Source organism: Methylorubrum thiocyanatum, from assembly GCA_014138645.1.
GTDB classification, from domain to species: domain Bacteria; phylum Pseudomonadota; class Alphaproteobacteria; order Rhizobiales; family Beijerinckiaceae; genus Methylobacterium; species Methylobacterium thiocyanatum.
The window spans coordinates 283,963-395,893 of the sequence record JACJIB010000005.1 but is presented as its reverse complement, the minus strand read 5'-3'; the positions used below and the strand labels follow the sequence as shown (position 1 = coordinate 395,893).

At 66.2% G+C, this 111,931-nt stretch carries 110 protein-coding genes, 12 pseudogenes and 1 riboswitch (2 of these 123 running past the window's edge); of the genes and pseudogenes, 73 read left to right on the top strand and 49 right to left on the bottom strand.

Going from position 1 to position 111,931, the window contains the following annotated elements; translation table 11 throughout:
* The 4 genes from HNR51_RS16300 to HNR51_RS26755 form a co-directional block, all read left to right on the top strand.
* Positions 1-955: the final stretch of a vitamin B12-dependent ribonucleotide reductase gene (locus HNR51_RS16300; protein WP_182555623.1), read on the top strand. 2,777 nt of this gene lie to the left of the window's left edge; the window shows 955 of its 3,732 coding nt (coding positions 2,778-3,732); the start codon falls outside the window, past its left edge; it ends in the stop codon at positions 953-955.
* 523 nt (positions 956-1,478) lie between these two features.
* Entirely contained in the window at positions 1,479-2,564 is a 1,086-nt protein-coding gene (locus HNR51_RS16295; protein ID WP_239681614.1) for an adenylate/guanylate cyclase domain-containing protein, read from the top strand.
* 218 nt (positions 2,565-2,782) lie between these two features.
* Positions 2,783-4,204 carry an adenylate/guanylate cyclase domain-containing protein gene (locus HNR51_RS16290; RefSeq protein WP_239681613.1) on the top strand — a complete coding sequence of 474 codons (1,422 nt, stop codon included), beginning with the start codon at positions 2,783-2,785 and terminating at the stop codon, positions 4,202-4,204.
* Entirely contained in the window at positions 4,197-6,020 is a 1,824-nt protein-coding gene (locus HNR51_RS26755) for a ThiF family adenylyltransferase (RefSeq protein WP_182555621.1), read from the top strand. Before HNR51_RS16290 ends, HNR51_RS26755 begins: the two co-directional genes overlap by 8 nt.
* 183 nt (positions 6,021-6,203) lie before the next feature.
* Here the strand turns inward: HNR51_RS26755 and HNR51_RS16280 are convergent, their stop codons facing one another.
* The 3 genes from HNR51_RS16280 to HNR51_RS16270 form a co-directional block, all read right to left on the bottom strand.
* Positions 6,204-8,234 carry a sensor histidine kinase gene (locus HNR51_RS16280; protein WP_012455554.1) on the bottom strand — a complete coding sequence of 677 codons (2,031 nt, stop codon included), beginning with the start codon at positions 8,232-8,234 and terminating at the stop codon, positions 6,204-6,206.
* Positions 8,222-9,592: a sigma-54-dependent transcriptional regulator gene (locus HNR51_RS16275; protein ID WP_182555620.1), complete on the bottom strand. Its 1,371-nt coding sequence runs from the start codon at positions 9,590-9,592 to the stop codon at positions 8,222-8,224. Before HNR51_RS16275 ends, HNR51_RS16280 begins: the two co-directional genes overlap by 13 nt.
* Before the next feature lie 129 nt (positions 9,593-9,721).
* The gene (locus tag HNR51_RS16270; protein WP_012455556.1) at positions 9,722-11,359 is read right to left on the bottom strand and encodes an OFA family MFS transporter; all 1,638 of its coding nucleotides are present in this window, start codon (positions 11,357-11,359) and stop codon (positions 9,722-9,724) included.
* 485 nt (positions 11,360-11,844) lie between these two features.
* On the opposite strand from HNR51_RS16270, the gene HNR51_RS16265 reads away from it, so the two are divergent.
* From HNR51_RS16265 to HNR51_RS16235, 7 genes are all read left to right on the top strand, one after another.
* Positions 11,845-14,040 (top strand): TonB-dependent receptor plug domain-containing protein, encoded by a 2,196-nt coding sequence (locus HNR51_RS16265; RefSeq protein ID WP_012455557.1) that lies wholly within the window; start codon positions 11,845-11,847, stop codon positions 14,038-14,040.
* A 206-nt stretch (positions 14,041-14,246) separates the two neighbouring features.
* Complete coding sequence (locus tag HNR51_RS16260) at positions 14,247-14,633, top strand: hypothetical protein (RefSeq protein WP_012606145.1); 387 nt, start codon at positions 14,247-14,249, stop codon at positions 14,631-14,633.
* Positions 14,630-15,616, top strand: coding sequence for a cytochrome c peroxidase (locus HNR51_RS16255; RefSeq protein ID WP_012455559.1), 987 nt, complete (start codon positions 14,630-14,632; stop codon positions 15,614-15,616). The genes HNR51_RS16260 and HNR51_RS16255 overlap by 4 nt, the downstream gene beginning before the upstream one ends.
* 84 nt (positions 15,617-15,700) lie before the next feature.
* On the top strand, positions 15,701-16,624 hold the full coding sequence (locus HNR51_RS16250; protein WP_012455560.1) for a LysR family transcriptional regulator: 924 nt from the start codon (positions 15,701-15,703) through the stop codon (positions 16,622-16,624).
* 213 nt (positions 16,625-16,837) lie between these two features.
* Positions 16,838-18,004: an NAD-dependent formate dehydrogenase gene (locus HNR51_RS16245; RefSeq protein WP_182555619.1), complete on the top strand. Its 1,167-nt coding sequence runs from the start codon at positions 16,838-16,840 to the stop codon at positions 18,002-18,004.
* Between the two features lie 87 nt (positions 18,005-18,091).
* Positions 18,092-18,595 (top strand): HPP family protein, encoded by a 504-nt coding sequence (locus HNR51_RS16240; protein WP_182555618.1) that lies wholly within the window; start codon positions 18,092-18,094, stop codon positions 18,593-18,595.
* 453 nt (positions 18,596-19,048) lie between these two features.
* Positions 19,049-19,390 (top strand): avidin/streptavidin family protein, encoded by a 342-nt coding sequence (locus HNR51_RS16235; protein WP_210280075.1) that lies wholly within the window; start codon positions 19,049-19,051, stop codon positions 19,388-19,390.
* 52 nt (positions 19,391-19,442) lie between these two features.
* On the opposite strand, the gene HNR51_RS16230 is transcribed toward HNR51_RS16235, so the two are convergent.
* The 5 genes from HNR51_RS16230 to HNR51_RS16210 all read right to left on the bottom strand — a co-directional run bounded on the left by HNR51_RS16230 (position 19,443) and on the right by HNR51_RS16210 (position 24,487).
* Positions 19,443-19,955, bottom strand: coding sequence for a DUF2478 domain-containing protein (locus HNR51_RS16230; RefSeq protein WP_182555616.1), 513 nt, complete (start codon positions 19,953-19,955; stop codon positions 19,443-19,445).
* 404 nt (positions 19,956-20,359) lie between these two features.
* The gene (locus HNR51_RS16225; RefSeq protein WP_182555615.1) at positions 20,360-21,349 is read right to left on the bottom strand and encodes an SMP-30/gluconolactonase/LRE family protein; all 990 of its coding nucleotides are present in this window, start codon (positions 21,347-21,349) and stop codon (positions 20,360-20,362) included.
* 101 nt (positions 21,350-21,450) lie between these two features.
* A complete protein-coding gene (locus HNR51_RS16220; RefSeq protein WP_012455564.1) occupies positions 21,451-22,704 on the bottom strand; it encodes a DUF2325 domain-containing protein in 1,254 nt (417 codons plus the stop codon).
* Between the two features lie 92 nt (positions 22,705-22,796).
* Complete coding sequence (locus HNR51_RS16215; protein WP_012455565.1) at positions 22,797-23,141, bottom strand: winged helix-turn-helix domain-containing protein; 345 nt, start codon at positions 23,139-23,141, stop codon at positions 22,797-22,799.
* A 95-nt stretch (positions 23,142-23,236) separates the two neighbouring features.
* Positions 23,237-24,487: a molybdopterin molybdotransferase MoeA gene (locus HNR51_RS16210; protein ID WP_012455566.1), complete on the bottom strand. Its 1,251-nt coding sequence runs from the start codon at positions 24,485-24,487 to the stop codon at positions 23,237-23,239.
* A gap of 139 nt (positions 24,488-24,626) precedes the next feature.
* Here HNR51_RS16210 and HNR51_RS16205 point away from each other — a divergent pair, with 139 nt between their 5' ends.
* From HNR51_RS16205 to HNR51_RS16185, 5 genes are all read left to right on the top strand, one after another.
* Positions 24,627-25,682, top strand: coding sequence for an NAD(P)-dependent alcohol dehydrogenase (locus HNR51_RS16205; RefSeq protein ID WP_182555614.1), 1,056 nt, complete (start codon positions 24,627-24,629; stop codon positions 25,680-25,682).
* Positions 25,683-25,718: 36 nt separating this feature from the next.
* Positions 25,719-26,516 (top strand): molybdate ABC transporter substrate-binding protein, encoded by a 798-nt coding sequence (gene modA, locus HNR51_RS16200; RefSeq protein WP_012455567.1) that lies wholly within the window; start codon positions 25,719-25,721, stop codon positions 26,514-26,516.
* Positions 26,513-27,205, top strand: coding sequence for a molybdate ABC transporter permease subunit (gene modB / locus HNR51_RS16195; protein WP_012455568.1), 693 nt, complete (start codon positions 26,513-26,515; stop codon positions 27,203-27,205). Before modA ends, modB begins: the two co-directional genes overlap by 4 nt.
* 27 nt (positions 27,206-27,232) lie before the next feature.
* Complete coding sequence (modC, locus tag HNR51_RS16190; protein WP_012455569.1) at positions 27,233-28,309, top strand: molybdenum ABC transporter ATP-binding protein; 1,077 nt, start codon at positions 27,233-27,235, stop codon at positions 28,307-28,309.
* 159 nt (positions 28,310-28,468) lie between these two features.
* Positions 28,469-28,678, top strand: a complete 210-nt coding sequence (locus HNR51_RS16185) for a TOBE domain-containing protein (RefSeq protein ID WP_012455570.1) — start codon at positions 28,469-28,471, stop codon at positions 28,676-28,678.
* Between the two features lie 313 nt (positions 28,679-28,991).
* Here the strand turns inward: HNR51_RS16185 and HNR51_RS16180 are convergent, their stop codons facing one another.
* From HNR51_RS16180 to HNR51_RS16165, 4 genes are all read right to left on the bottom strand, one after another.
* The gene (locus HNR51_RS16180; RefSeq protein WP_182555613.1) at positions 28,992-30,464 is read right to left on the bottom strand and encodes a hypothetical protein; all 1,473 of its coding nucleotides are present in this window, start codon (positions 30,462-30,464) and stop codon (positions 28,992-28,994) included.
* On the bottom strand, positions 30,461-31,411 hold the full coding sequence (locus HNR51_RS16175; protein ID WP_012455573.1) for a hypothetical protein: 951 nt from the start codon (positions 31,409-31,411) through the stop codon (positions 30,461-30,463). The genes HNR51_RS16180 and HNR51_RS16175 overlap by 4 nt, the downstream gene beginning before the upstream one ends.
* Positions 31,412-31,919: 508 nt before the next feature.
* Positions 31,920-33,227: a type II toxin-antitoxin system HipA family toxin gene (locus HNR51_RS16170; protein WP_012455574.1), complete on the bottom strand. Its 1,308-nt coding sequence runs from the start codon at positions 33,225-33,227 to the stop codon at positions 31,920-31,922.
* Positions 33,217-33,561, bottom strand: coding sequence for a helix-turn-helix domain-containing protein (locus HNR51_RS16165; protein ID WP_012455575.1), 345 nt, complete (start codon positions 33,559-33,561; stop codon positions 33,217-33,219). The genes HNR51_RS16170 and HNR51_RS16165 overlap by 11 nt, the downstream gene beginning before the upstream one ends.
* Positions 33,562-34,378: 817 nt before the next feature.
* Between HNR51_RS16165 and HNR51_RS16160 the strand changes: the two genes are divergently transcribed.
* The gene (locus HNR51_RS16160) at positions 34,379-36,538 is read left to right on the top strand and encodes an AAA family ATPase (protein ID WP_182555612.1); all 2,160 of its coding nucleotides are present in this window, start codon (positions 34,379-34,381) and stop codon (positions 36,536-36,538) included.
* Entirely contained in the window at positions 36,538-36,732 is a 195-nt protein-coding gene (locus tag HNR51_RS16155; protein ID WP_182555611.1) for a hypothetical protein, read from the top strand. Before HNR51_RS16160 ends, HNR51_RS16155 begins: the two co-directional genes overlap by 1 nt.
* Positions 36,733-36,913: 181 nt before the next feature.
* On the opposite strand, the gene HNR51_RS16150 is transcribed toward HNR51_RS16155, so the two are convergent.
* The gene (locus HNR51_RS16150; RefSeq protein ID WP_129545740.1) at positions 36,914-37,186 is read right to left on the bottom strand and encodes a hypothetical protein; all 273 of its coding nucleotides are present in this window, start codon (positions 37,184-37,186) and stop codon (positions 36,914-36,916) included.
* A 196-nt stretch (positions 37,187-37,382) separates the two neighbouring features.
* On the opposite strand from HNR51_RS16150, the gene HNR51_RS16145 reads away from it, so the two are divergent.
* The 8 genes from HNR51_RS16145 (at position 37,383) to HNR51_RS16110 (ending at position 47,623) form a co-directional block, all read left to right on the top strand.
* Positions 37,383-37,703, top strand: coding sequence for a helix-turn-helix domain-containing protein (locus HNR51_RS16145; RefSeq protein ID WP_129545741.1), 321 nt, complete (start codon positions 37,383-37,385; stop codon positions 37,701-37,703).
* 502 nt (positions 37,704-38,205) lie between these two features.
* On the top strand, positions 38,206-38,673 hold the full coding sequence (locus HNR51_RS16140; protein ID WP_182555610.1) for a hypothetical protein: 468 nt from the start codon (positions 38,206-38,208) through the stop codon (positions 38,671-38,673).
* Between the two features lie 748 nt (positions 38,674-39,421).
* On the top strand, positions 39,422-40,168 hold the full coding sequence (locus HNR51_RS16135) for a hypothetical protein (RefSeq protein WP_182555609.1): 747 nt from the start codon (positions 39,422-39,424) through the stop codon (positions 40,166-40,168).
* On the top strand, positions 40,168-42,537 hold the full coding sequence (locus HNR51_RS16130; protein ID WP_182555608.1) for a TnsB C-terminal domain-containing protein: 2,370 nt from the start codon (positions 40,168-40,170) through the stop codon (positions 42,535-42,537). Before HNR51_RS16135 ends, HNR51_RS16130 begins: the two co-directional genes overlap by 1 nt.
* Position 42,538: 1 nt before the next feature.
* Positions 42,539-43,762 carry an ATP-binding protein gene (locus tag HNR51_RS16125; RefSeq protein WP_182555607.1) on the top strand — a complete coding sequence of 408 codons (1,224 nt, stop codon included), beginning with the start codon at positions 42,539-42,541 and terminating at the stop codon, positions 43,760-43,762.
* An 8-nt stretch (positions 43,763-43,770) separates the two neighbouring features.
* A complete protein-coding gene (locus HNR51_RS16120) occupies positions 43,771-45,603 on the top strand; it encodes a TniQ family protein (RefSeq protein WP_182555606.1) in 1,833 nt (610 codons plus the stop codon).
* Between the two features lie 426 nt (positions 45,604-46,029).
* Positions 46,030-46,782 carry a ThiF family adenylyltransferase gene (locus tag HNR51_RS16115; protein ID WP_182555679.1) on the top strand — a complete coding sequence of 251 codons (753 nt, stop codon included), beginning with the start codon at positions 46,030-46,032 and terminating at the stop codon, positions 46,780-46,782.
* A 667-nt stretch (positions 46,783-47,449) separates the two neighbouring features.
* A complete protein-coding gene (locus HNR51_RS16110; protein WP_239681611.1) occupies positions 47,450-47,623 on the top strand; it encodes a hypothetical protein in 174 nt (57 codons plus the stop codon).
* Between the two features lie 8 nt (positions 47,624-47,631).
* On the opposite strand, the gene HNR51_RS16105 is transcribed toward HNR51_RS16110, so the two are convergent.
* Together HNR51_RS16105 and HNR51_RS26750 are read right to left on the bottom strand one after the other, a co-directional pair.
* Positions 47,632-49,794 (bottom strand): AAA family ATPase, encoded by a 2,163-nt coding sequence (locus HNR51_RS16105; RefSeq protein WP_182555604.1) that lies wholly within the window; start codon positions 49,792-49,794, stop codon positions 47,632-47,634.
* Between the two features lie 358 nt (positions 49,795-50,152).
* Positions 50,153-50,296, bottom strand: a pseudogene (locus HNR51_RS26750) (arsenical resistance protein ArsH); the annotation flags it as partial.
* A 5-nt stretch (positions 50,297-50,301) separates the two neighbouring features.
* Between HNR51_RS26750 and HNR51_RS16100 the strand changes: the two are divergent.
* Positions 50,302-50,679, top strand: a complete 378-nt coding sequence (locus tag HNR51_RS16100) for a DUF190 domain-containing protein (RefSeq protein ID WP_239681610.1) — start codon at positions 50,302-50,304, stop codon at positions 50,677-50,679.
* 35 nt (positions 50,680-50,714) lie between these two features.
* Positions 50,715-51,152 (top strand): EamA family transporter, encoded by a 438-nt coding sequence (locus HNR51_RS16095; protein WP_091945186.1) that lies wholly within the window; start codon positions 50,715-50,717, stop codon positions 51,150-51,152.
* A 58-nt stretch (positions 51,153-51,210) separates the two neighbouring features.
* Here the strand turns inward: HNR51_RS16095 and HNR51_RS16090 are convergent.
* Positions 51,211-51,681: pseudogene (locus tag HNR51_RS16090) on the bottom strand (hypothetical protein); the annotation flags it as partial.
* A gap of 429 nt (positions 51,682-52,110) precedes the next feature.
* On the opposite strand from HNR51_RS16090, the gene HNR51_RS16085 reads away from it, so the two are divergent.
* From HNR51_RS16085 to HNR51_RS16060, 6 genes are all read left to right on the top strand, one after another.
* Positions 52,111-52,494, top strand: a complete 384-nt coding sequence (locus HNR51_RS16085) for a COG4315 family predicted lipoprotein (protein WP_091945191.1) — start codon at positions 52,111-52,113, stop codon at positions 52,492-52,494.
* A gap of 43 nt (positions 52,495-52,537) precedes the next feature.
* Positions 52,538-53,047 carry an RNA polymerase sigma factor gene (locus HNR51_RS16080; RefSeq protein WP_091945195.1) on the top strand — a complete coding sequence of 170 codons (510 nt, stop codon included), beginning with the start codon at positions 52,538-52,540 and terminating at the stop codon, positions 53,045-53,047.
* On the top strand, positions 53,044-53,847 hold the full coding sequence (locus HNR51_RS16075) for an anti-sigma factor family protein (RefSeq protein WP_091945198.1): 804 nt from the start codon (positions 53,044-53,046) through the stop codon (positions 53,845-53,847). Before HNR51_RS16080 ends, HNR51_RS16075 begins: the two co-directional genes overlap by 4 nt.
* 70 nt (positions 53,848-53,917) lie before the next feature.
* Positions 53,918-54,754 carry an SGNH/GDSL hydrolase family protein gene (locus HNR51_RS16070; protein WP_182555603.1) on the top strand — a complete coding sequence of 279 codons (837 nt, stop codon included), beginning with the start codon at positions 53,918-53,920 and terminating at the stop codon, positions 54,752-54,754.
* Entirely contained in the window at positions 54,751-55,641 is an 891-nt protein-coding gene (locus tag HNR51_RS16065) for a LysR family transcriptional regulator (protein WP_182555602.1), read from the top strand. The genes HNR51_RS16070 and HNR51_RS16065 overlap by 4 nt, the downstream gene beginning before the upstream one ends.
* Positions 55,638-56,009, top strand: a complete 372-nt coding sequence (locus tag HNR51_RS16060; protein ID WP_091945209.1) for a YidH family protein — start codon at positions 55,638-55,640, stop codon at positions 56,007-56,009. Before HNR51_RS16065 ends, HNR51_RS16060 begins: the two co-directional genes overlap by 4 nt.
* A 3-nt stretch (positions 56,010-56,012) precedes the next feature.
* Here HNR51_RS16060 and HNR51_RS16055 read toward each other — a convergent pair whose 3' ends face one another.
* From HNR51_RS16055 to HNR51_RS16035, 6 genes are all read right to left on the bottom strand, one after another.
* Entirely contained in the window at positions 56,013-57,098 is a 1,086-nt protein-coding gene (locus tag HNR51_RS16055; protein WP_182555601.1) for a molybdopterin-dependent oxidoreductase, read from the bottom strand.
* 79 nt (positions 57,099-57,177) lie between these two features.
* Complete coding sequence (locus tag HNR51_RS16050; RefSeq protein WP_091945216.1) at positions 57,178-58,161, bottom strand: beta-propeller fold lactonase family protein; 984 nt, start codon at positions 58,159-58,161, stop codon at positions 57,178-57,180.
* 186 nt (positions 58,162-58,347) lie between these two features.
* The gene (locus HNR51_RS16045) at positions 58,348-58,686 is read right to left on the bottom strand and encodes a c-type cytochrome (protein WP_091945219.1); all 339 of its coding nucleotides are present in this window, start codon (positions 58,684-58,686) and stop codon (positions 58,348-58,350) included.
* Positions 58,687-58,697: 11 nt separating this feature from the next.
* Positions 58,698-59,915 carry a molybdopterin-dependent oxidoreductase gene (locus tag HNR51_RS16040; RefSeq protein ID WP_182555600.1) on the bottom strand — a complete coding sequence of 406 codons (1,218 nt, stop codon included), beginning with the start codon at positions 59,913-59,915 and terminating at the stop codon, positions 58,698-58,700.
* 277 nt (positions 59,916-60,192) lie between these two features.
* Entirely contained in the window at positions 60,193-60,327 is a 135-nt protein-coding gene (locus tag HNR51_RS26745; protein WP_283215074.1) for a hypothetical protein, read from the bottom strand.
* Positions 60,328-60,415: 88 nt separating this feature from the next.
* On the bottom strand, positions 60,416-60,649 hold the full coding sequence (locus tag HNR51_RS16035) for a hypothetical protein (RefSeq protein WP_182555599.1): 234 nt from the start codon (positions 60,647-60,649) through the stop codon (positions 60,416-60,418).
* A 214-nt stretch (positions 60,650-60,863) separates the two neighbouring features.
* On the opposite strand from HNR51_RS16035, the gene HNR51_RS16030 reads away from it, so the two are divergent.
* Positions 60,864-62,015, top strand: coding sequence for a TDT family transporter (locus HNR51_RS16030; RefSeq protein ID WP_182555598.1), 1,152 nt, complete (start codon positions 60,864-60,866; stop codon positions 62,013-62,015).
* A 25-nt stretch (positions 62,016-62,040) separates the two neighbouring features.
* Here the strand turns inward: HNR51_RS16030 and HNR51_RS16025 are convergent, their stop codons facing one another.
* Positions 62,041-63,138: a YeiH family protein gene (locus HNR51_RS16025; protein ID WP_373325224.1), complete on the bottom strand. Its 1,098-nt coding sequence runs from the start codon at positions 63,136-63,138 to the stop codon at positions 62,041-62,043.
* Between the two features lie 569 nt (positions 63,139-63,707).
* Between HNR51_RS16025 and HNR51_RS16020 the strand changes: the two are divergent.
* A pseudogene (locus HNR51_RS16020) lies at positions 63,708-63,872 on the top strand (transposase); the annotation flags it as partial.
* Positions 63,873-63,884: 12 nt separating this feature from the next.
* Here HNR51_RS16020 and HNR51_RS16015 read toward each other — a convergent pair.
* Positions 63,885-64,151 (bottom strand): annotated as a pseudogene (locus HNR51_RS16015) (integrase core domain-containing protein); the annotation flags it as partial.
* 115 nt (positions 64,152-64,266) lie between these two features.
* On the opposite strand from HNR51_RS16015, the pseudogene HNR51_RS16010 reads away from it, so the two are divergent.
* Positions 64,267-64,881, top strand: a pseudogene (locus HNR51_RS16010) (ISL3 family transposase); the annotation flags it as partial.
* Positions 64,882-64,890: 9 nt separating this feature from the next.
* Here the strand turns inward: HNR51_RS16010 and HNR51_RS16005 are convergent.
* Entirely contained in the window at positions 64,891-65,700 is an 810-nt protein-coding gene (locus HNR51_RS16005) for an IS5 family transposase (protein ID WP_141951469.1), read from the bottom strand.
* Positions 65,701-65,748: 48 nt separating this feature from the next.
* Between HNR51_RS16005 and HNR51_RS16000 the strand changes: the two are divergent.
* Positions 65,749-66,512, top strand: a pseudogene (locus HNR51_RS16000) (transposase); the annotation flags it as partial.
* Between the two features lie 339 nt (positions 66,513-66,851).
* Here HNR51_RS16000 and HNR51_RS15995 read toward each other — a convergent pair.
* Positions 66,852-66,935: pseudogene (locus tag HNR51_RS15995) on the bottom strand (IS5/IS1182 family transposase); the annotation flags it as partial.
* Positions 66,936-67,034: 99 nt separating this feature from the next.
* Between HNR51_RS15995 and HNR51_RS15990 the strand changes: the two are divergent.
* Together HNR51_RS15990 and HNR51_RS15985 are read left to right on the top strand one after the other, a co-directional pair.
* Complete coding sequence (locus HNR51_RS15990) at positions 67,035-67,259, top strand: SH3 domain-containing protein (RefSeq protein ID WP_182555596.1); 225 nt, start codon at positions 67,035-67,037, stop codon at positions 67,257-67,259.
* A gap of 153 nt (positions 67,260-67,412) precedes the next feature.
* Positions 67,413-67,898: a DUF421 domain-containing protein gene (locus HNR51_RS15985; protein WP_182555595.1), complete on the top strand. Its 486-nt coding sequence runs from the start codon at positions 67,413-67,415 to the stop codon at positions 67,896-67,898.
* A 259-nt stretch (positions 67,899-68,157) separates the two neighbouring features.
* Here the strand turns inward: HNR51_RS15985 and HNR51_RS15980 are convergent.
* The 11 genes and pseudogenes from HNR51_RS15980 to HNR51_RS15935 form a co-directional block, all read right to left on the bottom strand.
* Positions 68,158-68,928: pseudogene (locus tag HNR51_RS15980) on the bottom strand (SMP-30/gluconolactonase/LRE family protein); the annotation flags it as partial.
* A gap of 21 nt (positions 68,929-68,949) precedes the next feature.
* Complete coding sequence (locus HNR51_RS26550) at positions 68,950-69,129, bottom strand: hypothetical protein (RefSeq protein WP_210280072.1); 180 nt, start codon at positions 69,127-69,129, stop codon at positions 68,950-68,952.
* A 17-nt stretch (positions 69,130-69,146) separates the two neighbouring features.
* Entirely contained in the window at positions 69,147-69,596 is a 450-nt protein-coding gene (locus tag HNR51_RS15975; protein WP_182555594.1) for a cupin domain-containing protein, read from the bottom strand.
* A gap of 61 nt (positions 69,597-69,657) precedes the next feature.
* The gene (locus HNR51_RS15970; protein ID WP_210280071.1) at positions 69,658-70,113 is read right to left on the bottom strand and encodes a cytochrome o ubiquinol oxidase subunit IV; all 456 of its coding nucleotides are present in this window, start codon (positions 70,111-70,113) and stop codon (positions 69,658-69,660) included.
* Positions 70,110-70,736: a cytochrome c oxidase subunit 3 gene (locus HNR51_RS15965; RefSeq protein ID WP_182555593.1), complete on the bottom strand. Its 627-nt coding sequence runs from the start codon at positions 70,734-70,736 to the stop codon at positions 70,110-70,112. Before HNR51_RS15965 ends, HNR51_RS15970 begins: the two co-directional genes overlap by 4 nt.
* Entirely contained in the window at positions 70,733-72,835 is a 2,103-nt protein-coding gene (locus HNR51_RS15960; protein ID WP_182555592.1) for a cbb3-type cytochrome c oxidase subunit I, read from the bottom strand. The genes HNR51_RS15965 and HNR51_RS15960 overlap by 4 nt, the downstream gene beginning before the upstream one ends.
* Complete coding sequence (locus HNR51_RS15955) at positions 72,832-73,755, bottom strand: COX aromatic rich motif-containing protein (RefSeq protein WP_182555591.1); 924 nt, start codon at positions 73,753-73,755, stop codon at positions 72,832-72,834. The genes HNR51_RS15960 and HNR51_RS15955 overlap by 4 nt, the downstream gene beginning before the upstream one ends.
* A 14-nt stretch (positions 73,756-73,769) precedes the next feature.
* Positions 73,770-74,438 (bottom strand): DUF6629 family protein, encoded by a 669-nt coding sequence (locus tag HNR51_RS15950; RefSeq protein WP_182555590.1) that lies wholly within the window; start codon positions 74,436-74,438, stop codon positions 73,770-73,772.
* A gap of 50 nt (positions 74,439-74,488) precedes the next feature.
* Positions 74,489-76,252 (bottom strand): glycoside hydrolase family 15 protein, encoded by a 1,764-nt coding sequence (locus HNR51_RS15945; RefSeq protein ID WP_182555589.1) that lies wholly within the window; start codon positions 76,250-76,252, stop codon positions 74,489-74,491.
* Positions 76,253-76,282: 30 nt separating this feature from the next.
* On the bottom strand, positions 76,283-77,275 hold the full coding sequence (locus HNR51_RS15940) for an SDR family oxidoreductase (protein WP_182555588.1): 993 nt from the start codon (positions 77,273-77,275) through the stop codon (positions 76,283-76,285).
* Positions 77,276-77,406: 131 nt separating this feature from the next.
* Positions 77,407-78,918, bottom strand: a complete 1,512-nt coding sequence (locus HNR51_RS15935; protein WP_239681417.1) for a GMC oxidoreductase — start codon at positions 78,916-78,918, stop codon at positions 77,407-77,409.
* Between the two features lie 278 nt (positions 78,919-79,196).
* Between HNR51_RS15935 and HNR51_RS15930 the strand changes: the two genes are divergently transcribed.
* From HNR51_RS15930 to HNR51_RS15890, 10 genes are all read left to right on the top strand, one after another.
* Positions 79,197-79,664, top strand: a complete 468-nt coding sequence (locus HNR51_RS15930; RefSeq protein WP_182555586.1) for a DoxX family protein — start codon at positions 79,197-79,199, stop codon at positions 79,662-79,664.
* A 108-nt stretch (positions 79,665-79,772) separates the two neighbouring features.
* Positions 79,773-79,838, top strand: a riboswitch (Fluoride riboswitch).
* A gap of 83 nt (positions 79,839-79,921) precedes the next feature.
* On the top strand, positions 79,922-80,314 hold the full coding sequence (gene crcB, locus HNR51_RS15925) for a fluoride efflux transporter CrcB (protein ID WP_239681416.1): 393 nt from the start codon (positions 79,922-79,924) through the stop codon (positions 80,312-80,314).
* Positions 80,311-80,931: a 2,3-bisphosphoglycerate-dependent phosphoglycerate mutase gene (locus HNR51_RS15920; protein ID WP_182555585.1), complete on the top strand. Its 621-nt coding sequence runs from the start codon at positions 80,311-80,313 to the stop codon at positions 80,929-80,931. The genes crcB and HNR51_RS15920 overlap by 4 nt, the downstream gene beginning before the upstream one ends.
* Positions 80,932-80,954: 23 nt before the next feature.
* Entirely contained in the window at positions 80,955-81,146 is a 192-nt protein-coding gene (locus HNR51_RS15915; RefSeq protein ID WP_182555584.1) for a hypothetical protein, read from the top strand.
* A gap of 521 nt (positions 81,147-81,667) precedes the next feature.
* A complete protein-coding gene (locus tag HNR51_RS15910) occupies positions 81,668-82,762 on the top strand; it encodes a YeiH family protein (protein WP_182555583.1) in 1,095 nt (364 codons plus the stop codon).
* A gap of 67 nt (positions 82,763-82,829) precedes the next feature.
* Positions 82,830-84,248: a cytochrome ubiquinol oxidase subunit I gene (locus tag HNR51_RS15905; protein ID WP_182555582.1), complete on the top strand. Its 1,419-nt coding sequence runs from the start codon at positions 82,830-82,832 to the stop codon at positions 84,246-84,248.
* Between the two features lie 9 nt (positions 84,249-84,257).
* Positions 84,258-85,271: a cytochrome d ubiquinol oxidase subunit II gene (gene cydB, locus HNR51_RS15900; RefSeq protein ID WP_182555581.1), complete on the top strand. Its 1,014-nt coding sequence runs from the start codon at positions 84,258-84,260 to the stop codon at positions 85,269-85,271.
* Between the two features lie 37 nt (positions 85,272-85,308).
* The gene (locus HNR51_RS26545) at positions 85,309-85,443 is read left to right on the top strand and encodes a DUF2474 domain-containing protein (protein WP_210280070.1); all 135 of its coding nucleotides are present in this window, start codon (positions 85,309-85,311) and stop codon (positions 85,441-85,443) included.
* A 45-nt stretch (positions 85,444-85,488) separates the two neighbouring features.
* Positions 85,489-86,145 carry a uracil-DNA glycosylase family protein gene (locus HNR51_RS15895; protein ID WP_182555580.1) on the top strand — a complete coding sequence of 219 codons (657 nt, stop codon included), beginning with the start codon at positions 85,489-85,491 and terminating at the stop codon, positions 86,143-86,145.
* Entirely contained in the window at positions 86,146-86,289 is a 144-nt protein-coding gene (locus tag HNR51_RS15890) for a hypothetical protein (RefSeq protein WP_182555579.1), read from the top strand.
* Between the two features lie 18 nt (positions 86,290-86,307).
* Here HNR51_RS15890 and HNR51_RS15885 read toward each other — a convergent pair whose 3' ends face one another.
* Positions 86,308-87,468, bottom strand: a complete 1,161-nt coding sequence (locus tag HNR51_RS15885) for a TDT family transporter (protein WP_182555578.1) — start codon at positions 87,466-87,468, stop codon at positions 86,308-86,310.
* 203 nt (positions 87,469-87,671) lie between these two features.
* Between HNR51_RS15885 and HNR51_RS15880 the strand changes: the two genes are divergently transcribed.
* The 18 genes from HNR51_RS15880 (at position 87,672) to HNR51_RS15795 (ending at position 99,531) form a co-directional block, all read left to right on the top strand.
* Entirely contained in the window at positions 87,672-87,929 is a 258-nt protein-coding gene (locus HNR51_RS15880; RefSeq protein ID WP_182555577.1) for a hypothetical protein, read from the top strand.
* Positions 87,930-88,008: 79 nt separating this feature from the next.
* Positions 88,009-88,149 carry a hypothetical protein gene (locus tag HNR51_RS15875; RefSeq protein ID WP_182555576.1) on the top strand — a complete coding sequence of 47 codons (141 nt, stop codon included), beginning with the start codon at positions 88,009-88,011 and terminating at the stop codon, positions 88,147-88,149.
* A gap of 35 nt (positions 88,150-88,184) precedes the next feature.
* A complete protein-coding gene (gene tetH, locus HNR51_RS15870; RefSeq protein WP_210280069.1) occupies positions 88,185-88,997 on the top strand; it encodes a thiosulfate dehydrogenase in 813 nt (270 codons plus the stop codon).
* Between the two features lie 10 nt (positions 88,998-89,007).
* A complete protein-coding gene (locus HNR51_RS15865) occupies positions 89,008-89,982 on the top strand; it encodes a substrate-binding domain-containing protein (RefSeq protein ID WP_182555575.1) in 975 nt (324 codons plus the stop codon).
* 26 nt (positions 89,983-90,008) lie between these two features.
* A complete protein-coding gene (locus tag HNR51_RS15860; RefSeq protein WP_182555574.1) occupies positions 90,009-90,299 on the top strand; it encodes a LysR family transcriptional regulator in 291 nt (96 codons plus the stop codon).
* Between the two features lie 20 nt (positions 90,300-90,319).
* A complete protein-coding gene (locus HNR51_RS15855; protein ID WP_182555573.1) occupies positions 90,320-91,105 on the top strand; it encodes a c-type cytochrome in 786 nt (261 codons plus the stop codon).
* Positions 91,102-92,061, top strand: coding sequence for a c-type cytochrome (locus HNR51_RS15850; protein ID WP_182555572.1), 960 nt, complete (start codon positions 91,102-91,104; stop codon positions 92,059-92,061). Before HNR51_RS15855 ends, HNR51_RS15850 begins: the two co-directional genes overlap by 4 nt.
* Positions 92,058-92,219 (top strand): hypothetical protein, encoded by a 162-nt coding sequence (locus HNR51_RS15845; RefSeq protein ID WP_182555571.1) that lies wholly within the window; start codon positions 92,058-92,060, stop codon positions 92,217-92,219. Before HNR51_RS15850 ends, HNR51_RS15845 begins: the two co-directional genes overlap by 4 nt.
* A gap of 9 nt (positions 92,220-92,228) precedes the next feature.
* Positions 92,229-92,744: a cytochrome c oxidase subunit II gene (locus tag HNR51_RS15840; RefSeq protein ID WP_182555570.1), complete on the top strand. Its 516-nt coding sequence runs from the start codon at positions 92,229-92,231 to the stop codon at positions 92,742-92,744.
* Positions 92,741-94,492 (top strand): cbb3-type cytochrome c oxidase subunit I, encoded by a 1,752-nt coding sequence (locus HNR51_RS15835; protein WP_182555569.1) that lies wholly within the window; start codon positions 92,741-92,743, stop codon positions 94,490-94,492. Before HNR51_RS15840 ends, HNR51_RS15835 begins: the two co-directional genes overlap by 4 nt.
* Complete coding sequence (locus HNR51_RS15830) at positions 94,489-95,112, top strand: SCO family protein (RefSeq protein ID WP_182555568.1); 624 nt, start codon at positions 94,489-94,491, stop codon at positions 95,110-95,112. The genes HNR51_RS15835 and HNR51_RS15830 overlap by 4 nt, the downstream gene beginning before the upstream one ends.
* Positions 95,105-95,743, top strand: a complete 639-nt coding sequence (locus HNR51_RS15825; protein ID WP_182555567.1) for a cytochrome c oxidase assembly protein — start codon at positions 95,105-95,107, stop codon at positions 95,741-95,743. The genes HNR51_RS15830 and HNR51_RS15825 overlap by 8 nt, the downstream gene beginning before the upstream one ends.
* Positions 95,733-96,254, top strand: a complete 522-nt coding sequence (locus HNR51_RS15820; protein ID WP_182555566.1) for a YoaK family protein — start codon at positions 95,733-95,735, stop codon at positions 96,252-96,254. The genes HNR51_RS15825 and HNR51_RS15820 overlap by 11 nt, the downstream gene beginning before the upstream one ends.
* 23 nt (positions 96,255-96,277) lie before the next feature.
* Positions 96,278-97,032 (top strand): IS5 family transposase gene (locus HNR51_RS15815; protein WP_373325199.1). Its coding sequence is split into 2 segments (ribosomal slippage): positions 96,278-96,616 and positions 96,619-97,032, totalling 753 coding nucleotides; the frame shifts between segments, so codons are not numbered across the junction.
* Positions 97,033-97,108: 76 nt separating this feature from the next.
* On the top strand, positions 97,109-98,341 hold the full coding sequence (locus HNR51_RS15810; protein WP_182555565.1) for a molybdopterin-dependent oxidoreductase: 1,233 nt from the start codon (positions 97,109-97,111) through the stop codon (positions 98,339-98,341).
* Between the two features lie 12 nt (positions 98,342-98,353).
* A complete protein-coding gene (locus HNR51_RS15805; RefSeq protein WP_182555564.1) occupies positions 98,354-98,692 on the top strand; it encodes a c-type cytochrome in 339 nt (112 codons plus the stop codon).
* Positions 98,693-98,749: 57 nt separating this feature from the next.
* A complete protein-coding gene (locus tag HNR51_RS15800; protein ID WP_182555563.1) occupies positions 98,750-99,088 on the top strand; it encodes a hypothetical protein in 339 nt (112 codons plus the stop codon).
* A 158-nt stretch (positions 99,089-99,246) separates the two neighbouring features.
* Positions 99,247-99,531: a molybdopterin-dependent oxidoreductase gene (locus HNR51_RS15795; RefSeq protein WP_182555562.1), complete on the top strand. Its 285-nt coding sequence runs from the start codon at positions 99,247-99,249 to the stop codon at positions 99,529-99,531.
* A 67-nt stretch (positions 99,532-99,598) separates the two neighbouring features.
* Here the strand turns inward: HNR51_RS15795 and HNR51_RS15790 are convergent.
* The 3 genes and pseudogenes from HNR51_RS15790 to HNR51_RS15780 form a co-directional block, all read right to left on the bottom strand.
* Positions 99,599-99,898 (bottom strand): annotated as a pseudogene (locus HNR51_RS15790) (integrase core domain-containing protein); the annotation flags it as partial.
* 75 nt (positions 99,899-99,973) lie between these two features.
* Complete coding sequence (locus tag HNR51_RS15785) at positions 99,974-101,422, bottom strand: IS1182 family transposase (RefSeq protein ID WP_182555561.1); 1,449 nt, start codon at positions 101,420-101,422, stop codon at positions 99,974-99,976.
* 58 nt (positions 101,423-101,480) lie between these two features.
* Positions 101,481-102,286: pseudogene (locus HNR51_RS15780) on the bottom strand (IS3-like element ISMex11 family transposase); the annotation flags it as partial.
* 334 nt (positions 102,287-102,620) lie between these two features.
* On the opposite strand from HNR51_RS15780, the pseudogene istA reads away from it, so the two are divergent.
* A pseudogene (istA, locus tag HNR51_RS15770) lies at positions 102,621-103,268 on the top strand (IS21 family transposase); the annotation flags it as partial.
* Between the two features lie 111 nt (positions 103,269-103,379).
* On the opposite strand, the gene HNR51_RS15765 reads toward istA, so the two are convergent.
* A complete protein-coding gene (locus HNR51_RS15765; protein ID WP_182555560.1) occupies positions 103,380-105,053 on the bottom strand; it encodes a bifunctional protein tyrosine phosphatase family protein/NAD(P)/FAD-dependent oxidoreductase in 1,674 nt (557 codons plus the stop codon).
* A 127-nt stretch (positions 105,054-105,180) separates the two neighbouring features.
* Here HNR51_RS15765 and HNR51_RS15760 point away from each other — a divergent pair, with 127 nt between their 5' ends.
* Genes HNR51_RS15760 through HNR51_RS15745 form a run of 4 tightly spaced genes read left to right on the top strand, consistent with a single transcriptional unit; the run spans position 105,181 to position 107,952 of the window.
* Entirely contained in the window at positions 105,181-105,846 is a 666-nt protein-coding gene (locus HNR51_RS15760; protein WP_182555559.1) for a peroxiredoxin, read from the top strand.
* A gap of 2 nt (positions 105,847-105,848) precedes the next feature.
* Positions 105,849-106,742: an MBL fold metallo-hydrolase gene (locus tag HNR51_RS15755; protein WP_182555558.1), complete on the top strand. Its 894-nt coding sequence runs from the start codon at positions 105,849-105,851 to the stop codon at positions 106,740-106,742.
* Complete coding sequence (locus tag HNR51_RS15750) at positions 106,739-107,170, top strand: ArsR/SmtB family transcription factor (RefSeq protein ID WP_182555557.1); 432 nt, start codon at positions 106,739-106,741, stop codon at positions 107,168-107,170. Before HNR51_RS15755 ends, HNR51_RS15750 begins: the two co-directional genes overlap by 4 nt.
* Positions 107,167-107,952, top strand: a complete 786-nt coding sequence (locus HNR51_RS15745; RefSeq protein WP_182555556.1) for a sulfite exporter TauE/SafE family protein — start codon at positions 107,167-107,169, stop codon at positions 107,950-107,952. The genes HNR51_RS15750 and HNR51_RS15745 overlap by 4 nt, the downstream gene beginning before the upstream one ends.
* Positions 107,953-107,986: 34 nt before the next feature.
* On the opposite strand, the pseudogene HNR51_RS15740 reads toward HNR51_RS15745, so the two are convergent.
* The 7 genes and pseudogenes from HNR51_RS15740 to HNR51_RS15710 form a co-directional block, all read right to left on the bottom strand.
* Positions 107,987-108,361, bottom strand: a pseudogene (locus tag HNR51_RS15740) (MBL fold metallo-hydrolase); the annotation flags it as partial.
* Between the two features lie 21 nt (positions 108,362-108,382).
* Positions 108,383-109,192 carry a sulfite exporter TauE/SafE family protein gene (locus tag HNR51_RS15735; protein WP_182555555.1) on the bottom strand — a complete coding sequence of 270 codons (810 nt, stop codon included), beginning with the start codon at positions 109,190-109,192 and terminating at the stop codon, positions 108,383-108,385.
* Complete coding sequence (locus tag HNR51_RS15730) at positions 109,189-109,635, bottom strand: YeeE/YedE family protein (protein WP_182555554.1); 447 nt, start codon at positions 109,633-109,635, stop codon at positions 109,189-109,191. Before HNR51_RS15730 ends, HNR51_RS15735 begins: the two co-directional genes overlap by 4 nt.
* 3 nt (positions 109,636-109,638) lie before the next feature.
* Entirely contained in the window at positions 109,639-110,064 is a 426-nt protein-coding gene (locus HNR51_RS15725) for a YeeE/YedE family protein (RefSeq protein ID WP_182555553.1), read from the bottom strand.
* Between the two features lie 253 nt (positions 110,065-110,317).
* Positions 110,318-110,779 (bottom strand): DsrE family protein, encoded by a 462-nt coding sequence (locus tag HNR51_RS15720; RefSeq protein ID WP_182555552.1) that lies wholly within the window; start codon positions 110,777-110,779, stop codon positions 110,318-110,320.
* Positions 110,766-111,614, bottom strand: a complete 849-nt coding sequence (locus HNR51_RS15715) for a L,D-transpeptidase (RefSeq protein WP_182555551.1) — start codon at positions 111,612-111,614, stop codon at positions 110,766-110,768. The genes HNR51_RS15720 and HNR51_RS15715 overlap by 14 nt, the downstream gene beginning before the upstream one ends.
* A protein-coding gene (locus tag HNR51_RS15710; RefSeq protein WP_182555550.1) for a DsbA family protein crosses the window boundary here: on the bottom strand, positions 111,614-111,931 show its 3' end. Its footprint extends 318 nt past the window's final position; 318 of the gene's 636 nt are visible here — the last part of the coding sequence; its start codon lies beyond the right edge, outside the window — the gene reads right to left on this strand; the stop codon is at positions 111,614-111,616. Before HNR51_RS15710 ends, HNR51_RS15715 begins: the two co-directional genes overlap by 1 nt.

The following is a 111,931-nucleotide window of genomic DNA, read 5'->3' as shown; positions in this document are numbered from 1 at the left end:
CCTGATCGCGGACGACGAGGACGAGGCCGAGGACGCGCTCGAGGCGATCATCCAGGCCCCGGCCGCAGCCAAGGCAGCGGCCGCCGCCGAGAAGATCGTCGAGCGGGTGATCGAGCGGGTCGAGCGCATCCGCTCGCGCGAAAAGATGCCGGACCGCCGCAAGGGCTACACCCAGAAGGCAGTGGTCGGCGGACACAAGGTCTATCTGCGTACCGGCGAGTACGATGACGGGCGCCTCGGCGAGATCTTCATCGACATGCACAAGGAAGGCGCGACCTTCCGGAGCCTGATGAACAACTTCGCCATCGCGATCTCGCTCGGCCTGCAATACGGCGTGCCGCTGGAGGAATACGTCGAGGCCTTCACCTTCACCCGCTTCGAGCCCGCGGGCTTCGTGCAGGGCAACGACGCGATCAAGAACGCGACCTCGCTGCTCGACTACGTTTTCCGCGAACTGGCCGTATCCTATCTCGGACGGACCGACCTCGCCCACGTCAACCCGGCCGAGATCGGCGGCACGGTGCTCGGCGGCGGCGAGGGCGACACCACCCGCGAGTCGGCCAAGCCGGCCCCGGCGGCCTCGGCCATCGTCTCCCGCGGCCTGCTGCGCGGCTCGGCCGACCGGCTCACCCTGATCCAGGGCGGTCCGGGCAACGCGACGACGGGGGTCGCCGCGGCGGCTACCGGCCAGTCGGCCCCGGCCGGCGGCACGGTCCACGCCGTCCACGGCGCCACCGCCCTGAAAGCGGAGCCGCAGAGCGTCGGCAGCGTCGAGACGCTGCCCTTCGCCAAGCCGGAAGCCAAGGCCGAGCGCAGCGTCGCGGATCGGCGGGCGGAGGCGAAGATGAAGGGCTATGTCGGCGAGGCCTGCCCCGAATGCGCGAACTTCACGCTCGTCCGCAACGGCACCTGCCTGAAGTGCGACACCTGCGGAAGCACGACCGGGTGCTCATAATCACACCGTGTTGGTGTAGCCTGAGGCAAAAGATGAGCACTGTGGGAGAATAGATGGTTTTCAAGCGCCCCTCCTGCGGCGCGAGGCATAAGATGTTTGGAATTGCTTCTTGGGAGGCCCTGCTTGAGAGGCAAAATTTTCCGAGCCTGCCCTTAGGTTTATTCTCACAGCATGTGCCGATAGAGGAAGTTTGTCGGTCGAAATACATTCACCTCGACCGACAGGCCTTCCGTAGAGCGAGGCGTGTGATGAAAGTTTAAGTTCACCTTCATCCAGTCTCCTCTTGAGCAGAGGTGAATAGCTTCGACTGAATAGCTTCCAGGCTGCCATTGGGATGGCAGCCTGGAACGGCGCGGGGAACAAAACGTGAAAGCTTAGCTGTTGCGCCCGGTCGAAGCTGGACGAGCGTCATCGTCGCTCGCGCAGCCTGGGTTTCCAGTGTCGGGCTCAGCCAATCATTGTGGCATCGCAGCCATTACGATTTCTAGGAATAATCATGCAAAACCGTAGCCCTGGAATAAGTATGTTCCTTGAGAAATATTGTCCCGACCCGACTGTGTTGACAGCCGCCCTCCACGACGAGCTTCGGGTTCAGACGCTCCACGAGGGCCAAGCCCTCTGTTCAGGCAGTGAAGAGGCGGACTGCCTCTGGATCGTCGAGGAGGGACTGCTTCAGGTCATGGCCGGCGGCCCCATCGCCCGCCGCGAACGAGGCGAGATAATCGGCGAGATGGCATTCCTACGGGGCGCGCCCGGTTCCTTACCCGTACGCGGCAACGACGTTGTGGCAGCCTACCGATCCAAGGTGTGGAGGATCGACCGATCGACAATCGACGCCCTCGCCGGGGAAACCAGGGCCCTTTGGTACGAGACCGTCGCGCGGGCCCTGGTCGCGAAACTCGACGAGGCGAGCCTGCAGAGGGCGAGCCAGGCGCGGGATCTCAACAGGGGTGACCGGGCTATCGCGCGCTTGGTCTGCCCGGAGGGCGTGCAGGCGACCAGCGCCATCCTACTCAATGGCGCGGAGGCCATCCCGCCGGTCAAGAGGATGGCCGTGATCTGGTTCAGCGACCTCTCGGGCTTCTCCGCCCACTCCGAGGGGCGGGACGCCGTCGAGGTGGGAGCCACCCTCCGTCGGCTTACGGACCCGCAGGTGGAGGAGATTCAGCGGTCGAACGGGCAGGTCGATAAGCATATGGGCGATGCGGTGATGGCTTTCTGGCTATGCCCGGACGCCCCTCGCCTCAGTAAGGGCGTTGCCGGAGCCACAAGGGCGGCACTCGAGGCCGCCCGCCGCGTCCAGGCGGCAGCAGCGGAAGCCTCGGCGCCAGTAGGCATCCGGATCGGCCTGCACCTGGGGGAGGTATCCGTCGGCGACTTCGGTGGCGGCGACCGCATCGCCTTCACCATCGTCGGCCAACCCGTCAACGAGGCGGCGCGATACGAGCAGTTCAAGCCCGACACCCAACAGTCGGGCGGGCGCGTCCGCGTCAGCGACGCGGTCTTCGAGCTACTCCCCAATGACGTTCGCGCCTCCTTTCTGCCGAGCCCGGTCGAATTCTTCGACAAGCACCGCAAGCGCTTCGTCGCCTTCCTGTCCTCGAATTAGCCTTGGGTGCCGACATGGCCTGGGATCCGATCCGAAGCCGAAACCGCATCGCGCGGTTCATGACGACCGTACCGCAGTCGGCCATCGACGTGCGAACCTTTGACCAAACGTACCTCTTGCAGCGTGTTCGGGACGCGCAGGCCCGCGGCAAGAGGCTCGGCTTCGATGAGTCGCCTATCTTTGCCGTCCCCCGGAACCGCGCGGTTCTGGTCGATGGTGTGCACGTCTACGTCCAGCTGCTCGACTACCACGATCGGCTTCAGGATCAGGGCCGCGAGACCGAAGCCAGCCATAAGCGCGTCCTACAGTTCCTGCACCTCCACTACTCGGCAACTGATAGGGTCGTGGAGGAGTTCGAGGCGCAGCGCGTCGACTACCACGGCCCCCGGCTGCACGCCGTCCTGGTGACGCCCGTCGGGGACGAGCGCCAACGCGTCCTCCGGGCCGTCGCATTCGCAGTGACCTTGAAGGAGACGATTGAGGCCGCCGGCCAGAACATCGGCGGCGCCCGCCTCCAGACCCGGGTCAGGATTGGTATCGACACGGGGCGTGCGGTCGCCGTGAGCAGCGGTCGGGGCGCGGATATGGAGCCGCTCTTCCTCGGCAGCCCGGCCAACCACGCAGCCAAGCTGGCAGAGGGTGACCATCCCGGCATCTATCTCAGCGACCGCGCCCGCGAGGTTCTGGGCGAACCAAGCGTCGGCTGGGCCTCGGAGCGCTCCACCTCGCTCGCGGAGGACCGTCAATACGGGCTTGCCAACGCGGGCTACGGCCAAGCGTGGTCCGGCCTCGATCCGGCGCCGATCCGGGCACGGGTGCTCGCCGCGGTCCGCGCTCTGCAAACGGACATGGATCTGACCGCGCTCACCTCCCCCGAGGCGACGTTCCGCTTCCACCGCCACGAGCCGCCGCTCAAGACCATCGACTTCGCCGAGTTGATGCCGAGCCGTTCGATCAGGATGGGGCTCGCCTCGGTCTTCGCCGATCTATCCGGCTTCACCGCCTACGTGGACGCGTGCATCAGGGGTCGACGCATCGCCGAGATGACGGCGAACCTGCACGTCATCCGGGGCGAGCTGGCGGCCTGCGCCCGGGACGACTTCGGCGCCAGGAAGGTACGCTTCATCGGCGATTGCCTCCACGGGCTTGTGGCTGTGGGCACGCGGCTGGCGACCGAGCCGGCGAGTACGGTGGACGCCGCCGTCATGCTCTCCGGGGGCCTTCGCTCCTCGTTCAACCTCTGCAAGGCGACGCTGCCCGGCATCCGCGAGATGGGCATCGCAATAGGCTCGGAGTTCGGGGAGACCCCGGTCAGCAGGGTGGGCATCCGGGGCGACAGGAGCGTCCGTTGCGCCACCAGCAAGGCAGTCTCGACCTCCGAGGCCATCCAGTCCGACCTGAACGGACGGCAGACTGCCCTCGGGCCGAACGCACTCGCCAACGCCTCCCCGGCGGTCAGGCGGGCATTCGAGGCCGGACCGGTCTATGACATGGACCACGACCGGGCCGGTCACGTCGTCACGCCGGCCCCTGCCCCGTCGGTGGCGAGGCCGGCGGCGCTCTCGTCCGGCCTGCTGATCTCCCAGGGCGCGACCGCTGCCGGATCTGTGCGGGAGCGAGGCAGCGGACGCCATGCATGAGGCGTCGATCCGGCGGCATGCGGCTGTCGAGAGGGTTCGCGAGTGCCTCCGGGACCTGCACGGTGTCGACCCGACACCGTTGGGACGAAGGGCCCTCGCCGCATACCACCACCGTTTCCGGATAAAGTCGGGTTGGCGACTGCCCGTCGACTTCGGCGAACCGCATCCACGGCACATCGACGTGCTGATACCCGAGGGTTTCCCGCTCGTACGACCGCAGTTCGGCCTGCTGGAACGGCCGCCGTTCCTCACGTGGCCCCACGTCGAGCGCGATGGCAGTCTGTGCCTACTCGCCAACATGAGCGAATTCGATCCCGACGATCCGGCCGGAGTGGTGGTCCGGCTGCTCGGAAAGAGCTGCACCCTCGTTCGGGACCTCTTAGAAGGGGGCATGGCGGAGAGGGACTTCCTCGATGAGTTCCTCACCTACTGGCGCTACGATCGGAACGCCTCGGACGGACGCCTGACGAGCATCCTGCGGATAGAGCGGCCGTCACGCGAGATCGCCGTCTGGCAGACCACGGGCATCCGCCTGCTCGGAGACACCGAGGAGCAGGTCACGGGTTGGCTGCGGAACCGTTATGGAGACAAGGTCCTCCGCCCGTCGCGACTGCAAAAGGGCCTGCTCGTGTGGCTCGACCGGCCGATGCTGCCGTCCGAGTACCCGAGGACGGCGCGGGACGTGCAGGTCTTGGTGGAGAGGTGTGGCGGCGAGGCACCGCGTCTCCTATCGGACCTCGTCTCCGCGCGGCAGGACAGCATCGTCACGGTCATCGCCGCGGAGGGACGGTTCGGCCCTGGGATCGTGACGGCCGCTATCGCATCCCCGCGGGGCGCACGCAGCTGCGGCGGCTCGACAGCGCCACTTTACGACGGCTTCCGGCCCTCACGCCTGCCGAGCAGACTGCTGGCACGGCGATACCTTGGTAGCGATCCCGTCGTGCGCGACGAGCCGGCGCGAGCGGATGCCCCTTGGATCCACGGTCGAGGGCATGATCTGCGGACGGAACGGCTGACAGGCGCGACGGTCACGGTCATGGGCTGTGGATCGGTTGGCGCGCCGGTGGCGGTCGCGCTCGCGCAGGCGGGCGTCGGGCACCTGAATCTTGTCGACCATGATGCACTTGATTGGGCCAACGTCGGACGCCATCCGCTCGGCGCCGCCTGCGTGCGCGCGAACAAAGCGGAAGGGCTGGCCTCGAAGCTGCGGATCGACTACCCGCACGGGAGGTTCGATGCCTTCCCGGTCATGGCGCAGGCGATGTTGGCCGTCGATGAAGGAACGCTCCGGGGAAGTCACCTCGTCGTGTCGGCGATGGGGGATTGGCGCACGGAAAGCCAACTCAATGACTGGCAGTGCCGGCTGGGCAGGCCGATGCCCGTCATCTACGGCTGGACCGAGGCGCACGCTGTCGCGGGGCATGCGGTGGCCATCACGCCTGGGGGTGGCTGCCTCAGGTGCGGGCTCGACCGGACGGGGGCACCCCATTTCCGGGTGGCAGCTTGGCCCGACGAGCGGGCAGTCGCTTTTGAAGAGCCCGCTTGCGGCGCCCACTATCAGCCGTACGGGCCTGTCGAGCTCGGGTTCGTCACGTCGCTGGTCGCCCAGTTGGCCCTGGACTGCCTCCTGGGGAAGGTAACGCGTCCGTGCCATAGGATTCATGCCGCGCGGCGTGCTTCGCTCACCGAGGCGGGCGGCCGTTGGTCCGACCGGTGGATCGACCAGTACCCCACCATGACCGAGGGTGGAGTGCAGGTCGAGCGGGAATGGCTATCCGGAACCTGCGCGGCGTGCTCGGCATCCAAGGTCGCGTGACGGGTATCGAGTAGCTGGCAAAGTAGGTCGGGCGGCTGTACTGCCGCATGTATTTTGCTCGTCGAACGATGTCGATCGCGACCCTGCTCAGAGCAATCTAGACATAGATTACAGCCTTTTTGCCGAAGTGTATGATGAGCCGCCTCAACGTCGATCTACACTCATGAAGACAGATGGCGGACATCAATGCGGACGACGAACCGCCGGAAGCCAGATCACGAAGATCGATCCTCGCTCAAGCTCGCTGTGGACCGTGATTGTACCGCCGTAGCGGGCGATCAGCGTGTAGCTGATGGAAAGGCCTAGTCCTGTACCCCCGTGCGTACGGGTGGTGAAGAAGGGGTCAAAAATTTTGCGCAGCCGGTCGGCAGGGATGCCGACGCCGGTATCCGAAACCTCAATCGCGACACCTTCGCGCCCGGAGTAGTCGTTGTCCTGCGTCTTCAGACGGAGCAGGCCGCCCTCGGGCATGGCGTGAATGGCGTTGACCATGAGGTTGATTACGACCTGCTGCAACTCGGTCCGGCTGATCTCCACCGTGCGGGTCGCGGTATCCTCTCTCTCGATCGCGACGTCGGCGCGTTCGAGGAGATGGCGAACGAGCACCAGGCAATCTGTGACGACCTCGGCCGGCACGACCGTCTCGACATAGCCCGCATACTCGTCCGGGCGGGCGAACTGCAGCAGGCGCGTGACGATCATGTTCACCCGGTGGACCTGCTGATCGATCAGGTCGAACTCGGTCCGGACTTCGTCCGCCGCGGGTCCGAGAGCCTCACGTGCAACCTCAAGGTTGCCCTGAATCACAGCGATCGGATTGTTGATCTCATGAGCGACGCCGGCCGTAATCTCGCCGATCGAGGCGAGCTTCTCAGACATCACGAGTTGGCGACGGGTCTCCTCGAGCTGGCGCGTGCGCTCCTCAACGCGGGCATCGAGTTCGCGCGCGAACGCACGCAATTCAGCGTCGCGCGTCTGAAGTCGCTCCAGCAACTCGTCGAAGCGGCGCGCCACGAGCCCAATCTCGTCTCCGCTTGGGACGGTCCCGATCCGTGCGCCGAGATCGCCGGCATCGACGGCTGCGATCGTTCGGTTCATTTGTTCCAGTGGCTTGAAGATCGCTCGAGCGAGGCGGAGCAGGAACGGTATCGTCACGAGGGCGGCAAGCGCGAATGCCGCTACCACCGCCGCCACCATCGCCCAGCGCGCCAGACGGAACGGCTGTTCGAGGAAACCGACATAGAGCATGCCGACCCGGTGGCCGGTGCTGTCTGTCACTGGCTCGTAGGCTGAGATGTAGCGGTCGTTCACCACGAAGGCGCTGTCGAGCCAAACGCGGCCCCGGCCGAGCACGGCGTCGCGCACCTCTTTCGAGACACGGGTGCCGAGAGCGCGGCGGTTGCCGAACAGCCGCACGTTGGTCGCGACGCGTACGTCGTCGAGAAACAGCGTCGCCGTGCCCTGGCCGCCGCCGGGGAGATCAGCATGGGCGTAGATCAGGTCGTTGAGAGTGTCGACGAAGCCGAGATTGCCGTTCAGGAGCGAGCCGCCGACGAGGGCGCCCGTACGCGCCCCGCCTCTGCTGTCGGGCAGCGGCGCGGGACTGGCTGAATGAATCACGAGGCCCCGTGTCTCGACGGCGCGGTCGGTCTCAGCCGCGGCCGGCGTCGGCACGAGATCGAGGCGAGCGCGCACCGCCAGACCGGGTGAGACCGCGTCCATTGCATTAGCGTCGAACACGTCGATCGCAGTCTCCCGCTTACCTTCGAGCGCGGCGCGGACGACCCGCCATCCTGCACTGCCCGCAGGTCTGGCTCCGGCCGGCGAGGCGGCTAGGACCGTGCCGTCGGCGGCCGTGAGATAGAGGAAATCGAGCCCGAGTGCCTTCCGCCTCTCTTCGAGGAGGGTGTCGAGCCCGTCCGCGCGGGCGGCTTCCGCGAAGGCTGCCGACTGCCCGAGGGCTGCAATCTGCTCATCGCCGCGCTCCATGATGCGGCGCAGATACTGGCGGGCGATGATTAGGTCGTCGTGTGCCTTGGAGACGAGCAGCGCGTCGAATTGCCCGAGCCACCAAAATAGGGCGAAGCCGAGGACGACGGGAAGTACCGCCCCCATCGGCAGCAGGGCGATGGCGAGCAGACGGGTCCGGACGGAGCGCAGACGCCAGCGGTTCGTGGATGGCTCACGCGGACCCGGATCGCTCACACATTCCATTCCGCGCATTTGCGGTCGAGGGTTTTGCGCGAGACACCGAGCCGGCGCGCAGCCTCGGCGCGATTTCCCTCGGAGGCGGCGAGCACTCGCAGGATATGGCGCTTCTCCACCTCGGCAAGATCGTCGGTCCGGGGCTCGGCCGTCGGTCCGGAGTCGGGCTCGCCGAATGTCCCGAGGATCAGGGCACGCTCGATCCGGTTGCGAAGCTCGCGGGCGTTGCCAGGCCACGGATAGGCCTCGAAGCGCTGCAGCACGCTCAGCGGAATCGGCAGCGGTGGCATGCCGAGTTGAGCCGAGAGTTGGTCCATGAACATCCGCGCGAGCGGTTCGATGTCCTCTACGCGCTCGCGCAGCGGCGGCAGGTGGATACGGACGACGTCCAGCCGGTAGTAGAGGTCGGCCCGGAACTGTCCGCCGGCGACTCGCTCGGCGAGGTCGGCATTGGTCGCCGCGATCAGGCGAACGTCGATCGGGATTTCGCGGTCGGAGCCGACGGGCCGGACTTTGCGGTCCTCGATCACCCGCAGGAGCTTCGCCTGCAGCGCGAGAGGCAATTCGGCGATCTCGTCGAGGAAGAGCGTGCCGCCCTGGGCGTAAAAGAAGAGACCTTCCCGCGAGGAAGCGGCGCTGGTGAAGGCGCCCTTCACATGGCCGAACAGCTCGCTCTCGATGATGTCGGCGGCGATGGCTCCGCAATTCACCGGTACGAACGGCCGGTCGGCGAAGGCGGACAACTCGTGCAGGGCACGCGCCGTGACCTCCTTGGCCGTCCCCGACTCGCCGGTGACGAGCACGGTGCTGCGGGTCGCCGCGGCGCGGGCGACGAGATCGCGGGTGCGCACCATCTGCGCTGAGGTGCCGACGATACGCTCGGCGGCCTGGGACCGGTCCGGCGGAGCCAGTTGACGGCGTAGAACGAAGTTCTCCCGTCGCAGGGCCGAGCGGTCGAGGCAGCGCACGACGGCGTTGAGGATCTGCTTGGTGCGGAACGGCTTGAGCACGAAATCGGCTGCGCCCGCCCGTACAGCCTCGATCGCGGTTTCGAGATCGGCAAAGGCAGTGATCAGGATCACCTCCGTGAACAGGCCGTCGCGTCGCAGATCCGCGAGCCAGGACAGGCCCGTGCGTCCACCCAGGATGTTGTCGAGGATGATGAGGTCGAAGCTGCTCGCCTCGATCAGCCGGCCCGCGGCGCTCGTATCGCCGACCGCCTCGACCCGGGCGCAGCGCGGCGCCAGCGTCCGGACGAGGAAGTTGCGCATGCCGGGCTCGTCGTCGACGACAAGGATCTGCGCCTTGGCGAGCCACGGGTCGCTGGTCGCAACGGAAGCGTCTGTCGCGCTTGGGCCGTCTGTCATGGAACTGCGATTGGGCCAGCGGGAGGGTCTGCCGCAAGCAGTCCCGGAGCAATGCCTGCTTAGAGGAATTCCCTCCCGATGGCGATGCGCTGACCCGCCGGCGAAGGGCCGGCGGGTTGCAGGGGCGCGTCAATGCAATAGGATTGCCGTCTTCTGTAGCGTGATCAGCACGCCGACCGCCAGCGGCACGCCCACTGCCGCCCAGGCCAGCCCAACGAGCACGGGCGACGCCGTGCGCTCGGCTGTCGGCGTGGCGGCGAGCGAGGCTTGGGTCGCCGGGCGCAGAGCGGCAGGCGTCCCCTTCTCATCCGCCATGTAATGGCGCGCCGCGACCGGCCGGACCAAGAGGTTGCAGATCAGGCCGAGGACCAGGAGCCCGGCCAGGATGTACATGGTCTGATTATAGGCCTGCGCATTGGGCAGGCCCGCGGCGATCTGGTACTCGCGCAGGTAGTTCACGAGCACCGGGCCGAGGATGCCCGCCGTCGCCCAGGCGGTGAGGAGCCGTCCGTGGATCGCGCCGACCATCTTGGTCCCGAACATATCGGCGAGATAAGCCGGCACCGTGGCGAAGCCGCCGCCATACATCGAGATGATGATGCCGACCGCAAGCACGAAGAACAGCGTCGTGCCCAGACCCGCGAGTGTCGGCACCGCGGCGTAGAGCACCATGCCGAGGAGGAAGAAGATCGCGAAGGTGAGCTTGCGTCCGAGTTTGTCCGAGGAGGTCGCCCACAGGAAGCGTCCGCCGATGTTGCACAAGCTGAGCAGCCCGGTGAAGCCCGCCGCGATGGCGGCGATCTGCGCCTTCTGCGCGGCGTCGAGCTGGCCGAAGGGGATGTCGAGCCCGATCAGACGGCCGCCGAACATCTCTTGCAGCATCGGCGAGGCCATGCCGATGACGCCGATGCCGGCCGAGACGTTGAGGCACAGCGCCGCCCAGATCAGCCAGAATTGCGGGGTGCGGGTCGCGACACCGAGATCGACGTTGCGGGACGAGACCATCGCGCTCTTGGTGGTCGCGGGCGGTGTCCACCCGGCCGGCTTCCAGTCCTCGCGCGGCACCCGGTAGCCGAGTGCGCCCGCCGTCATGAACACGGCGTAGATGAGAGCCATCGCCACGAAGGTCTGCCAGACGCCGACGGAGGTCGGGCTCGCGAACTGGCGCATCAGCCAGTCGGCCAGGGGCGCGCCAATCATCGCGCCGCCGCCGAAGCCCATGATCGCCATGCCGGTGGCCATGCCGCGCCGGTCCGGGAACCACTTGATCAGCGTCGAGACCGGCGAGATGTAGCCGAGGCCGAGCCCGATGCCGCCGATGACGCCGGAGCCGAGCCAGAGCATCCAAAGTTGGTGCAGGTAGACGCCGAGCGCGGAGATCAGCAGGCCGCCACACCAGCACAGAGCTGAGACGAGGCCCGCCTTACGCGGCCCGGCGCGCTCCAGCCAGCCACCCCAGATCGCCGCGGAACAGCCGAGCAGCACGAAGAACAGCGTGTACATCCATCCGAGCTGGCTGATCTTCCAATCGCACCCCGTCGCGACCAAGGACCCGAAGAAGCCCATCTCGGCCGGGCAAGCGACCGGCTGAGTGATGCCGACGGCGCGCGAGAGCGGCAGCCAGAACACGCTGAAGCCGTAGGCCATGCCGATGCAGAGATGGATCGCGAGGGCGGCCGGCGGCACCAGCCAACGGTTAAAACTGGGCGCGGCGACCGTGCGCTCACGACTGAAAAAGCCGGGCTCGGCGGCGATGCTGACAGACATGGATCCTCCTGGGGCGATTCCTCGAGGTGCGGTCTTCGCCGCACTTCGGGAACCCCGACAGCAATGTCCGAGCCACTCACTACATTGATTGATTTATCAATTCTCCACAGAGACTTAAGCAAAACTGCCGCCATGGAATAGCTGGACAATTTGTCCACTTCGCCCATTCGGAAAGGCTTCATGGGTGGACAAAATGACCGTGCCGCCAGTCGTCCAGGGTGAGCATTTGCTCGTTGTGCGATGGCGATGAAGCGCGGGGGAGGCCTCTGAACCCCGCCATGTGTTTCGAAGGAGCCCATGGCGATCAGTCCCGACCTGTTTCGAAGTGCTCCTCGCCACGTCGAGATCGCCTTTAGGGCGACCCTGTTGCAAGGCTGCAACGTCCGAATCGCTATATTTATTCGTATATAGCCAAGCCTGCTGGAACGTCCAAGAACGGCCGGCGGCGATAGATCCTTGCCATCGACGCCCCCAGAGAAGGGTAGATGTCCATCGTGCGCTCTATTCCAGCCGTTGTGTCCGCGTTCGTAGCTGTCAGCGTCGCGCCCATCAGCACCGATGCGATTGCTCAAGACATTGCATTGGAGGAAGGCCGGCGGCCGAAAGCCTTGCGCGTCGTACCAACGGACAGGGCACCCATCGGCACCTTCGAGCTCGGAGAACTCTCGACCGTACTCTCCGAAATTTCCGTCAGCGGGAGCGGACGCGAAAGTGGCGGACTACCGACGCCGTCTCAGAGCGTCGTCACAGCGCGTGACGTCTACACCTTCAACAAGAACACACTGGATGATGCGCTGACCGTGGTTCCGGGCGTGAGCGCGGCCAATTCCGGCGGCAGCCGCAACGAGCGGCTGATCTTCGTGCGCGGCTTCGACCGCTTTCAGGTGCCTCTCTCGATCGACGGCATCCGCGTCTACCTGCCGGCGGACAACCGGCTTGATTTCGGGCGCTTCCTCACGCCGGACCTCGCCGAGATCCAGGTGCAAAAGGGCTACGTCACCGTGCTGAACGGCCCCGGCGGCATGGGAGGCGCGATCAACCTCGTCACCCGCAAGCCGGTGCGGGCGGCGGAAGCCGAGTTCCGCACCGGCGTCGAGGTTGGCAATCGCGGCATCCCGACGGCCTTCACCGGCTTCGGACTGATCGGCACGCGCCAGGAAAACTATTACCTTCAGGCCAGCGGCACGATCCGCGACAGCAACGGCTGGTTCCTGTCGCAGGGTTTTCGCCCCGTACCGATCGGCAACGGCCCGCCGATCGAGGATGGAGGTCGGCGCGACTTCTCGGCGGTCGACGATTACCGCGTCAACCTGAAGGCCGCACTCACACCGAACGCCACGGACGAGTACTCCCTAAGCTACACAAAGCAATCGGGCGCCAAGGGGGCTCCATACTCGGTGTTCGAGCCCGTCAGCGGCATCACGCCGATGCCGCTCCCCCGGGGGACCGCCTTCCAGCGCGATTGGCGATGGCCCTACTGGGACATCGACAGCCTGTACTTCCTGTCACGCACGGCGATCGGCGATAAGTCCTACCTGTTGGGTCGGGCCTACCACAACAGCTTCAACAATCTACTCTCGGCCTTCGACAATGCGAGCTTATCTAGTCAGCGCCTGCCACGCTCCTTCGACAGCTTCTACGACGACACTGCCTATGGCGGCAGCATCGAGTTCGGCACCGAGCTGATCCCGCTCAACACCCTCAAGTTTGCCGCGCATTACCGCCGCGATACCCATACCGAGCGCCAGTTCCCGGCCCCAGGTCTGCCGAGTTCGGTGATCGAGCCGCGCCAGACGAGCCAGGAAGATACCTACTCCGTCGCCGTCGAGAACACCTTCCACGCGACGGACCAACTCGATCTCGTGGCCGGCCTCAGCTACGATCGCAACGCGCTACGCAGGGCGCAGGACTACAACGCGAGCACGCGCGCGCTGTTCTCCTATCCGCTGGGCAGCACCGACGCGGTCAACTGGCAGACGGCCGCAATTTACCGAACCAGCGAGACAGGTCGGGTTCATGCCAGCGTCTCCTCACGGACTCGCTTTCCGAACCTGTTCGAGCGCTTCAGCACCCGATTCGGTGACGCTGTCCCCAATCCTGATCTCCGGCCGGAGCGAGCCACGAACTACGAGGTCGGCTGGTCCGAGCTGTTCTTGGGATCCCTACGGCTCTCGCCGGCAGTGTTTTACAGCGACATCGAGGACGCGATCCAATCCGTCAGCATTGGCAATAACCAGATTCAGAACCAGAACGTCGGCACTGGGCGCACCTACGGCTATGAAGTCGCCTCGGAGCTGACGCTCTCGCCAGAGCTGTTCGTGGGCGCGAACTACACCTTCTTGATTCGCGAGCTGAACGATCCTCTGCGGCCTGCCCTGAAACCGACCGGCACACCGCGCCATCAGGCCTTCGTCTGGGCCACGTGGCAAGCGACGCCCGCTTTGAGCTTCACGCCGAGCGTGGAAGCGGCGAGTGGTCGCTTCTCGACTGACCGACTGGAGAACAACTTCTTCAAAACCGGCGGCTACGTGCTGGTGAACCTTCAGGCGCAGTATGCCCTGGATGCGCACGCGACTGCCGCCATCGGTGTGCGCAATCTATTCGATCATAATTACTCTCTGGCCTACGGTTTTCCTGAAGCAGGGCGCACCGTCTTTGCAAACGTACGGATGACGTTCTGAAGGTGGAAAGGCAATCCGTCCGGTCAATCGCTACTACTTTTTCAGGGAATGAGATGTGTGATATTAAGGCGCAACTGTCGAAAGGCTCTCTGGTCCTAGTGCTCATAGCGCTTGCCGCGATGCAGACGATGGCCACGACGCAGGCGGCGGAGACTTGCCCTGTGGCGCCATTGGCGCCGCCGGCCGAGTTGGTAGGATGGAGCCAGATGGCTCCCATCACCGCGGGTTCGGATGCCGAAGCGGCGATCGCCCTGCCCATAGGGCTTGGGGCTGTCGCGACCCTGCTGCCGACGCCCGCGATCCGCTATGCGTTTCGACCCGAGAAGCCGGGAGGCTCTGTAAGCCATGGGGGGATCTTCGCCTTCTCCGTGGAAGCCGCCGGACGGTACCGTGTGGCGATCGGATCGGCGGCGTGGGTCGACGTCGTGCTGGGAACGGACGCTTTGACATCCGTGGCACACGGGGCTGGCCCGGTCTGTACAGGCATCCGTAAGATGGTCGATTTCGATCTTCAGCCGGGTCGTTACCTGCTCCAGATCGCCGGGAATGGCACCGTTCAATTGCCGCTGATGGTGACGAAGCTACCGAAGTGAGAAGGCCCGTCGCTGCAGCGGCCGCTCTGATCCTGGCCGCCGCGCCGTTCGGCCTGCCATCGGCGTCGCCCTCGGCTTGGCGCTGGTCGCTGCCGGACCGTTTGGCCGTTCCGGTTGTTCCAGCCGACAACCCGATGAGCGCCGTTAAGGTCGCACTCGGCCGGCGCCTGTTCTACGACGCCGACCTATCGATCGACGGCACGATGGCCTGTGCTACCTGCCACGAGCAGAAGCGCGGCTTCGCCGATGGAACCCGCACACGCCCGGGAGTGCATGGCGACCAAGGGCTCCGCAACGTACCAGGCTTGGCCAACGTCGCATGGCTGCCGAGTCTGACCTGGGGCGATCCGCGGATCACCAGCCTGGAGGCTCAGGCTTACGTTCCGCTCTTCGGCACGCAGCCAGTCGAAATGGGAATGGCGGGACAGGAGCCCGAGCTCGTACGCCGCCTCCACGGCGACGCATGCTATCGGCAGCTGTTTCGCGCCGCATTTCCCGAACGGGGTGGGGCAATCGACATCGGCACTGTCACCAAGGCGCTGGCCAGTTTCCAGCGCAGTTTGGTTTCCTACGATGCCCCTGTCGATCGTGGCGAGACTTCGCCGGCCGGTGCCGCCCTCTTCAGGAACGATTGCGCCGGCTGCCATTCCGGCAGCAATTTCACCGACGGACGCTTCCACCGCATCACCAGCCGGCTCCGCATGGATCGCGGCCTTGCCGATATCACCGGGCGCACGGAAGATGCTGGCCTGTTCCGTACGCCGAGCCTTCGGAACGTAGCGGTAACCGCTCCCTACCTCCATGATGGCAGGGCCGCCACGTTGAGGGAAGCCATCGCAGCTCATGGATACGTCTACGAACCGGCGCAGAGCGATGCGCTTCTTGCTTACTTGCATGCCCTCACGGATCTCGGCTTCCTGAGCCGGAGCGAGCTTTCTTATCCCGACAGCCCCTGCGCGTTCCTTGATGGCGATGATCGTTGATTACGACGATCTGAGGCGCAATCCGTCGACTGGCTGGCTATATTCGATTGGACATATCGTGTCCCTCAGGCATCGTGCGTTGCCATGTTGGTCCGCCACCTCTCCTACTTTGTGACCCTTGCGCGCGAGCGACATTTCGCTCGGGCCGCTCAACTCTGTAACGTCACGCAATCGACCCTCTCAGCAGCTCTGCGCAAGCTGGAGGAGGACCTTCAGGTCGCCCTCGTCGTGCGCAATCAGCGCTTCGTCGGCCTTACCGTCGAGGGCGAACATCTCCTCGCATGGGCGCGCCAGATCCTCATCGATTACGACAGCCTGCGAGAGGATCTGTCCGGGCTTCGCACTGGCCTCAAGGGCACGCTGCGGTTGGGCGTCGTCCCGGCGGCGATGGGCGCGGTCGGCTTCCTCTCGACCCGGTTCAGGGAGGCGCATCCCGACGCCTCGATCGAGATTCGCTCGCTCTCGTCCCGCGAGATCCAGAAGGGCCTCGACGGCTTCGAGATCGAGGCCGGCCTGACCTATCTCGAGAACGAGCCGCTCGAACGGGTGCGGCGCGTGCCGCTCTATCATGAGCGCTACATCCTCGCGATGAGGGCCGACCATCCGCTGGCGGCCGAGGCGCGGGTGAGTTGGGTGCAGGCGAGCTGCCAACGCCTCTGCCTGCTGAGCGAGGAGATGCAGAACCGCCGGATCCTCGACGGCTTGGCGGATGCGTTCGGTGTGGTCCTGCGCCCGACCGTCGTCAGCAACTCGTTCCTAGGCGTTTGCGCGCACCTGCGCGAGGGCGGATTCGTCAGCATCGTGCCGCATACATTCCGGCACCTGTTCGGCGGCACCGATGCCCTGGCCATGCGCGACTTCGCCGAAGCGACACCGCGGCAGACTATTGGGTTGGTCTTCACCGACCGCGATCCGCTGCCGCCGATGGCCTCCGCACTTCTGCGTGCCACGCTGAACTTCCGACTTGAAGACACTCCTGCCTGGATGGCAGCGCTGCCCTCGCCCTGATCGACCGCGTCGATCAGGCCATCAAGGACTTTCGTTTGATACCGAAGCGATAAGAACGGAAGTTCATCTCGCTCGAGCCGACCTGCAGTAAATGACAGGTCTGGCCCATTCTCGAGCGGGGAAACGCCAGTCGACGCGATGCAAGCCTTGCGTCGTGGTCAGTCTTGATCGACTGAGGCGATCCCCTTTGCAAGCCGACAAAGGGAGTCAGCGATGGCCAAGATCGTTCTCGTTCTCTACGACGATCCCGTCGACGGGTATCCGACCTCATACGCCCGCGACGATCTACCGAAGATCGAGCGCTATTCCGACGGCCAGACTCTGCCGACGCCGAAGGCGATCGACTTCCAGCCCGGTACCCTGCTCGGGAGTGTTTCGGGCGAATTGGGCCTGCGCCCATATCTCGAAGGCCTCGGTCACGAGTTGATCGTCACCTCCTCGAAGGAGGGCTCCGATTCCATTCTCGACCAGCATCTTCACGACGCCGAAATCGTGATCTCCCAGCCGTTCTGGCCGGCCTACATGACCGCCGAGCGGATCGAGAGAGCCAAGAACCTCAAGATCATCGTCACCGCTGGCATCGGCTCCGACCACACCGACCTCGACGCGGCGATCAAGCACAACATCACCGTCGCCGAGGTGACCTTTTGCAACTCGATCAGCGTCGCCGAGCACGTGGTGATGATGATCCTTGGCCTCGTGCGCAACTACATCCCGTCCTACCAGTGGGTGATGAAGGGCGGCTGGAACATCGCTGACTGCGTCGCACGCTCCTACGATGTCGAGGGCATGCATGTCGGCACGGTCGCCGCCGGCCGCATCGGCCTCGCGGTGCTGAAGCGGCTGAAGCCGTTCGACATGCATCTGCACTATACCGACCGCCACCGGTTGCCCGAGTCGGTCGAGCGGGAGTTCGGTCTGACGTGGCACGCCAGCCGTGAAGAGATGTACGGCGTCTGCGACGTCGTCACGCTCAACTGCCCCCTCCACCCGGAGACCGAGGGCATGATCAACGACGAGACGCTCAAGCTGTTCAAGCGCGGCGCCTATCTCGTTAACACGGCCCGCGGCAAGCTCGCCGATCGCGATGCCATCGTCCGCGCCCTCGAAAGCGGACAACTCGCGGGTTATGCCGGCGATGTCTGGTATCCGCAGCCGGCGCCCGAGGACCATCCGTGGCGCTCGATGCCGCATCACGGCATGACTCCGCACATCTCCGGTACCTCGCTCTCCGCCCAGACCCGCTACGCGGCCGGCACGCGCGAGATCCTCGAATGCTACTTCGAGAAGCGGCCGATCCGGAACGAGTACCTGATCGTCGAAGGCGGCAAGCTCGCCGGTGTCGGCGCGCATTCCTACAGCGCCGGCAAGAAGGCCTGAGGCTCTTCCCGGCCGGGCGTCCAATCGACGCCCGGTCGCACCATTCGATCCCTTCGGACGTTTCGCACCGGCAAGGCTTGAAGATCCATGGCTTCGCATCAGAGCCTGAGGCAGCGCTTCGCGCGGGCCGTGCCTCTCACCGCAACGCGCTCGATCCTCATGGCTGGCCTCGGCGGCTTCGGCGTCATCTTTCTGCTGGCGGAGGTGACGGCCCGTTTCGAAGCGGGTCTGCTCATCGCACCGTTCGGGGCCAGCTGCGTGCTGGTGTTCGGCTTACCGCAAAGCCCCCTCGCGCAGCCGCGCAGCGTGATCGGCGGCCACGTCGTCTCGACGGTGATGGGCTTGCTGGTCTTCTCCTTCCTCGGCTCGACGGCCCTGGCCTTCGGTCTCGGCGTCGGCCTCGCCATCGTCACCATGCTTCTTACGAAGACAGTCCATCCCCCGGCCGGTGCCGATCCGATCGTCGTGATCCTGGCGGGGGCGAGTTGGAGCTTTCTCGTCGTCCCAGTCCTCACCGGTGCCCTGACGATCGTCGCCGCCGGAATGCTGTTCAGGCGGTACGTCCTCAGGCATCCAGCGCCGGCGCACTGAAGCACGGGGGTGCCGGGGACGGTGGGGCTTTTCTCTGCGCTCAAAGCTTGCGTCCGTCAGCGGGGCGATGAGGTGATCATGCTGATTGCGATCTTCGTTGTAATAGCAGTCCCCATGCTGTTCCTATATTCTGCCGGGGTATATGAGAAATCGAAAGGCAGAAATATTTTTTGAAACGAACTGATGCGAATATATCTAATAAAAACAAGCCTGCTTTAATCCGGCTTCATCAGGAGTATGGGGTTGGGCTGACTTGAGACGACATGGCAGCATCCAGCTCCCGCGAGTATGTGCCTCATCGGACATCCTGCATCTGCAGCCCACCCGTGCACAGGGCGCAGCGGGGAAAGGGCGACAGGAAGAATCATCCGCTATATATCGATACGTATAACGATATTCGATCGCAGCCGCCAGGCGTGACGGACAGGCGTACAGACAGAGGTGAGGAAGCCGATGTTCGAGGGCCGCTGGCGCAATGAATGTGGTGCCGAGATCCACTTGTTACAGTATGGCGAAGCAATATCGGGAACTTACACGCCAAGCCGAGCTGAGCTTGTAGCACCATGCCGGGGTCGCATTCTTGTTGGCTCTGCTGAAGGCGAGTTGATTGGCTTCGTGACGAGTTCATCCGCGCCCGGCACGGTTACCAGTTGGACCGGGCGACTTCTGCAGACGCCTGATCTAACAAAACCTGAAATACACCTCGTCTACCATGTCGTTGAACGCGTCACGAATGATCTGGATATTTCGCGATCGAAAGAGGTCAGATCCGCTGTTTTTTGTAAATACGAATGATGACTCTTTGCGGCTTGACGAGTAAACGAAGGCAAGAAGTCACAAATTTTTCCTAGATCTTGTAATCTTTGGCCTCACGCATTGACTGCCACGCTTCGATTGCGGCCTCTTCCGGAGCAGAGAAGCTGGAAAGCGGACCGGCAAAACACTGCCATGCTTCCACGAAACTCGGCGCAACCGCTGTCACGATAGGTTTCTCCGCCACGATCGCCGCTGAAAAGGCTGCGATCAGGCCGCTGCGGGCCGCTTCGAGCTTGCCGAACTTGCTGATCACCACGAGATCGCAACCAGCGGCGATTTGGCGGCATAAACTCTCGCAAGCCTCGATAATCCCCGAACCGCAAAGCCGGCAGGCTCCGGAGCCGGATCCCAATTCCTGGTAGATCGCGTACTGCGCACCGGTCGCGAGATCCTCAAGCCGATGTCCGATTCCGTCAGACGAAGGAACTTCGACAACACCGACGATCCGTCGCCCGGCATGATTCCAACGCCGGGCGCTGGTCAGTAGGAGCGACTGGATCGTAGGATTCGACGCCCCCGTCAGGGCCAGGATCGGCGTTGCCATGCCGTTCGCTCTCCGCGTCGAGCCTGTTATCCGCTGTCGGGCGCTCGCGTCCCTATCCTCACCTACGCCAGTCGATCACGGCATGAAAGCGGCGCACCCTATGGGAAGGGTGCGCCGGAGGATCACTCGCTTGTCTCAGGAACGAGCTGGAGATCAGGCAATCTCGGACCGGCCGGCATCGCTATAGTATTTTGGATACAGCGGTTGCTCTCCGGCGTGGCCGTGCCGCCGGATCGGCGGACGCCGAGAGGGCCCGACCGCCGAGACAGAGGCTGACGCCGCCGTCAGCACCGGCTTATCGACATCTCCGCGGGAGGGAAGCGCATCGGTCCGGTCCCGCTCGCTGACGGATGTCCCGCCGGAAGCCGCCGGAGCATTCAGCCTCTTCCTTGGACGAACGAAGGTCAGGGAGATTTCAAGGGGATCGCGTGGAGGCGGAAGGGGAGATCGGGCCCCGCCCCCTTCTTCGCCGGATCCGTCAGGGCGGCGAGTTGACCGACCGTGATCCAGGCCGTGTTCCCGACCTTCGTCACACCGGTGACGCCGCCGGCGATGTTGTCCTTCAACGGCTCGATCCGAGCGGCATCCCCCTCCACCGTGATGCGGTCGAGCCGGCCACCGCCTTCCGCCATGAGGAAGCTGCCATCCTCCAGAGGCCGGAGCCCATCGGCGAGGACGACCACGCGCGATGGCGTCAGCGGTGTCACCGCGCCGGCCACGCCGTCCGTGACAGCAATCCGGAATAGCTCGGCCTTTGTGTAGGTGTTGACGTAGAGGTGCCCGTCCTTGCCGAAAGCAATGCCGTCGAGCCCGGCCTCTTTGCCCTCCGGCGCGAAGAGCGGATCGCTCTTCCAGACCTCCAGTGTTCCGCTGCCCGGCTTGAGCCGCAGGATCTGCGGACCCAGCGTATTGGTGACGTAGGCTGCCCCGTCCGGTCCGATCGTGATGTCGTTGCAGATCGCCGGGCTGACCGGAAACGGGGCGCTGATCCTGCCCTCGCCGGTCGTCAGGTCGAAACCCTTGAGAGCTGCGCCCTTCACCTCGCTCGGTCCCTTGACGCCGAGGGCTGAGAGATCGTTCGAGCAGACCCAGAGGATGCCGCTCTTTTCGTCGGCGAGGACGCCGAAGGTCGAGCGGGTCTCGAAAGCGCCCGGCTTGATCCAGATTTCGGCCTCGGCACCGGGCCGCACGCGTAGCACACCGCCGCTGGCGAAGCTGCTGACATAGAGCGTGCCGTCCGCCGTCGAGGTGATGCTCTCGGGATAGGCGGCATCGCCAGGGAGGGGGATACTCTCCGGCGCCGCGGAGAGAGTGTTGGCGGCACCGCCGATGCTGCCGGCCAGAACGGGAATGAGGAGCGGGATCAGCCGCTTCCATGCCGGAGAACGTGTCATGCGATCTCTTGCTACCATGCGGAGCGGGGTTCCTGTTCGGTCTGCGGAGGGACGAGCGCGAAAGCCGTCCTCCTCGCGCCGGCTCGAACGGCATGCCGATGTCAGGCGAGGGTCGGCCGCGCGTCAGGAGCCGTCACGGCGTTGACGAAGCTCGCCAGACTGGCGCTGCGGACAGGCTTGAAGGCCTTGCTCCCCGCCTCGCAGTAGCGCTTGACCAAGCCGGTCGCCTCGTGGCTGACGCACTCGACCGGGAAGAGGACGAGGTCGCTCCGGCTTACGAGGCCCGGCAGCAGCGCGATGTTGTCGTCGATGCCGCCGTCGTGGCTGAGCAGGTGGCCGTCCCGCTGCTCGACGAACCGGCGCAGGCGGGCGACCTGGCGGGGGCGCCCGCCGACATAGAGCAGCGTGCGCCCCGTGAACTGCCCGTCGTCGCGCCGCGAATCCGGACGTTCCGTCTCTCGATCGTCGCAGAGCAGGCGCTCGACGGCGGCCAGTTCCGCCTCGGCGGCTTGCCGCTGCGCCGTCTCGGCTTCCAGATCGAGGCTGAGCTTGGTCGAGGCGCGCATCAGCACGGCGACCTTCTCCTCCAACGCCTCGGCATGGGCGCTTTCGCGAGCGAGCCTGATCTCCAGACCCTGCATGGTCTCGCGTACCGCTTCGTCAGGCTTCGTCACCGTGACGCGCGTGGCGAACTGCAGCGCCTCCGACTCGCGCTGGCGGGCGCTGAGCGTATCCCGCTGCTCGGCGAGTTCGTGGATCCGGGCCTCCTGCGCCGCGATCCGCTCCTCCCGCTCCGCGAGATCGACCTCAAGCTGGCGCAGTCGCCGGATGTCGGCGCGGTTCGACTGGCCAACGAGGTGCGAGAGCATGTGCACCTCGCCGAAGATATCCTGCACCAGGGTCCAGTCGGTGGCGGGATGGGTCATCGCAGCCCAGTAGGCACCGGGGATTTCACCGCGCTCCAGCGACTCGCGCCAGAGGGCGCGCACGTCATCGACGGTGCGGGCCCTGTCGAAGCGGCGGATCTCCCGCTCATGCCGGCGGTCGAGCATCTTCTGCAGCAGCTTCCCGCCCCCGTCCTTGCGCCGGGCGAGATGGACGACCTCACCGTGCAGCCGGTGTTCGCTCATCGTACGCGCCGCGGCGATGCCGAGCTTGGCGAGCAGCGAGCGGCCGTCGGCCGTGCTCAGGCAGGTGCCGACGATGGAGCAGTGGAGCGTCTCGGCCAGTTCCCAGATCCGGTCCCTCGGCCTCTCCGCCGCCACGACGGCCTCGGGTGACAGGGGCGCGGGGCGTCCGATGCTCGATTTCAGGGCGAGCAAGGCGGGTCCATCCGGGTGAGAGCCGTGCGCCACGGGCGACTCCGTGCGAGTGCTATATCCAATCAGATATAGCGATAGTGGCGCAGAATGGGCGCGATGGCCAGAGCCATTCCGAGCTGATGATCCTACGGGGCCGGATCGGCCGGTTGGGTCAGGCGGGCGAGGAACGGAGCGGCCGCCTTCTCCGCGGCGCGCTCGATCGCCCGGTAATGCGCGACGACATCGGTGCCGAAGGCCGAGAGCCGGGCGCCGCCGCCCGCCTTGCCGCCGATCTGCGCCTCGATCACCGGGCGTCCGAAGCCCTTGTTCATGTCCTCGACGAGGAGCCAGGCGCGGCGGTAGGACATGCCCAGCGCCCGGCCCGCTGCGGAGATCGAGCCATGCTCGGCGATCGCTTCGAGGAGCTGGACCTTGCCCGGCCCGATCCGCCAATCCGGTCCGAGATCGATACGGATGCTCAAGCGGGCCATCATTCTCCTCGCGCGGTTCGAACCGTTCTAAGCGTCTGCGCGGACGAAGACGAGGCCGGCTCATGGGAGCCGAGCCCGGCGGATGCCTCTCCCCTTTAGAAGCCGGGGCTGAGATCGAAGCGGAGGATCGCGACCGGATCGCCCGGCGCGGCTGGAGGCGCATCCGCCGGGCGCACGGCGAGGGCGTCGGCGAGGGCCAACTCAGACAGCATCGCGTTGTCCTGCTCCGCCATAACGGAAAACGTCGGCGCCCCCTGCTCATCACGGCCGAGTTGCCCCCGCAGGAAGGTCGTGCGCGGCCCCGTTGCCGGCAACGCCGTCGCCAGGACGGCGCGCTCGGGTGACGGCGCCGCCCATTCCGTCCCTGACAGCCGCGCCATCGCCGGCTTGAGGAAGAGGAGCGCACTGACGAGAGCCGCCACGGCATTTCCGGGCAGCCCCAGGACCGGGAGCGGCCCGAGATGCCCGAACAAGGTCGCCTTCCCCGGCCGCATGCGGACCTTTCGGAAGGCCGGCTCGAAGCCCAGGCCGGCCATGGCCGGGCTCAGCAGGTCGAAGTCTCCGACCGATGCCCCGCCCGAGGTGACGAGGAGATCGATTCCCTCCGTTGCGAGCACCCGTGACAGGGTGACGGAAAGGGTAGCGCTGTCGTCCGGCGCGATGCCGAGATCGAGCGGCACCCCGCCCCAGGCCCGGACCAGCGCCTTCAGGGCCGGACGGTTGGCGTCGAGGATCTGATTCCCCGGCCCTTCCGCGAAGGCGCGCGACAGTTCGTTCCCGGTCGAGAGGACGGCGACGCGCGGCCAACGATGAACGCGGATCTCCGCATGGCCCGCGGCGGCGGCAAGGCCAATATCGCGGGCGCTCAGGCGCTTCCCGAGACGGGTGACGGGCGCGCCCAGGCAAAAGTTGCTGCCGGCAGCGCGGATGTGCCGGTTGGGCGCGGCGCCCGGCAGGATGCGCACGCGCTCACCAACGGCCTCGGTCAACTCCTGGACGACGACCGTATCGGCCTGGGGCGGGATCGGCGCGCCGGTGAAGATCCGCCGGCAGGTCCCCGGTGCGAGCGGCGGACCGATCGGATCACCAGCCCTCACCACGCCCGCGCAATCCATGAGGGCGCCGGCCTCGGCCCAGCGCAAGGCGTAGCCGTCCATCGCTGCGACCGCGAAGGGAGGAGCGTCGAGGCGCGCCGTCAACGCCTCGGCGCAGATGCGGCCGACAGCGTCATCGAGCGGAATGCGCTCGCTGCCGACCGCGTTCAGGCCCTGCCCCATCCGCACGAGAGCCTCGGCGATCTCCGGCATGTCGATGGTCGCGTTCGCGGCGGTGGTCGGTGTCTGCACGTGGGCTCCTCGGCGCATCCGGTCTGCCGGGAATAGCCGATCGGCCCTGGTCGAAGCTATGCCTCGCTGTATATAGCGCACCCGGGGGTTGGACGCCGGCCCGGCTCGCCCGGGCGCCGTCATCGCGAAAGACACGCGCATGTTCACCTGCACGGGCTATGCGGCCACCAGCGCCGATACGAGGCTGGAACCCTTTGCCTTCGAGCGTCGCGATCCGCGCGCCGACGACGTCGAGATCGAGATCGTCTATTGCGGCGTCTGCCACTCCGATCTGCATCAGGCCCGCAACGAATGGCGTAACACGCTCTACCCGTGCGTGCCGGGCCACGAGATCGTCGGCCGCGTCACACGCGTCGGTGCGGAGGTCAGGGACTTCAAGCCCGGCGACCTCGCCGCGGTGGGCTGCATGGTCGATTCCTGCCGCACCTGCACCGCCTGCCGCGAAGGTCTTGAGCAGTATTGCGAGCCGGGCTTCACCGGGACCTATAACGGTCCGGAGCAAGGCACCGGCGCCAACACATTCGGCGGCTATTCAAGCCACATCGTCGTTGACCGGCACTTCGTGCTGCACGTGCCGGAAGGGCTCGATCTGGCGGGCGTCGCACCACTCCTGTGTGCGGGCGTCACCACGTGGTCGCCCCTACGCCGCTGGGGTGCGGGCCCCGGCAAGAAGGTCGGCATCGTCGGGCTGGGCGGCCTCGGCCATATGGGCGTGAAGCTCGCCCACGCCCTAGGCGCGCATGTGGTGCTGTTCACGACCTCCCCCGGCAAGGAGGCGGATGCGCGCCGGCTCGGGGCCGACGAAGTGGTGATCTCGAAGGACGCCGAGCAGATGGGCCGGCACGCCGAGAGCTTCGACCTGATCGTCGATACGGTCGCGGCCCAGCACGACATCAACGCCTATCTCGGCCTGCTCAAGCGTGACTGCACGCTGGTGCAGGTCGGCGCGCCGGAAAAGCCTCTCGACGTGAACGTCTTCAGCGTGATCTGGCGCCGTCGCAACTTCGCCGGCTCGCTCATCGGCGGCATCGCCGAGACGCAGGAGATGCTCGATTTCTGCGGCAAGCACGGCATCACCGCCGACATCGAGATGATCCCGATCGATCAGATCGAGACCGCCTACAGCCGCATGCTGAAGAGCGACGTGAAGTACCGCTTCGTCATCGACATGGCGAGCCTGCCCAAGGCCGCCTGATCCCTTCCCCCGCGTTCGACACAGGATCTCTCCCGTATGGCCCTACTCACCCGCACGCGTTTCCTGGCCGGCCTCGTCGCCGTCACCCTTGCGGGAGCGTTCCCCGCGACGGCCGCGGAGGCGCCGACCGTCTTCGCCGCCGCGAGCCTGAAGAACGCCCTCGACGACATCGCCGGAAGCTACGCCAAGGAAGGCAAGCCGGCCCCGAAGGTTTCGTATGCGGCCTCGAACACGCTGGCCAAGCAGATCGAACAGGGCGCCCCCGCCGACCTGTTCTTCTCGGCCGATCTCGACTGGATGGACTATCTCGCCAAGAAGGATCTCATCCAGCCCGACACGCGGGTGAGCCTTCTGGCCAACAGCATCGTGCTGATCGCTCCAAAGGACTCCAAGGCGGAAGTGAAAATGGGGCCGGGCCTCGATCTCACGGCGGCGCTGGGCACCGGCAAGCTTGCCATGGGCAATGTCGAGGCGGTGCCCGCCGGCAAATACGGCAAGTCGGCGCTGGAGAAGCTCGGTGGCTGGGCGGGTGTGAAGGACCGGATCGCGCAGGCCGAGAGCGTGCGCGCCGCCCTGCTTCTCGTCTCGCGCGGCGAGGCGCCGCTCGGCATCGTCTACGCCACCGACGCGGCAGCCGATGCGAATGTGAAGATCGTCGCTACCTTCCCCGCCGAAAGCCACCCGGCGATCGTCTACCCGGTCGCGATCACCAAGGATTCGCGCAACCCGGACGCGTCCGCCCTCCTGGCCTATCTGCGCGGCCCCACCGCCAAGGCTGCCTTCGAGAAGCAGGGCTTCACCGTGCTGAACCGCTCGGCCACAGCCGCGCAGTGACGGACTGGCTCACGCCTGACGAGTGGGCTGCGCTGCGTCTCAGCCTGCTCGTCGCGGCCACCGGCACGCTGGCGAGCCTGCCGCCGGGTATCGGGATCGCCTACCTGCTCGCCAGGAGGAGGTTCTGGGGCAAGTCCATGCTCGACATGGTCGTGCACCTGCCGCTCGTCCTGCCCCCCGTTGTGACAGGCTATTTACTGCTGCTCGGTTTCGGCCGACGTGGCCTGTTTGGCGCATGGCTCGCTGAAATCGGCATCGTGTTCTCGTTTCGCTGGACGGGGGCGGCGCTCGCTTGCGCCGTGATGGGCTTTCCGCTGTTGGTGCGGGCGCTCCGCCTCTCCATCGAGGCGGTCGACCGGCGACTGGAACAAGCAGCGGCGACGCTCGGCGCCAATCCGCTTCAGGTCTTCGTGCGCGTCACGCTGCCGCTGATTCTCCCTGGGGTCATCGCTGGCATGGTGCTCGCCTTCGCCAAGGCGATGGGCGAGTTCGGCGCGACCATCACCTTCGTCTCCAACATCCCCGGCGAAACCCAAACCTTGCCGTCGGCGATCTACACCCTGACCCAGATCCCCGGTGGTGAAGCTGGAGCGATGCGGTTGACCTTGATCTCGATCATCGTCTCCATGGCAGCTCTGCTGATGTCCGAGTTGCTCGCCCGCGGCGTCGCCCGACGGCTCGCGGCATGACGGCCCGACCATGAGCGCAATTCACCCATGAGGGGCCTTTCGGTCGCGGTTGAGCATCGGCAGGGGGCGTTTCGGTTGGAGGCTGCCTTCGAGGCTGAGGGGGGCGTCACGGCCCTGTTCGGGCGCTCGGGCTCGGGCAAGACCACGCTCATCAACGTCGTCGGCGGCCTGCTGCGGCCGGAGCGCGGGCGGGTCGTCCTCGACGGCGAGATGCTGGTAGACACCGAGGCGCGCCGCTTCGTGCCGCCGCATCGCCGCCGCATCGGCTACGTCTTCCAGGAGAGCCGGCTGTTCCCGCATCTCGACGTGCGTGCGAACCTCCTGTTCGGGCGCCGCCTGGCGCGTGGGACCGATGGGATCAGCTTCGACGATGTAGTCGACCTGCTTGGCATTGTGCCCTTGCTCGCCCGGCACGCGGCCGGCCTTTCCGGTGGCGAGCGCCAGCGGGTGGCGATTGGTCGTGCACTGCTGGCGCGGCCCCGACTGCTTCTGATGGATGAGCCGCTTGCCGCCCTCGACGTGGCACGCAAGGCGGAGATCCTCCCGTTCCTGGAGCGGCTGCGGGATCTCGGGATACCGATTCTCTACGTGTCACACGCGTTGTCCGAGGTTGGTCGGCTCGCCGATCGCATCGTGGTGATGGAGGACGGCCACGTCGCCGCCGCGGGACCGGTCGACGAGGTGAGCGCGCGCCTCGACGTTGCGGCGCTGCGCAGCGCCCGCGAGGCCGGTGCCATACTCACGGCAAGAGTCGAGGCGCACGATCCCGGCTTCGCGCTGACACAGGTCGTGACGGAGGCCGGGCCGCTGTACGTGCCTTTGCTCGAGCGCCCGGTGGGTGCATCCCTGCGTATCCTGGTCTCGGCCCGCGACGTGACGCTCAGCCTGTATCCGCCCAAAGGGACGAGTGCGCTCAATGTGCTGGCAGGCCACGTGGCCGAAATGGGCGCAGAGGTAGCCGGCGATCCGACAATGGAGGTGCGCCTTGTATGCGGCGGTGCGAGCCTCGTCGTTCGGCTGACCCGTCGATCACTCGCCGAGATGGACTTGCATCCGGGCACATCCGTTTACGCTGCCGTAAAAAGCGTCGCCTTGCTTGACTGACCCTCCTGGTTTGGAGACTAGCGGTCAGCGGTTCGTCCGCGGCCTACCCGGCTCGACCGCTTCGCATTTTGCAGACAGAAAAGGCGCACTCGTGTAGGTCTGCTCCGTCCAGAACTCCCGGCTGTAAAGCCAGGACGCAACGCTTATAAAGGAATGTCCATGCAGATCAGTGCGCGCAACGCCTTCAAGGGCAAGATCGTTCACGTTGAGAAAGGCGCGACCACTGCTGTTGTGAAGATTGAGGTCTCCCCCGGACAGGTCGTTACGGCGTCGATCACCAATGAAGCGGTCGACACCCTCAAGCTCGCGGTCGGGGGCGAGGCCTACGCCGTGATCAAGGCGTCTGACGTGATGGTGGCAGTCGACTGAAACGTGGACGAGCGCCGTGTCACAGCGGCGCTCTCAGTTCTTTTAATTCACTTGGGACCAGGTACACTCGGGGGTGAGCGTGTCCCGAGTCCAATGTCGTTATCACCAGCCTGGGGCAGTGCTATCGGCATGAAGAGGGCAAGATCCAACTTCAGCTAAGGCGCCTTAGTTGCCCGGCTAAATCCACTTGATGGCGCTAGACCACGAGGATCAGAAACGGCTGTCAGAGTGAGGATCGCCACGCTGACCGGGAAGGAGGTCGGTGAGGATACTGCGACCCGCTACCTGCAGGACTGATCGGTGGCGACCAGCGCTACCGGCGCGAACCCTCCACGCGCTTGGACACCGTGTTGACAGCGCTTCCGACGCGGTCAAAGGGCTCGTCGGCCATCGGCTGTAGTTCCGGGGGGTACACGAGGGATCGGCGCTGCCCCCCCTCGATCAGCTCGGCATCCACGCGGCCCGCGTTGGCCACATAGTGTAGTCCGTCGATACGCAGCGCATCGGCCCATCGGGCGACGCGCTCTAGGTTATCCCGGTCGAAGAACTCAACCGCATCGAGCAAGGAATCTCGCACCCGTAGAACGCGCGTCACGAGTTCCCGTGCGTTGCGCGTCACCCCGAGCAGGTCTCGTCGCGTCGTCGGCGTCCGCGGCATGGCCAGGAACGCGTCCACGAGCGGAAGCACTTCCCTCATGGCTTGGCCGAGCGCCGGGGAATTCGAGAAAAGCACGCTGCCCCTAAGAGTGCCGAGCGCGCGGGCCTCGCGCTTCCTCAGCGGGCTTTTGTCGACCGTCGGGGCGCGGCCGCCTTTCGCATGGAACTGAGCACGCTCACGCTCGCCGAGGCCGGTGTACCATGCGCGCGCTTCCTGCTCGCGCTCCCGGCGCCTTTCCTCGGCAGCGTAATCGCGTGCCTCGACAGTCACGGTCAGGACGCCGTCGTGGCGGGAGATGACTGACTTAATCGCCGAAACGAGCCCAGGGAAAAGCGTCCGCAAGTCGACCCTCAACGCGTCGAACGCCCGGACCGCCGGGTTCTTCGGCAGCCCCGCGATCCAATCGCGATGGGCGCGCAACGTGTCTGCGAGATCGCGGATCACCCGAAGATAGGATCCGCGCTCCTCAAGCCGCTCCCGGCCGGCGGTGAAGGACTGCCAGTTCCCCAGGCCGAAATGCTTGGCGCCGCACTCGTGGCCGATCAGGTAGCGTCGGTCCGCCTCGTCCCGGAAAATGTAGCCGCGCTTATGCCGATGCGCGAAGGCACACGCGACCATTGCTCCTACCTCGTACCGGCCCTCGTAGGTCAGCCACTGGTCTGCCGGTGGTGCCCCCTGCGTAAGGTTCTCCAACGCGAGCGGATCTGCGATGACGAACGTCCGGTCGACCAATTCTGCGTCGGAAAGGTCCGGGACGCGAACCTTTGTGTAGCCGCCCTCGGGCGGGACCGCCCGGGGCGCGCGGCCCCGCGCCGCGGGAGCAGGCGCAGCCCGCGCGGGCTTACGGCCAACCGCTGGGTCGAGCGTCGCACCATCCAGGATGGTCGTCGCATCGACCACCGCGGCCTCGAAACCTGTCGACCTGAGATCCGACCCGGTGAAATCGAACCCGCGGACATCCTCGCCCCCCAGGGGCCAACCCCGCAGGTCGCGGTGCCGGAAATCCGATGCAGGATCGAGCCCTCCGGCCGCCACCAGCGCCCAAAGCGTCACCTCGGTGGCGTCCCACACCGCGGCGACGCGGTCGAACGCTCCGGATGGGATGCCTACGGTGTCGAGCGTCGTCATGTGTCGTCCCCTTCGGGGCGCACCCGCTCAGGCGGGACGGCGAGGGACTGGACGGCGATCAGAAATTCGCCATCGGCGACTGGAAAGCCAGCGTCGCGTTGCGCCTCGCCGAGCGCCTTCGCCATGACGAGGCCTGCCACCCGCGCCCTGAGGTCCGCCTTCGCCGACACATGCTCCCTGGCCGCTTTCGACGACCGCTGGCGCAATGTGGCCTCTGCGCTCGTGCGGTCCGCCTCCGCGACGGGTCCGTCTGGACCGCGCACGAGGACGTGACCGAACGATGCCGAGACAGTGGCGGTGAGCACGACCGGCTGCGACGCATCCACCCTTCCGACAACACAAAGCTCGCGCACCTCACCGTCCTTGCCGCGCTCCTCCCCGAAATATGTGCCCTGGAGCCGGCCGTCATCCCTGCGGGCGTCGCCACGGGCCGGATCCCCGACCTGCCAGCGGTCTTGGCCGGACGTGACGATCAGGTCGACGACGGGCTCGCGCCTGACGACATCCTTCTTTTCTTCGTTCCTTTTGTCGGAGCGCTTGTAGCGACCCGCAATCAGTCCGATCAATGACGGCTTGACCGGATTCGCGTCGACCGAAGCCTCAATGCCGATGCCCGCGTCCCGCTCCCTTCCGCTGCTGAGCGTCTCCGTCCCGCTGATCTCGAAGCTTCCCTTACCGAGCCGGTGCTCGTAGCGGGAATGGGTCGCCACCTCGCAGTTCTCGCGCTCCAGGGCCACGTGGCAGGCGCGCATGGAGATGGCGTAATCCCGTCCCGCGATGCGCAGGGCGGCCGTGCCGCAACTGAGTTCGAAGTCGACCCTCATCGCGTTGCAGGGCTCGCCCTGGCGGATGTTCACGCCAACGCCCGCGAGATGGTGCAAACCTCTGGCATGGGTCGGCCCGACCTTCTCGACGCGCGAAACGGCCCCCTGCGCCTCCAGGTCCATTGCGGCTCGTTTACGGATGCGTAACGTCATGGGCACGGCAAGGACGGGTCGGGACGCAGCATCTTCAGCATATTACAGGAACGTTCCACGAACGAGAGCCCGGCATCGCTGTCGACAGGAATTTGGCAGGTGTCTCGCCCGGGAAGCGCGGCCGTATCCTCCTGTCAGCGAGACGCCCGACCCTGAGCGGCGCCACGACGGGCTTGGGACCCTAAGCCCAAGCGCGGTCCGCCTACGCCGTCCCGCCATCCCCCGACATCCCAGTCGGACGGGCAAATAACCGGCCGCCGATGCTCGCGAAACCAGGTGTAGGTTGCCAAAGCCAGCAGAGGCAGCCGTGCCCGACCCGTTCGCGCCACGCGACGGGCTTGCCGTTGAGGCCTTCGCGGATGGCGATGCAGGTCATGCCGTTCGTCCAGGTCCGCTGCCGCGCTCGACCGAGTCCGCACCGCCCCCCCGCATCCGCGGGGGCGCTCGGCGAGGCTCATCCCGCGATGCCCCGTCCCGCTCAGGGGCTCGGGAGGCTCGCTCCCGACGACGCGTCGTACTCGTCGTCGGGCCCATCGACCCACTGGAAGCCGGGATAGACAAACGCGCTCCTGATGCGCTCGCAATCGTCGGGCGACACGCCCGTCCCGCGACAGGCCGCGTACCATCGGTTCGAGACGGCCGTCCGCATGTCGTCGACGACGCGCGAAGCCTCCTCGCGATCGAGTCCGAAGCGCGCGCACTCCGTCAGAAGGTTGTCGCGGGTGCCCACGCGGCCGTGGCTGCCCACCTGCATGGCCAGCGTTCGCCCGTCCTGGGCCACCATCGGCGTCGGCACGAGATCGTAGGCCGGCGCGAGGCGCCAACCGCGTGCGTCCGCGATTAGCGCATGATTTCGAGGATGGTCGTCGACGTTCGAGATGAGGGCGTTGAAGGTCATCCGCCGGAACACCTCCCGGCGCGACGCGAGTTGGTCGATATCGGTGCGACGAAGTTCGTCGGCGAGGAGTGGGTAGGACCAGCGCGACCGGTCCGACGAGGTCTCGCTCGCATCCAGAAAGGTCACCGCACTGATCATCCGATGGCGGAGATAGCCGCCCTCGACACGTTCGCGGTCGAAGCGCTTGACGAACAGCACCGGCCGGCCGCCGACCTGGACCACCTTGGATCGCGCCGGCGACAGGCCGACCTCCGCCGCCAATTCGAGCATGGCATGTTCGACGCGCGGGTTGTCCCAGGCGTCGTCCGGTCGGCTGAACTTCGCCAGCCAAAGGCCCTCGTCATCCTCGACGACCGTCTTCGGCCGCGCCCCGCCCATCGACGTCCCCAAGAGTTGCAGCTTCTCGACCTGGCGGGTGACGGCTCGGTCGTCGCCCGCGCCCCCAGCCAACAGGACGTCGGCGGCGTCGAGCAGCTCGGGTAGCTGCAGCGTCCTGTTGAACTTCCGGAGCGGTGCGGGCGGCTCGGGGCTCAGGCCGAAGCCGAGCGCGCCGGCCCGATCGTCCGGGGAGTTCAAGAGATACCCCAACTCGTCGAGTTCGCCCCCGTACTCCCGTTCGATCACCAGCCGGCCCCAACGGTCGGGTGCCGCGTCGCGCAGAGACGGAAAGATGGGGCTCGCGCCGGCGTTTTGTCTGACGCTCCCGTCCAAGACTGCAAGTCGGGTCGGGTCGATGGCCACCCTTTCGGGTCGGGCGAGATAGGATTTGCCGTAGACGAAGCGCCCGACCTGGCCGCCGTCCCGCGTCGGCGCGACATCCAGTCGGCCGGCGACGACGGGATTCGTCCGGCCGGGCAGGGTGACGTAGACGTAGCAGCTAGAAGTCATTGCTCATGCCACCGAGGGACGAACGTGCACGGTGTCGGGACGAGGCGGATTCGAGCGCCTGCCCCTCCGCGTCGCGCTCCGGCGCCGCGAGGTCGGCCAGCTCCTTCGTCAACCCGTAGACCCAGAGAGCTGCCACGTAGGTGCCGGCCATGACGGCCGGGTCGCCGCGCTCGGCCTGCGCCAAGGTCGTGCGGTGGACGCCGATCCGACCTGCTACCTCTTCGAGGGTCATGTTTCTCCGGAGCCTAGCCGTCTTGAGGTTGGAGCCGAGTTCCTGGAGCGCCTTACCAGCCTCGTAGGGGATCGGGCTGCGCCGCCTGTCCATCACGCCCATGATAAATCCGTCGGTTCCGACTAACGCAAAACGACTTAACGTCAGCTATAACCGACACAGTCAGTTCTGACAAGGTGGACACGCTTTTTGGCGGCCACGAGCAACACAAAACGGGTTTATGTCGAGTGTGACCGACAAACGAGCTGCCTAATTGCCCTACGTGGTGGCCGGCCGCCCGGTGACCCGGGGAGTGCTGCCTCCCAGCTTTGGCGAGGCGACCCCGTGTCCCGGGAGTGGATACCGGAGCCGGGATCCGGGAGCGGCGGCCCACCGAAGGCGCGACCTGGCGGATGAGGGGGGCCGTCGCGTCTCATGTGGCACGACGTCAGCAGCGTCGGCCGACCAGCCTTGGGCGCGGCCATCACGACGACCTGATAGCCCAGAACATCCCTCACACAGCCCAAGAAGGGTACATAACCTTCAGGAGATACTCTCGGAGGTCAGGATGATCGCCGTAAGCGCCCCAACCGCTGACAGGCACTTCCGAACGCCCGCAAGCATCGCATCACCCAGACAAACGGCGTTTTGACACGACCAAGGTCGGAAGCGGCGTTTCGGGCCGCGCTCGCTAGCTGTCCGCAGATGGCGCAACACGGCCAAAGCACAAACACACCACCGCTGTGCAAAAGTCACTCCGCCTACTAGCAAACACGTTCTTGTTATGTTCGAATCCTGTCGTCGCCTATGAAGCAGGCGATCTCCAGATGCCGACGCCCGCAATGCGCTCAAACATCGAGCCAGCCGCGCCGCCTCCGCCCAATCCAGCACTGACGCTGACGGCTAAGCCCTCGCGTGGCTTGGCCGTGGGAGATCTCGCATGCTCGCTCCATCCTCTTTGCTTTCATCCACGGATCCGCGTCCCCATGACGGCGCATCCTCCGACCAACTCGCACGCGCCTTCCTGCAACAACTCGCCCAGGACGAACGCAAACGCCTCAAGGCCGACCAACGCTCCAACCCGTTCGGCTTCGAGGATGACGCTGTTCTCGACGAGAACGACGCCATCGAGCAGATCGTCATTCGCGATGAAGAGAACCGACCGGAGGCCACGCATGTGCCGGTTCCAGCAGATCTCGCGGCCGTGGCCGTGATACTCGCCCGCGCTATCGAGGCAGAGCCCGGTCTTGTTCGCCGGCTGCGCCGCGAGGCGCCCGTCGTCACGCTCGCCACGCACGTGATCGATCTTGTCGAACCTGTCCGCATCGTCGCGGAGAAGTGCCTGTTCCGGCCGGACACGAAGGTCGTAGAACTCTCGAGCGGGAGAGCCCGTGACCTGACCCGCAGAAATGCCGCCCTGTTCGTGTGCGATGGCGTCGGTCGCGATGCTCGGCCCGAGAAGGGCAACGATGTGATCGGCACCGCACTGCATGTGCGGGTGCCGATCGTCGGCATCGCACCCGATCCGAAGCGTCAGTTGCCGCGCGACCTGATGCGGTCGTCCGAACACAGGATCGCGTTGCCGTGCCTGGATCAGGCCGGCCTCGCCCTCGTGGTCGAAGCCGTTGTCGGCAGCCGGCCTTCGAAGAATATCGATCCCAATCTCCTCCGCATGATCGACATCGCCGATCTACCCGTCGCCTTCCGCCGAACGGCCACGCCCGATGGCTGCATCGCTGCGCTGGAACGGATCGTCGCTGCCAAGGCCGACTATCTGGTCGAGGGGCCTGCCCTGGAGGAGCTCGACGGTTATGGCGAGGCCAAGGAATGGGGCTTGGCAGCTGCAGCCGATCTGCAGGCCTATCGCGTCGGGCGGCTGCGCTGGGCGGAGTTCGACCATCGCGGTCTGCTGCTGTCGGGGCCTCCAGGTGTCGGCAAGACGAGCTTCGCCCGCGCGCTTGCCAAGTCCGCACGTGTGCCGCTGGTGGCGACTTCGGTCGCCGAATGGAACGCCGCCGACTACCTCTCCGGCACGCTCCAGGCGATCCGCAAGGTCTTCGCGCAGGCCAGGGCGCAGGCGCCGTGCATCCTGTTCATCGACGAGCTCGACGGCATCTCCGACCGCGGGCAGATCCGGGGCGAGTACGTGCAGTACTGGACCCAGATCGTGAACTTATTCTTGGAACTCCTGGCCGGGGTCGAGGAGCGGCCCGGTGTCGTGGTGGTGGCCGCCACGAACCATCCGGAGAAGATCGATCCCGCCGTGAAGCGGGCTGGGCGTCTCGATCGGGAGATCGCGGTCGGGAAGCCGGATACGTCCGCGCTCGTGCAGATTTTCCGACACCACCTCGGGAGGGAAGTCCTGCCGGACGCGCCGATGCTGCCGCTGGCGCTGGCCGCGCGCGGCATGACCGGCGCGGACGTGGAGGCCTTCGTCCGCCGCGCCAAGGGAACGGCGCGCCGCCACGGCCGGGCGGTGACCTCGGATGACGTGCTGGCCGAGATTCGGCAGGGACGCCGTCCGCTCCCGCCCACAGTCAGGCGCCGCGTCGCCGTCCATGAGGCAGGGCACGCGGTCGTTAGTCACGCCCTTGGCTTCGGTATGCTCATGGACGTCTCCCTGCACGACAATGGCGGGCAGGCCTGCCTGCAACTGGCTATGGAGGGAGCTGCGACCCTGCACGAGCTGGAGACGGCCATGGCGTCGCTCCTAGCCGGCCGGATCGCGGAGGAGATCGAACTCGGTGCAGGGTCGATCGGCGCAGGCTTCGGCGCGAACTCCGACCTCGCGATGGCGACGGCTATCGCACGCGACATCGAGTTGACATTCGGCCTCGGGCAACTCGGGAACGTGCATCTGGAGGCTGCGGCTGACACAGTCCTGATCGCGGGCGTTCTCCCGGCTGTCGTCGAGCGCCTACGGCACGCGAGCGAGCGAGCGCGAAGAATCCTAACTGAGCGCAGACCGGCACTACAGGCGCTCACAGGAATGCTCGAGGAAAGCGGCTACCTTTCTCGGGACGAGATCGACCTCGCGCTAAAGCCGGAGACAGACTGCGAATCCGATGTGTGTTCCACGACTGCCGCAGGGGTGTTGTGATGTTCGCGCTGATGACTGATGCCCCGGACTTGGGCGATCTGCAGCCGCTTTCCGACGCGATCGACTCGCTCTGCAAGATTCTCAAAAGCGATCGCGAGACCGTCATCGCTGGCTTAGCCGAGATCGTGCGGAAACGCGCGGAGTTCGAGGACCTCAGGATGATGTCGGTGGATCGTCGACGCACTCGACGATAGGCCTGTCATCCGAGCAACTGGACGACCAAGCAAATCTTCGCTGCGAAGCTAAACTGTCACCTTGGCGAAAGGAATGGCTAGAAAAGCTGGTTCGGTTCCGCCCTTATCCAGGGGCGGAGCCTCACCGGGAGGACATCCAGCCGGCACCATCTCCCGGCAAAGGGAGGACAAGTCAGGCGCGCTACTTCTTGCCGCGAGGAATGACGACGGGAGAGACCTTCACCTTGGGCGGAGTCTTCTTTTCAATCGCCTCCGTCGAGAGCTTCCGTCTTCTGATTTTTTGAACAACATCAATGGTATCGGCCGAGGAGGCGCGCGGTGACACGCCTGTGGCGGTCCTGCCTGGACGCTTCCCCTTGATTTCAACAGTGACCGTCCGCTGCCTCACGCTACGTGGGACTTCAGGAGGCTCTTCCTGCAATGGCTCGTCATCGGGCCTGTTCTTAAATCCCATGTGCGCGGATCCATCCGACCGTGCTCGCCGACACTCGCTTCGCTCCTATCGGACGGCGCTGTACAAGGCGTTACCGTTCCTTCGAGTGGCGACGTTCCAGCCGGATCTGAAGGTACGACTTTGAAGTGGGCTCCGACGACAGGAACACCGATTGGAGCCGACATAGGAGCGCAATCCCTGATGACGGGCCGCCAGCATGACGCCTGACGAATTCAAAACGGCGCTACGCAGACTTGGCCGGACACAGATCGGCTTCGCGCTGGAGATCGGCGTCTCTCGTCGCACCGTCCATCTCTGGGCCGAGCGAGGTCCCCCAGCCTATGCGGTCTATCTGCTGACACTGATCGAACGGTATGGTGTGAAAGCAGCGCAGAACGATCAGGCAACACCGATCCCGACAGACCCTGCTCACGTCCTGAGTGGTATGTATACGCAAGCTATCTCGACCAGTGACGGGCCTAGCTTCGTTGGCGCAGTCGAGCATTGGGTACAAAGGCACAAGAAGGGCAAAATTTAGCCCATCGAACATTTCGCCACGACAGCAAAAAATCTCCAATCCTGCATAATGACTTACATATATTTTCATTCATGAACCAAGCCATTGATTACGCGCGCTAATTATTCAGATCACTATCAGAATTGAGTTGCGCGATGCCCGTTATCCACCGTATCTAGCCGGCGAAGACATGCGAGAGCGCTTGCAAAAGGGGCATTTATAGCCCCTTTATGGCCGCAAGCCGGCAAGCAGGAGCTCGGCCATTCCCCTTGGTCCGCGAACGGGATCTAGCAGGAAACAATAAATGACACGGCTGATATCTGCATAGATGGGCAGTTACGCTGCGCTTCCCGTCCATGCGAAACCGCTCTAGGACGGTCAGGCAATGCTACAATTATCATCGCGACATCTATTATCAAATATCGGTCGCGAACCAGAAGCACGATATCCAGGATTTCGAGGCGGCGTGTGCCGCTCCCCGATTCGCTATCGGCATCGATGGCATCGCGATCTCCTCATTCAGGTGGCCCTCGATCCCGAAATCGATGCGATGGAGCCCGCCAAGTTGGACGTTCCCGGCTCGCTCGCGTTCGTCGTTCGACGGGCGTCCAGCCGGATGCTCGTCGTCGGCGTCCACGACGGCTCGCCCCGACCGGAGATCGTCGCCCGGGAGCCGGCCGTTCTCGTCTGCAGGGCGACTGTCTTGATGGAGCCCTTCCTGAGCGACGCCCGCGCGGTCTGGGCGACGCGACATTGTCCAATCGCCGCCAGCGACCGCGTCAGGATTCTGGCCCGCCTCGACCGAGTCTCGGAGGCGGAGTTGCGCGATCTGGCAGCCCTCGTCAGGGAACCCGCCGACGGTGTCGAAACCGTCCTCGGCATGGCCTGCGCCGGCGAGCTCTCAGTCTCGCTTTCGGACGGCATCTGCCCGCAGACAAAGGTGCGGAGACGGCGTGCGCGACCCGTAGTTGACGTGGACGCCCATCCTTGAACGGCTGATCCCGCCCGGCAGTTGTCCACAGAAACCAAGCGGACAACCTACTGCCGCGCCGATTTCCTCTTGTCTTAGGAAATCGAGCCTGGCTGTCTGATCAACGCGGTCGCCCGTCATCACTCCTTGGTAGGGAGTGCGTCCTTTGGGACTCGGGCGATAGATGGGGATTGCCACTCCCCAGCGATACGCAGTCGCATCCGCCCCGGCGGCCTGCGGCCAGAGACCGACTACCTGCGTCGCCAAACAGCCACGCTTCGGTCCGGACTAGGGCTCTTAAATTTCAATCTGCATTATTAGCCTCGCAGCACAGTGCATCTGCATGGATACACTGTGCGCGAACTATGAAAACTCGTCCGATACGGAGAACGAGATGAAAATTTAGAAATGAAAGGGGCGCGATGTCACCACCGCACCCCGTTTGAATTGGAACTGTCGCCGACCGGCCTACGAAACCCTGGCTACTGTTCCATCCACCAGCAGGATCCTCACGGATCTGATGCCCCACCGAACCTCAACCATTACGGGGAAGAGGAAGGCCGAGTCGTGCCGTCAAGCACGCTTCACGGTGCCATCAGCCGAGGGCTCCTGCAAGAGCCGCCGCCGTGACGGTCGAGCGCTATCCACAGCCGCATTCAAGCGGCAGCCTCCGCGCCGACAATCGCCGCATCGATGAACAGCCCGATCCGGACCAGAGGACCTCTCAGTCCCGGTCGATGGGATGGCTTTGCCATAGTTGACCCGATCCATGGATCTCGAAACCTCGATTTCGACCCTACCGGCGTACCTGCCGGCTTTCGCGCCGGCCTTCTGGAACGATCCCGACGCGAGCGACGGATACCGCCGCCCCTCCACCCGCTCGCGTGGCTCGGCCCGTGCTTCTCTGGCCGTCGGCTCTGGAGACGTCCTCCGCATCCTGCATGTCGAAAGTGGCCTCGAATACAATTGGGCCGTCGTGATCGACGGCCTGATGAATCCGCAGTACTTGGTCGAGCAACCGGACACGGTACATTTCTACGACTTCGATGGAACGCTGCGCCAGCACACCTTCGACTTTTTCCTGCTGACGAGTACTGGACGGCGGATCTACATACAGGTCAAGCCGATGGAGATTGTCGAACGGCATCTCTGGGAACCGACCATCGAGCTGATCGCGTCGCAGATGTCGGTGGACGACGTCGACGAGGTTCTGCTGCTGACGGACGCGGAACTGCACCCCGACACTATCGCGAATGCGAAGCTACTACGCCATGTGCGCCGTTGCTTCCCCCTCGAAGCGGAGAACGTTGTCCTCGACCTCGCAGAAAACTCTTCCGGCTTCGCGACGATCGGCGACCTGGTCGCATCGAGCGGTCTCGATGGGATCGCCTTCGTCGCCGCCCTGCGCTTGGTCGACTGTGGCCGTCTCATCGTCCTGGACGAAGGCCGCATCGGATACGGAAGCCGTGTCCGCGTCGCGGAACCCGCTCCCGGCGAGACGGAGGCCGACGTCTAATGGCCGCCCGCAATCCGCTCGCGAAGATCACCCGGCTCGATCTCGATGCCAGGATCCACGGCTTCGGAGACGTATGGCGCCTGAGTAGGTCGACGCCGAAAGGTCATTGGCTCTCGCAGGTATATGATCCCGCGTCGAAGATGTTCGTCTCCCATCTTGACTACAACACGGAGTCGCAGCGGACGGACTTCCATTACGAGCCCAACTTCTTCCGCATCGACTGCGTCCTTGAGCGCAGCAAGAAGCATCATCTCTCGATCGCCCATCTGCCCAAGAAGGATCAGGCCGACGTAATATTCAAGATATACTGCATCCAAAAGTTCTATGAGTTGCATAGAAATGGTCAGGTCGATCGGAGCACAAAGGGCTTCGACTTAGCCGTCAAACTCATCACCGACGAATTAGGGCTCGTCAAACCACGCGTCAACTGGAACGTTAACGATCCTCGTCCAGCACCAAAAAAACGTGGATGCCGAAACAACGTCAAAGCCATCCCTAGTGGATCGTCGCTGCGGCGCTGGATCGAGCGGCTCGAGGCGTGCGACTGGGACCTGACGGCGCTCCGGGACGGCAGGCACAACTCCGGCAACGCCAGGGGCTGGTTCTCGGTTGAGACCTACGATCTGCTGGACAAGTTCGCCCATAAGTTCGCCAGCGCGAAACGCCCCACCCGGATCGAGATCTACGAACGCTTCGAAATCGCGTTCAGATGGCAGAACAGACGGTTCAAGCGCGGGGGGCGCGAGCCCGACCACAAGCCGAGCTTTTCCCGCTTCTGCCTGGAGGTCGCGAAACTCGATCGTTTCGAGATCGATCTTGCGCGTCTGGGGCGCGACAAGGCCCACCGCAGGTGGAAAGAACTCGGCATCGGACAGGACGTCACGCACGCGCTCGAGCGCGTCGAGATGGACTTCTACAAGGTCGATTTGCATGTCGTCTTCGCCGACACGAAGATCTGGCAAAGCCTGTCGCCGCGGCTGCGCGCGCAGATCGAGCGCGGCTCTTGGTACCTCTGCGTCGCACTCGACGTAGCGACGCGATGCGTTCTCGCGATGAGGCTGGCGAAGCAGGAGGACGCGAGGGTCGCGCTCGAAACGCTGCGCATGATCTACCAAGACAAGAGCAGCATCGGCCATGCCGCCGGTGCTCTCACGCCCTGGGATCAGCACGGGCCGCCCTGGCAGTTGGCGACGGATCAAGGTTCGGCATTCGTCAGTACCTTCTTCCAGAGTCGCGCCCTGTCGCTGCTCATGGACGTTTTCAATCCACCGGCGGCGCAGCCGCAACTCCGCGCCTTCGTCGAACGGTTCTTCAGGACGGTGAAGGAGGGTCTCCTAAGCCGCTTCGAGGGCAATACCGGCGGAAGCGTCGCGGAACTTGGAGACTACCCAGCTCAGATGCGGGCTGTGCTGACGGTCGACCAGTTCGCCGATCTACTCGTGCGCTGGTGCGTCGATGTCTATCACAACAAGCGGCATGCAGGCCTGGGCGGCGAAACGCCTCGCGACGCATGGATTCGGCTCACGAAGCTTATGCCGCCGGGACCGGCACCGGATCGCGACCGGGTGCGGATCAGCTTCGGGATCGATCTCACCAGAACGACGCGGAGGACAGGCCTCCGCATTCTGGGCTTGGATTACAGCTCGGAGAAGCTCCAGGCCCGGTGCCGCAAGCAGGGCGATGCTGAGGTCGAAATCAAGCTCGATCCCTACAACCTCGGCGCGATCTCCGTCCGCTTCGATCCGAGAAGCACGGACTGGATGACCGTACCGTGCCGGACCAGGTTCATGGAGGGGCGCCGTCTCCGCGACTGGCTTTCGGCTTCCGAGGAACTCGCGCGCCGGTTCGATGATGTCGCGCAGATGAGATGGCCGATCGTCCTCGCGGCGATCGAAGCAATCGAACGTACACACAAGCATGCCGTTGGGATCGCGCAGATCGGCGACGAGCAGTACGACGCCGATGAGATTGCACTCCACGAGCGCAAGCTTAGGCTCGGCTTCGCGGTTCCGCCGACCGACGATGGCATCGACGCGTCATCGGCGACTTCGGGCGGATTAGCGGCACCTGCGGCTCGGACGGGCACGCTGCCCACGAGCTTCGCGCTGCCGGGCAGCCGCAGCTTCGCCGCCGGCGCTCCGCGCGCAACCAGCCCCGTGCAGCGGCCTGAACCCAGTTCCCCAATCCGGGCAACGCCCGCAGCTGAAGCTCCGGTGTCCGACCGGCCGGCTGCTCCGCCCGTTCAGCCCTGCGGTCCGAACGACCCGACGCCCGGCGAGGACGCCACACCTCAGCCCGCGCGCCGTTCGGATGCAACCGAGCCCGCCCGGCCGCACCGGAGGCAGTCCACCTGGAAACTGGAGAAGTAGCATGTCCACCGAAATCGATATCCTGGCCGACAACCCTAGTCCCCCGATGTCCCCTGCTCTGCGCCGCGACCTGATGTCCGGCGTGCGACGTCAATTCCTGACGACCAGCTCCTTCGAGCATCTATCGATGCAATTCGACAGGATGCTCGAGCTCCTCGACCCGGCGATTGACGGACTCGACGGACTGTTGTCCGACGCGACGGACGGCGGCGGCGCGACCGAGTGCACGGGTCGGCTCGCCGCGGACCTCGACGAGCAGCCTGTCGACGAGGTCGACGACCTCGGCGGACAGCTCATCGACGATGTCGACGACATGGACGACGACGCTCTCATGCCGGAGGGCCGGATCCTGGTGCTGACTGGTGAGAGCGGCGCAGGTAAGACGCGTGCCCTCAAGCGTCTATTCCGTAAACGCCACGACAAACTCGGGGGTCGGCTCCTTTCGATTACCGCACCGTCGCCCTGCACCCTTATGCAGCTCGGGCGTACGCTTCTTCCGCAGCTGGGGTATCCGATCCAGCGCGACAGGAAGGAGCACCTGATCTGGGAGGAAGTCAGGCGCCGGCTCGAGACGGAGGACAAGCGGGTGCTGCACATCGACGAGATGCAGCACGTTACGCAGACCGCGAACATCGACCAGCAGAAGCGCATCCTCAACACAATCAAGAGCTTGGTGCAACGTCGCCGCGATCCGATGATTCTCGTTCTCTCCGGCACCTGCGACCTCGCGGACTTCCTACGTACCGACAGGCAGGTGATGAGGAGATGCAGGTTCGTGGAGTTCGGGCGCCTGACGCTTCCCGAGTCGACGGATCCCATCGCGGAGACGATCGAGAATCTTGTGGCCTTCACGCCTCTGACGATCAAACCCGAGGTTGCCGACGAACTGGCTGGCCGGCTCGTGCACGCGGCGAACTACGCGCTGGGCATCGCGATCGAGCTGACCTGCGAGGCCATCGAGGAGGCGCTGCGCTTCGGAGATACGCACCTCCTCCCCGACCACTTCGCGACCGCGTTCTGGTTGCGCACTGGTTGCCAGAACACCACGAACCCGTTCCGGGTCCAGCACTGGACCGATACGGATCCCACGCAGATCTTGGATCGCCCGCGCACCGACGTCGATCCGCAGAAGCCAGCGCCGAAGCTTCACACAGCGCCGAAACCACGCAAGGCGGCGAAGCCGAAGCGGGGACGGGGTGGCAGGACCGCTGAAGGCTCGAAATGAGACCTCCTATGGCACGGCTTCGCCCGTCGCTGCCGCATCTGGCGGGGGAGGCTCCGGCCTCCTTTGTCTCGCGGCTGGCACAGCTCCATCTCGGCCGGGACGCGAGCGCCCCGTTCTTCTGTGCGGACATGGGGCTTGATTTCCGGGGCATCGTCGACGGCAACCAGGGTGCCTTAGATGCCCTCGCGGGCCTCGCTGGCGCCGATCCAGATCGTCTCGCTGCGGATGCCTTCCGGCGCGTGTCCGACGGCCAGACGTTCAGAACCGAGCTCTTCCCCGGCAGACACTTGGTCAGGACGGTTCTGCGCGTGTGCCCGGCCTGCCTTCTCGAGGATTGCGCACAGGCATCGAGGCCCGAAACCGCCGCTTATGGGCGGGCCATCTGGTCAATCGCAGCGATTAGGATTTGCCGGAAGCACGGCATGGCACTGGTCGAGCTCGATCATCAGGAGACCTCGCGAAACCATGACTTCGCGAGGCTTCTGAAGCCACACCTGCCGGATCTCGGAGCGCATTCCGAGAGGGCCAGCCGCCGTACCGCCTCGGGCCTGGAAACCTACGTGCTCGACCGCCTCGACAACGGACGCGGAAACATCCGCTGGTTGGACATGCTGCCTCTGCATGTCGGCATCGGGGTGTGCGAGACCATCGGCGCCGTGGCACGCTTCGGCCGCGACGTCCGTTTCAACGCTCTCTCGGACGACGACTGGTGCGCAGCCGGAACGACGGGTGTCGCGATCGCGGAACAGGGCGAGGTCGGCATCCGCGAGTTCATGGACGGGCTCGTGCGCTCCTATTCCTACACCCGCAGCGCGACCGAGGGACCGCAGGCTGTTCTAGGGCGGTGGTTCAAGGTTTTGTCGTTCGAGAAGCTGCACCCCGACTTCGACGTGGTCCGGGATCTCGTCGCGGATTTCATCGTCGAGAGGATGCCGTTCGGTCCGGGAGACACGATCTTCGGGAAGCCGGTCGGGCGCCGCGTCCTGCACTCCGTGCACACGGCGTCTCAGGAGTTGCGGATTCATCCCAAACGTCTGCGCAAGATCCTCCAGGCGACCGACATCCTGTCGGAAGAGCAGGCTGAGCTCCCGAACGGTAGCGCATTGTTCGACGCCGTCGCCGCATCTGCGACCCTCGCGGACGCCGCCGACGGCTTGTTCATGACGGAGGTCGAGGAGTATCTCGGCGCCGGCCGCGTCCAGACGAAGCTGCTTGTCGACGGCGGTTTCATCAAGCCCATGTTCCCGAAGCGGCCGGAACTCGATCACCTGTTCAGGCGCCGTGACCTCGACACGTTCCTGACCAGCCTGTTCGCCGATGCCGTGCCCGTCGCGGAGCCCGACGAGGACATGGTCGACATTCAGAGAGCGGTGAAAAAAGTCTGCTGCAGCACCGTCGAGATCCTCGATCTCGTCCTCGGGCGCAAGCTCGCCTGGGTCGGTCGACGGAGAGACGCTCACGGCTTCTCGGCTCTGCTCGTCCGGGTGTCCGAGGTTCGTGATCGGACGCGGGGATCCATGGACGGCTTTACGACAGCTCGAGCGGTCGAGAAGTCGATGCGCACGAGTTCCGCCGTCGTCCGCAAGCTGATCGATCTGGGCATTCTTCAGACGACGACGATCATTAGTCCTTTGAACCGATGCCCCGTGAACGTGATCAGGGAATCCGACTTCGAAGCATTCCGGGCGGAGCACGTCACCCTGTTCGAAGCGATGGCAACGACAGGGACTCACTTCCAGCAGCTCCAGAAGCGACTGACCGCACTCGGCATCGAACCACGGATCCGGCGCGAGGAAGTAGGTGCTGCGTTCTATCGAAGATCGGACTTGGCGCGCATCTGAAAAGATCGCGTGACCGATCTTGCCAGCCCCCGCGGAGAAATCCGCGGGGGCTTTTTCGTCGTGTCGATTGTAATTCATGTGGGCCTTCGGCGATCCAATGGCCGGCCTGCCGAGCATCTTATTGTGCTGGAATGAGCATCTTTCGTTATTTCCCCAGATCGATCGCAGAAATAATTCTGAAAGATCAATGACTTGGAGGCTACGCAGATTCCATGTTTTGCCTCAAGCCACAGTGGCGTGAGGCAAAAGATGGTGAAATTGCTTCTTGGGAGGCCCTTCTTGAAAGGCATAATTTGCTGAACCTGCCCTCAGATTTATTCTGACGGCGTGTGCCGATGCAGGAAGTTTGTCGCTCGGAGTACATTCACCTCGACCGACAGGCCTTCCGTAGAGCGGGGCGTGTAATGGAGGGTTCAGTTCACCTCCATCCAGCCTCGTCCTCCGCAGGCGGGCGTCGGGCACCTGAATCTTGTCGACCATGATGCACTTGATTGGGCCAACGTCGGGCGCCATCCGCTCGGCGCCGCCTGCGTGCGCGCGAACAAAGCGGAAGGGCTGGCCTCGAAGCTGCGGATCGACTACCCGCATGGGAGATTCGATGCCTTCCCGGTCGTGGCGCAGGCGATGTTGGCCGTCGATGAAGGAACGCTCCGGAGAAGTCACCTCGTCGTGTCGGCGATGGGGGATTGGCGCGCGGAAAGCCAACTCAATGACTGGCAGTGCCGGCTGGGCAGGTCGATGCCCGTCGTCTACGGCTGGACCGAGGCGCACGCTGTCGCGGGGCATGCGGTGGCCATCACGTCTGGGGGTGGCTGCCTCAGGTGCGGGCTCGACCGGACGGGGGTACCCCATTTCCGGGTGGCGGCTTGGCCCGACGAGCGGGCAGTCGCTTTTGAAGAGCCCGCCTGCGGCGCCCACTATCAGCCGTACGGGCCTGTCGAGCTCGGGTTCGTCACGTCGCTGGTCGCCCAGTTGGCCCTGGACTGCCTCCTGGGGAAGGTAACGCGTCCGTGCCATAGGATTCATGCCGCGCGGCGTGCTTCGCTCACCGAGGCGGGCGCCCGTTGGTCCGACCGGTGGATCGACCAGTACCCCACCATGACCGAAGGTGGAGTGCAGGTCGAACGGGAATGGCTATCCGGAACCTGCGCGGCGTGCTCGGCATCCAAGGTCGCGTGACGGGCATCGGGTAGCGGGCAAAGTCGGTCGGGCGGCTGTACTGCCGCATGTAGTTTGCTTGTCGAACGATGCCGATCGCGACCCTGCTCAGAGCAATCTAGACATAGATTACAGCCTTTTAGCAGAAGCGTATGATGAGACACCTCAACGTCGATCCACAGTCTGAGCCATCTGCGCAGACTCGCACATCACCCCCTGACCGTGAATCCTCCGTCGGCGTCAGTTCACTAGGGGCAGTACCGTATGACACATTCCGCACTATTCGGCAGATCCGACGAACTGTTTCCGGCTTTCACTCAGCCATTTCTCGATAGTTGACATAACCTCCTCACGGCGACTGTCTCCAGCCGCAGTGAGGAGTCGGTTTAATTCGGCTTCAAGAGGCCGTTCAATCGAAGCCCTATCACTATCAGACAAAAATCCAAATGGCAGCTCATGAGTAGCCATCAGATCGAGAAGATAGGCCACCTCCGATGGAGGGCCTTTGCTTGCCCAATAGTGGACAGTGCGTAGGGCCACGCCAATTTCGCTGGCAAACTCCACCTGGGTTTTGCCTAGAGCACGAAGGACTGCTTTGAACCCGGCTCCGTCCATCGACCTTCTCGATCAGGGACAACGAAGGAATGGATGGCTGTATGTCGACAGTGTACCGACTCTCTTACACGAAGTGATCGCGATCTTCGAATGCCTGCTTGTGCCGTTCGAACGCGGTACGCTGTCGGACGATTTCGGCCAATCCTTCGATGAGCGCCTCACGTTCTCCGTCAAGGACGTCGCACAGTGCATCAATTGCGTCGGAGAGCGGCTGGAGGTCACCCACATCTGGGGCGACTGGATGTAGCGCAAACATCATCGTACCTCCTCGACGCCCGCGACAGCCTTGGCGCTCACCTGCGTTACAGTTGAAGACAGCATGCGGTCGATGTCCTCATGGGAGAGATAGCCGGTTTCCTCGAGCGCGCGAGCGATTGCCTGTAATGAGGCCCTCTGCTCCGTCAGGATATTCCGCGCCCGATCGCTCGCGCGCCGAAGGCGTTCGGCTATGGCTGGCAGCAGCCCCCCGATCAGGACCATGTCGGTGGAGGCTGCCTCCACGACGACATTGCCCAGGTGTCCGAGGCCGTAGGTTAGCTCGATGTCGCGCGCGATCGCAGTCGCCAAAGCAAGATCGGAACCGGCACCGAAGCCCGCACCGATTGATCCGGCACCAAGTTCCACCTCCTCGGCGATCCGGCCCGCCAGAAGAGACGCGATTGCCGCCTCCAGTTCGTAGAGAGTCGCAGCTCCGTCGGCAGCGAAATCCAAACAGGCCTGCCCGCCATTATCGTGCAGGGAGAGGTCCACGAGCGTGCCAAAGCCGAGAGCATGACTCACGACTGCATGCCCAGCTTCATGAATGGCGACACGGTGCCTGATCGTAGGCGGAAGCGGGTGACGGCCCTGGCGGATTTCAGCCAGCACCTCCTCCACGGTCACCGCCCGGCCATTACGGCGCGCCGTTCCTTTGGCTCGCCGAACGAAGGCTTCCACATCCGCGCCGGTCATGCCGCGTGCGGCTAGTGCCAGGGGCAGCATCGGCGCATCTGGGAGGATCTCGCGCCCGAGATGGTGGCGGAAGATCTGAGCCAGAGCTGCAGTATCAGGTTTTACGATTGCGATCTCTCTATCCAAGCGCCCTGCCCGCTTTACCGCAGGATCGATCTTCTCCGGATAGTTCGTTGCCGCAACCACCACGACGCCCGGTCGCTCATCCACCCCGGCGAGAAGCTCGAGGAAGAGGTTCACGATCTGAGTCCAGTACTGCACGTACTCACCACGGATCTGCCCGCGGTCGGAAATGCCGTCGAGCTCGTCGATGAACAGGATGCAGGGCGCTTGGGCCTTGGCCTGTGCGAAGACCTTCCGGATCGCCTGCAGTGTGCCGGACAGGTAGTCGGCGGCGTTCCACTCGGCGACCGAGGTTGCCACCAGTGGTACGCGCGCAGATTTGGCCAAGGCGCGGGCAAAGCTTGTCTTGCCGACCCCAGGTGGACCTGAAAGCAGCAGACCTCGATGGTCGAACTCGGCCCAGCTTAACCGGCCAATGCGATAGGCCTGCAGGTCGGCTGCAGCGGCCAAGCCCCAACTTTTAGCTTCACCGTAGCCATCGAGCTCTTCCAAAGCGGGGCCGAAACCTAAGTACTCGGCCTTGGCAGAGACGATCCGCTCCAGCGCCTCAATGCAGGCATCGGGCGTGCCGGTCCTGCGGAAGGCAACGGGCAGATCGGCAATGTCGATCATGCGCAGCAGATTGGTATCGATTCGCCTGGTGGGGAGACCACCCACGACAGCCTCGACCACAAGAGCCAGACCGGTCTGATCCAGACTCGCCAGAGCGATCTGATGCTCGGCGGACCGCATCAGGTCACGCGGCAATTGCCGTTTCGGATCGGGCGCAATGCCCACGATTGGGATCCGGACATGCAACGCCGTGCCAATCACCTCGTTACCTCTCTCCGGCCGCGCCTCACGGCCGACGCCGTCGCAGACGAATAGGGCGGCATTCCTGCTGCTCAGTTCACGTGCTCTCCCAATGGCGAGATCCACAACCTTAGTATCAGGACCAAAGAGGCACTTTTCTGCGACGATCCGCACAGGCTCGACAAGATCGGTTACGTGGGTAGCTAGCGCGACGACGGGCGCCTCACGGCGCAGCCGGCGCACGAGCCCAGGCTCCGCCTCGATGGCGCGGGCGAGCATGACGGCCACGGCGGCGAGATCCGCAGGCACAGGTACGTGGGCGCTCTCGGGTCGATTCGCCTCCTCCTGCGCCACGATGCGTTCGACGGCATCTTCGTCGTCGAGTATCGGCTCGACCTCGAAACCGTATGAGCTTGATCGATGGCTGGCCTTGAGCCGCTTGCGTTCGTCCTGGGCGAGGTGCTGCAGAAAGGCGCGTGCGAGTTGGTCGGAGGATGCGGACTCGGGCGAATGCGCGACTAAGGTCTTGGCTGCAGGTGATAGAACAAGCATGCGCGATCTCCCACGGCCTAGCATAGAGGCCGGCCGTCAGCTTAGGGGCTAGAATGGGCGTAGCGACGCGGCTGGTTCGACGAGGTCGAAGCGCTCGGCAGGCGTCGGCTTCCGGAGATCGCCTGCTTCATAGGCGTTATGCATTTTTAGAACATATAGAGAACAAATGCGAGGGCTAAGTGAGCTTCTCCACAGGCTGAAGACAACATGCCTTGGACTGCGATGCGCCATGAGCGGACTTCGGCGCACTACCCTGAAGCGGACGTCACCTGCAGGTAAGCTACCTTCCGGTGTCGAACCTACTTGGGCCTTCAGAACATCACACGTGAACGTCGGAGCGAGCTTGGGAGCAAGCAATCTATCGCTTCGCGAACCCCACGTCGGCAGCAATGCTATTTAACCGTTCCGGCGCGCGCTCCTTCCGCTCGCGGGTCAGGAGCGTGAACTTCATCAGCTCCTCGCACACGTCCACGACGCGTTCGTAGAGCGGCCCCGGCTTCACACACCGTGATTCCGGCCGAGGTCGGCATGCTGCGCGTTTATGTCAGACGGGCGGACAGAGCCGCATCGCGCGAGCGGCGCTCGTTCTGGCAGCCCGGAACGGGAGCAAAGCCCCTTTACCGGGAACCGATCCTGCGGGCCAAGACCGCAGGCCTGATGAACGCGGTCGCCCACCCGGCTCAGTACGGATTCAGCGACCACGGGCCGATCCGAGAAGACGGTTCGGAGCTTTCCGATCCTCAGCTCACCATCTGCGTCGAGTTGATCGGCCGACGCGCCCAACTCGAACAATTCTGCCGTCAACAGGGCGATCTGTTGACCGACAAGATCATCGTCTACAAGCCTCTGGAACAATGGTGCGTCGGGCCTGCCGGGATCACGTAGGCCGATGTCCCTCAGGACGTGGCGGGGTTCGAGCCATGAAGACCCTTCTGGCATCCTGGCAGATCTGGGCACTGCTCTCCGCCGCATTTGCGGCCTTGACGGCGATCTTCGCCAAGATCGGGATCGAGGCGGTCAATTCCGACTTCGCCACGCTGATCCGCACGGTCGTGATCGTTTGCGTCCTCAGCCTGATTCTGCTCGCCACCGGGCAATGGCAGCCGCTCGGGTCGATTTCGCGGAAGACCTACCTGTTCCTCGTCCTCTCGGGACTCGCCACCGGCGGCTCGTGGCTCTGCTACTTCCGCGCCCTGAAGCTCGGCGATGCGGCTCGCGTAGCGCCCCTGGACAAGCTCAGCGTCGTGCTGGTCGCGGTGTTCGGCGTCGTGTTCCTGGGCGAGCGATTGGCTGTCCCGAACTGGTTGGGCATCGCCTTGATCGCTGTCGGCGCCGTGCTGGTCGCCTACAGGGCGTGAGGACAAGCCGTCGGGATAGGACGCGTGGGGGCGGTCCGGCGACCGCCCCCTTGTCTCGTCAGCGCGGCGCCTGCGTCTGGACCGGCGCGCCGGTCTCGCCGGGCTTGCCCTCGACGATGACGAGGCTGCGTCGCGCAGCCGCATTTGCGTTCTGCGTCACCTGCCGGATCGGGCCGACGGCGTTGACGATGGCCGCGCCCGCCGGGTTCGTCATGAAGGCGGCCAGCGGCTCCAGCGGCCCGGCGCCCTTCGGATCGGCCGAGAGGGCCAGCACGTAGGGCTTCTTCGGTGTGAGGCCCGTCACCGCCGCCTGCAGGGTCTGCAGCACGCCCTGGTCGAACAGCGTGACCTGCGTGGCCGCCTTGCCGTCCGGCCCGTCCAGCGTCAGCGTGCTCGACTGGCCCGCCGCGCCCAGCGGCTGGAGGTTCGGCGCGCCCCCCTCCGGCACCGCCTCCGGGACGTAGGCCACGCCCTCCGGACCCTGGCCGATCGGGATCGTGGCGATCACCGCGTTGCTGCCGGTGTCGATCTTGCGGTCGGGCGAGAAGCCCATGCCGTGGACGAGGAGCTGGCCGCGATAGAGCAGGCCCAGGTTCGCGGACGTCAGGCATGTCGGCGTGCATCTGCGCCATCGACTACCCCATCATCGCGACGAAGGACGCCGACGGGGCTTCTACGCTCGGTAGCGGCCATGGTTGGGCGCATCATCACCCTGCCGCCGACGAGACAGTTCGCCATCAACGCCGCCGTCACGGAAAATCCCAGTGCTCCGCACATGCGGATTCTTCTCGATCCGGTGTCGCTGGGAGGGATGCCGGAGTACCGACTTTATTCAGCGGCGGGAGCGGAATGTCGTTCACGCCGATGGGATCACCTTTTTTCGTGTGTCCACGGAATAGAGGCGCCCGTTCGGCATCCCTCCCGATGCGGTCATGCTCGACCGCGGGAGACCTCACCCATGCGCAATCTGTTGATCCGCGCCGCCTTCGCGGCTGTCGCCTTCTCCGCCGTGGCCGCCCAGGCCGCTGCGCCCGCCATGACGGGCGAGACCGCCAAGGGGCCGGCGCTCGTCGATGCCCAAGGCATGACCCTCTACACGTTCGACAAGGACATGGGCGGCAAGTCGATGTGCAACGGCCCCTGCGCCGCCAACTGGCCAGCCCTGACGGCCGCTTCCGGCTCGACGGCCAGCGGCGATTGGACGACGGTAACGCGGGACGACGGCACGATGCAGTGGGCCTACAAGGGCAAGCCGCTCTACACCTTCGCCAAGGACGCCAAGCCCGGCGACACCACCGGCGACGGCTTCCTCAATGGAGCGTGGCACATCGCCAAGCCTTGATCGGTGAATGCCTGGATTGGCCCCCTCTGACCAGGAAAAGTCGTTGGACGAGATCGGTGCCCTGATCGAACCGCAGATCCCGGCCCTGCGGCGCTACGCCGTCGCGCTGCTGCGAGACCGCGAGGCGGCGGACGACCTCGTCCAAGACACCCTGGAGCGAGCGTTGTCCGCATGGTCCGGGCGCCGCCGCGACGGCGACCTCCGGGCATGGCTGTTTACGATTGAGCGCAACCTGTTCCTCGGCGCCGTCCGGCGCCGGGGCCGGCGCGGCGTCAATCTCGGCGCCGATGCCTTGGAGCAGGTGCCCGATCCGGGCGCAGACCCGGAGGCCGCTTTGGGGGCCCGCGACGTGCTCGTCGGGCTCGACGCACTACCCGAGGAACAACGCTCGGTGCTGCTTCTCGTGGCGGTGGAGGATCTGTCCTATGCCGAGGCCGCGCAGGTGCTCGGCGTGCCGCTCGGCACGGTGATGTCGCGATTGAGCCGGGCGCGGACGCGGATGCGAAATTTTCTGGAAACCGGCCGGACAGGCCTCCTGAGGAGGGTGAAATGAGCGGGGACCCACGCCCGGTCGGCGAGGACGACCTGCACAGTCTGATCGACGGTCGTCTCGAACCGGAGCGGCAGGCGCTGGTCGAGGCATGGCTCGCAGAAAACCCGGCGCGCGCGGCCGAGGTCTCGGCAGATAGAGTCATGCGTGAGCGCCTGCGCGCCCGCCTCGCGCCGATCGCCGAGGAGGCTATCCCGGCACGGCTCCGGGTGGCCAACATCCGCTCGCGATATCGGTACGCTGGCGCACGATGGTTTCCCATGGCGGCTGCAGCCGTGCTCTGCCTCGCGGTCGGCGGTGCCGGCGGTTGGGTCGGCCATTCCTTGCGCGGTGTGCCCACGACAGCGATGGCAGCGGAGGCACCGGCGACACAGGATGCGGTCGCGGCTTTCCGCACCTTCGTCGTCGAGGCTGTGCATCCGGTGGAGGTGCGTGCCGACGATAAGTCCCATCTCGTGGCCTGGCTCTCGAAGCGTCTCGGTCACAGGGTTGCCGCCCCCGACCTCGCGGCGCAGGGGTTCCGCCTGATGGGCGGGCGCTTGTTGCCGGCGGGCGCTGAGCCCGCGGCGATGCTGATGTACGACGACGACCGCGGAACCCGGCTGACGCTCTACAGCCGCGTCGGTGACGGCGACGGGCGCACGCTCTTCCGCTTCGCCCGCGAGGGCGACGTCGCCGCCTTCTCGTGGGTCGATGGCGGCATGTCCTACGTCGTCACCGGCCGCACCGACGAGGCGCGGCTATTGACGGTCGCTCAGGCCATCGATGCGCAGGTGCGTGGCCTCGCGCCGGAACGGCGCTAGGATCGGAACGAAGCGGGGAGACAGGATGACGACCGCCGTTCGACCAAACCTAGCCCGGAGTTTGGCCATTGTGCTCTTCAGCGTTCTCGCGGGGCTCGGGGTACCGAAATCGGTCATCGCCGAGCCGGCCCCGACCTACCTTGCGCTCGGGGACTCGCTCGCCTACGGCCTCCAGATCGGCAAGCTGAAGGGGCAGATCGCCGAAGGCGCAGTGAGGCCCGAGAGCTTCGATACGGGCTACGTCGACGTCCTTGCCGCCGATCTCAAGCGATCCGCGCCGGGCCTGACGGTGGTCAACCTCGGCTGCCCCGGCGAATCGACGACCTCCTTCATTGCCGGACCCTGCGGCTTCGCCACCACCGGGAAGCCCTTCGGCACCGCGCCGCTGCCCCTGCATGTGCCCTACCAGGGCGCGCAGCTTGCCGCGGCGACCGCGTATCTTGCCGCCCATCCCGGAACCGTCGGCACGATCACTCTCGACATCGGCATCAACGACCTACGCGCCGTCCAAACGGCCTGCGCCGATCAGGGCGCCGACTGCATCGCGACCCGCTGGCCGACGGCGCTCAAGGGAGCCGAGGCCAACCTCAAGCTGATCCTCGGGCAGTTGCGGGAGGCGGCACCCAGAGCGCACATCCTCGTCGGCACCTATTACAACTGGCTCGCCGCAGTAGATCAAGGCGGCGACCGCTTCGTCGAGGATCTCAATCGGGTGATCGTGGCCGCTGCAGCCGATGCTGGCGCCCGCACGATCTTGGTGTTTCCCGCGTTCAATCGCACCGGCGATCCCGTCGCCCGGCTCTGCGCGCTGACGCTGTTCTGCACGCCGGGCCGCGACCTGCACCCCTCGGATGCCGGCTATCGCACCATCGGCGAGCTGTTCGCTGCGGCCGCCCGGCAACCATGACCCTCGACCAGCTTCGCATCTTCGTGGCGGTGGCCGAGCGGCAGCACGTGACCCGGGCCGCCGAGGCACTGAACCTCGTGCAGTCGGCGGTCAGCGCGGCGATCGCCAATATCGAGGGGCGGCACGCCACCAAGCTGTTCCATCGGGTCGGCCGCGGGATTGAGTTGACCGAGGCGGGGCGCGTATTCCTCACCGAGGCCCGCGCCGTGCTGGCCCGGGCTGAGGTCGCCGAACTGGTGCTCGCCGACCTCAGCGGCCTGCGGCGCGGGACGCTGGCGCTCTACGCCAGCCAGACCATCGCCAGCGACTGGCTGCCGCGCCACCTCGTCGCCTTCCGCCGCGCCTACCCTGAGATCGCCATCCGTCTGGCGGTGGGCAACACCACCGACGCCGCCGACGCGGTGCGGGCTGGAACGGCCGAACTTGGCTTCGTCGAGGGGGCGCTCGACGACCCGACGCTCGCGAGCACCACCATCGCGCGGGATCAGCTTGTCCTCGTGGTCGCCCCCGGCCATCCCTTCGCCGGAGCGACCGACCTCGAACCCGAAGACCTTGTCAGCGCCGATTGGGTGCTGCGCGAGGCGGGATCGGGAACCCGCTCGGCCTTCGAGGCTGCGCTCACGGAGGCCGGCCTCGCCCCGGCCCAACTCCAGATCTTGCTCGAACTACCCTCGAACGAGGCGGTCCGCGCCGCCGTCGAGGCCGGGGGCGGGGCCGCCGTTTTGTCCGAGACCGTGGTGGCCGCAGCACTCCGGGCCGGGACCCTGGTGCGGGCAGCGTTCGACTTGCCAAGCCGGCCGTTCCGGGTGCTGCGCCACAAGGAGCGCTACCGCAGCCGGGCCGCCGACGTGTTGCTCGACCTGATCGCGACAGCGAACATCAAATGAGCGAGCCCGCGAAACCGGTGCCCCCCGACGATCCCCGGGTGAGGCTCGCCGAGGACCGCACGGTGCTCGCGGCCGAGCGCACCTTCGTGGCGTGGCTTCGCACCGGCCTCGCGTTCCTCGGCGTCGGCCTCGCCGCGCAGCGCTTTCTGCGGGAGGTGCTCGCGGTCTGGCCGTTGAAGGTGCTGTCGCTGACGCTGATCGCCTGTGCGCTCGCCTCGTTCGCGGGCGCGGCTTGGCGGGACCGGGCGATCCGGACGCGTCTCGCCCATGCCGAGATCCCGATGATGCCGCGCCTCCTCACAGTCGGGATTGCAGCCCTATTGATTGCAATCTCAAGCCTCGCGGCCACCGCGCTGCTCTGGGTGTGAGGCTTAGGCCACCGTCACCCGCACCCGGTGCCATGCGGCGCTGAGGTAGCCCTTGTAGTTCCAGGTGTCGTCGGGCGCGGCCGGCTGGGTCTGGCCGGCGGAATCCCAGGCCCGCACCGCGAGTTCATGCTCGCCGGTCGTCAACTCGCGCTCGATTTCCCAGAACGTCCAGGCGTAGGGCGCGTCGGGGTCGCGCTCGATCCGGGCCTGCGCCCAGTTGTGGCCGCCATCCGTCGAGACGTCGACGCGCGCGACCGCGCGGTCGCTGGCGATGGCGTAGCCGCGGATCGCGTGCCGGCCGGCCTTCAACGTCGCGCCGCGGGCGGGCTCGCAGATCGCGCTGTTGAGCGGCATCGCCTCGATGGTGAGGCCGTGGGTGGGGTCCGCGGTTTCGGCCGTCACGTCGGGCGGAAACAGCTTGTAGTCGTCGGTCTGCATCGGGTTGTCAGAGGGCCGGTCCTGCACCGTGATCCGGGCGAGCCATTTCGGACTGCGGATGCCGGCAAATCCCGGCACCACCACGCGCAACGGATGGCCGTGCTCGGGGGCGAGAGGCTCGCCGTTCATCGCGAAGGCAAGCAGCGTCTCGGGGGCCAGCGCCTTGGCCAGCGGGATCGAGGCGCCGAAGCGCGTATCCGTGTCCGCGATTCGGTCGTGGCTCTCGAAGGCGACGTGGCGCTCATCATCCGCATCGATGCCGGCTGCGTGCAGCACGTCGGCGAGCCGCACGCCGGTCCATTCCGCATTACCGATGGCGCCGGGCGCCCACGGGTCGCCGGAGACCGGGGCCACGGCCAGCATGTCGGCCCGGCGGTTGCCGGCGCATTGCATCACCGCCGTGACGGTCACGTGGGCGAAGCGCGTCTTGAGGTCAGCGAGGGAGAGATCGAGCGGCACGGCGACCATCCCGTCGACGGTCAAGCGGTAGCTGTCGGCGTCGAGGTCCGGGATGTCGCCGTGGCTGCGGACGTAGAAGTCGGCCTGATCGGTGAGGAAGGCCGCGCGCAGACGATCGAGCGGTGGCTCGGCGTTGTAGGGCGCCTTGCCGTGGACGATGAGGCGGTCCTTGCCCTGGAACAGGCCGAGCATGGGGTCTTTGTCCTGCGTTCGTGACGTGTCGTCGATGAGAACGCGCCGGGAGCCGGTAAGGCACCCGACGCGCGATCGGTCACGGCTTCATCGTCGAGACCACCGCGTTCTTGGCGCGATCCACCACGGCGACGCTGAGGTCGCGGTTGAGGACGTAGGCGTGGGCGTTGTCGGCGGAGAACGCGATCGCTTGGCGCGGCTCGTTCAGGCCGGTCACAGTGCCGACGACCTTGAGCGTGCCGGTGTCGATCACCGAAAGCGAATTGTCCTTGAGGTTGCCCGAATAGACGAAGCGCCCGTCCGGGGTCAGCGCGGCCCCGTAGGGGTCCTTGCCCACCGCCACCTCGGAGGTGACCTTGCGGGCGGCGACATCGACCACGCCGATGGTATTGCGGCCGCTGTTGGCGGCAAACAGCGTCCTGCCGTCCTTGGTGATCGAGATGGCGCGCAGCTTGTCGAACCCGGCGATCTCGCCGGTGATCTTGTTCGTGGCGGTATCGACCAACGTGATCTTGTCGCCGAGGAAGTTCGTCACGAACACGGTCTTGCCGTCCGGAGACAGCTTCACGCCCTGGCGCGGCTGCGAAAAGCCGGGGATCACGGCATCTGCCAGCAGGGTCTTGGTGTCGAACACGGTCAGCGTGCTCGCGGCTTCGTTGTTGACGTAGAGCTTGGTGCCGTCGGCCGAGAGCACCGTGCCGAAGGCCCCGGGGCCGGCGGCGAGAACGCCGGCCTCCTTGCCGGTGGCGGTCTCGTAGATCGTGATCCGGCCGGTGCCGCTGTCGGAGACGTAGAAGCGGGCGCCGTCCGGTGCGAACACGATGTTGCGCGGCGTCACGAAGCCGTCGAGGCGGCGCAGCACCGTGCCCTTGGCGACGTCGTAGACGATGACGGCGCTCTCCTCGCTGTTCGACACCGCGGCGACCGTGCCGGCAGCGTTCAGGGCCAGCGCGTTGTTCTTGATTGCGCCGTCGAAGCCGGCGGCGAATCCAGGTTGGTGCTGGGCGAGGAGCAAGGCGGCTCCCGCAAGGAGGGCACGCAGGCTGGTGCGGATTTGGGTCATGAAGCGTGTCTTTCGAGCATGCGCGCTCGTTCGGCAGCCAGGGGCCGGCCGTGAGGGCGGGTTCGTAGTCGGTTTGCGTAGTGCGGGACTGGTCCGGCCGTACATCGCCTCAAGGAGATGCCAGCGAGGGTGGTCTATTCCCCGAGGCCAGCGAAAAAAGTACGACGGCCTCGGGGTTCAGGGGACTCAGGGTGTGGGCTTCAGCGCCGTGAGGTAATCGACGATGGTCTGCACGTCGGCCTGATCGACCGGCGCCTTGTAGACATGGACCATCTTGTTCACGGTCTCGGTCCACTGCGCCTTCGTGAGCTTGGGCTGGGTCAGCACCATCCCGGCCGAATGGCAGGCGAGGCAGTTGTTGTTGACCGCCTCCGCCCCCGGCCCATCCGGAAAGATTCGGTCGGAAGTCGGCATCTCGATCGACTGCGAGGTGAATCGCATCGGCTCGGGAGCCGGGGCGGCGAGCGCCACCAGGGGCGACAGTATGAGCGCGGCGATCAAGGCCGCAGGGCGGATGTCAATCATGGCTGTTCTCCTCAAGCGGCCTGGAGAGATACGGTCTCGATGCCGTTCTGCATGAAGCCGGCCCCGTTCCAGACGCGGTCCATCGGTTGCGCGACGCCGTTGGCGTTGGTGCAGCGGACCCTCACCGTGTGGATCCCGGCGGCCAGCGCCGGCAGGCTGCCGTCGAAGCGGCGGAAGCTGTAGGGGCCCTCGTCCGCGCCGAGCTGCGCCGGAATCCACGTCGCTCCGCCGTCTCCGGAGAACTCGACCGTCTTCACCCCGCAATCGCCGCCGAAGGCGATGCCGCGGATGGCCACCGGCGTTCCAGCCGCCACCTTGGCGCCGTCCTGCAGGTTGGTGACGAACGAGCGCGGCACCATCTTGTTGATCGGCACCGTCTTGAAGCCGGTCTGGCCGGGCTTGATGTTGGCGCCCGGCACGTCCGGGATGCGGTAGGCGGTCTTCATCCAGTATTGCTCGTCGGGCTTGTCCAGGACCTCGATGTCGGACAGCATCTTGACCCAGTAGGTCGAGTACCAGCCCGGCACCACGAGGCGGAGCGGGAAGCCGTTGAGAAGCGGCAATTGCTCGCCATTCATCGCGTAGGCGATCATCACCTCACCATTGTTGGCGTGGTCGAGATCGAGCGACTTCTTGAAGTCCGGCGCGTCGTCGACCACCGGCGCGTCGAGGCCGTTGAAGCGCACCTGCACGGCACCGGCCTTCACCCCGGCCTTTGCGAGCACGTCCTTGAGCCGCACGCCGGTCCAGCGGGCATTGCCCATCGAGCCGTTGGCCCATTGCGCGCCGGGCACCCGCGGCTCGAACAGCCCACGCGAATTGCCCGAGCACTGGTTCACCGCGGCGATCTCGAAGCGCGGCAGACCGGCGATGGCGTCGAGGGAGAGCTCCTTCTCGACATGGCCGTGGACCTTCAGCCGAAAGGTACCGGCATCGACCTCGGTCGGGATCGAGGCCCAGTGCCAGCGCACGTAGAAGCGGTCGTTGGGGGTGAACACGCCCTCGTCGAACACCGAGAACGGCGTCTCCAGCAGCGGCGGATGGGTGCGCTGGATGATCATCTCGCCCTTGCCCGGAAAGGCCGTGGTCAGCGCCCGCTCGTCCGGGCCGCCGGGCAGCGGAAGCTTCACCGAGCCCGCGGCCCAAGCCGGCATCGCGGCGGCGAGGCTACCGAGGCCGAGGCCACCCAGGACGAGGCGGCGATTAAACGGTTCGTGCAGATGGCGCATGATGTCTCCCTGGAATCGTTTGTTGAGCCGCGTTGGCCAGTCGCCGAATCTCGGTGTCGACGTCGGTCGACGGCCTTGGCGTCGGTCGGAACGGTCCGGTCTCGCCGCCGGAAACCCATGTCGTCGATTCAGGGCTTCCCGGCGGAAAGGTGTTCCCCCGTGCAGGAGATGCTGCGACGAGACGATTATTCCATCCAATGATCGTTTGAGATTTCAACGATCTCCCATTGCGATCGTCCGAAGATTTCCGATCTCCAGTCAATGGCGGGCGGCCGGATCAGATAAACGTCAGCCAGGCGGTTCCGACGGCGACGACGGTCAGGGCGACTGTCCAGAACAGAACCCAGCGCATGTGACTGCTGGTTTCACCCTGCCGGGCCTCGTCGGTGGTCTCGATAGTGGGTCGGGTCATGATGGATCTCCCTGCCATTTGGATGGTCGAAGCCTTCACGCACCGCCGGGCGGATGCCCGGCGGCCAAAGGGGGGGGGGGGGGCGCTCTCAGCGGCCGATCAGTTCCCGCGCCGGGCCGCCGGTCTCCTGGCCGCGGCCACGGGCGTAGGCCGGGAGCGCCGGGTTCTTGGCGTTGGCACCATCGGTGTCGCCGTAGACCAGAGCAGATGAGTTGGTGAAGGAGCGGGTCTGCGGTGCGCGGAGGCCCTGGGCCTGCGAAAGGCCCGTCATGCCGACAAGAGTGGAGGCGGCAAGGACGACGGCGGCGATCGTACGGGTCATGGTCGATATCCTTCTGGTGGGGTCGTCACGTCTGTTCGTGATGACGAGAAGGTAGCGGCCAGGAGTCGTTCTTAATAACAGTTTGATCAGCTGATTCTAATCGATGTTATCGATGTGACAGCGCCGCGTGCGAGCCGCTTTCTATCGCGGGGGCGCGTGATGCGGGGTCGTGCTAGAGCCGGTGCGTCGACCCTCCGAAGCCCGAGAGCGCCCCGTGTCCGAATCCAGTCTGCTGGCGATCAGCACAGGCTTGAAGCCGCTCTCGCGACTCCAGCATCCCCGGGACGTGATCCGGCAATTCACGCCCAACTGGTTCACTGTGGTGATGGGCACAGGTGTGGTCGCCTTGGCCCTTGACCGTTTGCCGGCGACGCATGACCTGCTGGCCCCGGTCCCGCTTGGTCTCTGGCTCGCCTCCGTCCTGCTCTTCGTCACCTTCTGCCTGGTCTACGGCGCGCGCTGGATCTTCTTCTTCGACGGGGCCCGGCGGATTTTCGGCCACTCGACGGTGTCGATGTTTTTCGGGGCGATCCCGATGGCGCTGGCGACGCTGCTGAACGGGCTGCTGATCTTCGGTCCACCGTATCTCGGCAGCGAGACCGTCCGCATCGCCCTGCCGCTGTGGTGGATCGACGTGGTGCTCGCCATGATCTGCGCCGTGGCGATCCCCTATCTCATGTTCACCCGCCAGGAGCACCGCATCGACCAGATGACGGCCGTCTGGCTGCTGCCGGTGGTGACCGCCGAGGTCGTCGCCGTCTCCGGCGGCCTGCTCGCCCCGGCTCTGGTCGGCGAGAGCCAGCAGCTTGCCGTCATCGTCACGAGCTTCGTACTCTGGGGCGTCTCGGTCCCGCTGGCGCTGAGTATCCTGGCGATCCTGGTGCTACGCATGGCGCTCCACAACCTGCCGCCGCGGGAGATGGCCGCATCGAGCTGGCTCTCCCTCGGACCGCTCGGAACCGGGGCGCTCGGCCTGCTCGTGCTGGGGCAGGCCGGTGGCCCGATCCTCGCGGCGGGCGGCTTTCCCGCCGCGCCCGAGATCCTCCGGATCACGGGCCTGATCGGCGCGCTGATCCTCTGGGGCTACGGTGCCTGGTGGTTCCTGCTCTCGCTCGCCGTCACAGTGCGCTATCTGCGCGCCGGCGTTCCGTTCAACCTCGGCTGGTGGGGCTACATCTTCCCCCTCGGCGTCTATGCCCTGGCGACCCTCCGGATTGGCGAAGAGACGGAGCTGAGCGGGTTCGCCTGGCTCGGAGCAGGCCTCGTCGGCTTGCTGACGCTGCTCTGGCTGGTCGTGTCCGTGCGCACCCTACGCGGGGCCTATCGCGGCGAGCTCTTCGTCTCGCCCTGCCTCGCCGGGGCCTGAGTTGCCCTCGGCGTAGCCGACCGATTCAGGCTAGGCCGAGCACGCGGATCAGGCCGAGGCTGACGGCGCCGAGCGCGAGGAGCGAGGCGACCACCGCCAGGGTCACCCGCGCGCCGGCCTTGGCGACGCTGCGCACGTCGACGCCGAGGCCGAGCGCTGCCATCGAGACCACGGTCAGCACGTTCGCAGTCTCCGCCATCGGCGCGAGCGCAAGCTGCGGGATCATCCCGGCCGAGCGGAGACCTGCGAGCGCCAGGAAGGCGAGGATGAACCACGGCACCAGGCGGTGGATTGCGAGGCTGCCGCGAGTCGGGCGGTCGCCGGCGGTGACGGCGGGGGCAGCCTCGTCGGTCTCCTCGCGCAGCCGGCTCGCACCGAGCGAGAGCGCCAGAACAACCGGACCGAGCATCAGCACCCGGACAAGCTTCACCAGGGTTCCGACCTGAACGCTGAGCATCGCGACCGGCCCGGTCGCCGCGAGAACCTGGGGCACGGCGTAGACGGTGAGGCCGGCGAGCACCCCGTACTGCATCGGCGATAGGCCGAGCAGCGGCACCAACAGCGGCAGGCCGAGCACCACCAGCACGCCGAGCACTGCGGTGAAGGCGATGGAGGCGGCGACGTCCTCGCCGTCGGCACCGATCACCGGGGCCGTAGCGGCGATTGCCGAGTTGCCGCAGATCGAGTTGCCGCAGGCGACGAGGATCGCCATGCGCGGATGCAGGCCGAGCGCCCGGCCGATGCCGTAGCTCGACAGGATCGCGACCACGACGACGCCCGCGATGCCGAAGAGCAGGCCTGGACCGGCGGCGAGGATCGTCGCGAGGCTGAGCGACGCGCCGAGCAGCACCACCGCGATCTCCAGCACGGTCTTGGCCCCGAAGGCGATTCCGGGAAAGAAACGCTGCGACGGGGTCCAGACGGTGCGGATCGCGCTCCCGAGCAGGATCGCAAGCACCAGGGCTTCGAGCCAAGCGCGACCGAACAGGTGCGCCTCAACGGCCTCGAAGCTAATAGCGGCGGCTGTGACCGCCACGCAGAGGCCCAACCCCGGAAGGACGCGCTTGGCGTCGTTCAGAACGCGCATCGATCGAACGTGGGAGGATGGGCTTGGCGAGGACATGGGTGGCTCCGACTTGATGCCGAAGATTCCCACGTTTCGTTCGTTCGCCCCAATGGAATGAACAGATGTATTCAATCGATGAATGCGATAGAATACAGCCAAATGCCGGTCGGAGAACATCGGAAAACGATTGATTGCCGGCAGCTTCGGCCAGTGACGGCAATGGTGGCCGCTGGGAAAAAGCGCCGTACCACCCCCTGTCGACCATCCACCTCTTGTAACGCTCGACCGGACGATGGCCTATTCCGGTCAGCGCAGACTTGTCCAGACGACTGCGCCGACGCCGATCAAAAAACGCCGTCACCAGCCAGAGCAGCCTGAGGGACCGCCCGGATACCCCGAGGCTCCGCGCCACTTTGCGGTGACGACGCTCGAACACGCCAAATTACGCCATCTACTCGACTTTGGTATTGGCTGCGCGCCTCGGATCTGTCGTCATCGCGGTCTCCGGCGGCAGTGTCGGAGCGGATTCATGCATCGATCCCCCAGCCGCAATCGATGTGTCCTTGGCCAACTCTTAGAGCACCTAACAGAACGGCACGATGCGGTTGGTGTTGCATTGGTCGGGTATGGCTCGACCTCTGCTTCCCAACGATCTCTGGATCGAGTTTGCTCCGCTCCTGCCGCCGCCTCGGCCTCGCCCGAATGGCGGACGGCCTCCCATCGACAATCGGGCGGCACTGACCGGCATCCTGTTCGTGCTGCGCTCCGGCCTACCCTTAACCTTGCCCCCTGTTTGCCCCCGTTCATAACCAGAGTCCGTTCTGGTTCTGGTCCTGCTTGGACCGGGTTGCAAATGCATTCGGGGTGAGCCCGCCGAGGCGCGTGTGCGGGCGGCAGGTGTTATAGTCGACCCGCCACGCCTCGATGATGGTCCGGGCCGCCGGCAGGCTCCGGAACAGATGCTCGTTCAGGCACTCGTCGCGCAAGCGCACATTGATGCTTTCGACAAAACCGTACTGTTGCGGCTTGCCGGGGGCGATGTAGTGCCGTTCGACCGCACGCTCCTCCTGCCTGTGTTTCGGCGTGCAACTTTGGTTCATCCGCATTTTCGGTGCTGCGGGGTGATTCGGGCGTTGATCCGCGTGGTGGCCCGAGGACAGCGCGATGCCGATCTCAAACCCGTCGATGCCGTCGGTCCCGGACGGCCTGCACGTCGAGGATCTGACACTGGACGGAACGGCGCTGTTGATCACCGCCCGGACCACGGCGGCCCAGGCCTCCTGTCGGGTCTGCGAGCGTGCTTCGACGCGAGTGCACAGCACGTATTGGCGGACGTTCAAGGATCTGCCCTGGCAGGATCGGGCGGTAACGTGGCGGGGACAGGTGCGCCGCTTCCGCTGCAGCCATTGCCCGGGGCGGATTTTCGCCGAACGCGTGCCGGGGTTGGGCGCGCGCAAGGCGCGCCGCAGCGACCGGTTGGCCGAAGCGCAGACCGACATCGGCATGGTGCTCGGCGGTGAGCCCGGCGCAAGATTATCACGGCGGTTGGCCATGCCGGTCAGCGGCGACACCGTGCTGCGCCTGATCCGCCGTCGCGGGATCGTGCTGTCCGCGCCGCCGCGGGTGGTCGGCATCGACGACTGGGCTTGGCGGCGCGGCCGGTCCTACGGCACCATCGTGTGCGACCTGGAACGGCGGCGCGTCATCGACCTGTTGCCCGGCCGCTCGTCGGCACCGGTGCGGGACTGGCTCACCGCCCATCCGAGCGTGACTATCGTCAGCCGCGACCGCTCTGGACCCTAGAGGCTGTTATGAACTGGCTGCGAGTAGAGCGGCCTTTTTGAGCATGATGCAGACGAAGGCGACGATGTGGAGGTCAGCCAGCGTGCTGGCATAGCGCTCGTAGTCTTTGACGAGCCGGCGGAAGCGGGTGGCCCAGGCAAAGGAGCGTTCCACGACCCAGCGCTTGGGCAGCAGTACGAAGCCGCGCTTGGCCTCCGGCAGCTTCACGACCTCCAGTTCGATGCCGTGCCTGCGCGCGGCTGTGGCTGGCTTCTCGCCCGTGTAGCCCTGATCCACGAACGCGATCTCGACGTGATCGTCGGTGGCCGCCTGCACAGCCTTGGTCAGACGCTCGACCTGGGCGCGGTCATCGGCGTTGGCCGGCGTGACATGCAGGGCCAGGAGGTGGCCGAGCGTGTCCACCGCCATATGCAGCTTCGAGCCCTGCTTGCGCTTGGCCCCATCGTAGCCGGCCCGCTCGCCGCTCTCGGGCGTCGCCCGCAGCGTTCGGCTGTCGAGGATGGCCGCCGACGGCTCCGCCTTGCGCCCGGCCGCCAGGCGCAGCACGGCGCGAAGGTCCTCGGCCAGTTGCTCGAAGCAGCCCGCCTGCAGCCAGCGTTGCGCCTGCTGGTAGACGGCCGCCCAGGGCGGCAGGTCGTGGGGCATCCAGCGCCACGGCGCGCCCGTCTTCACCACGTAGCGCAGCCCGTTGAACACCTCCCGCAACGGATGCGCGCGCTGGCCAGCGTCCTCGCGGACCAGCGTCAGATACGGGGCGACCAATGCCCACTCATCATCGGACACATCAGACGGGTAGGCTTTCCGGGACAGGCTCATCGCCCATCATCTGAGCCTCACAGCTGACAGGTCCATAACAGCCTCTAGGCCGAGGCCGCGCGCACGGGAGCGCCGACGGCGACGCAGGTCGCGGATCGCTGGCACCTGCTCGTCAACGCGTCGGAGGCGTTGCGCGGCATCGTCGAACGGCACCAGTCCGAGATCCGCGACGTAGCGCACCGAGGCGCGCAGGATCGCTCTGCCTCCCCGGTCCCGACGGAGACCGCACCCACGCCGGAGGTGAACAGCCAGCGATGCGATCGCTGCGAAGCGGCCCTGTGCCTCCACGGCAAAGGTCTGCCGACCAAAGAGATTGCTCGCCGGATCGGCGCCTCCCGCAACACCGTACGCCGCTGGGTCCGAGCGGGCCGGTTCATGTCCTACCGCCGCGCACCGGGCTCAAGCCGGCTCGACCGCCATCTCCCCTTCGTCGAGGCCCGCTGGCAAGAAGGCCAGCGCAGCGCCACCGTCCTTCACCGCGAGCTGGACGCGCAGGGCTTTACCGGCAGCTACGACATCGTCCGGCGTTGGGTCGCGCGACGGAGGCAGGGTGCATTGCCGCGACCACCGTTCGCCCGGATACCTCGACACGCCGCATCACCTGGTGGCTGGAGGCTGCAGCCGCGACCGATCTCGGCGGCTTCGTCACCGGGCTCCGGCAGGACGAGGCTGCCGTACGCGCGGCCATCGTCGAGCCCTGGAGCAACGGCCCCGTCGAGGGACAGGTCAACCGTCTCAAACTGATCAAGCGGAGCATGTACGGCCGCGCGAAGTTCGATCTTCTGCGCCAGCATGTCCTACAGGCCGCCTGAGGTCGACCCGTAAAGCTTGGCCGCACGGGGGCCCGCCAGCACCGAAAGTGCAGATGAACCAATGTTCAACGCTGTTTGACACCCTCGCGCATTCCCGAGGAGGCCGTCTTCGAGTTCGGCGATGTCGCGGTCGATCTTGCTGGCCTGACGGACGACGAGATCCGGCATTGGACGACAGCGCATATCGATCGGCAGGTCGTGGCCTCACACCGGCACGGCGTCGGGCTGGCCTGACGCGGAGACAGCACCATGGCTGAGGAGACCGACAGCAGCCCGACCCGGCGCCGCATGAGATCGCAGCGCAACGATGCGCACGCGATCGAGCGCGAGAGCCGAGATCACCCGCTCCTTGCCGCGCACATCCGTCGGCAGAAGCGGCTCGATCACCGCCCACTCCGCATCCGTCAGGTCAAACCGCGCCATCCAGATCCTCCGTCTCCAGAGGGCTAACGACACCACGCCTTACACGTGCCAGACTTTATGGGTTCGCGACCTAGAGAGGCGCGGCGCGACAGCGCTTGCGTGCTCGATGAGGTGCGCCCGGCCGAGCCGCTCCACGTGTTTTCCTGCGAAGGGCAGTGGTGCCGGGTGCGTTTCGGCGAGGCGGAGGGCTACGTGCGCGCGATCGTCGTGCGTGGGCTGAACGCCGAGGTCAAAGCGGGCGCGTCAGAGCGCGACTGCTTCAGCGCCTCCCAGCCGGGCGGCGCAAAATGGCAGACCGAGCGTTTTTGCCAGTCCTCGCGGTGAGAGAGTTGTAGGTACGGAGGGGGGCCCGCAGCCAGCATGACTGGTGCCGGGAGATGCGCGGCGGACATTCTTTGCCCGGGTGGGTTCCGCTAAGGCGCAGCCGTGTCCGATCCTCCGGCCCGGAGCGCGACGAACTCGAAAGATGATTATCTCTTGGAGCTGATCGACGCCGTCTTCGGGCGCACCCACGACTTAAACGGCTGGCAGGAATGCGCCCGCGGCGCGCTGATCTTCGGCTACGGCCTGCTGCTGGTGCGTGTTGCCGGCCGACGCGTCTTCGGCAAGTGGTCGGCGCTCGACATCGTTGTGTCGATCATCCTCGGCTCGTCGCTGAGCCGGGCGCTGACGGGCAGCGCACCGCTCTTCGGCACGATGGCGGCCTGTGCGCTCGTCGTGTTCCTGCACTGGCTGTGTGCGCAGGCCGCGGCCCGCTCGCCGACGCTGGCCAAACTGTTCGAGGGAGCGGCCCTGCCGCTGGCGCGCGACGGCAGGCTGCTTGAGGAGGCTCGGCTGCGCCATTCGGTGAGCCCGGCCGATCTCGACGAAGCGCTCCGGCAGGCGAAGGTCGAGCATGTCGCCGATACCAAGGTGATCGTGCTCGAACCGAGCGGCACGATCAGCGTCCAGGCGCGCGGCTGACTTGGCCGACCGTTGCGACTTCGCCCCAGGTGTCCCCATTAAGGCAGAGACCGGCGTCCTCTGACCGCGTTCGGGGAGCCGAAACGGGAGCGCTGACCGGGCTTGCCCTGCTATATCCTCCATCATGCGCATGCGCAGGTTGAACAGCACGACGAGCGTGCCGCCGACCATGAGCAGGACGATGAAGGTGGAGAACACAATCAGCTGAAGGGCGTCGCGGGCCGACCGCTTGAGGTCGCAGTGGAGGAAGCGGCGGGTTTCAGGTGATGAGATCAAGCGCGAGCAAGTACGAGGTGGCAGCGACGAACAGACGGCTACCCTCGGCGTGGAAGGCGCAGTTCGATGCCACCTCCGGCGTCGGGATGAAGCCAAGCCGCACCCCGTCCGGGGCATAGACGTGGATGCCGTCGCCGGCCGTACTCCAGACCCAGCCACGGGCGTCCACCGCGAAGCCATCCGGGTAGCCATGATCGGTACGGCAGAACAGGCGGCCGTTCGACAGCGCACCGTCCGCGGCGACGTCGAACAGCTGGATCTCGTGCGTGTCGCGAGCGTGCCCTCCGACGATCTCGCCGAGTGAGCGCGCCGTGTCGGACACGTACAACGTCCGTCCGTTGGGGGAGAAGAACAGCCCATTGGGCTCGTCGAAGTCCGCCATGCGCCGCAGTGCGCCATCGCGGGGGTCGAAGCGGTAGACGCTGCGGTGATCGAGTTCCGGCTCGACGAGGCTGCCCTGGTTCGGCATCAAGATGCCGAAGGTCGGATCGGTGAACCAGATTGCTCCATCTGCAGCCACTGTCACATCGTTGGGCGAATTGAGCCGCTTGCCTTCATAGTGCGTGACGATCGGCTCCGGCACGCCGTTCCCGTTTGAGCGGCTGATGCAGCGCCGGCCGTGCTCGCAGTGGACCAAGCTCCCGTCCGGGCAGAGTGCGTTGCCGTTCATGAACTGCGTGTTGTCGATGGCGACCTCGACGCGCCCGTCCGGGTACCACGCGAGCAGGCGCCGATTCGGCACGTCCGACCAGACGAGACGGTCGCGAGGGGTATCTCAGACCGGGCCCTCTCCGTGCAAGGTGAAGGTGTAGAGCACCTCCCATCCGGCATCGGGCGCAAGGACCGTCTCGAGCCGGACATCGTGTACCTCAACGCCGGTGAACGCATCGATCGTCCCGGACGGTCCAGGTCTGCGCAGCAGGCGGCCGGAACGGAGAGGATCGTCGTGCGCCATCGTATTGTCCTTCGCAGTCAGCGGAAACGACCGGGCCGGTCGACCGTCGGCGCGACGTCGAGACCGGTGACGATCATCGTGCAGGGCGCCTCGCCTATCGTTCCGGAGAGATGTCCCTTCTTGCCGTCGCGCTCCTTCGTGTTCTGATCCTCGCCCATCATCAGTTCGCCCGGCCCCATCTCGACGCGGGTTCCGTCCATAGTCTCGACGAACCAGCGTCCAGACAGGATCGCGATCCATTGCGGCTTCGGGTTCTCGTGCCACTCCCCGACCCAGCCGACGGGCAACACCGTGAAGGTCACGGCCGCCTTGCTCGACTCCTGCTTGTCATTCCATTGCGGTTCGACATCGGGTCCGACGCCCTGGAACTTGAACGCGGATAACGTACACTTCTTCTGACGGCTCATCCCTTCGGCGTCGGTATAGACGTGCCAGTACTCCATTGTGGGTGCGGTCTTATCAGACATGGCTGCCCTCTTGTGCTGTGCTGCTGTGCAGCCTAGATTCATGTTGACGGATCTATCTGCCCTACATCATCCGCATACGAAGATTGAACAGTACGACGAGGGTGCCGCCAACCATGAGAAGGACGATGAGGGTGGAAAACAGGATCAGCTGAAGGTCGTCGCGGGCCGAGCGCTTCAGGTCAACATGCAAGAAGCAGCGAAAATGCACCAGCGCCTGGACCAGTGCGAGCCCAAGCACGACGCCGAGGGCGGTCCCGACGGCGGCCCAGCGCCAATAGACCAGCGCGAAGGCGAAGCAGGTCAGCGCGAGGGCCAGCACGTAGCCGATCGCGTAGGTCGCGAGGTCGACCCGCCTGGAATGGGTGTTGTCCGGTGTGCGCCCTCGCGCTACGGAAAGATGTCCATCGTTCATTGGCCGTTGCTCCTGCCCGAGAATCAGGTTGAAGGCACCGAGCAGGGCGGCGGCCCCGAGGGCCTTGGCCAGCACGGCGGCCCTGGTCTCGCCTCCCGTCCTCATCGCAGCACCCCCTGCAGGTAGACGACGGAGAAGATCCCGATCCAGACGATGTCGAGGAAGTGCCAGAACAGACCGAGCCGCAGCAGGTTGAGCTTGACCCGGTCGTCGGGTCCGAAGGTTGCGATCTGCGCGAGCATCACCACGATCCATAGGCAGCCGATAGTGACGTGCAGCCCGTGCGTCGGCACCAACGCGAAGAAGGCCGAGAGAAAACCGCTGCGGTCGGGCGTGGCGTCCTTCGAGGCCATCGTCGCGAAATCGTTCAGCTCGAAGCCGAGGAAGGCGATCCCGAGCGTCAAGCTCACGCAGAGCCAAACGACCAGGCCGGTGCGGGTGCGGTCGTATTTCATCGCAATCGCCGCAAGCCCGAAGGTCAGGCTCGAGGTCAGCAGGATCAGGGTCTCGACGAAGGCCGGGCCGATCTCGAACACGTCCTGCGGCCCCGGCGCGCCGGCGGTGGCAGCGAGCTGCGTGCCGTAGACAGCGAAGAGCAGCGCGAACAGCACCGCGTCGCTCATCAGGAAGATCCAGAACCCGTAGAGGCTGGACTCGGCCTCGCCCGGTTCGAGTGTGTCGGCCCCGGTGAGGTTCAGCCCGACATGTCGAAGTTGCGGCCCGCTCATGCCGGCACCGGCGCCGGAAAGGGCTCCGCAAGGCCGACGTTCTGCGGGGTCTCCTCGAGCCGCCGGGGGATCGGCCGCGCGCGCTCCACCTCGGCGAGCCAGCGCCGTTCGCGCGCCTCGACCTCGGCCGCCGGGACGATCCTGTGGGTGTCGCGCACGAAGCTGCGTGCGATCACCGCGACCCACGCGAACACGAGGCCGAGGATTGCCATCCACCAGATGTGCCAGACGAGCCCGAAGGCGCAGATCGCGCCGGCAAAGCCGACGATCGGGCCGATCCAGCTGTTTTTCGGCACAGCGATGTCGTCGTAGCGCTCGGCCGCGCGATAGGTGCTCTCCTCCGCCTTGCGCCAGTAGAACACGTCGCGCCGGTCAACATGGGGGATCGTCGCGAAGTTGTATTCCGGCGGCGGCGCGGGGATCGACCATTCCAGGCTGCGCGCGTCCCACGGGTCGCCGACCGGCACGCGGTTCGCCTCACGGTTTCGCACGCTGACGAAGAGCTGCACGAACAGCGTGGCGAGCCCGGCGAGCAGGAGGAAGGCGCCGAGGACCGCGACGATCAGCCAGGGCCGGTAGTCCGGCTCGAACAGGGCCTGGCTCCGCCGCGCCATGCCGCCGAGCCCGAGCACGTAGAGCGGCATGAAGGCGAGGTAGAAGCCAGCCACCCAGCAGACGAAGGAGATCTTGCCCCAGCGCTCGTCGAGGCGGAAACCAAAGGCCTTGGGGAACCAGTACATATAGCCGGCGATCATGCCGTAGAGCAGGCCGGGAATGAGCACGTTGTGGAAGTGCGCGACGAGGAAGACGGTGTTGTGGACAACGTAGTCGATCGGCGGCACGGCGAGCATGATGCCGGACAAGCCGCCGAGGACGAAGGTTACGAGGAAGGCGAGCGAGAACAGCATCGGCGCGGTGAAGCGCACCTCGCCGCGGAACATCGTCCAGATCCAGTCGTAGATCTTCACTCCTGTCGGCACCGCGATCGTCATCGTGGCGATGCCGAAGACGGCGTTGACGTCGGCGCTCTGGCCCATCGTGAAGAAGTGGTGCAGCCAAACCGTGAAGGAAAGCACGCCGATCGCCATGGTCGCGAGCACGAGCGAGATGTAGCCGTAAAGCTCCTTCGACGAGAACGCCGAGATCACCTCCGAATAAACGCCGAAAGCTGGCAGGATGAGGATATAGACCTCCGGATGGCCGAACAGCCAGAAGAGGTTCACGTAGTTCATCATGTTGCCGCCGAGGTCGTTCGTGAAGAAGTGGAAATCGGCGTAGCGATCGAGAGCCAGCAGCGCGGTGGCCAGCGTCAGCGGCGGCATCGCGAAGATCATCAGCACCGAGGTACAGAGTGCCGTCCAGCAGAATAGCGGCATGCGCATCAGGTGCATCCCCGGGCAGCGCTTCTTGTAGATTGTCGTTGCGAAGTTGAGGCCCGAGAGGGTGGTGCCGAGCGAGGACAGCGTGACCGCCCAGATCCAGTAATCCGGGCCGACGCCGGGCTGGAACGCCTTTCCGGTATAGGGCGGGTAGCCCGACCATCCGCCGGTGGAGAAGTCGCCGACGGCGAGCGAGACCATGACGAGGCCGGCCCCGCCCGCGGTCAGCATCAGGCTGATCGAGTTGAGCAGCGGGAAGGCGACGTCGCGGGTGCCGATCTGGAGGGGCACGACGTAGTTGATCAGCCCCGTCAGGAACGGCATCGCCATGAAGAAGATCATGATGGTGCCGTGCGTGCTGAACAGCTGAGCGAAGTGCTCCGGCGCGACGATGCCCGGCGCGTTGATGGCGAGCGACTGCTGGGTCCGCATCAGCACCGCCTCGATCAGCGCGCGGGTGAACATCACCGCGGCGATGACGACGTACATGATGCCGATCTTCTTGTGGTCGAGGCTGGTCAGCCAGTCGAGGAACAGCGGCCGCCACCACCGCATCCAGGTCAGCAGGACGACCATGGCGATCCCGCCGATCACCACCATCGCGCCGGCTCCGGCACCGATGAACTCGCTGAGCGTCGGGTGGTCCCAGGCGCGCACGAAGGGCAGAGCCTTGGCGTCGAGCCGTCCGAGGAGCCAGTACCAGAGGTCGTCGCCGCTCATTGCTTGGCTTCCTTGTGGGCGGCGTGCGCGCCTGCATCGTCGAGCGCGAGGATCGATTTGAAGAGCTTCGGCGCGACCGATCCGAATTGGCTGGGCTGCGCCTGCACGGAACGGGCGGAGAGCGTCTTGTAGGCGTCCATGTCCAGGGTCTTGCCGCTCCTCTTCGCCCGCGCGAGCCAGGCGCGGTAGCCGTCCTCGCTCTCGGCCAGCACTGGGAACTTTTGATTCTGGAAGCCCATGCCGTTGAACTGCGTGTTCTCGCCGCGGAAGCGGCCGGACTTATGCGCCGCGAGATTGAGCTGCGTGGTCATCCCGGCCATCGCGTAGATTTGCCCGGCGAGCTGGGGGATGAAGAACGACTGCATCACGGTGCCGCTGGTCAGGCTGAGATGCACCGGGCGGCCCGCCGGGAAGACGAGCTCGTCGACGCTGGCGACCCCTTCCTCGGGGTAGATGAACAGCCACTTCCAATCGAGCGCCACCACCTGCACCTCGACGGGCGACGCATCGGCGGCGAGCGGCTTGTAAGGATCAAGCCGGTGCGTGCCGCGCCACAGGAATACAGCCAGAACGACGACGATGATCGCTGGCGGGATCCAGATGAAGCCTTCGAGCGGCCAGTTGAAGCCCCATTGCGGCCGGTAGGCACTCTTGGTGTTCGACAGGCGGTAGTGCCAGGCGAAGATCGGCGTCAGCACGAGGACCGGACCGGCGACGAAGATCAGGATGACGCAGACGGTGTAGAACAGGCTGCGCGTCTCGTCGGCGACCGGCCCGGCCGCGCCGAGAAAGCCATGATCGAGCACGCCGCAGCCGCCGAGCGGCAGCAGGCCGAGCGCGCCGAGGGCGACCGCGACCGCCCTGGTGCGTCCCGGCCATGCCGCCGCCGCGGCAGGGCGGCGCCCTGCGGTCCGACTCATCGGTCGAGCGCCGGTCATGCGGTGAGCGCCCGCGAGTTCGGGTCGCGAAGGTCGATGTGGCCCTTGTGGAACTGCCAGAAGATCAGCACGCTCAGGACCGCAGCATAATGGCACCACACCGAGGTGAAGGCGTAGCCCCGCACGATCAGGGTCACGGCGACGCCCACGAAATTCAGGATACCGAACCCCATGACGACGCGATGCCAGGACAGCACCAGGGCGCCGCAGGTCGCCAGCACGTAGGCGGCTGCCACGGACAGCCACGAGGTCGCGGCGTTGTCGTAGACGATCGAGTGATGCTCGACCCGCGCCGTGGTCGGGAAGGCGATGACGCCGTAGAGGGTATAGACACACAGCGCTCCGCCGACCGCGGTCAACCCGCCGATCAGCAGACGCCGCCGCCCCGGCGGCTCCATCAGATAGACCGCGAGCGGCATCAGCAGCGGCAGCACGCCTTGCGCGTAGAGCACGAACAGGAACACGAAATGGTCCCGCGCCTCCGGACGGATGCGCCCGTCGAGCCCAAGCCAGACGAAGCCTTCCGTGAGCTGGTGCAGGGCGAACAGCAGCGGCGTCGCTGCGAACAGCACGGCCGGCACCGCGCTGACCTTTCGCAGGGTGGCGAGGCCGACGAGGCCGATCGCACCCGCCGCCACGAAATTGGCTTCCGCCGAAAAACACATTGCGTCCCGTTCCCCCTCGTCACCGGTCCACCGCGCCGCCGCGAATGCCATCAGCCGCCGCCGCGGCTGAGCACCGGCCCAGACAGGCCGAGCGCCGTGTTGACGACGGCGAGATGCGTCAGCGCCTGCGGGTAATTGCCGGTCAGCTCTTTGGCCGGCACGTCGTACTCCTCCGACAAGAGGCCGACATCGTTGGCCACGCCCAGTACGCGCTCCAGATAGGCCGCGGCCTCGTCCTGCCTGCCCTGCAGACGCAGGCAATCGGCCATCCAGAGCGAGCAGGGCAGGAAGGCGCCCTCGTCCGCACCGTTGCCCTTGGCGCGGGTGCGCCGGATAAAGCCGCTCTGGTCGAGCTCCGTGCCGATCCGCGCGATGGTGGCGGCCATGCGCGGATCGTCGGCGGGCAGAAAGCCGACGAGCGGTAGGAGCAGCAGGCTCGCATCGAGCGCGTGGCTGCCGTAGCTCTGCGTGAACGTGCCGAGACCCGCGTTCCAGCCGTCGCGGCAGACCTCGCCGCGCACGTGTTCGCGCAAAGCCTCCAGGCGCCCGCGCGTCGCGTCGTCGAGGCGGGCGTGGGCGAGCGTTCGGTCGAAACCGACCCAGCACATCGCCTTGGAATAGGTGTATTGCCGCGGCTGCCCGCGCGATTCCCACACGCCAGAGCCGCGCCGGTGCCAGACCTTTTCCAGATGGGCGACGATGCGGGCCTCCATCGCCTCCTGATGCGCGCTGGCGAGTATTCCGGCGCGACGGGCGAGCGCGAGCGTGTCGAGCACCTCGCCGTAGACGTCGATCTGGACCTGCGTCGAGGCGGCGTTGCCGATGCGCACCGGCCGGGCCTCGCGGTAGCCCGGCAGCGCGTCGACGGTCCATTCGTCGAGGTGGCGCGAGCCGTCGACGCGGTACATGATCCGCATCTCGTCCGGCGCGCCGGCGATGGCGCGGAGCAGCCAGTCGCGCCAGGCGGTCGCCTCGTCGGTGAAGCCCGCGTTGATGAAGGCGCCGAGCGTGAAGGTCGCGTCGCGCAGCCAGGAATAGCGGTAGTCCCAGTTCATGTCGCCGGCCGGCGCCTCGGGCAGGCTGGTGGTCGGCGCGGCGATCAACCCGCCCGAACGCTGGTGGACCATCGCCTTGAGGGTCAGGAGCGAGCGCTTGACGGCCTCGGGCCAGCGCGTGCGCGAGGCGTCGAAGCTGCCGATCCAGTCCTCCCAGTGGGCGATCGTGCCGTCCAGCGCGGCCTGCGCGTCGATCGGCTCGGGCTCCGGGTCCCAGGAAGCGGTGCAGGTTAGCACGAAGGCGTGGCGCTCGCCCTCGCGCAGGGTGAAGCCGGCCGCCAGCGTTCCGTCGCGGACGGTCACTGGCACCGGAGCCCGCAGGATCACCCGATGCTGGCCGACCGTCGCGACCGCGCCATCGTCCCGCGGCTCGCACCACGGCGGCAGCGCCCCGTAATCGAAGCGAAGCCTCAGATCGCAATCCATCGCGACCGCACCCGAGAGGCCCTCGACGATCCGCACCAGATTGGAATGGCGCCCGCGGATCGGCATGAAGTCGGTGAGGCGGACCGACCCGGCCTGGCCGTGAAATTCGGTCTCCAGGACTAGCGTGTCGCCGCGATAGCGCCGCCGCACCTCGCCGACCTCCGCCGGTGCGAGAAGCCAGCGGCCGTTCTCGACGTCGCCGAGCAGCGCGCTCAGGCAGGCGTCTGAGTCGAAATCCGGCCAGCACAGCCAGTCGATCGACCCGTCGCGGGCGACGAGCGCGGCGGTCTGACCGTCGCCGATCAGGGCGTAGCTCTCGATCGGCTTGCTCATCGGTCCGTCCTGCTCGATGTCGTCACGGCCTCAGAACCGATAGCGCTTGGCCAGCAGGTGCAGGCCGGTGACGGCGCCGAGCGCGGCCGCCCCCCAGAACGCCGTGCGGTGACGGTCGGTGAACATCTCCCAACTGCCCGCGCGCGCCTTGGCGTCGAAGCGGCCGTGGGCACCGAAATCGCCGGGCACCGGCTCGAACAGGTTGGACGGCGCGTCGTGCGGCAGGCGCTTGTCGGTGAGCTGGCCGCTATAACCGGCCTTGGCGAGGTAGCGGTCGATCAGCCCCGGCGCGATGCGGTTGGCGAGGATCGCCTGCACGGTCGGGTAGCCCACCCAGACCTGGCGACGGCGATGGGTCGCCGCGAACACGATAGCGCGGGCGGGCACCTCGGGCTGGTAGATTGGCGCCACCGGCTGCGCCTTTTGCCCCATCTTGTTCATCGCCCAGTCGAATTGCGGCGTGTTGACCGCCGGCAGGTCGACCATGGTCAGGTGGATATCAAGCTTGTCGTGCAGGATCTCGGAGCGCAGCGAGTCGGTGAAGCCACGGATGGCGAACTTGGCGCCGCAGTAGAGTGACTGCAGTGGCACCGAGCGGTAGGCCAGCGCCGAGCCGACATTGACGATGGTGCCGCGATTGCGCGCCCGCATGCGCTTCAACGCGCTCATCATACCGTAGACCTGACCGAGATAGGTCACTTGCGTCGCACGCTCGGCCTCCTCCGGGGTGATCTTGCTCACCGGAGCGAAGACGGTCGCCATCGCCACGTTGACCCAGATGTCGATCGGCCCGAGCTCGGCCTCGACCCGGTCGGCGGCCGCCTCGACGGCCTCGGCATCGGCGACATCGGTCGGGATCGGAAGGGCGCGCACGCCGTGCCGGCGTAGAGCGGCCGCGGCGCGTTCCAGCCTATCCGGATCGCGCGAGAGCAGTGCCACGTCGTAACCGCGGCGCGCGAACTCCTCGACCGTGGCTCGGCCGACGCCTGCTCCCGCTCCCGTGACGACGACGATCCCGGACATCTCTTCTCCTCTGACGCGAACGACCAGGACGACCCCGATCTTCTGGAAGCTAGCCGCCCGATCTCAGCGATCCAACGGAATGGTTGAATTGAAACAATCTCTGTTGACAATGAATTGGGGAGCGCGACGCCTTACTGCAGGCGCTCGGCGATGTGGTCGGCGACCCGCAGTGCGTTGGCGATGATGGTCAGGGTCGGGTTCACCGCGCCGATCGAGGGGAAGAAGCTCGCGTCGGTGACGTAGAGGTTGTCGAGCTCGTGCGCCCGGCAGGTCAGGTCGAGCACGCTGGAGCGCGGGTCGGTGCCGAAGCGGAGCGTCCCGGCCTGGTGCGCCGTCCCCGACAGCGGGATGTTCTTGCCAAGATACAGGGAGCGCTCGAACAGGTAGCCGTAGAGGCCGCCCGGCACAAGCAGCGCCTCGAGCTTGGCGCGCAGCCGTTCGTGCGCCTCGCGATTGTTCTCGGCGATGTCGAGGACGATCTTGCCGTCCCGATCGATCGAGACGCGGTTGTCCGGGCGGGGCAGATCCTCGCTCTGGAGCCAGAAGTCGATGGAATGGCGGGCCATCACCTCGAACGGAGCGTCGGGCAGGAAGCCTGTCCATTTCGGCAGTTCCTCGCCGCGGATTTGGTCCGGGTGCGTCTTGGCGCACATCTGGATCAGACCCATCGGGTACCCGTAGTCTTTCGAGCCGAAGTAAAAGTCCGAGACCGCGAGCGTCTTCTGGAACACCGTCTCGTTGACCTCCTTCGAAAGCCCCATCAGCACCGACATGTTGTGGCGAATGTAGTTGCGCCCGACCTGATCCGATCCGTTGGCGAGCCCGTTCGGATGGGCACCGTTGGCCGAGCGCAAGAGCAGCAGCGCCGAGGACAGCGCCCCGCAGGCCACCACCACGATGTCAGCCGAGTAGAACTCCTCCCGGCCCTCGCGGGTGACGCGCACGCCCGTCACCGTCTTTCCCGCCGGGTCCGTTTCGAGCGTCGACACGTAAGCGTTGACGAGCAGCGTGACGTTGTTGTGCCGGGCGAGCGTCGGGTCGACCGTCATCACCTGGGCATCCGCCTTGCCGTTGAGCAGGCAGGGGAAGCCGTCGAAGGCGTCGCAGCGGATGCAGACCGAGGTGGGCGTCGGCTTGCCGTTCCGCTCGTCGAGCTTGATCCCAAGCGGCAGGTGGAACGGGTTCAGGCCCTGCTCCGCCCAATCGTCGGAGAGCCTCTGGATGCGCGGCTCGTGGGTGACGGCGGGATGCTCGTAACCGCCGCTCGACCACGGCTCGGTCGGGTCCTCGCCGCGGCTGCCGTGGACCGAGAATAGCGCCTCGGCCTGGGCATAGTACGGCTCAAACTCCGCGTAGGAGACTGGCCATGCCGGCGACACTCCGTCGACGTGGCGAAGCTCCTCGAAGTCGCGCTCGCGCAGGCGGAGCAGCGCCGCGCCGTAGACCTTCGAGTTGCCGCCGACGTAGTAGTGCAAGCCCGGGTGAAATTCCCGGCCGTCGCCGCCGTACCAGGTTTCGGGCGCCTGATACGCGCCGTCGACGAAGACAGTCTTAGCGCTCCAGTTCGCCTGGCTGCGCGGCAGGTAGTCGCCGCGCTCCAGGAGCAGGATGCGTTTGCCGGTTCCAGCGAGACGGTGGGTCAACGAGCCTCCGCCTGGTCCCGAGCCGATCACGATGACGTCGTAGTGGTCCTGTGACATAGGCTCTAGCCAGCAGCCGTCATTGTAAAGATTGCAGCAACAAGTGGCGCCGTCTGGATCCGTTCCAATTCGATCGTTCTGCATTTTCGAACAGTTAGGCTTGTCACATCCGGCAACGCGACGCGTTCGTCCGGGCAAACTCCTCGAAGTCGCGTGCGAACCGCCCCGTCGTGCGCGGCGCGCCCATTCATCGTTCCGACCTCCCAAATCCGGAAAAACGCATGACTTCGCTCGCCGAATGGCTCAACGCCGCCGCCCCGCTCGTCGCGAAGCTCTGCCTCGTCTGTCTTTTCCCGCTGAGCGCGCTCGACAAGGCCGTGCATTGGGATCAGGCGATGAAGCAGGCTCGGTCCGCGCCGATTCCTGGCCCGGCCGCGATGCTGGTGCTCGGCATCCTAGTCGAGACGATCGCCCCGGTACTGATCGTCTCCGGCTGGTGGGACCGCGCTGCCGCCTTCGTGCTGATGGGATTCTGCGCGGTGACGGCGCTACTCTTCCATCGCTTCTGGGAATACCCGCACTTCTGGTCGCGACAGGGCGAGGGCAAGTCGCATTTCTGGGACTTCTTCAAGAATTTCGGCCTCGTCGGCGGCCTGCTCCTAGTCGTCATCATCGGTCGCTACGCCCCGGTGGAAACGCTCGCGGACCATCCCTTCGCCTCCGGCCCGCAGACGGCAGGGCAGCCTTGAGCGAACTCGGGCCAATGAAGACGTCTCCCGTTCGGCGCGTGAGGAACCGGAGCGCGTCCCGCCCGTTGCGAGTTCATATCATCCGAGCCCACCGATCCGATCGGCGGGGCTGCGGAAGGGGATGGAGTTCCCCGTCGACCGCCCCGATCCGGGGCTAATGGCTCCTACCGCGAGGGCGAGGTTCGCCCGTGGTAGGTGCACGCTCCTTGCCACGGCCCACTGACCGACCCCTTTGCGAGACAGAGGAGGGTTTGGACGTGGATTTTCTGATCGTGATGCTCGGGGCGGGCCTCGGAGGTGGCGCCCGTCACGGCGTCAACCTCTCCGTTGCGCGCGTTCTACCGAGCCTCGACTTCCCGCTGGCAACGCCCCTGATCAACGTGCTCGGTTCCTTCCTGATGGGGATGCTCGCGGAGGCCTTCGTCCTTCGCGGGGCGGACGGACATCCCCTCAAGCTCCTCATCACCACCGGCGTGCTAGGGGGCTTCACCACCTTCTCGACCTTCTCGCTGGACGCGATCAGCCTGTACGATCGCGGTCGGCTCCCGGCAGCCGCCTACTACCTTGTTCTCTCGGTCGCGGGCGGTCTGGTCGGGCTGGTGGCCGGCCTCGCCCTGGCGCGCGCCGCACTCGGCGGAGGTGTGTCGTGAGCGGCGCGCGCACCCTCATTATCGTGCGGCACGGGCAAAGCACCGGCAACGCGGCGGGCGAATTCACCGGCACCCGCGACGTGCCTCTCACCATGCTCGGCCGCGAGCAGGCTCGCGCCGCAGGACGGCACTTGTCGGAGCGCGGCCTACGACCCGACGCGGTCTTCTGCTCGACTCGCTCGCGCACGCGCGAGAGCGCCGACATGATCCTCGAAGCGATCGGTCTCCCCAGGCAGAACGTGGTCGAGGCCGCCGAACTCGACGAGCGCGACTACGGTGCGTTGACCGGCCTCACTCATCAAGCTGCCGAGGCTCGCTGGGGCGCCGATCAGGTCGCGATCTGGCGTCGCTCTTTCGCCGCTGCTCCGCCCGACGGGGAGAGCCTTCGGGATACGCTGGCGCGTGTGGCGCCCTGCTACATCACGCGGATCCTGCCCGCCGCGATGCGAGGCATCGCGCTGGTCGTCGCGCACGGCAATTCGCTGCGCGCCCTGGTGGCGGCCATCGAGGGTCTGAGCCCGGACGCGATCGAGGCGGTCGAGCTGTCGACCGGATCGGTACGCCTCTACCGGCTGGCTGCCGATACGACGATCGAAGCCTGCGATATCCCGACCTGAACCGAGACCTTATGGAACCCGTCATGGCACATCCCCCGCACCGCGATCCCGACCCCGAACTGGAGGACATCCGCGAACTCGGCTTGATCGAGCGCCAGCACCACAGGGCGGCTCGTACCCTCGGCGTTTCGCGCGGTGCGATGGGTGTAGTCTGGCTGGTGCCGCTCGCGATCCTCGTCATCGCGTTGGTCGCGTTGTTTTTCGCGGTGCGGTGAGCGAGACGCAGCCCGCGTTATCAGCACTCAAGAAGCGGGGAATTGATCGATAAAGGAGAATGAAAAGATCGGTTCAATCCGTTGGACCGTATCGACTTGTCTAAGCAACGTCGCGTTGCAGACACACCCTTCGTGAGGTCGAGGCCATGCAAGCAACGCTCAGCGAACGCGAAATCCCGCAATCTTCCGGACTTTCGAGCCGTATCGGTCGATTGATCACAAGCGCGGTGACGGCGCATCGGAACGGCGTTCGCGTGGCGTCCCCATGCCTCGTCGGCCGATTGCGTAAGCTTGAGCAGCGCGCGCGCTCCTGCGCAGACTTGCAAACCGTTCAAATCCTCGCCTCGGCGCGTCGTCTGCTCGGCGATAACCTGGAACTGCCGGCGCCCCGGCATCTCTTCGTTGTCCGGTCTCAGGATCGATCAATCAAGTAAATAGATTGAAATGTTCTCAACGTTCCATTGGATCGAATGGCATTGAGGGGCGAGAGTGCCGTGCTCATCACATGCACCGAGAACCCGATGACCAGCGCTGCGCCGCGAAGCACGCCCCTCCGTTCCTCGCTCGTTGCGCTAAAGCGCGTCCTGCCGGGCCTCGCTCTATGCACCGCCGTCACCGCCGCCGCGGTTGGGCTTGAGAGCGTGGAGGTGCAGCTTTTCGGCCGGGCGTGGTTGGAAGCGCTCGTGCTGGCCATTCTGCTGGGCACGGCGATCCGCACCGCTTGGACCCCGCCGTCCCGGTTTTTTTCCGGCATCGCCTTCGGCGCGAAGACGGTGCTGGAGATCGCCGTGGTCCTGCTCGGCGCCTCGCTCAGCGTCACGACGCTGCTGGAGGCCGGCCCCGGCCTGCTTGCCGGGATCGCGGCGGTCGTCGCGCTTGCCATTGCCGCGAGCTACGGCATCGGCCGGGCTCTGGGACTGCACCATCGCCTCGCGATCCTCGTCGCTTGCGGCAACTCGATCTGCGGCAACTCGGCGATCGCCGCGACCGCGCCGGTGATCGGCGCCGACGGCGAGGATGTTGCCTCCTCGATCGCCTTCACTGCCGTCCTCGGCGTGCTCGTCGTGCTCGGGCTGCCGCTGCTCGTCCCGCTCTTCGGATTGTCGCCGATGCAGTATGGCGTGCTCGCGGGATTGACCGTCTACGCCGTGCCGCAGGTTCTCGCCGCGACTGCACCCGTTGCCGCGCTCAGCGTCCAGGTCGGCACGCTGGTCAAGCTCGTGCGGGTGCTGATGCTCGGACCCGTCGTGCTCGCGCTCTCGCTCGGCGCGAGCCGTCTGCGGGAGGAGACCGACGCGCCGGACCCGCAGGTCACCGCCGGCAATCGTCCGAAGTCCGGACGGATTGCCATCCACCATCTCGTGCCGTGGTTCATCCTGGCCTTTCTGGGCGTGGCGGGCCTGCGCTCGGCCGGGGTGATCCCGCAGGCCGCGCTCGCTCCGATCGCCGAGACGGCCAACGTCCTGACCATCGTCTCGATGGCCGCGCTCGGGCTCACCGTCGACGTGCGCAGCGTCGCCGGCGCGGGTCTGCGGGTCACGCTGGCCGTCGTCGCCTCGCTCGCAACGCTGACTGCGGTGAGCCTGGGCCTGATCCGGCTGCTCGGCATCGCCTGAGCCTTCGCCCCGGCGGCGGTCTTCGCCGCAGCCGGGGACCGTCCATCACAAGAAGCGTTGTCCGCTCATGGCCCATCTCGACGCCGTCCTGCTCGCCCGTGCCCAGTTTGCCTTTACGATGGGCTTCCACATCGTGTTCCCGGCCTTCTCGATCGGGCTCGCGAGCTACCTCGCCGTGCTCGAAGGCCTGTGGCTCGCCACCGGCCGTCAAGTCTATCTCGACCTGTTCAAGTACTGGCTGAAGATCTTCGCCGTTGGCTTTGCCATGGGCGTCGTCTCCGGCGTGGTGATGTCCTACCAGTTCGGCACCAACTGGTCGGTCTTCTCCGACAAGGCCGGCCCGGTCGTCGGGCCGCTGATGGCCTACGAGGTGATGTCCGCTTTCTTCCTGGAGGCGGGCTTCCTCGGCGTCATGCTGTTCGGCATGGGGCGGGTCGGCAAAGTTCTGCACTATCTCGCGACGCTGCTAGTCGCGGCCGGCACGCTGTTCTCGGCCTTTTGGATCCTGACCGTCAATTCCTGGATGCAGACGCCGGCCGGCTACGCGACGAACGCCCAAGGCCAATTCGTGCCGGCCGACTGGTGGCAGATCGTGTTCTCGCCGTCCTTCCCCTACCGCTTCGTCCACATGGTGCTCGCCGCCTATCTCACGACCGGACTCGTCATCGGCGCGGTTGGGGCGTGGCATCTGCTGCGCGGGCGCCGGGACCAAGAGGGAGTGCGCGTGATGTTCGGAATGGCGATGGGCCTCGTTCTCGTCGTCGCGCCGCTTCAGATCTTTGCGGGCGATGCGCATGGCCTCAACACGCTGGAGCATCAACCGGCCAAGGTCATGGCCATGGAGGGCCATTTCGAGAGTCATCCGAACGGTGCGCCGCTCGTGCTGTTCGGCCTGCCCGACCAGGATGCGGCCACGGTCCGCTACAAAGTCGAGGTCCCAAAACTGTCCTCGCTGATCCTCAAGCATAGCCTCGACGCGCCGCTGGCCGGCCTCGACAGCGTGCCGCGTGCGAACTGGCCGCCGGTGCCGGTGGTATTCTGGTCGTTCCGCATCATGGTCGGCCTCGGATTCCTGATGCTTGGCCTCGGCCTGTTCGGACTAGTCGCACGGCTCAAGGGAAAGCTCGCCGACTGGCGGCCGCTGCATCTTTACGCGCTGTCGATGGGACCGGCCGGGTTCGTTGCGGTGCTCGCCGGCTGGACCACGACGGAGGTCGGACGCCAGCCCTTCACCGTCTATGGCGTCCTGCGAACAGCCGACTCCGTCTCGCCGCTCGGCGCCCCCGCGGTGGCCGGCTCGCTCGCGGCATTCGCGGCGATCTACCTCGCGGTGTTCGCGGCTGGAGTGTTCTACATCCTGCGCCTGATGAGCGCTCTGCCGCATCTCGGCGAGAGCGGCCCGAGCCCTGCCGAGCCGGTGCGCACCGCAGGGCTCGCGCCCGGTCCGGCGATCACCCCAGGCCACGGCCTCCAGCCCGGCGAATGAGGAGGCGAGATGAGCCTACTGCCCTTCGACCTGCCCACGATCTGGGCCTTCATCGTCGCCTTCGCGGTGTTCGCCTACGTCGTACTCGACGGATTCGATCTCGGCGTGGCGTTGCTCTTCCCGTTCTGCCCCGAGCGGCGCGACCGCGACGTGATGATGAACTCGGTCGCTCCCGTCTGGGACGGCAACGAGACCTGGCTGGTACTCGGCGGCGGGGGCCTGTTCGCTGCTTTCCCGCTCGCCTACGCGGTGCTGATGCCGGCGCTCTACGCGCCGCTCATCGCCATGCTGCTTGGCCTCGTCCTGCGCGGCGTCGCCTTCGAGTTCCGCTGGCGGACCGAGCGCGCGCGCCCGGTCTGGGACATCGCCTTCACCGGCGGCTCACTCGTCGCCGCGCTCGGCCAAGGCATCGCACTCGGCGCCGTGCTCCAGGGCGTCTCCGTGTCGGGCCGCGCCTATGCCGGCGGATGGTGGGACTGGCTCTCAGCCTTCAGCCTGCTCACGGGCGCGGCGGTGGTCTGCGGCTACGCGCTGCTCGGCGCGACCTGGCTCGTGATGAAGACCGGCGGCGAACTTCAGATCCGGGCGCAGCGCCTTGCGCGCCCGTTTGCCTTGGCGACGCTCGGCTTCATCGTCACGGTCAGCCTCGCCACGCCGTTCCTCGAAGAGGCCTACTGGCAGCGCTGGTTCGCGTGGCCGGGCATCGTGCTCACCGTGCCGGTGCCGCTCGCGGTGGCCGGCGTCGCACTGTTCCTGCTGCGCAGCCTCGCCGACGCGCACGACTATAAGCCATTCGTGCTGTCGCTGATGCTGTTCTTCCTGTGTTTCGTCGGGCTCGGCGTCTCGATCTGGCCGAACATCGTGCCGGGGCGGATCTCGATCTGGCAGGCCGCTGCGCCGGATGAAAGCCAAGTGTTCGTGCTCGTCGGGACCGCCATCCTGATCCCGATCATCCTAACCTACACCGCCTATGCCTATTGGGTGTTCCGCGGGAAGGTCGATCCCGAGCACGGCTACCATTGAGGCGCGCGCCGCGAAAACGCAGTCGAGGAACGTCACGATGCGACATCGGCATAAACCCGAACGGGCCCAAGGCGTGGCCGCCCGGCTCGGCTGGTTCGTGCTGCTCTGGCTCGGCGGCGTTGCGAGCGTCGCCGGCGTCGCCTTGCTGCTGCGCTTCGTTGCTCAGACGTAGACGGCAATTCCCCGCATTCCGGCGTCCGTATGGGCATTCGATGAAATGATCGAGCAGCGCCTCGACAACTCCGCCGCGATCGTCGAGCGCGTCGCAGCGCTCGGCTCGGCGCATATCGCGCGGTTGGAAGCCTATGCGGAGACTTTCCGCGCGTCGCACGGTGAGGTCCCGCATTTCGATCCGTTCGACGGTGGGGTCGACGCCCGCCTGCTGTTTCTCCTCGCAACCCCGGGGCCGAGCTTGGCACCGATCCGTTTCACCTCGCGGGACAATCCGACTGGCACAGCGAGGACCTTAAGACGGCTGTTCGCGGCCTCAACAATCCCGCGCCGTGAAAGCGTGCTCTGGAACGCGGTGCCATGGGCTCTCCCGCGCAGGGGGCGGACGCTCGGCGTGCCCTCCGCACACGATAGGGCGGCGGCTCGTGCGGTTCTTCCCGATCTGCTCGATCTGTTGCCTCGACTGGAAGCGGTGGTCCTTCTGGGCGCGGAGGCAGGTGCCCTCGCAGGTCGGATGCAGGAGCGCGTGCCGCTCGTCCTTATGGCACCGCATCCGAGTCCGCCGAACCTGGCCGCCGATCGGTCCGCGTTCGAGCGCCTCGAACGCGCTTTCATGGAAGCAGGTGCGGTCCGCCGAATGCCGGCGCAACTCGCCGGCGGCTCGGATGTTGAGCAGAGAGCGATAAGCAAGAGGAGCCGTTGAATGACCGAGAAGCGCATCGTCGAGACCGTCGATCAGGGACGGCAAGGCGAGACGTCCAATCACATGCGCTGGGTGCTGCTCGCGACGATGGTGATGTCGATCGCGGCCATCGGTGCAGCTTGGGTCTGGATCATCAGGGTCTGAGGCCGGATCGTACCTGGGTCAGCGGGCCGGCTCTTCGGCAAGGCACGGCGCGACGAAGAGCTCGCCGCGATAGGCGCCGCGCAGCGTCAGCACCGATACGACGACCCAGACCAGCCCGAGTAGAACGACGAGAAGCGCTCCGAGCCACGCGAAGCCTGCGGCGCCCGTCGTCTCGCCAAGCCTTAGCGTTGCTAGACAATAGACACCGAGCGGGAAGATGTAGCCCCACCAGCCGAGATTGAACGGCACGCCGGCCCGGACGTAGCGCACGGTCACCGCGAGCGAGAGCAGCAGCCACCACGCGCCATAGCCCCACAGGATCAATGCGCCGATTAGGCCAATGAGCCGCAGCGTGTCGGGCGCGGCGAGAAAGCCGTGGCCCGCGAGAATGTCGCCCCCAGTCTGTCCGAGCACCAGCAGGCCGAGCGCGCCTGTTCCAAGCGGGCCGAGCGACAGCCAGCTGGATGCGGCCATCTCGCGCGGCGGCAGGTTGTGCAATGCCATGCGCAGCACCAGAATCGCCAAAATGCTCAGCGCGAGCGGCACCGAGATGCCCCAGAGCACGAAGCTCGTCACGATCACCGCGAGCTGCTGCCCGGGATCGGGCAGGGCGGGCGCGAGCAACCCGCCGGTGACCGCGACGACCTCCGCGGCGACGACCGGCAGCAGCCACACCGCCGTCATCTGATCGATGCGGTGCTCCTGGCGGGTGAACATCATGTAGGGGATCGCCACCGCGCAAATCAACGCGAGCGCCACGTCGAGCCACCACAGCGGCAGCACGATGCTCGCCGGCGCGAGACCGAGATGGGTCGGTCCGAAGATCATCAGACCGTTGAGCAGCGTCGCCAGCGCCATCGGAATCGCGCCGAAGAACATCGACACGGTCGAGTGGCCGAAGATCCGGCTCGCCCCCTCGAAGTAGAAGATCCAGCGCGCCGCGTAGAGCAGGCAGCAGGCCGCGAAGATCGCGGCCGCCGCAAGCCAGAGCCCGAACGAAACAGCGGCGAGTACCCCATGCGTGGCCGGCAGGCGATCGAGCGCGAGCGCGACGACTCCGGTTCCCATCACCACTGTGAACCAGTTCGGCGTGAACTGCCGGATCACGTCGCGCGGATGCTGAAGCCGCGACAGCGGCCTCAAGCCGGAGCTGAGAGACAGCAGGTTGGGATCGGACAAAGGACGACTCCGCGGCCAAGCACGTGCGAAAAGGTTGTCTAGCACCGCGTCGAGGACCGCACCGTACGGTTTTTCCGAACGGCTGGATCAATCTAATTTCAAGATTATAATTAGCAAATCATACTGTTAGACTGAATGTTTGACAGAGCTTAGGTTCCCCGCATCGCCACACGACGTGACGCAACGCGAAGAGAACCAAAATCATGACACGCACGCTTGCTACTCTCATTCTGTCCGGCTCGCTCGCATTCGCAGCGGCAACGATGGTTCAAGCACGACCGATGACCATGCCCGGCGCCTCCGACACCGGCTTCGAGGTCGTCGACGCGTCGGCCAGCCGCGCGATCCCGGTCCTTCGGGACAACGATGGTGCGAATGCGAAGAACCCTGCGCTCCCGAGCTACGAGCGCGGCCGCGGTCAAGAGACCGGCGGACCGGCCCGCCAGCTGATCGGGAACTGATCCTCCGGCGCGGCTCTCGCGCACTTCTGCACGCGAGCCGCGCCAGCCCCCTTCGAAACGAGCGGACAGGAGCATCGCTATGAGTGAAGGCACGACCATCGAAACCGTCGATCAAGCCCGCCAGGGCGAGACCAGCGAGCACATGCGCTGGGTCCTGTTCTGGACCGTGGCGCTGACCATCGCAGCGGTCGGGTCGGCTTGGCTCGCCATCATCGGCTGAAAACGGCGCATCCCCACGCCGGAAGGAGATTCATCATGTCCCAAGGGATCATCAACCATCGGACCGGACGACGCGGGCTGCTTCAGATTTTGAGCCTTGGGTTGGCCGCGGGCGCGGCGGGCTTGCCGGTCCTCGGACCGCGCTCTGCGAACGCGGCTGAGCCGGACTCCCTGATCGAGCCCGGCGCCAGCGATCTTCGCGGCCTGATGGAGCGGCTCGCCAAGGCGCCGCGGCGGCGCGACTTCAAGACCGTGCCGATGATCCTGACAAAGCCCGAGGAATGGGACCATGAGGCACTCACCGCGGTGATGGCGTATCGGCCCAAGCCCAAGCAGGTCTGGGACAACACCGACATCGCCAGCCCCTGGCTCAACCTGATGCGCAACGCTTTGAACGCGCAGGTCTGGTCGTTCCGCCACCCGGATTTCCTGGCCGTCTCGGCGACGCACGGCACAGCGCACCTCGCGCTCTTCGATCAGGAGACCTGGGACAAGTACAAGCTCGCCGACTTGGCCGGCCCGAAATTCAAGACCAACACGCTCATCGTCGAGGGCAAGGCGGCCTCGGCCGATCCGAAGAACTTCGAGGATCCGGCCGGCGTGTTCTCGCCGGAAGACAATTCGATCCCGGTGCTGATGCGGCGCGGCGTGGTCTTCACCTCCTGCCACAACGCGATCTGGGAGGAGGCCGGCGGTCTGATCGCCAAGGGCGTCAACCCGGACAAGCTCAGCCACGAGGCGCTCGCGGCCGAACTCACCAACCACCTCATCCCCGGCGTGATCCTCACGCCCGGCGCCGTCGGCACGCTGCCCGAGTTGCAGCAGGCCGGCTTCCATTACGCGAAGTGAGGGGATTCCGATGCGAGATTTCCGAAAAACCCTTCTCGCCGGGTGCGCTCTCGCCCTCGCGCTGGCCTCCGGCGCGCGGGCCGAGGACGCAAAGTCCCCGCCCGGCCCGTTCCCACCGTGGCAGCACGGCGACAACAATGACGCCGCGCCGCGCGGTCTGCCCTTCACGGTGCCGGAGGTCGACGTGCTCGCCGATTTCCATGGCAGCCTCGACGACCCGAAGCTCGTGCTGTTCGTGGGCGGCAATTACTTCTTCGCGATGGCGCCGCTGGTGAAGGCTTTCGAGGCGAGCCACTCCGAATACAAGGGCCGCATCTTCTGGGAGACGATCCCGCCGGGCCTCCTCGTCAAGCAGATGGAGGCCGGCGGCACGGTCACCGTCGGCAACATGACCTTCACGGTCAAACCCGACGCCTATTTCGCGGGCCTCAAGAAGGTCGAGGAACTGATCGGCGAAGGCAAGCTCGTCGGTCCAGCGGTGCCCTACGTGACGAACACGCTGACCATCATGGTGCCCAAGGACAACCCGGCCAGCGTGAAGACCCTGAGCGATCTCGGCAAGCCGAATATCCGTCTGGCGATGCCGAACCCGGAATTCGAGGGCATCGCGCGGCAGATCAAGATGTCGCTCGCCAAGGTCGGCGGGCAAGCGCTGGAGACAGCCGTCTACGACACCAAGGTCAAGGACGGCTCGACCCTCCTCACGCACATTCACCATCGCCAGACACCGCTGTTCCTGATGCAGGGCCGGGCGCAAGCCGGCGTGACGTGGCAGTCCGAGGCCCTGTTCCAGGAGCAGGTCGGCAACCCAATCAGACACGTCGACATCCCCGACTCCGACAACGCGACGGCGATCTACGCGGGGGCGCCGGTGAAGGGCGCGCAGCATCCCGAGGCCGCGAAAGCCTGGCTCGCCTTCATCCGCTCGCCCGAGGCGCTGCAGATCTTCGAGCGGTACGGCTTCAAGCCGTACCGCGGCGGCTGAGGTAGCGAGAGATGGGAGGGCGATTCATGACGCTGCACCAGCTGCGCGTCTTCGTGGCCGTGGCCGAGCGGGAGCACCTGACCCGCGCGGCCCTGGTTCTCCATACCGCGCCGTCGGCCGTCAGCGCCACGATCGCGGCGCTCGAAGCCGAATACGGGCTCTCGCTGTTCGACCGGTCAGGGCGCGGTCTGCGCCTGACGCGCCAGGGCGACGTGATGCTGCAGGAGGCCCGCGCCGTGCTCGATCGGGCTGCCGTGGCCCGCGCACGTCTGGCCGCACTCAGGGCCGAGACGCTCGACGGCGAGCAAGCGCTATGAACACCATTCGGATCATACGAATGGACACTGTTCAGTCCCCGGCTCACTCTCGCGTGATGATGCAATCTGAGGCGACAGACCTGTCAGCGCGTAACCGGCCGCAGCGCGCTGTGCGGGCCGGGCGGTTGATCGCCGTGCGCAGTCTGCTGTGTGTTTTTGCCATCCAAGCAGCGGGTCCGGTGCGGGCCGACGACAAAGCAGCGTCGCTCGGCCCGACGATCGCGATGCAAGGGTCGTCTCGAGACCGCCCGGCCTGCGCCGCCTGCCACGGCGTGGACGGCGCCGGTCAGCCGGATGTCGGGATTCCGCGCCTCGCCGGCCTGCACGCCTCATACATCGCCGACCAACTCGGCTACTTCGCCTCGGGCAAGCGCCGCAATCCGATCATGGCCCCCTATGCAGAGGCGCTCACTCCGGATCAGCGCCGCGCGGTCGCCGATTATTTCGCGGGTCTGCCCATCCCGTCGCACGTCGATGCCGTCCCGGCGCCACCGGCGCAACTCGAGCGCGGCCGGGCGCTGTTCCAGCGGGGCGACGCGCAGACGAAGCTGATCGCCTGCACGCAGTGCCATGGTCCGAACGGCGTCGGCGTCGGCAGCTTCACGCCCCGGCTCGCCGGTCAGTCCGGTCCCTACATCTCCGACCAGCTGCATCGCTGGCGCGACGGTGATCCGCGCGACCCGCGCGGGAGCTACATGCAGGCCATCGCGGCGCGGCTATCGCCTGAGGACATTGAGGCCGTGGCAACCTACGCAGCCTCGCTCGACCCGAAGCCCGGTAGATCACAGAGGAGCGCCGATCGATGACCATTCGCACGAGCGTCCCCGTCGCCTTCGCCAGCCTCGTCGCATTGGGCAGTCTCACGGATTGGACCGCCCACCTCCCCGCCGCACATGCCGCGGAGGCGAACGACAAGGCCGCTTTCGTTCCCCCCCCCGAAAGCGCGATCCCGCAGGGCAAGTTCGGCGACGAGGTCCGCCTCGGCGAGAAGATCTTCCGGGAACCCGGCATGCATGCCGCGGCCTATGTCGGCAACGACCTGCGTTGCTCGAACTGCCACCTCGATGCCGGGCGGCTCGCCGGCTCCGCACCGATGTGGGGCGCCTACGTGTCCTATCCGGCCTACCGGTCGAAGAACGGACACGTGAATTCGTTCGAGGAACGTCTGCAGGGCTGCTTCCGCTTTAGCATGAACGGAAAGGCACCGCCGCTCGGCGACCCCGTCCTCGTGGCGCTGGAAAGCTACTCCTTCTTTCTCGCAAAAGGTCTACCGATCGACGAGGCCCCACCCGGCCGCGGGTTTCCTGCCCTGCCGAAACCCGACACCAAGCCGGACTATAATCGCGGTGCTCAGGTGTATGCAGACCATTGCGCCGCCTGCCATGGCGGAGACGGGCTCGGCCAGTCGGCGGACGGCAAGATTGTATTCCCGCCGCTCTGGGGACCACGTTCGTACAACTGGGGCGCGGGCATGGGCTCGATCAAAAACGCCGCCGAATTCATCCACGCCAACATGCCGCTGGGCATGGGTGGCAGCTTGACGCCGCAACAGGCCTGGGACGTGGCCACCTACGTCGACAGCCAAGTCCGACCCCAAGATCCGCGCTTCACTGGAAACGTCGCCGAGACTCGCGCCAAGTTCCACGACAATCCGAACTCGATGTACGGCCAGACGATCGACGGCGCCGTCCTCGGCGATCCGGCCGTGACACCGCCCGCTGGCACTGTGCCGGAAGCAGCGGCGTCGGAGCCGGGAAAATGAGCAGCCGCGAGACTCCTCAGCGCGCCGCGCCGCCGGCAGCGATCGTGCATGGAGAACCGGTGCGGCCGGTCGGCACCTGGGTCGTGGCCGGCTTCCTCGTGGCCTCGATCGTGATCGTCTGGTGCCTCGCGGCGCTCGTCTTCCACACCCGCAGCTGAGAACAGCCGATGAGCGAAAGCGCCGCGTCCTCGGAATTCGAGGACGCTTTCCATAAGGCTGCCGAGCGTCACGAGCGCGTGTGGGTATTCGTGGCCGTGCTGATGCTGACGCTCTTGCTGGCCGGCACGATGTTCCTCGTCGTCTACGCCTACGGCGTGGTGGTGCGCACCGCCGGCTTCCGTCGCGATCCGGCGGCGATCGAGGCGCCCGAAGGCAGCATCGCGAAGACGGGCCCGAACGCTTACACTGTCACCATAGTCGCGCGCCTCTGGCGCTGGAGCCCGAGCCCGCTGCGCATTCCGAAGGGCGCGACCGTGACCTTCCGCGTGACGAGTGCCGACGTCCTCCACGGCTTCGCGATCCAGGGCACCACCGTCAACGTGACGGCGGTGCCCGGCATCACCGGCAGCGTCAGCTACACCTTCAACCGTTCCGGCACCTTCAACATTGTCTGCAACGAATATTGCGGGTTGGAACACCAGGGCATGCTCGGGCGCATCGTCGTCGAGGGAGATCCAGCATGAGCGCGACCGCGTTTCCCACCGTGCTGCCCGCTTCGATCGACGCTCCCGCCGACGCGCTGGCGCCGCAGCGGCGCACCATGCTCGCCTTCCTGGTTTGGGGTTTCTCGGCCCTGATGATCGGGGCAATGATCGGCCCGCTTCAGGCGCTCAACTACGGCGGTGTCAACGCCTACCCGTCCCTCACGCCGCTCCTCAAGACCTACTATCAGGGACTGACGATCCACGGGGTGCTGAACGCCTACATCTTCACCTTCTTCGTCACCTGCGGCTTGCTGGTCTACCTGCCCGCGCGTGAACTCGGGTTGATGCCGAACATGGCGCTGTGGCGCGGCTGCTTCGCGGCGATGGCGCTCGGTACGCTGATGCTGCTCGTCGCGATGTTCGACAACTCGTCGAGCGTGCTGTGGACGTTCTACCCGCCGCTCAAGGGCAGCGCGTGGTTCTATCTTGGCATGACGCTGGTGGTGGCGGGAAGCCTAATGCCGCTGCCGATCCTGCTCGACCTGCGCGCCCGCTGGAAGGCGCGCCGGCCCGGCGAGATCACGCCGCTCGTCACCTACATGAGTCTGACCACCATGTTGATGTGGGCGCTCGCCGGCGGCGGCGCCCTGATCGAGCTCGTCGTCCAGCTCAACCCTTGGGCGCTCGGGTTCACCGACACGGTCGACCCGATCGTCGCCCGGACCCTGTTCTGGTGGACCGGACACCCGATCGTCTACTTCTGGCTGATGCCGGCCTACGTGTCCTGGTACGGGCTGCTCTCGAAGCAGATCGGCGGCAAGCTCGTCTCCGACCCAATGGCGCGGCTGAGCTTCGCGCTGCTGCTAATCTTCTCGCTGCCAGTGGGCAGCCACCACCAGTTCACCGATCCCGGATTCTCGCCGATCTGGCGCGGCATTCTGACGGCACTCACCCTGTCGGTAGCGCTGCCGAGCCTGATCACCGCCTTCACCATCGGCCTCAGCCTCGAATATGCCGGGCGCCTGCGCGGCGGCCGAGGCTTCATCGGCTGGTTCACCGCATTGCCGTGGCGCGATCCGAGCGTCGCCGCGCAGGTGCTCGCCATGCTCACCTTCATCTTCGGCGGCGCCGGCGGCATCGTGAACGGGAGTTGGGAGCTCAACAACATCGTTCACAACACGACCTGGGTGCCGGGCCATTTCCACATCACGGTCGGCACGGCCTCGGCGTTGACCTTCATGGGCGTGGCGTTCTGGATGCTGCCGCACCTGACGGGACAGCGCCTCCTGAGTCGGCGCCTCGCACTCGCCTCGGCCTGGCTTTGGTTCACCGGGATGTCGGTCTTTGCGCTCGGCATGCACTGGGCGGGCCTGCACGGAGTGCCGCGCCGGGCCTGGGTGTCGATGCTGCCGCGCTCCGTCTACGACCGGGTCTACGGCGACGCGCACCTCGCCCTGATACTGGTGGCGGTCGGCGGCTGCATCCTGTGGCTCGCCACGATCGCCTTTTACACGGTGTTTCTCGGCAGCCTCGCCACGCGCCGCCTCGACCGACGCCCCGCGATCCCGTTCGCGCAAGCCTTCGGCGGCCGTGAAAGCTACGCCTTGGACGGCGGCGCGCCGGTCGGCGTCGTCGCGCATCCGTCGGTCTCAAAATTGGCCCGCGCGCTCGAGCACCTCGGGTTGATCACCGCCTTCACGGCACTCGCTACGGCCGCGGCCTACGTGCCGATCTTCTGGCCGTTCCTACAGAACGCCACCGCCGCCCACGGCTGGAAGGTGTGGTGAGCCGGCCGGGGCTTCCGGTCCGCGGATTCCTGCGGGCGCTGCCGGTCCTCGCGCTGGCGGCGCTGCTCCCAATCGCCCTGCCTTGGCGATCATCGAACTTCGAGCCAGCGCTGATCGGCACGCCGGTGGCGGCCGCACCGACGCCGCCGCTCGTCCTGAGCACCCTCGACGGCCGGTCCTTCGACCTCGCCGCCGAGCGCGGCCGGCTCGTCCTGGTCTATTTCGGCTATACGCGCTGCCCGGACGTGTGCCCGACGACGCTTGCCGACCTGTCGAAGACCTTGGCCCGCCTGACGCCCGATGAGACGGCCAGAATGCGCATCGCGTTCGTCAGCCTCGACCCCGCGGCCGATCCGGCGGGGGCGCTCGGCGATTATCTTGGCAGCTTCGGACAGAGGCCGCCTTTCGTCGGGCTGACCGGCTCGGCGGAGGCGGTCGCGCGGGCCGCCGCGGATTGGGGCGTGACCTGGCGGCGCGCCGAGGGCGGTCTGTTCGATCACAGCTCCTTCGTCACGGCCGTCGACCCGTCCGGTCGCCGACGCCTGCGCTACGGTTACGCGCAGACCCGCGACCCGGCCGCGCTGGCGCGCGACTTCAGCGCCCTGCTGCGCGGTGTCTGAGCGCCAACGCCGCCCGAGCCGGCTGGCTGCCGGTGTGGTAGGGCTCGCGGTCGTCTTGGGCGCCGGGCTCGGCCTGCGCGACCCGCTGGCCTCGATGGCGAGCTACACCGCTGCGCTGATGGCCCTCAACCAGATCGCGCCGCCGCTGCTCCTTCTTGCCCTCGAAAGGCCGGGTCCGCGAACGAGCCAATTCCTCGCGCTTGCCTTCGACCCGGTTCTGGCGTTGACGGCCTTCTGCGCGCTCAGCGTTACGGTCAGCCTGCCCGGAATCCTGGAGCCTACGCTCGCCAACGCGCTCTACGCCGCGCCACTTGGTCTCTTCGAACTGACCACCGGCCTGATGATCTGGGCGCAGGCCGCGCCGGCCACCCGGCAGGTCCGTGCGGATTGGCTGGCATCCGCGCTCCTCTGGATTGCGAGCGTACCGATGACCGCCGTCGCGGTGGTGTGGATGCTCAGCCCGGACGTCCTCTATACGCCCTATCTCGACGTGATCTGCCGATGGGACGTGCCGCCGCTCGTCGACCAGAAATGGGCGGGCTTCGTGATGTTCGCGGCCGGCATCCCGATGCAGCTCGCCGCAGTCTGGCTGCTGCTCGGCCTGCACGGAACGCGCCGCGATGCCGTCTGAGGCAGGAGCCCCACTCGCTCCACCCCTGTTCGGGATCGACCTGTTCGGTGCGCTTCTGGCCGGGGTCGCCGGTGCCACGGACGCGATCGGCGTCCTGGCTTTCGGCCGCTACAGCGCGCACATGTCCGGCACGACCTCCCAGATCGTCGCCCACGGCCTCTCGGGTGCGGGGCAGGTCGCGCTGGGAGTCGGCACGATCCTGTGTTTCGTGGCCGGTGCGGCCCTGTGTGGGACCATGGCGGAGGCGTCCGCCGCGCGTCCGGCACGGCGGACCCTCTGGCGCCTTCTCTGGGCCGAGGCGGTGCTGCTCGCGCTCGCGGCGACGCTGCTGGCCGCCGCGCCGGTCCCGCTTCTCGCCCTCGTACCGATGGCCCTTCAGAACGCGACCGGCTCGCGCCTGCTTGGACCGATGATCCGCACCACGCATGTCACCGGGACCCTGACCGACCTCGGAGGCGCCCTAGGTCGCGAACCCATAAAGTCTGGCACGTGTAAGGCGTGGTGTCGTTAGCCCTCTGGAGACGGAGGATCTGGATGGCGCGGTTTGACCTGACGGATGCGGAGTGGGCGGTGATCGAGCCGCTTCTGCCGACGGATGTGCGCGGCAAGGAGCGGGTGGACGACCGGCGGGTGCTCAACGGCATCTTCTGGCGGCTGCGCACGGGTACGCCCTGGGCCGACATCCCAACGCGCTATGGTCCCTACACGACCTGCGGCAATCGCTTCCGGCGCTGGCGCAAGCGTGGGATCTGGGACCGGCTTCTGGACGCGGTGTCAAAGGCTTACGACGGCGACCTGCAGATGATCGACGCCACCAGCGTGCGGGTGCATCAGCATGCCGCCTGCGCCCAAAAAAAGAGGGCGGATCCGGTGGCATGGGTCGCTCGCGCGGCGGCCTGACGAGCAAGATCCACGCGCTGGTGGATGCTGAGGGCAGGCCCGTGGCCCTCAAGATCACAGCAGGCCAAGCGCATGATGGGCGCTCGGCCGCAGACATGCTGGGCGGTTTGGGCGCGGGCCAGATCCTGCTGGGGGATCGGGCCTACGACAGTGACGCGTTGCGGACCCGGATGGCTGAGCAAGGTGCGTGGGCGAACGTGAAGCCGATGCCCAACCGCAAACAGGTGCTGGCCTTCAGCCCGTTCTTGTACAAGTACCGCAACTTGGTCGAGCGCTTCTTCAGCAAGATCAAGCACTTTCGGGCTGTTGCCACGCGCTACGACAAGGATCCCGACAACTTCCTCGCCAGCGTCAAGCTCGCAGCCCTGCGGATCTGGCTGCGAGCTTAATGAGTCCGCGACCTAGTGTCCGAAGCTCGCGCGTGACAGGGCAGCTGCGATGCTGGATCGAACGAATTGGAGGTGCATGGTGGAACGGCTCGCGTCGACAGATCGGCGATGCTTCCTCAAAGGACTCGGGGTCGGGGTTCTTGTCAGCGCGTTTCCGGCATTTTCGGCGCAGGCCGAGAGCACGCTGTCGTTGCCGCTTCCCGGCGGCCCGGATGGACGCGAGCTGACCAATGCCTTTCCCGGCAAGGGGCAGATGATCCTGCAGCGGACCCGGCCGCCTTTGTTGGAAACGCCGTTCGAGGTGTTCGACGAGGGTGTGTTCACACCCAATGACCGCTTCTACGTGCGCTGGCACTGGGCCTCGATTCCCACCGTCGTCGACGCCGACGCCTTTCGGCTCAAGGTCCACGGCCATGTCGAGCGCGCGCTGTCGCTCTCGCTCACGAAGATCGCGGCTCTGCCGCGCTTCGAGATCGCCGCGGTCAACCAGTGCTCGGGCAATTCGCGCGGCCTGTTCGAGCCGCGCGTGCCCGGCGCGCAATGGGCCAACGGCTCGATGGGCAACGCGCGCTGGACGGGGGTCCGGCTGAAGGATCTGCTCGACAAGGCCGGGGTGAAGGCAGGCGCCGTGCAAGTGCGGTTCAACGGTCTCGACGAACCGGTCGTGGACGACGCCCCCGATTTCAAGAAATCGCTCGACCTCGACCATGCGCGCAACGGCGAGGTGATGATCGCCTATGCCATGAACGGCGCGCAACTGCCGCTGCTTAACGGCTTCCCCCTGCGCCTTGTCGTGCCAGGTTGGTATTCGACCTATTGGGTCAAGATGCTGTCCGACATCGAGGTCCTCGACAAGCCCGACGAGCAGTTCTGGATGAAGACTGCCTACCGGATTCCGGACGTGCCGGGTGCGAACATCAAGCCCGGCGAGACGGGCTTCAAGACGGTGCCGATCAACCGAATGGTGCCGCGCTCCTTCCTGACCAATCTGCGCGATGGCGGCTCCGTGCAGGCCGGCTCGCCGGTGACCCTGCGCGGCATCGCCTTCGGGGGCAATTGCGGGGTCAAGTCCGTGGAGTTCTCCGGGGACGGCGGGACATCATGGTTTCCGACTGAACTCGGGACGGACGAGGGCATGTATAGCTTTCGCCGGTTCACCGGCAGTCTCCCGGCGCTCGTGGCAGGCTCGCATGCGGTCATGGTCAGATGCACAAATATGAACGGGCTCGTGCAGCCATCTGAGCCTGTCTGGAACACCAACGGCTTCATGCAAAACGGCATCGAAACCGTACGCTTCCAGGTCGCCTGAGGGAGAGGTCCGATGATCCGTGTTCACACCGTCACGCTGTTCGCGGCGCTCGTCCTGTCGCCCGTTGCGGTTCTCGCCGCGTCGGATCCCGAACCGATGCGCTTTTCCTCGCAGGAGATCGAACTTCCGTCATCCGATCGGACTTTCCCCGACGGGCCGGGCGCCGAGGCAATCAACAACAATTGCCTCGCCTGCCACTCGGCCGGCATGGTTCTCACGCAGCCCAAGCTCACCAAAACGCAATGGACTGAGACCGTCAACAAGATGGTCAAAGTCTACAAGGCACCGGTCTCGCAGGAGGATGTCGGTGCAATCGTCGAATACCTCACGCATCTCAAGCCGCAACCCTGAAGCAGGAGCGCCCAAGCACCTTCCCAGCCGATGCGCTCGAAGCACACGGAGACGACGATGGGTAAGAGCACCCGCGAGACTCTGTATCCGGGAACCCGTCTCAGTGCGAAGACCGACCCTCGAGGCGTCGCCGTGACGGATGGGCATCCTGGGCAGCCGGATTACGCGTTGATCGAGGCTTTGCGCGCCGCGCGTGAACAGGGTTACGACGCGATCACCGCTATCGAGCGCTACGATCCCGACTTCTCGGTCGACCTGTCCCGATGCCGGGACGAAGCGGAGGCTGATTGGCTTCTGGAACGCTGGCACGCCCGCCGATCTGCCGTGCTCGACGAGACGCGCACGACGCTGAAGCGCATCTGGGCCGACAGTCGACGCGCCTCGAAAGCGGACTGATCGTCATGCCACTCCGATGCTGACGCCACATCGTCGATCGTTCCAACGTCGGCGCGGCGCGCCACCGGCTCACCATCTCCGTGCCCTGGTGCCACGTCGCGGGACCGAATGCTCGGCGATGCGTTCAAACGCGAACGGGATCGCGAACAAGGATCGTCATGTCGCGCTTGACCGAACGCAAGACCCATCTCATCGTCCACGGTAAAATGCCGTTTAATGCCGAGCCGCCGCTCGACCGGCTGCGCGCCGCCTTCCGCACGGAGGTGGGCGACTTCTACGTGCGCAGCCACGGCAATCTGCCGGAGATCGACGAAGCGACGTATCGCCTCGCGATCCGCGGCGCGGTCGCAACGCCGATGGAGCTGTCTCTCGCCGAACTCACGTCACGGTTCGCGAAAGTCACAGTCAGGGTGGCCTGCCCCCATTCGGTGTCCCAGGCTTGAAGTTAGTGCATCGTCGGTCTGAGGGTCCCCCGGATTTTGGTCCGGCCGCAAGGTGAGCTTCCGGATCTCATTCGGCGGCCTGCAGGGCCGCCGCTAGGGCGAATTCCTGGGGTGTTCGCCACCCCAGGGCGGTGTGAGGACGGCTCTCGTTGTAGTGCCGCCGCCACGTCTCGATCTTGCTCCTCGCGTCGGCCAACGACAAGAACCAGTTCGCGTTCAGGCACTCGTCGCGCAGCCGGCCGTTGAACGACTCGACTAGCGCGTTGTCGGTCGGCTTGCCGGGCCGTGAGAAGTCCAACGTGACACCGTTCTCGTAGGCCCAGCGGTCGAGTGCCTTCGAGACGAACTCAGGCCCGTTATCGACCGAGGCCGTGTGAGAACGCCGATCCGTCAGGCTTGGGTCGTTTGCGTGGAGCAGCGTGGCAGATCGAACTGGCGAGCCCTAGGCCCGGACGGCCGCCAGCAGCGGACCGACCCCGAAGATCTGGATCATCCGCTTCATGTTGTAGGCCAGAACCTGCAAGCTCATTTCGGTCCTGACCTTCGCCAAGGTCCGAGTCAGGAAGTGGGTTGCACCCATCCAGGCCTTCAGCGTGCCGAACGGGTGCTCCACGGTCTGGCGACGGATCTTCATCGCATCCGGCATCCGGTCGAGCCGCGCCTGCATCGCGTCGAGCACACCCTCGTGCACCCAGCGCTTGACCCGCCGCGTCTCCGTCGGCGTGCAGCGGGGCTTGAGCGCACAATCGAGACAGGCCGTCAGGTTGCGGTAGTGGTCCATTGCGTCGCCCTCGGCCCGGCGATCGGACCGGGTGGCCCCCTTGGTCAGGTGCTGGCCGGCGGGACAGGTGTAGTGGTCCTTCTCGGCATCGTAGACGAAGTCCTGTCCCGTGAAGAGGCCACGCTTGGCGTGGCCTGAGGTCAGGGTCTTTGGCACACAGGGCAGCACCCCGGTGCCCTCGCAGGCCAGCACCTGCTCCCCGCTGAGGTAGCCCCGGTCGGCCAGCACCGTCAGCGTGGTGCATCCTGTCGCCGCCTGCGCCAGGAGCCCCATCGGGGCGAGTTGCGCGCGGTCGCTGCCGACGTTGGTCACCGCGTGGGCCACGATCAGGTGATGCTCGGCATCGACTGCGGCCTGGACGTTGTAGCCGACCAGGCCGGTGCTCTTGCCGCTGGTCGCCATGGAGCGCGCGTCGGGATCGGTGAGCGAGATCTGGCCGTCGGGGGCGGCCTCGACCTGCCGACCCATCGCCTGGAGAGCCTGCATCTGCTCGCGCAGGCCCGCGATCTTCTCGTTGAGCCGCGTTGTGCGCGCCTCGGCGATGTCGCTCGGCTCGCGGTCGGCCCGATCCAGCGCCGCGAGGTAACGGCCGATGCTCGCCTCGACCTGCGCCAGCCGGGCTTCGACCTTGGCGGCGGTGAAGTTCTTGTCGCGGTTGTTGACCGCCTTGAACTTGCTGCCGTCAACCGCGACGACGGCCTTGCTGAACAGGTTCAGCCGGCGGCACAGCACCACGAACTGCGCGCAGGCGGCCTGGATGGCTGGGCCATTATCCTTGCGGAAGTCGGCCAGCGTCTTGAAGTCGGGCATCAGCCGGCCGGTCAGCCAGATCAGTTCGATGTTGCGCTGGCTCTCGCGTTCGAGGCGGCGGCTCGACGGAACGCGGTTGAGGTAGCCGTACACGTAGATCTTCAGCAGAGTCGCGGGATGGTAGGCCGGACGGCCCGTGGCCTCCGGTACCGCGCCCGCGAAGCCGAGCGCGCCCAGATCGAGCTCATCGACGAACACTTCGACAAGGCGAACCGGATTGTCGGCGGTGATGTAGTCGTCCAGGCAGTCGGGAAGGAGCGTGATCTGCTGACGATCCTCGCCTGCGATGAAGCGCTTCATCCCGAACTCCCCAGATCGGAAATTACTCTACCAGATCAGGGCGTTTTCACACAGCCTGGACCTGAATCGCGCATGGTGCTCCGCGCAGCAGCGTCAAGCGGCCGACGACAGCCGCGACCTGCTCGCCTTTGATGCCCTGGTCGACCTCGATCGCCAGAGCCTCGCGCGTGAATGCATCGACGACCGTCAGGGCCCGCAGCCGGCGGCCGTCGAACAGCGCGTCGGAGACGAAGTCCATCGACCAGCGTTCGTTCGGCCGGAGCGCAGCAGGCTGACGCTCACGGTGTGCCGCGCTGACGTGCCGGCGCGGCCGCTTGAGCCGCAGGCTGAGGCCCTCATCCCTGTAGAGGCGGTGGACCCTCTTGTGATTCACCCGCCAACCTTCCCGGCGCAGCAGGATGTAGATCCGGAAGTACCCGTAGCGCACCCGGCTCTTGGCCAGATCGCAGATGCGCATCCGCAGCGGTGCCTGATCGGGCTTGGTCGAGCGGTAGCGGACGCCCGACCGACCGACGCCGAGCGCGGCGCAGCCGCGCCGCTCGCTCACCCCGTGCGCCTCCTGAACCTGGTGCACGAGCTCGCGTCGCCGAGCAGGCGTCAGAGCTTTTTTGCGAGCACGTCCTGCAGGATGTGCTTGTCGAGGCTCAGATCGGCCACGAGTTGCTTGAGCTTGCGGTTCTCGTCCTCAAGCTGCTTCAGCCGCCGCAACTCGCCCGTCCCCAAGCCACCGTAGAGCTTCTTCCAGCGGTAAAACGTCTGCTCGGAGATGCCCATCCGGCGCAGCACCTCCGCGACCGGTGTCCCGGTCTCGGCCTGCTTCAGCGCGAAGGCGATCTGCTCTTCGGTGAACCTGCTCTTCTTCACGGCTCTGCTCCTCCCCTCAGGGGCTCACGAAACCGGAAAACTCGCACTCACGCCGGACCAAAGCGATGGGGGGACGTCAGGTCGTGTGACGATGGCGGGGCGAGCGGACGGCGCTGAGCCGCTCGGCCCTGCCGGCCAGATGACGACCTCTGGTGCGGGCGGCTGGTAGCCCAACGACGAGTGTCAGCGGGCGTTGAATACTCCCTGATTGTGAGCATCGAAAATTCCCTGGTCGGTGCCCTGGCCCGCGGAGGCGGGACGTCCCCCGCACCCTCGGGCTTATCCATCCTCAGCCACCATGCCCGCCGACGCGTATCGGTCGGGAGCGACGAGGATGGTCCTGCTGGGAGAACTCCTCATGATCCTGGACCTGCACCGACAGGGCTTGTCCGTCACCGCCATCGCTCGCCGGACCGGGCGCGACCCGAAGACGGTCCGCAAGTACATCGAGCGCGGCCTGGAACCGCCGGCCTACGGCCCCCGCCAAGCCGGACGACCGAGCAAGCTCGCACCCTACCTCGACTATTTGCGCGAGCGCGTCGCGGCCTTCCCCGATCTCAGCGCGGTGCGCCTGACCCGCGAGTTGCGTGAGCGCGGCTACACGGGCGCCTACACCGCGGTGAAGCGGTTCGTGGCCGCGATCCGGCCGGCCGAGGCCAAGCCCTACGAGGTCCGCTTCGAGACGCCGGCCGGCCAGCAGGCCCAGGTCGACTTCGCCCGCTTCGTGGTCACCTTCACGGACGCACCGGACACGGCCTGCATCGTCTGGCTGTTCTCGCTCGTGCTCGGGCATTCCCGGCACATCGAGGCGCGCTTCGTCCTGCACCAGGATCTGCAGACCCTGCTGCGCTGTCACATGCAGGCGTTCACCGCGATCGGCGGCGTGCCGATCGAGATCCTGTACGATCGCATGAAGACGGCGGTTACCGGCGAGGATACGGGCGGCCACATCGTCTACAACCGATCATTGCTCGCGCTGGCCATCCGAGGCCTGGTTCCGGCGCAGTATCTGCCGGCGCTTCGTTGTCCGGGGAGCGCATCCAACGGACGGACCGGACCCCGAACCCCGTGTCGGCCACCTGGCGCTGCCCGCTCAAACCGCCAGCTTGGGCCTTGCCATCCATTCGCGTCCCTTGAGCATGCCTTGCCAGTAGATCGGCGGGAGCATGCGTTCCTTGAGGAGCCACGCGGCCCGGCTTGGCTTCGTGCCGTCGATGAGCCAGGACGGGAAGCTCGGGAGGAGTTTGCCGCCGTAACCGAACTCGGCAAGCAGGATCTTGCCGCGCTCGACCGTCAGCGGGCATGAGCCGTACCCGTCGTAGACCGCATCCGGCTCCTTGATGAAGCCCATGTCGCGCAACAGGTTGTGCGCCAAGACGGGCGCCTGCTTTCGCGCCGCGGCGGCGGTCTTGGCGTTCGGCGCACTGCAGGCATCGCCCAGCGCGTAGACGTCGGCGAAGCGTTTGTGGCGCATGCTCGCCTGGTCCACCTCGACCCAGCCGCTCGAATCCGCAAGGGGCGACGTCCTGACGAAATCGGGGGCCTGTTGAGGCGGAACGACGTGGATCATGTCGAACTCGGTCTCCACCGTCGACTTGGTCCCGTCCTCGGCCGTGCGAGAGAACCAGGCGCGCTTGGCTTGGCCGTCGATGCGCGTGAGGTTGTGATTGAAGTGCAGCTTCGCGTCGTAGCGACGGACGTACTCCATCAGCGGCGGGACGTACTCCTTCACGCCGAATAGGCCAGGTGTCGCCGTGAAGAAATCGATCCCGATGTCGGGCAAGCGACCAGACCGCCGCCAATGGTCGGCGGAGAGATACATCGCCTTCTGCGGAGCGCCCGCGCATTTGATCGGCATGGACGGCTGAGTGAACACGGCCCGTCCCCTGCCGAGGCCTTGCACCAGTTCCCAGGTATAGGGCGCGAGGTCGAAGCGGTAGTTCGATGTGACCCCGTTCCGGCCGAGCGTCTCGTCCAGGCCGTCGATGCCGGCCCAGTTGAGCTTCAGCCCCGGGGCGACGACGAGGCGGTCGTAGCCGATGGCCCGACCGCCCTCCAGCACCACGGCCTTCCTCTCGGGCTCGAAGGCGACCACACCAGCCTTGATCCAGGTCACGCCGTCCGGGATCAGCGACGCCATGGTCCGGGCCGTTTCGTCCTGGTCGAACACGCCGGCACCGACCAGCGTCCAACCGGGCTGGTAGTAGTGGACGTCGGCTGGGTCGATGACAGCGACCTGCAAGTCGGGCTTGCGCGCCTTCAGGCTTGAGGCTGCTGCGATGCCGGCCGCGCCGCCGCCGACGACAACGACCGAGAAGTGCCTCTCAGTACCTTCGGTCGCGACGCCGCTGCGCGTCGCCATCCGGGCGGCCGCGCCGCTCATGTCGTAGCCCACGGCCTTGGCGGCAGCCATGATCTCCGGCACGGCGCGACCGCGCCTCGCCTCGGCGAGCGACCATAGCGTGGCCGAGCGCGTGCCGGTGCGGCAGTAGGCAAGCGTCGGCTTCGGCAGGGCGCCCGTCGCCATCTCGAAAGCCGCAACGTCCTCGTCGGTGATCCCGCCCGAGGTGACCGGCAGGTAGCGCGCGGCGATGCCCGCCTCCCCGGCCAATCTCTCGATCTCGCGGAATGCGGTTTGGTCGGCGGCCTCGGCATCGGGGCGGTTGCAGATGATCGACCGGAACCCGGCGGACGCAACCGCCGGGATGTCGTCGGGCCCGATTTGCGGCGCGACGGCCAAGTCGTCCGTGATGAGCTTGGCGTCCATTGCACCCTCCTTCGTTATGTTGAATTACATATTGACTTAGGCTGATCTGAGCATAAGGGATATTGACAGGGGTGCAATCCCCAGAATAGCTGGTGCTGTGCCGGCGGAACGCTAGGAACATCAATATATGATTTCACATATTGATTTGGGCGATGATGCCCTAGGCAGGCCGGTCTGCCCGCCGGTGATGGGCGATCCAGCCCCTGGCTTCCGGGCGCGCACGACGATGGGCGAGCGGACGCTTGAGGAGTACGGCGGGCGCTGGTTGGTCCTGTTCTCCCACCCGGCCGACTTCACGCCGGTCTGCACGAGCGAGTTCCTCGCCTTCTCGCGCGCCTATCCTCGGTTCCAGGCGCTGAATTGCGACCTGCTCGGCCTCTCGGTCGACAGCCTCTCGTCGCACCTCGCTTGGGCGCACAACATCGAGGAGCGCTTCGGTGTCCGGGTGCCGTTCCCGATGCTGGAAGACCCCTCCATGGCCATTGCGCGCGCCTACGGCATGCTGCCGCCGGGCGCCGTGTCGAGTGCGACCGTAAGGACAACTTTCGTCATCGATCCGGACGGGATCATCCGGGCCGCCTCCACCTACCCGATGACGGTGGGGCGCAACGTCGAGGAGATCCTGCGCCTCGTCGCCGCGCTTCAGCTCACAGACGAGGAGGACGTCGTCACGCCGGAAGCTTGGCGGCCGGGCGATCCGATCCTCGTCGCGCCACCGCTGACGTTCCACGCGGCCGCCGGCCGCACGGAGGGCGAGGTCGGCGACTGGTACTTCCGAGCGGGAACCCTATGAGCATGACGGAAGCTGACGGCCCACGCCCCATCGTCCGGGGGTTCTACGAGCGGCGAACGGGCAGTATCCAGTACGTGGCCTCGTGCCCGCGGACGAGGCGCTGCGCCATCATCGATCCCGTACTGGACTTCGACGAGAAGTCGGGTGCGACCGCGACGCGTTGCGCCGACGAGATCTTGGAGTACGTGCGGGCGGAGGGGCTCTCGGTCGAGTGGATCCTCGACACCCACCCGCACGCCGACCACTTTTCGGCCGCTCGATACCTCAAGGACCGAACCGGAGCCCCGACCGCCATCGGCGAGCGGGTCGTCGAGGTCCAGAAACTCTGGAAGGCGATCTACGGCTTCGTGGACCTGCCGACCGACGGCTCGCAATGGGACCGGACCTTCGCGGAGGGCGATGCCTTCTCAATCGGCGAGGTGCCGGCTCGGGTTCTGTTCTCGCCGGGCCACACCCTGGCTTCCGTCACCTACGTGATCGGTGACGCCGCCTTCGTGCACGATACCCTTTTCATGCCGGACTCGGGCACGGCACGCGCCGATTTCCCGGGCGGCAGCGCCGCCGCGCTCTGGCGCTCGATCCAGGCCATCCTCGCCCTGCCGGAGGAGACGCGCATCTTCACCGGCCACGACTATCGGCCGGGTGGTCGCGAAGCGCGTTGGGAAAGCACCGTCGCCGAGCAGCGGGCGCGGAACACTCACATCGTCGCGGCCCGTACTGAGTCGGATTTCGTACGCATCCGCGACGAACGCGATGCCACCCTGCCGATGCCCAAGCTCATCCTGCACGCGTTGCAGGTCAACATCCGCGGCGGTCGGCTGCCCGAGCCCGAGCCGAATGGCAGGCGCTATCTCAGGTTTCCTCTCGACGCCTTGGAAGGGGCTGCGTGGGAATGAGCCCGGCGGCGTCGCTCCCCGAGGAAATGGCCCGGGAGGTGTCTGACCTCCTCAAGGTGTTCGCCCACCCGGGTCGCTTGCGCCTCCTATGCCGATTGTTCGAAGGCGAGTGCTCCGTGGCCGAGATGGAACGCGAACTCGGCATACGCCAGCCGAGCCTCTCCCAGCACCTGGGGGAGTTGCGGGAGGCAGGGTTGGTCATGACCCGCCGCGAGCACAAGACCGTCTTCTACACGCTGACGGAGCCCCGTGCGGTCGAACTCGTCCAGTTCCTGCACGAGATGTTTTGTTCGGAAGAGCCGCGGCGCCGTCCCCGCCGCGGCAAGGCGAGCGAACATGTCCGGGGCGGCGGGGCGGCCATGTTCGCATGGACCGGCAGCGCGGCGCTCGACCAGGGGGCGAGGCGTTCGGGGCGGCCCACGCGATGAGCGCCTTGCTCGCTCTCCTGTCCGGCGGCTTCGTCGGGTTCAGCCTCGGCCTCATCGGCGGCGGTGGGTCAATCCTGGCGACCCCCCTTCTGCTCTACGTGGTCGGCGTAGGACAGCCCCACGTCGCAATCGGGACAGGCGCCCTCGCGGTGGCGGTCAGCGCCTTCGCGAATTTCACCGGACACTGGAGGGCGGGCAATGTGCGGTGGGGCAACGCGCTCGTGTTCGCTGCCTTCGGCGTCGTCGGTGCCCTCGGTGGCTCGACGTTGGGCAAGGCGTTCGACGGCGAGCGCCTGCTTTTCCTGTTCGCCCTGGTCATGATCGCCGTCGGGCTGCTGATGCTCAGGTCCGGCACGCGCAATCGCTCCGGCGCCGCCGCGGCCGGCGAGGCGGTCGCTCCGCCGGCCTTCACACCGAAGTTGGCCGCGGTGGCGCTGGCCGTCGGCGTCATGTCGGGGTTCTTCGGTATCGGCGGGGGCTTCCTGATCGTGCCGGGTCTCGTGTTCGCCACCGGAATGCCGATGATCAACGCCATCGGCACCTCGCTCTTCGCAGTCGGTGCCTTTGGCGTCGCGACGGCGGCCAACTATGCCGTGTCAGGCATGATCGATTGGCCGGTCGCGGCCGAGTACATCGCCGGCGGCCTCGTTGGCGGCTGGGTCGGCATGCGCCTCGCTTGCCGCCTCGCCGGGCAAAAGGGCACGCTCGACAGGATCTTCGCGTCTCTCATCTTCGCTGTCGCCGCCTACATGCTCTACCGAACAGGCAACGCCTGGACCTGAGTCGAGCTCAAGTCTCGAATCCGGAAGCGCTCGCCGTCTGGGAACTGTCCGACAGGTTATAGAACTCCTCCCAGAGCCGCTGCACATCGACGACCTTATCGCCGATGGCGTTCGGGACGCCGGTCTTGTCGTGCAGGTAGCCAACAGACGAGAAGTGGTCGGCCTGCGGATGGGTTTCGAGGATCCACTCCAACTGATAGCCCTCGCGCTCGACATGAACGAGCAGGGTGTCGGCGGACCCCGTCGCGGTCGCGTCGGACTTCGGATCGAAGTCGAGGACCGGGTCGATGATCGCGCAACGCTTCGTCTCGGGATCGGCGAGGACGTACTGGATGCTGCCGGTCGGCTCGTCATGGAAGCCGGTGACGATGGGGTGCCCGCGCAGGGCTTCGATGGTCTGGTCCGACATGAAACGCCTCCTTTTTCGGGTTCAGGTGTTGGCGCCGAGGAGCGGTAGGGCCCCGCGGGCGACGACGTAGAGGCCGACCAGGATGACGAGGCCGGCGAAGGTGATGGTGAGGGCGCGCTTGCGCCCGGCGAGCCGCTGTCCGAGCCTCGATCCGACGAGGCCCCCGAGCACGCCGCCCAGGATGAACAGGCCGGCCAACGGCCAGTCGATCAGGCCGGAGGCGGCGTAGCTCGCCGCGGTCGCCGCCCCGAAGGCGCTGACCGCGACCAGCGAGGTGCCGATGGCCATCGGCAGCGGCATCGACGTCGCCAGCATCAGGCCCGGCACGATGAGGAATCCCCCGCCGATGCCGAAGAAGCCGGAGAACAGGCCGACCGCGAACCCGATGCCGAGCAGCCAGGGCAGGAGTACCGGGGCGTTGGCCTTGGTCAGGCGCACCTCCGGGTCGCCGTCGCCGCGCCGCTTGCGCAGCATCAGGCTCCCGACCACCAGCATCACGACCCCGAACAGGGCCAGGAGGCTCTGCCCGTCAACCGCCTTCGCAGCGACCGAGCCGGCCAGCGCGCCGAGGACGCCGGCGACCGAGAACGCCGCCGCGCATCGCCACTTCACGTTCCCAGCCCGCCATTGCGGGACGAGGTTGCCGGCCGCGCTGACCGACACCGCCAAGGCGCTGGTGCCGATCGCCACATGTGGCGAGGACACGCCGACGACGTAGGTCAGGAGCGGGACGGCCAGGATCGAGCCACCCCCGCCGACGAGACCGAGGATCACGCCGACGACCCCGCCCGAGCCGGCGGATAGGCCGGATGTCAGCAGGCCGGGCGTCATGCGTCGGCTCCCTGGACCGCCGGCTTCGGGGCTGCCGCCGGGAGAAGGCGAAACGCCAGCATCCCGACGACCATGGCGACGACGAAGGTCACCGCTTGAGCAGGTGCGACCGTCAGCAGGGTGAGCGCGGGCCCCGGGCACAAGCCGGCGAGGCCCCAGCCGATACCGAACACCGCGGCGCCGGAGATCAGGCGCGGGTCGAGGTCGCGCCGGTTCGGGATCTCAAGCCGGGAGGCGAGCAACGGCCGCCCACGGCGCCGCGCCACGAGATAGCCCGTCGTCGAGACCGCGACGGCGCCAGCCATCACGAAGGCGAGGCTCGGGTCCCAGCGCCCGGTCACGTCGAGAAAGGCGAGGATCTTGGCCGGATCGGCCATGCCGGAGACGAGGAGGCCGAGGCCGAACAGGAGGCCGACGGCGAAGGCGGAGGCGGTCTTAGCCATGGCTTAGGCTCCGACGAGATGGCGCACGACGAGGACGGTCAGGATGGCGACGGCCATGAAGGTGCCGGTGGCGACCACGGAGCGGGGCGAGCCGCGGCCGATGCCGCAGACCCCGTGGCCGCTCGTGCAGCCGGCACCGAGGCGCGATCCGAACCCGACTAGCAGGCCGGCGACGGCGAGCAGCGGGAACGAAGCAACCACCGTCACCGGCGGCAGGCTGCCATCCAGGCCGGCGTAGGCGAACGGCGCCAGGACGAGTCCTGCCACGAAGGCGGCGCGCCAGCCGGTCTCGCGAGACGGCGGGATTAGGAGGCCGCCGAGGATGCCGCTGATGCCGGCGATCCGTCCGTTGAGGAGCAGGAACAGGGCCGCGGAGGTGCCGATCAAGGCACCGCCGGCGAGGGCGCTGACAGGCGTGAAGCCATCCATGGTGGTCGCTCCCAGGCGGTGGTCCGGGGGATGCCCGGCTGGCTGCAAGGGACGTCCTCCCCTGCCGAACCATCACATTAGATAACTCTTATTTAGCATCAACTAATGTAATGGCAAGCGTGATACCGATGGCCTGGATTGGGATGCGCTGAGGGGGTGCGATGGCGCACGGACGCCTTCGCCTTTGGGCAGACGCCATCGATGGCGTGGCGTCGATGCCGACGAGAGGATCGTCTTCCCCCGTTCGACCAACTCACGGATGGATGTAGGCGAACCCCATGCCCTGCAGCCGCGCCAGTTCGGCGACACCGCTCGGCACGACGTCGTCCTCGGTGACGCCGTAGAGCGTGCCACGGTCGATCTTCCGTTCGCGCAAAGTGTTGGCGCAGATGAGGAACCGGACTCCTATCCCCTTGAGGGCATCGATACGGGCGGCGACCTCCTTGTCGTTCACGGCCGACTGGAAGAGCGCGACCCCGTCGCCGTGGCTCACCACGCGGATCTCGACATGGGCCTTGCCCACCGCCTCGACGTGATTGCGCAGGTTGCCGAGAAGGCGCTTGAAGTAGGCGGCTCCGTCGAGGCCGCCGTCATTGTGGTAGACCACCTTCTGGTCGGCGTAGTACCCGGCCGGCGCCTCCGAGCCGGCATGGGCCGCCCTTAAGCCCAGGGTCGCAAGAACGACCGCGATCATCAGGCTCCTAAAGACCGTCATCGTCCGCCTCCCTGTCGTTGGCCGGAGGCTCGGGTGCTTCCGACGCGTTGCGCAAAAGGTCGTCGAGCCCCGCATGATCGAGGCCGTCGTCCGGCGTCGGTCCGGCGGATGCGCCGTTCCCGAGGCTGCCCGTCGTCTCCGGCGCTTTTGGCCGTGCGGCGTGGACGGTGCCCCGGGACCCGAGCACCACCACCTTCGTGCCGGTGGGGACGCGCCGGTGCAGGTCGATCACGTCCTGGTTCAGCATGCGGATGCATCCCGAGGACACCGCCTCGCCAATGCTCCAGGGCTCCGTCGTGCCGTGGATGCGGTACAGCGTGTCCTTGCCGTCCTTGAACAGGTAGAGCGCCCGGGCCCCGAGCGGGTTCCTGTCGCCGCCCGGCATGCCGCCGGCCCAGCGTCCGTTCCGCTTCGGATCACGCCGGAGCATGTCGGGGGTCGGCGTCCATCGCGGCCAGGAAGCCTTGCGGGCGACGGTCGCCTCGCCGGTGAACTCGAAGCCGGCCTTGCCCACCCCGACCGCGTAGCGCATCGCCTTGCCGCCCTCCATGACGAGGTAGAGAAAGCGCTTGTATGGATCGACGACGAGGGTGCCGGGCGGCTCCTTCGACGGGTAGTCGACCAACTGGCGGACGTTGCGCGCCTTGAGGTCACGCGGGTCGACCGCCTCGACCGGGAAGGGTTCATCCGTGACGGCGGCGTACCGGCGCAAGACCTCCGGGGCGATCTGCGGCCGGGCTTCCGCGACGGGGGCCGGAGCCCCCTGCGAGGTCGAGCAGGCGCCGAGCGCCAAGGCGAGCGCGATCAACGTCGTAAGGCGGAGGGGCCGCGGCATCACGAGCGACCCCGCGCTCGGGCCTGCACCACCGCCTGCTTGAAGCCGTCGTAATCGAGCGCCGCCGCGACCTTGAGCTGGCCGATCAGGAAGACCGGCGTTCCCTGGAGGCCCAGGGCGTCGGCCTGGTCGAGGTTGCGCTGGAGCAGGGCCGCGATCTCGGCCTGGTGCGCCTTCCGGTCCTCTTCCAGGCGGGCGACGTCGACGCCCGAGGCAGCCACCGCCTCCAGCATCCGCTCCTTGGGAATCTTGCGACCCGGAATCGCCATGAGCGCGCGGTGCACTTCGTCGTAGCGGCCCTGGTACTTCGCCGCGAG

Coding starts and splice junctions, on each gene's coding strand:
- HNR51_RS16295 (WP_239681614.1), top strand. CDS start 1,479: ATGTTCCTTGAGAAATATTGTCCCGACCCGACTGTGTTGACAGCCGCC.
- HNR51_RS26755 (WP_182555621.1), top strand. CDS start 4,197: ATGCATGAGGCGTCGATCCGGCGGCATGCGGCTGTCGAGAGGGTTCGC.
- HNR51_RS16280 (WP_012455554.1), bottom strand. CDS start 8,234: ATGGAATGTGTGAGCGATCCGGGTCCGCGTGAGCCATCCACGAACCGC.
- HNR51_RS16275 (WP_182555620.1), bottom strand. CDS start 9,592: ATGACAGACGGCCCAAGCGCGACAGACGCTTCCGTTGCGACCAGCGAC.
- HNR51_RS16270 (WP_012455556.1), bottom strand. CDS start 11,359: ATGTCTGTCAGCATCGCCGCCGAGCCCGGCTTTTTCAGTCGTGAGCGC.
- HNR51_RS16265 (WP_012455557.1), top strand. CDS start 11,845: ATGTCCATCGTGCGCTCTATTCCAGCCGTTGTGTCCGCGTTCGTAGCT.
- HNR51_RS16260 (WP_012606145.1), top strand. CDS start 14,247: ATGGCTCCCATCACCGCGGGTTCGGATGCCGAAGCGGCGATCGCCCTG.
- HNR51_RS16250 (WP_012455560.1), top strand. CDS start 15,701: ATGTTGGTCCGCCACCTCTCCTACTTTGTGACCCTTGCGCGCGAGCGA.
- HNR51_RS16245 (WP_182555619.1), top strand. CDS start 16,838: ATGGCCAAGATCGTTCTCGTTCTCTACGACGATCCCGTCGACGGGTAT.
- HNR51_RS16240 (WP_182555618.1), top strand. CDS start 18,092: ATGGCTTCGCATCAGAGCCTGAGGCAGCGCTTCGCGCGGGCCGTGCCT.
- HNR51_RS16235 (WP_210280075.1), top strand. CDS start 19,049: ATGTTCGAGGGCCGCTGGCGCAATGAATGTGGTGCCGAGATCCACTTG.
- HNR51_RS16230 (WP_182555616.1), bottom strand. CDS start 19,955: ATGGCAACGCCGATCCTGGCCCTGACGGGGGCGTCGAATCCTACGATC.
- HNR51_RS16225 (WP_182555615.1), bottom strand. CDS start 21,349: ATGACACGTTCTCCGGCATGGAAGCGGCTGATCCCGCTCCTCATTCCC.
- HNR51_RS16215 (WP_012455565.1), bottom strand. CDS start 23,141: ATGGCCCGCTTGAGCATCCGTATCGATCTCGGACCGGATTGGCGGATC.
- HNR51_RS16205 (WP_182555614.1), top strand. CDS start 24,627: ATGTTCACCTGCACGGGCTATGCGGCCACCAGCGCCGATACGAGGCTG.
- modA (WP_012455567.1), top strand. CDS start 25,719: ATGGCCCTACTCACCCGCACGCGTTTCCTGGCCGGCCTCGTCGCCGTC.
- modC (WP_012455569.1), top strand. CDS start 27,233: ATGAGGGGCCTTTCGGTCGCGGTTGAGCATCGGCAGGGGGCGTTTCGG.
- HNR51_RS16185 (WP_012455570.1), top strand. CDS start 28,469: ATGCAGATCAGTGCGCGCAACGCCTTCAAGGGCAAGATCGTTCACGTT.
- HNR51_RS16180 (WP_182555613.1), bottom strand. CDS start 30,464: ATGACGACGCTCGACACCGTAGGCATCCCATCCGGAGCGTTCGACCGC.
- HNR51_RS16175 (WP_012455573.1), bottom strand. CDS start 31,411: ATGGACCTGGAGGCGCAGGGGGCCGTTTCGCGCGTCGAGAAGGTCGGG.
- HNR51_RS16170 (WP_012455574.1), bottom strand. CDS start 33,227: ATGACTTCTAGCTGCTACGTCTACGTCACCCTGCCCGGCCGGACGAAT.
- HNR51_RS16165 (WP_012455575.1), bottom strand. CDS start 33,561: ATGGGCGTGATGGACAGGCGGCGCAGCCCGATCCCCTACGAGGCTGGT.
- HNR51_RS16160 (WP_182555612.1), top strand. CDS start 34,379: ATGCTCGCTCCATCCTCTTTGCTTTCATCCACGGATCCGCGTCCCCAT.
- HNR51_RS16155 (WP_182555611.1), top strand. CDS start 36,538: ATGTTCGCGCTGATGACTGATGCCCCGGACTTGGGCGATCTGCAGCCG.
- HNR51_RS16150 (WP_129545740.1), bottom strand. CDS start 37,186: ATGGGATTTAAGAACAGGCCCGATGACGAGCCATTGCAGGAAGAGCCT.
- HNR51_RS16145 (WP_129545741.1), top strand. CDS start 37,383: ATGACGCCTGACGAATTCAAAACGGCGCTACGCAGACTTGGCCGGACA.
- HNR51_RS16135 (WP_182555609.1), top strand. CDS start 39,422: ATGGATCTCGAAACCTCGATTTCGACCCTACCGGCGTACCTGCCGGCT.
- HNR51_RS16130 (WP_182555608.1), top strand. CDS start 40,168: ATGGCCGCCCGCAATCCGCTCGCGAAGATCACCCGGCTCGATCTCGAT.
- HNR51_RS16125 (WP_182555607.1), top strand. CDS start 42,539: ATGTCCACCGAAATCGATATCCTGGCCGACAACCCTAGTCCCCCGATG.
- HNR51_RS16120 (WP_182555606.1), top strand. CDS start 43,771: ATGGCACGGCTTCGCCCGTCGCTGCCGCATCTGGCGGGGGAGGCTCCG.
- HNR51_RS16105 (WP_182555604.1), bottom strand. CDS start 49,794: ATGCTTGTTCTATCACCTGCAGCCAAGACCTTAGTCGCGCATTCGCCC.
- HNR51_RS16095 (WP_091945186.1), top strand. CDS start 50,715: ATGAAGACCCTTCTGGCATCCTGGCAGATCTGGGCACTGCTCTCCGCC.
- HNR51_RS16085 (WP_091945191.1), top strand. CDS start 52,111: ATGCGCAATCTGTTGATCCGCGCCGCCTTCGCGGCTGTCGCCTTCTCC.
- HNR51_RS16075 (WP_091945198.1), top strand. CDS start 53,044: ATGAGCGGGGACCCACGCCCGGTCGGCGAGGACGACCTGCACAGTCTG.
- HNR51_RS16065 (WP_182555602.1), top strand. CDS start 54,751: ATGACCCTCGACCAGCTTCGCATCTTCGTGGCGGTGGCCGAGCGGCAG.
- HNR51_RS16060 (WP_091945209.1), top strand. CDS start 55,638: ATGAGCGAGCCCGCGAAACCGGTGCCCCCCGACGATCCCCGGGTGAGG.
- HNR51_RS16055 (WP_182555601.1), bottom strand. CDS start 57,098: ATGCTCGGCCTGTTCCAGGGCAAGGACCGCCTCATCGTCCACGGCAAG.
- HNR51_RS16050 (WP_091945216.1), bottom strand. CDS start 58,161: ATGACCCAAATCCGCACCAGCCTGCGTGCCCTCCTTGCGGGAGCCGCC.
- HNR51_RS16045 (WP_091945219.1), bottom strand. CDS start 58,686: ATGATTGACATCCGCCCTGCGGCCTTGATCGCCGCGCTCATACTGTCG.
- HNR51_RS16040 (WP_182555600.1), bottom strand. CDS start 59,915: ATGCGCCATCTGCACGAACCGTTTAATCGCCGCCTCGTCCTGGGTGGC.
- HNR51_RS26745 (WP_283215074.1), bottom strand. CDS start 60,327: ATGACCCGACCCACTATCGAGACCACCGACGAGGCCCGGCAGGGTGAA.
- HNR51_RS16035 (WP_182555599.1), bottom strand. CDS start 60,649: ATGACCCGTACGATCGCCGCCGTCGTCCTTGCCGCCTCCACTCTTGTC.
- HNR51_RS16025 (WP_373325224.1), bottom strand. CDS start 63,138: ATGTCCTCGCCAAGCCCATCCTCCCACGTTCGATCGATGCGCGTTCTG.
- HNR51_RS16005 (WP_141951469.1), bottom strand. CDS start 65,700: ATGAGCCTGTCCCGGAAAGCCTACCCGTCTGATGTGTCCGATGATGAG.
- HNR51_RS26550 (WP_210280072.1), bottom strand. CDS start 69,129: ATGGCGCACGACGATCCTCTCCGTTCCGGCCGCCTGCTGCGCAGACCT.
- HNR51_RS15975 (WP_182555594.1), bottom strand. CDS start 69,596: ATGTCTGATAAGACCGCACCCACAATGGAGTACTGGCACGTCTATACC.
- HNR51_RS15970 (WP_210280071.1), bottom strand. CDS start 70,113: ATGAGGACGGGAGGCGAGACCAGGGCCGCCGTGCTGGCCAAGGCCCTC.
- HNR51_RS15965 (WP_182555593.1), bottom strand. CDS start 70,736: ATGAGCGGGCCGCAACTTCGACATGTCGGGCTGAACCTCACCGGGGCC.
- HNR51_RS15960 (WP_182555592.1), bottom strand. CDS start 72,835: ATGAGCGGCGACGACCTCTGGTACTGGCTCCTCGGACGGCTCGACGCC.
- HNR51_RS15955 (WP_182555591.1), bottom strand. CDS start 73,755: ATGAGTCGGACCGCAGGGCGCCGCCCTGCCGCGGCGGCGGCATGGCCG.
- HNR51_RS15950 (WP_182555590.1), bottom strand. CDS start 74,438: ATGTGTTTTTCGGCGGAAGCCAATTTCGTGGCGGCGGGTGCGATCGGC.
- HNR51_RS15945 (WP_182555589.1), bottom strand. CDS start 76,252: ATGAGCAAGCCGATCGAGAGCTACGCCCTGATCGGCGACGGTCAGACC.
- HNR51_RS15940 (WP_182555588.1), bottom strand. CDS start 77,275: ATGTCCGGGATCGTCGTCGTCACGGGAGCGGGAGCAGGCGTCGGCCGA.
- HNR51_RS15930 (WP_182555586.1), top strand. CDS start 79,197: ATGACTTCGCTCGCCGAATGGCTCAACGCCGCCGCCCCGCTCGTCGCG.
- HNR51_RS15915 (WP_182555584.1), top strand. CDS start 80,955: ATGGCACATCCCCCGCACCGCGATCCCGACCCCGAACTGGAGGACATC.
- HNR51_RS15910 (WP_182555583.1), top strand. CDS start 81,668: ATGACCAGCGCTGCGCCGCGAAGCACGCCCCTCCGTTCCTCGCTCGTT.
- HNR51_RS15905 (WP_182555582.1), top strand. CDS start 82,830: ATGGCCCATCTCGACGCCGTCCTGCTCGCCCGTGCCCAGTTTGCCTTT.
- cydB (WP_182555581.1), top strand. CDS start 84,258: ATGAGCCTACTGCCCTTCGACCTGCCCACGATCTGGGCCTTCATCGTC.
- HNR51_RS26545 (WP_210280070.1), top strand. CDS start 85,309: ATGCGACATCGGCATAAACCCGAACGGGCCCAAGGCGTGGCCGCCCGG.
- HNR51_RS15895 (WP_182555580.1), top strand. CDS start 85,489: ATGATCGAGCAGCGCCTCGACAACTCCGCCGCGATCGTCGAGCGCGTC.
- HNR51_RS15890 (WP_182555579.1), top strand. CDS start 86,146: ATGACCGAGAAGCGCATCGTCGAGACCGTCGATCAGGGACGGCAAGGC.
- HNR51_RS15880 (WP_182555577.1), top strand. CDS start 87,672: ATGACACGCACGCTTGCTACTCTCATTCTGTCCGGCTCGCTCGCATTC.
- HNR51_RS15875 (WP_182555576.1), top strand. CDS start 88,009: ATGAGTGAAGGCACGACCATCGAAACCGTCGATCAAGCCCGCCAGGGC.
- tetH (WP_210280069.1), top strand. CDS start 88,185: ATGTCCCAAGGGATCATCAACCATCGGACCGGACGACGCGGGCTGCTT.
- HNR51_RS15865 (WP_182555575.1), top strand. CDS start 89,008: ATGCGAGATTTCCGAAAAACCCTTCTCGCCGGGTGCGCTCTCGCCCTC.
- HNR51_RS15860 (WP_182555574.1), top strand. CDS start 90,009: ATGACGCTGCACCAGCTGCGCGTCTTCGTGGCCGTGGCCGAGCGGGAG.
- HNR51_RS15855 (WP_182555573.1), top strand. CDS start 90,320: ATGGACACTGTTCAGTCCCCGGCTCACTCTCGCGTGATGATGCAATCT.
- HNR51_RS15850 (WP_182555572.1), top strand. CDS start 91,102: ATGACCATTCGCACGAGCGTCCCCGTCGCCTTCGCCAGCCTCGTCGCA.
- HNR51_RS15845 (WP_182555571.1), top strand. CDS start 92,058: ATGAGCAGCCGCGAGACTCCTCAGCGCGCCGCGCCGCCGGCAGCGATC.
- HNR51_RS15840 (WP_182555570.1), top strand. CDS start 92,229: ATGAGCGAAAGCGCCGCGTCCTCGGAATTCGAGGACGCTTTCCATAAG.
- HNR51_RS15835 (WP_182555569.1), top strand. CDS start 92,741: ATGAGCGCGACCGCGTTTCCCACCGTGCTGCCCGCTTCGATCGACGCT.
- HNR51_RS15820 (WP_182555566.1), top strand. CDS start 95,733: ATGCCGTCTGAGGCAGGAGCCCCACTCGCTCCACCCCTGTTCGGGATC.
- HNR51_RS15810 (WP_182555565.1), top strand. CDS start 97,109: ATGGTGGAACGGCTCGCGTCGACAGATCGGCGATGCTTCCTCAAAGGA.
- HNR51_RS15805 (WP_182555564.1), top strand. CDS start 98,354: ATGATCCGTGTTCACACCGTCACGCTGTTCGCGGCGCTCGTCCTGTCG.
- HNR51_RS15800 (WP_182555563.1), top strand. CDS start 98,750: ATGGGTAAGAGCACCCGCGAGACTCTGTATCCGGGAACCCGTCTCAGT.
- HNR51_RS15795 (WP_182555562.1), top strand. CDS start 99,247: ATGTCGCGCTTGACCGAACGCAAGACCCATCTCATCGTCCACGGTAAA.
- HNR51_RS15785 (WP_182555561.1), bottom strand. CDS start 101,422: ATGAAGCGCTTCATCGCAGGCGAGGATCGTCAGCAGATCACGCTCCTT.
- HNR51_RS15765 (WP_182555560.1), bottom strand. CDS start 105,053: ATGGACGCCAAGCTCATCACGGACGACTTGGCCGTCGCGCCGCAAATC.
- HNR51_RS15760 (WP_182555559.1), top strand. CDS start 105,181: ATGATTTCACATATTGATTTGGGCGATGATGCCCTAGGCAGGCCGGTC.
- HNR51_RS15755 (WP_182555558.1), top strand. CDS start 105,849: ATGACGGAAGCTGACGGCCCACGCCCCATCGTCCGGGGGTTCTACGAG.
- HNR51_RS15750 (WP_182555557.1), top strand. CDS start 106,739: ATGAGCCCGGCGGCGTCGCTCCCCGAGGAAATGGCCCGGGAGGTGTCT.
- HNR51_RS15745 (WP_182555556.1), top strand. CDS start 107,167: ATGAGCGCCTTGCTCGCTCTCCTGTCCGGCGGCTTCGTCGGGTTCAGC.
- HNR51_RS15735 (WP_182555555.1), bottom strand. CDS start 109,192: ATGACGCCCGGCCTGCTGACATCCGGCCTATCCGCCGGCTCGGGCGGG.
- HNR51_RS15730 (WP_182555554.1), bottom strand. CDS start 109,635: ATGGCTAAGACCGCCTCCGCCTTCGCCGTCGGCCTCCTGTTCGGCCTC.
- HNR51_RS15725 (WP_182555553.1), bottom strand. CDS start 110,064: ATGGATGGCTTCACGCCTGTCAGCGCCCTCGCCGGCGGTGCCTTGATC.
- HNR51_RS15720 (WP_182555552.1), bottom strand. CDS start 110,779: ATGACGGTCTTTAGGAGCCTGATGATCGCGGTCGTTCTTGCGACCCTG.
- HNR51_RS15715 (WP_182555551.1), bottom strand. CDS start 111,614: ATGCCGCGGCCCCTCCGCCTTACGACGTTGATCGCGCTCGCCTTGGCG.